Source organism: Burkholderia sp. Ax-1724, assembly GCF_011752995.1.
In the GTDB taxonomy this organism is placed as follows: domain Bacteria; phylum Pseudomonadota; class Gammaproteobacteria; order Burkholderiales; family Burkholderiaceae; genus Paraburkholderia.
In genome coordinates this window covers 1-115,343 of the sequence record NZ_VWWL01000021.1, presented here as the reverse complement: position 1 = coordinate 115,343, position 115,343 = coordinate 1, and the positions used below count along the sequence as shown (strand labels likewise).

Here is a 115,343-nt window from a genome sequence, read left to right as displayed (position 1 = left end):
TAGTTGTCTGAAAGGAGGCAATCGTGAGCGGAGGTCGAATTCTTTCTGGCATGTTGGCACCGCATCCGCCGCATCTCGTCTACGGAGAAAATCCGGCACAGAATGAGCCGCGTTCCGAGGGAGGGTGGGAAGTATTGCGCTGGGCGTACGATCATGCTCGAGAAAGTATCGAGCGTCTGAAACCCGACGTCCTGCTCGTGCATTCGCCGCATTGGATTACGCAGGTCGGACATCATTTTCTTGGTGTTCCCGAGCTCTCTGGCAGATCGGTCGATCCGATCTTTTCAAATATTTTCCGGTACGACTTTTCGCTCAAAGTCGATGTGGAATTGGCGGAGGCCTGCTGCGAAGAAGGCCGAGCCCTCGGCCTCGTGACCAAAATGATGCGCAATCCTGCGTTTCGAGTCGACTACGGCACGATCGTGACGTTGCATATGGTGCGACCACAATGGGATATCCCCGTCGTCGGTATTTCGGCCAATAACAGTCCGTACTACCTCAATACCGGCGAGGGACTCGGGGAGATGGACATTCTGGGGAAGGCCACGCGCGAAGCTATCAGAAAGAGCGGTCGCCGCGCTGTGCTGCTTGCGAGCAACACGCTGTCGCACAGACATTTTCACGAAGAACCCGCACTCCCTGAAGACATGTCCAAGGAGCATCCCGAGCGCTACGACAGTTATAAATGGGACATGCGTCTGATCGATCTGATGCGCAAGGGCAAGATGCGGGAAACATTCTCACTCTTGCCGCAATTCATCGACGAGGCATTTGCAGAGGTCAAGTCAGGCGCGTTTACGTGGATGCACTCAGCCATGGGGTATCCCGAACTGGCGGGGAAGTTCTATGGATATGGAACCGTCATTGGAACGGGAAACGCCGTGATGGAGTGGCATCTTGAAGAAGCCGGCCTGGCGGCGCTCGAACCGGCGCTCCACGCCTGAGCAGCATTCATGACTGTGTACGGCGGTATGTCGTGCGCTTTTGCTACGAACATGAGCTGGAGTATTCCGTGACCATCGTATCGGCATTTCTCGTACCGGGAAGCCCGCTTCCTCAGCTGCGCGGCGATGTACCGCCGTGGCGGCGGCTCGCATCGGCAATGCGTGAAGCGGGTCAGGTCCTGGCGGGTTCAAAACCCGACGTTGTCCTTGTCTATTCGACCCAATGGATGGCCGTGCTTGACCAGTTGTGGATCAACCGGGCCAAAAGCACGGGACTGCACGTAGACGAAAACTGGCATGAGTTCGGTGATCTACCGTTCGACATATCGAGTGACGTGGAACTTGCTGAAGCGTGTGTCCAGGGTTGCAGGCAAGGCGGTGTTCATGCAAAAGGCGTCGATTACGACGGTTTTCCGATCGATACCGGCACCATTACCGCCGCAACCCTGATGGGGTTCGGGACACCGGATCTGCCGGTTGTCATTGCTGCCAACAACCTGTACCACAGCCCGCGGCAAACGGAGGCACTCGGACGGATTGCATCCCGCGCGGCAGATGCGGCTGGCAAGAAAGTCGCCGTCGTGGGGATCGGTGGACTGTCGTATTCGATGTTTCGCGAGCCGATTGATCCGAGTGCCGATCACATCATTTCAGAAGGCGATGATCGGTGGAACCGTCGCATTTTGCAGTTGATCGAGGCCGGAGCCGTTGACGAGCTTCGCTCGGCCATTCCCCAGTATGCGTCGGAGGCCCGGGTCGACATGGGATTCAAGCACTTCTTCTGGATCCTGGGGGCGCTGGATGGGCGGTTTTCCAGCGCCAGGATTCATGAGTATTCGCCGCTGTATGGCAGCGGCGGTACCATCGTGGAATTCGTGATCTGACCTTGAGATACCACATCGGTGGCATCTTTACCTGGTCATACTGATCGTATTGCCATCGGCTCAACACGGTGATCGTTTCGAGGAGAAGCTGTGAAGCATTTCAGAAATTTTGTAAACGGGGAGTTTATCGAAAGCAACAGCCGTTTCCCGAATCACAATCCGGCTAACGGAAGGATCATTGGCGAGGTACATGAAGCTGACCGGGAACTCGTGGATTTCGCGGTCGACGCGGGACATCGTGCGGTGCGGGGAGGATGGGGCAGGCTGAAGGTTGCGACGCGCGCGGCCATGCTGTACGGGATTGCTGACGAGATCGAACGCCGCTTCGACGACTTTCTCGAAGCCGAAATGAGTGATACCGGCAAGCCGGTGTCTCTTGCTTCAAATGTGGATATTCCCAGAGGCGCGGCGAATTTCAGGATGTTTGCCGACATTCTGAAGACGGCTCCGCTCGAGTCGTATAGAACCGAATTATCGGACCGCAATCATGCGTTGAACTACACCGTGCGCAAGCCACTCGGGGTCGTGGGAGTCATTTCGCCATGGAATTTACCGTTGCTTCTGTTGACCTGGAAAGTGGCTCCGGCTCTTGCATGCGGAAATGCCGTGGTTGCGAAACCCTCTGAAGAAACACCGGGCACAGCCACGTTGCTGGCCGAGGTGATGCATAAGGTGGGCTTGCCGCCCGGCGTATTCAATCTCGTGCATGGAAAGGGACCGGGATCGGCGGGCGAATTCATTACCACGCACCCGAAGATCAACGCCATTACATTTACCGGCGAGTCCGCGACGGGAACCGCAATCATGCATGCAGCGGCGAAGCATGTGAAGCCCGTCTCGTTCGAGCTTGGAGGAAAAAACGCGGCTATCGTATTCGCCGACTGCGATTTCGATAAGACCGTCGAGGGCATGATGCGTGCCATCTTTTTGAACAGCGGCCAGGTATGTCTGTGCTCGGAACGCATCTTTGTCGAGCGACCAATCTACGAACGATTCGTCGCAACCATGGTTGAGCGCGTCTCGGCTCTCAAGCTCGGAACATCGACGGATTCTTCGACGACGCTGGGTCCGCTCATCTCTGCGGCCCATCGCGACAAGGTGCTGTCGTACTACCAGCTCGCTCGCGAAGAGGGGGCGATTTTCCATGCCGGCGGCAGCATTCCCCAATTGGGTGGCGAACTCGATGCGGGTTTCTGGGTACAACCCACGCTTATCTCAGGACTGCAAGACAGTGCCCGGTGCATCAAGGAGGAGATTTTTGGCCCCATCTGCCATATCTCTCCCTTCGACAGCGAGACGGAGGTGGTCGATCGTGCTAACGACACCGAATACGGTCTTGCGGCCACGATCTGGACTTCCAATGTACATCGCGCTCATCGCGTGGCGGAGTCGATGAATGTCGGGACCGCGTGGGTCAATACCTGGTTCCTGAGAGACTTGCGCTCGCCATTTGGTGGAAACGGCCTTTCCGGCGTCGGGCGCGAGGGCGGTTTGCATTCACTCAATTTCTATTCGGAGCTGACCAACGTATGTGTAAGCGTAGAGCAGTGAGTGCCATGTTCCTTCAACAGGAGGTGAGCAAGTGAAGGACTTCCGGAACCAGGCAACGACGGCAACCGTTGTGCCGGGGCGTGCGACTCCCAGAGGGAAGTATCCGCATATCAAACGCGCGGGTGATTTTCTATTCGTCTCCGGCACGAGTTCGCGCCGGGCCGACAACAGTGTTGCGGGCGCGAGTTCGGACGAGCCAGGCGTTCTCACAATGGACATTCGCGAGCAAACGCGGGCGGTTATCGAGAACATCCGGTCAATTCTCGAGAGCGAAAAGGCGGGCCTTGAGGACGTGGTCGAAGTCTGCACTTATCTGGTCGATATGGGGGACTTCAAGGGCTACAACGAGGTCTACGCGGAGTACTTCGACTTTTCCGGGCCTGCCCGCACGACGGTTGCGGTCCACCAGTTGCCGCACCCGCATCTGAGAGTCGAGATCAAGGCGGTCGCTTATCGGCCGCTCACGGGTTCGGAGTGATCGAACGATCAGTGCTGCAGCCAGCCGCTGATGTCGTCCAGAACTTGCTGCTCGATCCCAAGAAAGCCGTGAGGCGCGTGGGCGCCGCATTCGGCTCGCTTGCTGCCGCCTCCCGCCGAACTGGAGACGGCGATGAAGGCGAAGCCATTGCCGGACGCGAGACTCCGTGCATTGCCGAATGGGGAAACCATGCAGCCGTCGTTTTCATTGGAGACGACCAGCACGCGCGCATGATTTTCCGGCCACGCGAGCCCCGATAGCCCGGCTTGCGAACCTCTTGCCACCGTGACGGGCGAGGTGAGGACGAACGCGTCGGCGATATCAGGGCTGCGCTTGAGCAGATTGCCGACCGTAATCGTGCCGCGGCTCGTGCCGACCAGTGCGATCTTCGCTTGCGGGTAGCGCTGCCGCAGTACCGAGATCGCGGCTGCGACGTCCTGGCGGGCCGGGTCGCTCAGGCGGAAGGGGTCGTCCATGCCATCCGGATGATCCGAAGGCGTGTCGAAGATCACCGCGGCGTCGCCGAGGCCGGTCCAGTACGAGGCAGTCCGGAGGACGAAATTGCCCGCCATTCGCATCGGGCCGCTACTGGCCAGCCCGACGTTGCCGTTGTCGCCGGCGAACAGGATCACGATCCAGGGCGGGGTGCTCGATGGCGCATCGAGCCAGATGCCTTGCGTGACGTCCGGCCGGCTCGGGATCTGGATCAATTCGGCGGCAGACGCCGTGCGGGCGCATAGCAGGGAAGCTGCCGCGAGCGTGGCCACGAGCAGCGAACGGACCCCGGCGGCCAGGACGGCCATTGGAGGAGAAGGCAAGGGCTTGCGGTGTTCCATCGTTTCCCCCGGACTGACGTGACAGGTCGCACGATTCTATCGCGTCCGCCCCGTTCCCAATTCTTTGGCAGAGCGAGGCGCGAGACTCACGTGCACTATCCGACCGGAAGGCTTCGGCGTGGAATACGATCAGCAGATCTGATTACTTACGCCAATACCATGGAGAAGCACGTCGAGTTGTTGCTCGATGTTTGCGCGATCGTAAGAAACCATCGCCACGCGCCAGAGACCTTGCAGGAAGGTGACGATGATGGAGGCGACCATCATGGGGGCCAGCGACGGCTGCAATAGCCCCTTTTCCTTGTCTTCGCGCAACCGGGTAGCCACTGCCGATTGCAGTTCCGTGAGGCTCCGCTCCGCGCGCTTGCGCAAGTCGGGATCGTCCAATACCTCCGGAGCTTCCATGGCGGCCAGCATGCACAACTTCGATGGGGTTGCGGAATCGTCCAGACAGTCAAGGACTACTGCAAAAAATGCCTGGACTCCTTCGAGCGCTGTCGGCGCGTTCGCGAGAGCTTCCATGCGCCTGGCAACGATCTGCTTTTCGTAGCGTTCAATGCAAGCAAAGTACAACTGCTTCTTGCTTTTGTGGCTATTGTAAAAAGACCCTTCTCCAATGCGCATGACCTTCAGTAAGTCACGCAATCCGGTCTGGGCATAGCCGCGTTGCCAGAATAGTGCGAGGGCGGCGTCAAGGGCCTCTTCGTAGTCGAATGCAATTTTCCGAGCCATAGTCCGATTTTCCTTAATTGTAACGACCGCTACAATTTCGTTGACGGCACGAATTTAGCGCACTATATTGTAGCGATCGTTACAATATAGTGCCGCCTAACTTCGCTGTCGAGCTGTATCGAGCGCGGGCAGCGCCCACCAGGAACCCCTATGAACTCTTCGATGCCCGTGCCTGCGCAAACACTCGTATTGCCGCCGGCGACCGAGCGCGTTACCCCGTTCGAACTCGATGTGCCTCAGGCGGCGATTGACGATCTAAAAAACCGCCTCGACCTGATTCGCTGGCCGGACCGCGAGTTGGTAGCCGACTGGTCTCAGGGCGTGCCTTTAGCCGCGGCCCAGGACTTGATCGCGTATTGGAAGCAAAGTTATGACTGGCACCGATTTGAGGCGCGCCTGAATAGTTTTCCGCAATTCCGCACCCGGATCGATGGGGTTGGCATCTACTTCATTCACGCGCGATCGGCGCATGAGAACGCCTTACCTATCATCATGACGCATGGCTGGCCGGGGTCCGTAGCCGAATTTCTCGATGTCATCGAGCGCCTGACCGACCCGACCCGGTTTGGGGGGAGGGAGGAAGATGCTTTTCACGTCGTTGTCCCGGCCATTCCCGGTTATGGTCTTTCGGACATACCTCGTGATCTGGGTTGGAACCCGAGCCGTATAGCGCGTGCCTGGGCTGTACTGATGACAGAGCGTCTGGGTTACCGAGGCTGGGTGGCCCAAGGTGGGGATTGGGGCTCCGCCATCACGACGGCGCTTGCCAGCCAGAGGCCTCAAGGCCTTCTCGCAGCCCATGTGAATCTTCCCATGGTCGTTCCCGCAGAACTCCCGTCAAATCCAACGAAGGAAGAGATGAAAGCACTGGCCGGCATCGAATACTTCGTCACCCGGGGCACGGGTTACGCCGATCAGATGAACACTCGCCCGCAAACCATTGGCTACGCACTCAATGATTCGCCGCTGGCACTTGCCATGTGGATCTATGAGAAGTTCTGGGATTGGACGGACAACTTCGGAAAACCCGAGGACGCTTTGACTCGCGATCAAATGCTGGATGACATTTCGCTCTATTGGTACACCGGTACAGGAACATCTGCATCGCGGTTGTATTGGGAAGGCGTTGGAGAAACCATTCGCAGCCACGAGTTCTTCTCGCCGAGCCGGTCCGGCGGCGGAAAAATCGAAATCCCCATGGGCGCCAGCCTGTTTCCTTCCGAGACTTTCAATCCACCTCGGGCGTGGGCGGAACAATCCTGGAGCGAAATTTTTTACTGGAACCGGGTAGACGCCGGTGGCCACTTCGCGGCGTTCGAGGAACCGGAAATTTTTTCGAAGGAAATGTGGAAGGCCTTTCAGCCGTTCCGGGCCTCGGTGAAGGGACAGTAAGAAAAGCAGAACGTTACCGAAAATGCGCTAGCCGACAGAGGCCGGGTTGGGCGGAAAAACTTCGATTGCCTGGAGCGGTTCGCTGTCCGATCGCCGCTCTGCGGCATGACGATTGGTGCGGCGGCGTGACGGCGGAAATTGCAGCGACTCAAGATCGACTAACAACGAGAGTCGCTGCCCTGTCGATTCCTTAGAAGAAAATATTCAGATTGCCGAGCAGATTGAGTGCCGAGCCCGTTTCCGGCTTATAGGCAATGCTGGTCGGATGGTTGACGTATCCGACGCCGAGACTGCCGTAAACGCCGCGCACGAGCCGCGCGCTCCAGGAAAGCGTAATCGCCTTGCTGTCTCGATGCACGAGATTGCCGGCCGCCTGCGAAACGCGGATCGCGTCGCTGCCCCACACGCTATCGGTCGCGACAAGCGAGATCAGATCGTAAGGCCGGCTCTCGAATATCCCTTTGGCGTACAGCCGTAATTCATAGTACTGCGAAACGGCATTCGCGTAAGGAGGCGCATACATGACCGAGGCTCCCGCATAGAGTCCGCGCCCCGGTGCGCCCGAAGGATGCGTCTGCCACAGCTGACGATCGCCGACGAAGTAGAGATAGCCGTTATGGTCGACGCGCGTGCCGGGATGCTCGTAGCTCTTGAAGTTGCTCGTGTTGTACGCGCCGCCGACGCGCATCCACGTCATCGGCCGGTCTGCCGCCGGCGCGCGCTGATAGCCCGCTTCGCCGAGATAGAGGGCGCCCGAGTTCGGCGTGGACCAGTCGAAGCCCGTGGGATTGTATTGGGTCTCGGCCTGCAGGCCGTCGGGATTGACGGAGCGCTGTACCGCACCCTGCAGGTACCACTTGTCGGTCACCCAATACTTGAGGTTGATCCCCGGAGTGGGCGTGCTATTGCTCGACATGCCGCCCTGAATCGGAATGCTGCCCGAAGGGCCGAACACGCTCGAGGCCAGGCTGCCGCCCACGTAGATATTGGCGAATTGCCACGTGTTCGTCGTATAGCCGAGCTTGAGTTCCAGGCGCTTGCTGAATAGCGTCTGGTAGTAGGTCATCTGCGAGAGACTGGTCTTGTTGGGGCCGAGCGGCGCCCAGGAAACCGTCGTGTTGATACCCGCGACGTAGAACTGGCCGTCCGGAATGCCGAAGCGCGAGAGATCATACGTCACGCCGGCGATAAAACTGTTGGTGTACGAAAAGGTTTGGCCGTTGTACTGCTGTGTGCCGTTATTGCTGCGCGCCGAGCCTTGCAGCGTGTTGTACGCCATGTTGAACAGATTCATGCCGATAAAGCCGATACCGGCGTCGGCCAGCGCGCGGCGCATGCCGAAAGCCTCGGGGTCGACCGTGTCGGCGGGGCCGGGCAGCGCGAGGTTGAAGCCTTTCGGCTGCAGCGACGCGAATTCGCTGCCGGGCGCCAGAGCGGAGGCGGGCGGCGTCGTGAGCGCGGCGGCGCGAGCGGCGTCGACGGCCGGGTCGGCCTGCGCGGAATTGAGCGTGTCGGACCAGGCACTTTCGGCGTTGCACAGCAACGTGAAGGCACCCGAGAGCAGCATCGCGCTCATGGCGGGACGGTGCGGGAGAAAGCGGCGTCTTCGACGCGCGGGCAGGCTCTGGCGAGTCTGTCGTAAGGAGCGGCAGTGAGCGTTCATGGTCGGAGCGGCGAAATAGCGTAGTGGAAGGGGGCGTGCGAAGCGGTTAGCTGTCGTGCTGGGGTTCTGTTGTCGTGATGTGGGCAAGGGCGCGGCAATCGCGCGGCGGGCGCGGATCAGTCGTGCTCCGCCATCGCGAGTTCGCGCAGCAGCGTGCGCGATCCGCTCGCGATCAGCAGCGCCCCGGCAATATAGGTGAGCGAAACGACGGCAAGTGCGTGACGCAAGGCATCGGGGCCGGCACTCGCGGCAAAGAAGTCGCTGAGCACGCCCGCAAGCGAGGGACCGATGCCCATGCCGATCAGGTAAGTGAAGAGCAGGAACAACGCCGAGGCCGTTGCCCGATAGCGGCTGCCCGCGAGGGACTGGATCAGCGCGTAGGAAGGGCTCGTCGAGAGACCGGCGAAGAACGTCATGGGCAGCGAGATGGCGAGCGCGATGTCCAGGCTATCGGTGTACAGGAACGCGAGCGTGAGCGGCGAGGCGAGCGCGAACGACAGCGCGGGCAGGCGCAGGCTCCAGCGCATGTCGCGGCGTGCGAGCAGGTCGACGAGCACGCCGCCGAACAGCAGCGCGGCGATAGTCGCAAGGCCCATCGTCAGCCCGTAGGTGGCGCCCACGCGCGCGGCCGTGAGATGGTAGTGGCGCATGAGAAACGCCGGCACCCAGCTCAGTACTGCGAATGAGCCCACCGAGCACACCGCTACGCCCAGGCAAAGGAGCAGGAACGCACGGCGCGCGAGCAGCACGCGGGTTGCGCGCCAGAGGCTTTCCTGCACGCGCGGTGCGGCGGCGTGCGGCTCCTTGACGGTGAGCCAGAGCAGCAGCGCGAGCAGCGGACCGGGCGCCGCGCCGGCAATGAAGGCCATGCGCCAGCCCCAGTGATCGACGATCCAGCCGCCGATGAAGCTTGCCGCCATATAGCCGCAACCGCCCACCACCACCACGACCGATAGCGCCGTGCCGCGCCAGCGCCGCTCGAACGTGTCCGAGACGAGCGCATGAATCGTCGGATTGCCGCCGGCCTCGCCGACGCCTACACCGAGCCGCGCCAACAGCAGCACGCCAAAGCTGGGCGCGACGCCGCACAGCGCGGTCATCGCCGACCAGACGGTCAGCGAAAGGCTCAGCACGCGCACGCGCCGGCCGCCGTCCGACAGGCGCGCGATCGGCACCGCGAGCAGCGAGTACACGGCGGCGAAGCCGAGTCCCGAAAGCAGGCTGATGCGGGCGTCGCTCACGTGCATGTCCGACTTGATGGCCTGCGTGACGATTGCGATCAGGAAGCGATCGTAATAGCCGAGCAGTGAAACCAGTGCGAGCAACACGAGAATGTAAAGCGCAGTGGCGCGCCGCGGCGGTGCGGCGTGGTGGCGGGCGTGCGCGGGTGAGACGCCCGCGCGCGGCGGTGCGATCGGCGTGGTGGTTTCCATGGCGAAGTCCTTGGTTAACCGTCGATCAGGTCGGATGTGTGCCGGCCGGCGTATCGACGTCGCCGTCGATGCGCGCGCCGCTAAAACGCTCGTGGAAGTCGCCGAGCTCGATCGTGAAGTCGTCGAGCGCGGCGATTTGCGCTTCGCTCAGTTCCGGGTGTTCCGCGCGATACCACGCGCCGTATTCGGGCAATTGCGAGGAATAGGTCTTGAAGTAGGTGGACCAGGCACGCAGACGCAACTGCGGGCGTTGTGCATCGAGATCGAATTCCATGAGGCGCAGCCAGCCGTCGCCGATGCCGTCGATCACGCGCGTATCGGGCGAGGTCATGCGCAGCGACTGCTTGCGGCTTTGATAGTTGGTGAGGAACTGATAGACGTCGTGGCCGTGCCGGTTCTTGTCGATGCGATGCTGCACGCCGTGAAAGTGGCCGTTGAGCACCGCGAGAATCGGGTCGTGCCGCGAAACGAAGCGCTCCCACAGGCGCTCGGGGTCATGGCGCTGCGGATCGAGACGCGAAAGATCGAGACATTCGATCGATTCGCGGCGGCCGTTGCTGTTGAGGAACTCGTGAATGGAAACGATCGTCGGCAGGCCAGGAAACGCGGCGAGCACCGATTCGGCCCATTCGATCACCTCGCTGTCCGGCGACATCTCCATGCCGAGATGCAGGAAGCGATAGCCGCCGCCGTTGAAAATCTGCGCGCTGTTCGCGCCGCCGCGCAGCGATGCCACATACCACGGCTGACCCTTGAAGAAGGGTGTGCCGGCGCCGAAGTTGCGCGTCCAGTTCACCAGCTCGCCGCAATGCAGGCCGCCGATGCCGCTGTAATCGCCGGGCACGAGCTCGCGCGCGCTGGGCGGATGGTTGGCGTCGGTCCAGAGATGATCGTGGTCGTGATTGCCGGGCACGACCGAGAACGGCAGCGTGCCCGCGATGATCTCGTAGGCGGCCTTCGCCGCGGGAATCTCGACCTCGACCACTTTCTCGGGCGAAGGTGGAATCAGCGAGTCGATGATGGGATTGGCGACGGCCTTGTCGCCGCGCGCAGCGTGCTCGCGGTCGAGCGCGTTGCTCACCGGATGCTGCCACATATCGCCGAGCCCGGTAGCGAAGGCGATTTCGCCGCCGTTCTTCACGGCGTTGCGCGCGATGTAGTGCATCATGTCCCAGAGAATTTCGCGGGAGTTGAACGGGAAACCCGCCTCGCGCTGCTGGGTATGACTCGTGTAGTTTTGTGTGTCGGGGATGACCGCGATGCTGAAGCGATGGCCCGGCGTGGCCTTGGATGACTGCATAGAAACTCCATGAGAGCGGACGTAAAGCGTCGGAGTCGAAGCGTGTCTGTCATGCTTCACGAATCAACTAGAACACTTGTACAGTATCTGGCTATTAAGGCGGCGCTGTGACATCGCACGGCTCACGCAGCTCCGGACGTAGCCTTCATCGCCAAGAAAAATGAGGAATATGACGTGAGGTTTACAAGATGTTGATCGGCTACAATCTCGGCTTCGAGCTGCGATCAGGGCGTGCGAAGCGGCCAGATCAACACGAGAGACAGGAAGAAATATGAAACAGTTGTACAGTTTTGGGCTGAATGGCCGAACTGCCCGCGGGAGGTGCCGTTGAGCATCGAAACCTCAGCAGGCCCGAGCGCGGAGCGCCTCAAGCAGGCCGCGTTCGATCTGGCATGCGAGCAGGGGCTCGCCGCCTTGAGTGCCCGCGCGCTTGCGTTGCAGACGGGCGGTAGCGCCTCCGCGATCAACTATCACTTCGGCAGCCGGGACAAGCTGCTGCTGGCGCTCCATGGCGAGGCCGCCGAGCGCTCGGCCAGGGCGCGTGAGGCTGCGCTGGAGTGCGGATATGCCATGGTGCCGGACTGGGCAGACTGGCCTTATGTGTTTGCCGCCGTGCTGCAGGCGCGGCTGGAGCGTGAGCGCGCGGCGAACCTGTTATTGCTCGAACTGGAGCACGAGAGCAATTCGGGCCGCGAGCCCGGCCTGCGTGAAGCCGCGCTCGGCGAAGCGCATATCGAGGCGCGATTCTGGTTCGAATTCGCGAGCCGCTTCGGGGCGAGCGAGGCCGCGGCGCGCGTATGGGCAGACTTCGCACTCGGGCTTACCGGTCTTCTGATTGGCGAAACCGAGGCCGTGGCTTGTGCCGCGTGGATAGCGGCGCCGGCCGTGCGACTCCAGCAGCGCCTCGGCAGGCAGCCGGTCGCGCTCGTCGAGCGCCGCAAGCCCGCCATGGCGGATCGCGAAAGGGCCGCGCTCGACGAGGCGCGCACGGTGACGGGGTCGGCGCGCGCGAGCAGGACCACACAGGCGATTCTCGACGCCGCCATGACGACGATAGCGAAGCAGGGCGCGGACCGCCTCACGCAACGCGAGGTCGCGACGCTGGCCGGCGTGTCGCTTGCTTCGGTCACCTACTTTTTTCGGACCAGGAACGATCTGATCTATGCGGCCTTCGATGCGCTGTGCCAGCGCATGCGCGCGCGGGTCGACGCGCTGGAGCGTCGTGCGGCAGACGAGTTCGTCGAGGCCAACGTGCTGCTGCAGAAAGGGGACGGGCTCGAGTCGCTCGCGGCGCTCAATGCGCTGCTACGCGCGGCGGCACGTGACGCCGCGCTCGCGCCCATTGCCGCCGAGATCCGGCAGCTACGGGGGATCGGCTCGTTCGTCATGCTCGGCAAGCTGGGCCTGCGGACCGACTGGGTCGATGCCTATGTCTGGGGCGTACTGGCGGCCGGCAGCACGCGCACGTGTCTGCTGGCGCATCCTCACGATCCCGTTGCGGCAATCGAGGCGGCGGCGGGGGAGACGCTGCTTGCGGTGTTCGGTGTGCGCGGCTGATGTCCGACTCTCCTTCGTCGGTCGATTTGTATTGATGGATGAGCGTGTTCTTGGAGTCGTTGCCTCGCAATCAGGTTCATTGACTCGCGTCTGTATGGATCACCGCGTAAGGCTGTGGAACAATCTCTTTTCCCACATAAATCACCAATAAAGAACGGAGCTTGTTATGACAGCAGAGCGCGAGACTCGTGCGAAGACCGTACTGCAAAGACTGCGCGATGAGATTGACGGGGATGCATGGCGGTGGCCTCGTCACCCCGGCCGCATCGACAAAGTGCGGCGCGTCATCGCGGGATGCGAGAAGCGTATCCTGGACCCTATCAAAAGCCGGCACGAGAACGTCGCGTGCAGCGGCGATGCGAATACTTGCCACCTGTTTCAGGCGCCGCCGACTTCCGGGATGCGTGATCGACGCCTATGCATGCGTCCCGGCTGTGGGCTTCGCAAGCGTTGAGAACAGGAGAGAGAAACCGCCTTTGAGGTCGGAGAAAGTTCACGACTACCGTTGATTGAACCGGGCTGGTACGAGAGGACGGCGCTTCAGGATGCGGAGCGACATCGAAAGTTCCATGGCCCGGATTCACGACGTGATCCGTCGAATCAGAAGCGCTGGAAAATGCCGGCCTGAATGCCCAACTGGTTCTTTCCTGCCAGCGTCATGCCGCCGACATCGACACCCGCCGTGCTGTTCTTCGAATTGAACATATAGCTCGCATTCGAATACAGGTAAGTATTCTTCGACAGGGCGTACATCGCCGAAAAAACAGTATTCGTTGCCTTCACGTCTTTTCCCGGGACGTCGACGTGATAAAGGCTGCCAATTAGCGTGAGTGCGGGCGTGACCTTCACGCGCGCGCCTCCCCAATAAAGATTGGAGTTGATGGAGTTTGCCAGGAACTCCGTCTTCAGAAGCCGATACCCCGCCATGAATACCCATTTGTCGACGTTGACGCTTGCGGCGGCCACGTAGCGCCTCGCGCGGTCTCCCGGGACGGACGTGGCGGGCGTGAGGCCAGCCGAGAGCGTGCCCAGCCCCGAGCCGGTGCTGGACAACGGCCCGTGCAGATTGTCGTAGGCGAGGACGCCGCTGAAGACCGGACCTTTGTACTGGGCCGTGAACGCAAGGTCTTTCGCTGTCGACGCGCCGCCGGCGGTGCCGCCAATCGGCGTGCCGATGCTGTCGTACCCCATGCTGTAGAAGCCGGTGAGCCTGAAGTCGCCGAGCGTGCGCGTGTAGCGGATGGACTGGTCTCCACGACTCACGAGCCCGGGGTCCAGCGTCGCCAGCGAATATTGGGCGTACGTGGTGGGATCGTAGCCGTTGAGCACGTCGTAGATGGGGTTGTATACGCGACCGAGCCAGAGTTCGTTGTCGTGCCCGCTCAGGCCGAGCGCAGCTTGCCGGCCGAACAGGCGGTTACCCTGTCCCAGGGTGCCCTTGGTTTCGTCGAAGCCCGATTCCAGCCAGACGGAAGCTTGCCAGCCATTACCGAGATCTTCGCGCGCCCGGATTCCCCAGCGCGATTCCTGGATATTGCCGTCCTGCAGTTGCACCAGCGAATGTGAAGTCTTGTTCGCGTTGGTCAGATATTCGACGCCGGCGTCGACGATGCCATAGAGCGTGACGCCGCTTTGGGCGTGGGCCGATAGCGGAACCATTAGCGCACCCGCCGTGGCTATCAGGGCTTTCGACCATGCAAGTCCGATCTTCTTCATGTTTTGTTATGCTAAATAATAATCTGTTGTTTGGATAACATTGAAATACGGTGTGCTGCTTGCGATCGACGTTCAGCGAACCTCGTTATCGCGGCGGTGCCACGAGAGGGTGGCTTGCGCAGCCGTAGCGAACGCAAGCCACCTCAGCAAGGCAGGGTGACGCCAAAGACTCAGCGCAGATTCAACACGAATTCAACGTGGACTCAGCGCCGCCGACCACGGCGAAAACGCATCGCTCACGCCTCGGGCGGTCACGCCGTCGAAGCGCTCGATAATGCTCGGGCGGGCGAAGTTGATGGGCAGGACGTTGTGGTCCACGACCTCGCATTCTCCGAGCTGGCGCAGCGTATCCAGCACGTCTGCGGAGAGCCTGCGGTCCGCGCTCAGGCGCTCCGGTCCCGATACGTCGATCCTCGGCCAGTGCCCGGCATCGCCCACGTCCATATCGAAGTCGTGCACGAACAGCAGGAGCTGTGCGATCGCGGCCATGATCCGCCGGCCGCCGGCCGCTCCGCCGACGACAACCGGGCGGCCGTCGCGGGCGATGATGGCAGGACACATGTTCGAAAGCGCCTTCTTGCCACCCGCGATGCTGTTCGATGTGCCCGGCCGCGGGTCGAACCACATCACCCCGTTGTTCATCACGAATCCGGTCGAGGGCAGCACGACGCGACTGCCCATCGACGACAGCAGCGTCGTCGTCAAGGCGACCATCGAACCGTTTGCATCGCAGACGTTGATGTGGGTGGTGCAGCCCTTGGGCGAATGCGGATCGCTGTCCTCGTGCAGGCGCTTGCGGTACGCCGACTTGAGCGCCTGGGCCATGCCGGCGTACCACTGCGCGGAAGGCCGGGTTTCGCTGCCGCGGCTCGATGGCGGCTGCAAGGCGGCGAGCGCGTCCGCGAGCGTCGGGCCGGCGTTGAGGCCCGACGAAAGCTGTATCGTCGATTCCCCCCATGGCACCGACAAGGCGCCGGACGTTTCGACCGCATAGGCTTCCAGTTCGTCGCGCCCGATCAGGCCGCCCATGCCGGCGATATCGTCGACGATGGTTTTCGCCAGGTCGCCGCGATAGAAATCGCGCCATCCCTGCTGGGCGATCTGCTGCAGCGTGTCCGCAAGGCGGCCCAACGGCAGGAACCCGGGCGTGCCCTGGTACGGCGGCACGGGCGGCAGGCCATCGCGCAGAAAGATCCGCGAAGTCTCGGCATAGCGGCGCATGATCGGCGCGGCCTGCGCGAGCATCAGGGTGGTGAACCAGTCCGAGGCGAGGCCGCGTTTCGCGAGGGCAATCGCGGGTTGAATCACTTCCGACAGCGGCATCGTGCCCCATCGTTCGAGCATCGTGCCGTAGCCGGCCACGGCCGTCGGCAGGCAGAACGACAGCGGCCCATGGGAGTTTGCGTCGTCTTGCACCTGCGGCCACGGAAACATGTCCGTGGCAGGCTTGCCGGTCAGCGGAAACAGCTCCGGGCGCAGTTTCTGCGGCGCCACGGGGCCGAAGTGGATCGAGGTCGCGGCCTTCTCGTCATGGCCCTGGTAAAGGGCGAAGCCGATGCCGCCGAGCCCGGAGTTCCAGGGCTCGACGACGGCGAGCGCGAAGGCGACCGCCACGGCCGCGTCGACGGCGTTGCCGCCTGCTTCGAGCACCGCCGCGCCGACGGCGGAAGCATCGTACGACTGGGAGACGACCACGCCGCGCGAAGATTCGGCGATGGGCTTTCTGACCGACCAGTTATGCACCGGGTGGTCCAGGGGTTCGTAGGAAACCATGTTGTTGGCGTCTGCAATGGTTACGTCGGGTTGCTATTTGAAGCGGCCTCGTTTTCCGTCGAGGTCAAGAAGGCCTCCTCACGGATTTCAGACAGCATGCGTCTTTGCATACCGCACGATATCCGCATGCGTGGCAATCCACGTTTTGTGTTCGCGGGCGTAACGGAGCAACTCCTCGAGAATCCAGATTCGCGAGCGCGCGCTGATCATGTGCGGGTGCATCGTCAACTGGAAGATGCCGCCTTCTTCAATGGCGGCGTCCAGTTCCCGCTTGAAGATGTCGAACACGTCGGCCGGCGCGGTGTAGGGGCGCAGCGACTGGAAGCGGTGCATGTTGAAATACACGGCATCGTCGCGAATCCATTCGACCGGCAGTTCGACCACGTCCGTCGGCTTGCCGTCCAGAAGCAGCTCGTAGCAGTCGTCGTCCGCCATCAGCGAGGAATCGTATTCGAGGCCCATTTCCACCGCGATGCGCAGCGTATGAGGGCTGAAATCCCACGAGGGGGTGCGCATGCCGACGGGCCGCACGCCGGTGATCGAGGTCAGCGTGTCGGAAGCGCGCAGCAGCAGGTCGCGTTCGGCTTCGTACGGAAGAATCGAGTTGAGCTCGTGAATCCAGCCATGCAGGCCGATTTCGTGGCCGGCATCGGCGAGGCGTTTCTGTTCGTCGGGGTAGGTGAGCGCCGCGACGGCGGGCACATAGAAGCTTGCCTTGGCGTCGAACTTGTCGAGCGTCCGTTCGATGCGCGGCACGCCGACGCGATTGCCGTATTGGCCCCAGCTCATGCGGCCGATGGATTGTCCGCCGTCGCGCAGCTCGCCGGTTTCATGGTCGCTGTCGAAGGAGAGCGCGACCGCGCACGGCGCATTGCCGGGCCAGGAAGCCGGTTTGAGCGAGCGGCCGGCACGCACCTGGTTGAGGAGTCCGCGCCATTTCGGTTCGTCCCATTGCCACGGCTTCAGTTCTTCGTTGTTCGTGTTGTTGCTCATGCTGTCCAACTCCTTGTCTTGCTGATGACTTACTTGCCGCCGTCGACGGCAATGATTTGCCCGGTTACGAAGGACGCCAACGGCGACGCGAGGAACACGGTGACGTTGGCGATATCCTGCGGTGTGCCCAGGCGGCCGAGTGCGATGCTGCGCATCAGGGCGGCCTGCTTCTCTTCGCCCATCGCGTCCCATTGGGCCTCGGTTGCGGCATTCGTGCGAACGAAGCCGGGCGCGAGCGCATTCACGCGCACGCCGTAAGGGCCCAACTCATGAGCGAGCTGGCGGGTGAGGCCCAGCGAGGCGTGTTTGGCCGCGCAGTACGCCTGCACGCCCGTGAGCGATGCCTGCAGCGCCGCGCCGGAGGCAATCGTGACGATGGCGCCGCTTTTCCGCGCTTTCATCACGGGGGCGACGGCGCGAGCCAGCGCGAACGCACTGCCGAGATTGATGTCCATGATGCCGTCCCATTCGGCGTCGGTGACCGACTCGATGGGCTTGTGGGCGTGTCCCATGACCCCGCCGGCGTTGTTCACGAGGACGTCCACCTTGCCGGCCGAATGAGCGACGGATGTGATCCAGTCGGCCGCCGCGCGCCGGTCGAGCAGGTCGACGACCGCGGTCCGTACGCCTTTTTCCACGAGCGGGCGCAGGGCGGCTTCGCTCACGTCGGTCGCGTAGACCGTTGCACCCAGCTCGGCAAATTGCGTGGCGATGGTGGCCCCGAAGGTGCTGCCTGCGCCGGTGACGGCGACGACCTGCTCCGAAAAATCCAGTTTCATGCGATCAGCTCCAGAAGGTTGGCGTCCGCGAGGGCGCGTCGGCCGTCTTCGATTTCGTGAATCATGTTTTGCAGGGCCGCGAGGGTCGGCGTCGCGATGCCGAGGCGCAGGCCGGCGCGGACCACTTCGCCCACTTGCATGTCGACTTCGGTCTTGCGCTTGCGGATGGCGAGGTCGCGCCATATGCCGGAGTGGGTCTTGGCATTGGGCCGGTTGAACTCGACCATCGCGGCGACCGTGGCTTCGACTTCGGCAACCGGCGCGTTGGCACGGAATGCCTCGGGGCAAAAGCCGTTGAAGCCCTTGGGCTCGATGCCCTGTGCGTCCGCCACGCTCATGACTTCGCAGCCGAGCCGCTGCCAGAGCGGCAGCAACTCGGGACGGGCGAGGCAGTCCGCAATGCCGAGTTCGCCGACGGCTTGTGCATGGAGCATCGCTCCGTAGGCGAGCTTGCCCCAGAGGTATGCGTTGATGTCGTCGGTGGCGATGGCCTCGGGCTCGAAATGCCGCATGTCCGCGAGCAGTTGTTCGAGTCGTGCGCTCGGCGAGCCGTCGAGTTCGCCGAGCACGACCGCTGCGCGATTGCCGAAGTGGACTTCGCCAGGGCCGATCCAGTCGGCCCCGAAATTGACGAAGGCACCGATCACGCGCTCCTTGCCGACGATCTGCGCGATGTAGTTTTCGCACAGGCCGTTTTGCAGCGAGAGCACGTAGCCGTGATCGTCGAGGAACGGCACGAGACGCCGCGCTGCCTCTTCGGTGTGCTGTGCCTTGACGCACAGGAAAATGCGTCGCCATTTTCCCGTGAGTTCCTCAGGCGTGAAAGCCGGCGCGGTAACGTGCGGATTGCTGACCGGCCCCGTGATGGCGAGGCCTTTGCCGGGTGTGCGGATCGCGTCGACGTGCTCCGCGACGACGTCCACGAACGTCACGTCGTATCCGGCTTGCCGCAGATGAGCGCCGACCGTGCCACCAATCGCGCCGGTGCCCCAGATCAGGATGTCATGTTCCATGCTTTCTATCAGCCCGTGTGGTCAATCGAGTGATCCATGAGCCGTCTCCTTGAGGCCAAGAATGACCACGCCCGAGACGATCGCCGATGCAATCAGGTAGTACGCCGGAGAGATGGGCGAGCCGGTCTGCTGGATCAGCGTGGTGGCGATGAACGGTGCGAATCCGCCGAAGATCGCGGTTGCGAGGCTGTAGCCGATGGACAGCAGCGTCGTGCGCGACTTCGTCGGGAACATCTCGCACAACGCGGCCGGCCCGGCTCCCGAGAAGGCGGCGATAAAGATGTTGAAGAAGATCTGGATCGCGAGCGCGTTGCCGAGGCTCGGGTGCTTCAGCAGCAGCGAGAACAACGGGTAGGCAAAGATCGTGAAGACGATGCAGCAGGAGAGGAGCAAGGGCTTGCGGCCCCAACGGTCGGACAGCCAGCCGAAAAACGGCGTCGCGGCCACCAGGATGACGAGCGCGATGGCATTCGAGGTGAGCGCCTGCATCTGCGTGAGGCCGACATGCTGCACCATGAAGGTCGGCAGGTAAGACAGCATCACGTAGTACGAAACGGTCCAGATGATCGTGAAGCCGAACGCCCGGCTCATCATCGCGAAGGCCGCGCCTTTGGTCGGCTTGGCGACCGTCTCGCCCTTGGCCTGCGACTCTTCGAAAGCGGGCGTTTCGCGCAGCGTGCGGCGCATGTAGACGCCCACGACCACGAGGATCCCGCCGAGCAGGAACGGCACGCGCCAGGCCCATGCGTCCATCTGCTGTGCCGTGAACATCGAGGTGACGACGGTGACGACAAGGCTCGAAACGAGGGTGCCGCTGGCAATCGATGCCTGGCCGAAGCCGCCAAAAATGCCGCGCTTGCCGTCAGGCGCCGATTCCACGATCAGCGAGGTGGAACTGCCCCATTCTCCGCCGGCCGCGAGCCCCTGGGCGATGCGCAGGACCACGAGCAGAGCGGGGGCGATGACGCCGATGTTCTGGTAGGTCGGAAGCAGGCCGATCCCGACCGTGCCGAGCGCCATGCCGAAGATCGTGATCTGCAGCGCGATCTTGCGGCCGAGCGTGTCGGCGATGCGTCCGATGATGACGCCGCCGAGCGGGCGGGCGAGAAAGCCGACGCCGAAGGTCGCGAAACTCGCCAGCAGGGCTACGACCGCGTCGCCCTGGAAGAACTTGTGGCCGAGCGTCGGGGCGAGAAAGGCGTAGACGATCAGGTCGTAGTACTCCAGCACGTTGCCGATCATGGCCGCCGCCAGTTGCTTGCGCGGTTTGACCTCTTCGTGGGCTGTCTTCATTTCCTCACTAGCCAGAAGGGTGTTTGAGCTTCTCATGCGATTCGCCTGTCGGTTGTCTTGAATGCACGTCGGTGATGCTTATGCAGCTTACGCAGCGACGTTCGTATATACGAACGTCGTTCGTATTTGAAAACATATTTTCACGAGCAAAAGTCCGTGCCTACTGGGGTTAACCCGTCACGTGCCGCAACGGCCGGCCTGTCGTGGCGTATCCGCGGCCGCGTATCCGTTGCCGGGGCTGACGCGAACCGACTAGCGTATGATTCCGGGCTATCGTAAAAATGACTGATGAACGGCCCGCGAGACGGGAAGTCACTGCTAATCGAAGAGATCACCATGAGTGAGGTTGTGCGCTCCGCGGCGCGAGTCCTGGACCTTCTGGAATTTTTTGCCGGCCTCGAGGGGGCCGCAAACCTGGCCACGGTCACCGCCACGTTCGGCCTGCCGAAGAGCAGTGCCTTTGGCCTGCTGAAGACGTTGTGCGCGCGCGGCTACCTGGTTCGCGACGACCGGGGCATGTACGAGCTGAACACGTATTTCCGCGAGCATGGTTTCGGCTGGGGCGGCGACCAGATGGCGCGCGTGCTCGCGCTCGTCGAACCGGTCATGTCCGCTTTGGGCGAAGAGCTGGGCGAGACGGTCACCCTCGGCTCCCTCACCAACGACGGGCACATCAAGATCGTCAAACAAACGCTTTCCAGTCAGCCGGTTCGCTATGAAGGGTTTTCGAACAGGCTGCTGCCGGTTCATTGCACGGCGATGGGGCGGGTCATCCTGTCGGTGCTGCCGGAAGACATCGGCCATCGCCTGCTGCGGCAGCACGAGATCGTTGCGGTCACGCCGGTCACGATCACCGACCTGAAGCGCATCGAGCAGATCGTCGCGCAAGCGCGGATCGACGGCTACTGCGTGGTGGCCGACGAGTCCGACCTGGGCGGGACCGGCGTGGCGACGTGCATATCCGGCGGCCCAGGCCGCCCGACGCTTGCCTTGAACGTCGCCTGCATATCGGCCCGCTTCCCGGAGAAACGGGAGCGCGTCATCGCCGCGCTCATGCGCGAGGCGGAAAAGCTGCGCGAACTGACGGGCCGCTAGTTTTACGACGAGGTGAACGCGACGGTACGCTTTGGCCGCTCGTCGACCGAGAGCGAGAAAACGTCCGGTCGCGAATAGTGGCCGGTCACGTCGAAATCGTAGCGAGCCCGAATGATTTCATCGGTATCGATCTCGGCCACGACCAGTCCCGTCTCGCCGTGCAGCGGGCCGGCGAGCACTTCGCCCAGCGGCCCGACGATCAGGCTTCCGCCGTTGATCAGAGGACGGTCTTTGTCCCAGCCGGGCACCTCGATGCCCAGCGCGGCCGGCGACGGCTGCACCTGGCACGCACTGATGACGAAGACCCGGCCTTCGTGAGCAATGTGCCGCATGGAGCATTGCCAGATGTCGCGTTCGTCGACCGTGGGCGCGCACCATATCTGCACGCCTTTCGCATACATCGCCGTGCGCAGCAACGGCATATGGTTCTCCCAGCAGATCGCCGCGCCGACGACGCCGGTCTTTGTTTCCACCGCCGGCAGCGTCGAGCCGTCGCCTTGTCCCCAGATCAGGCGTTCCGTTCCCGTCGGCATCAGCTTGCGATGTTTGGCCACGAGTCCGTCATCGGGGGTGAAGAACAGCGCGGTGCAATACAGCGTGCTTCCCGAGCGTTCGATGACGCCCATGACGATCGACGCATTGCATCGCGTGGAGAGCTCGGCGAGCGCGTCGGTTTCCGGGCCGGGCACGTCGATCGCGTTCTCGAAATACCTGGCGAAGACTTCACGCCCTTCGGGCAGCCGGTAGCCGAGCCGCGTGCCGAATGTCTCGCCTTTCGGGTAGCCGCCGAGCAAGGCTTCGGGCATGACGACGAGACTCGCGCCGGATGCGCGAATCTGATCCTCGAACGACAGGATATGTTGAAGCGTTGCCGCTTTGCCCTGCGGTGATGCGCCGATCTGCAATGCGGCAACTGTCGATTTAGGCATGGTGTTCTCCAGGGGAACGGTTGATGCGCTCATCATCGCGCAGCCATAGAATGGAGAAAACGCATATCTCAACTTTCCGATATGAGCCATATTGATATCTCGACGGTCGACCTGAATCTTCTGAAAATCTTCGAGGCGCTGTTTGAGGAAGGCGGGGCAAGCCGGGCCGCAATCCGCCTGGACATGACGCAGTCCGCAGTCAGTGCCGCATTGAGGCGGCTTCGGGACGTCTATTCGGACACGCTGTTTGTCCGCACGGGGCGCGGACTTGCGCCGACTTCGAGAGCCCGGGAACTGAAACCCATCATCAGCGAGGCGCTCGACCGATTTCGTCTCAGTCTCACGATCTCGACGCCGGACGCTAGGTCTTTTTATGGCCGTGCCGTATCGATCGGCCTCTCCGACGACATCGAGATCGCCGTGGGACGCAAGATCATGGATGCGGTTGACCGGCGCGCCCCTGGCTTACGGATCATTTTTCGACAGACGTACAGCCAGATCGTCAGCGATTCGCTGGCAAACCAGGAAATGGATCTGGCTATCACGGCGGGCGGACTCGCGTTGCGAGGACTCGGCCATCAGGTGCTGGCCGAGGGGGACTATGCCTGTCTGGCCGACCGTGCCAGTCTCAAGGGCGCGGCAAGCGAATTGACGATCGAGGAATATGTCGCGCGTGGGCATATCCTCGTGTCTGCCGGCGGCGTGGTGGGGATTGTCGACGAAGGGCTGGCCGCACTCGGCCTGAAACGCAAGGTCATCGGATCGACCACGCATTTCGCCGGCTTGCCCTTTTTATTGAAGGGGAGCCGCGCCGTGGCGACGATTCCGCGGCACGCGGCCGATGCGATCGCGCGCATGACGGGTTTGCGGTTGCTGGCCTGTCCGCTGGTCCTGCCACACTATGCCATCGAGCTTGGTTGGCGTAACAGTTCGCTGCGCGATGCGGCGGTCGTTACGGTTCAGGCTGCGATTGTGGAGTGCTTTGCCAATTTTGCTTCGCGCTGATAGGAGGATCGATCGAATGGCTCTCAACGATCTTCGCCTGATTCTGCCGGATACGATCGGCCCACGCCGCTCGTTCCCGGGCGCGCAACACGCGGCTGAATGACAGCGGTCATTTGCCTCGTGCCCTGACGAGGCGATCACCGCCCGTTGTCGCGTTTAAGCGCGGATGGTCCCTTTCACCTAGCCGAACGCCGGCTCCGAGAACCGCTCGATCCAGGCCGCCAGGCGGTCGGCCGCAAAACTGGCCGCCCGCGTGCCGGCGCGGCAGACGATGGCGTCGCCGTCGCGCACGAACTGCAGGGCGCCGCCGGCTTCTTCCAGCCAGAGCAGGCAGGCCAGCCAGGCCGCGTGTTCGCTCGATACGGCTTGACCGACCGGGCGGGTGAGGAACTCGCTCAGCGTGGCCGGCGAAGTCCAGATCAGCGCATCGCCGTCGCCGCGCACCGCGGCGCCCAGAACTTCGGTCACGACGCGCACCGCATCGGCCGCGCCGCGCCCCGCATTCTGCGTGCGCAGCTCCGCGAGGCGCGTGCCGACCGCGTGGCCGAAGCGCCCGCTGCATTCGCTCTCGGCACGCACGAGGTCGGCGTAGTCCATGCGCTGCCAGTCCGGCTCCACCTTGCGCGTACCCGCCAGGTCGGTGCCGGCCAGGTAGGTTTCCACCGGCTGGAAGCGGTCCGGGCCGATCAGGCTCGCGCACAGCGTGTGCACGATGCCGACGCGGGTGGCCACGGTCTGCGTCTGCAGCACGCCGAGCTTCTCGCGCACGAGCTGGTCGCGTTCCTTGCGCAGTCCCGCCAGTTCCAGCGCCTGCTTCATTTCCATGCGCAGCGCCGAGATGTCCCACGGCTTCTTGATATAGCGATGTATCTGGCCCTGGTTGACGGCCTCGACGGTCTGGTCCAGTTCCGAATAGGCCGTCGTCAGAATCCGCACGATGTGGGGATAGCGCTCGCGTGCATAACGCAGCAGTTCGTTGCCGTATTCGCCCGGCATGCGCTGGTCGGACACCAGCACGGCCAGGCTGGCGGCGTGGGCGTCCAGCATCGCCTTGCCGTCTTCCACGGAGGCGCCCGTCACCACCGGCGCGATCGCGCCGATGGCGCGCTCGAAGTATTTGACCGCGGTGGCTTCGTCGTCAACGAACAGAATCGCCGGGGGCGGTGTCTGGTCGGCAATCGTATTGCTCATTGGTCACTCCTGTGCATTCGAATCTTCAAATTGGGGCAATCCAGCGCCACGCTCGTGCCGGCGCCGGACGCGGATGCGATCCCGATACGGCCGCCCGGGAACGGCATGACGCGCTTGCGGAAAATCATCTTGAAGCCGCTCACGCCGGCGCGAGCGATAACTGCTTCGAGCAACGCGCGCGGCATCACTTCGGGCGCGATATCGGGACTGCCGTCGCCGCGGCCAGCACCTCGCGGACCGCGCTCACGCCTAGCGGCTTCTCCAGGATTCGAAACACCTCGCCGGAATTGACCACTTCCAGCAGCGCGCCGTAGTCCGCGTAGGCGGTCACGAGGATTCGCACGATATGCGGATACTCCCGGGCGACCTGCCGCAGCAGCTCGTCGCCGTTCGGGCCCGGCATGCGAAAGTCGGTCACGAGGACCGCCACCCGCGCACCTTCGCGGCGCAGGATCGACATGGCCTCGTCCGCGCCGTCGGCGAGCAGCACCTCGTAGTCGCCGCCGGCCGAACGCGCGAAGTACTTGCGGGCCAACTCCTCGTCGTCGACATAGACGACGGTCTGCCGGGCTTGTTGTGTCTCGCTCATCTCGGCATCACTCGACGCGTGGCAGGTCGAAGTTGAACGCGGTCCATTCGCCCAACTGGCTTTCTGCGAACAGGGTGCCGCCGTGCCGCTCCACCACCGCATAGCTGATGGACAGGCCAAGGCCGAGGCCCTGGCCGACTTCGCGGGTCGTGAAGAAGGGTTCGAACACGCGCGCCAGATTTTCCGCGGCAATTCCCGGGCCGTTGTCGCGCACATTCACGTGCAGCCGCTCGTCGCGCCATTGCGCCATGACATGAAGCTGCGGTGCCGCGGTGCCGGCCTTGTGCATGGCCAGCGCGGCATTCGAGAACAGGTTGATGAGCACGCCGATGATGGCGGCTTCGTCGCCGAGCACCAGGGTGTCGCCAGGCAGCTCGCGCGTGAGCGTCACGCCGCGCAGCTCATGGGCGCTCAACCGGATCGACGCGTCGAGCGCCTTCTCGAACAGGAACGGCACGCCCTCCGCGGTCGCGCCGGGCTTGCGATAGGCAAAAGTCTTCAGGTCCGACACGATGTGCTGGATGCGGTGCATGCCTTGCCGCGCGTCCGTCAGGCATTCCTGTAGCGACGGGCTTTCCTTGACCTGCGATTCTTCCATGGCCACTTCGATCGCCATCAGGCAGAAGTTGACCGGGTTGTTGACCTCGTGCAGCAGCCCCGCGGACAACGTACCGATGGCCGCCATCTTCTCCTGCTGCAGCAACTGGCCCTTGATCTGCGACAGGCTTTCATTGGTGCGGGCCAGCTCGTCGTTCTTGTGCGCCACTTCGTCCTTGAGCCGGAAAAGCTGGAAACGGCCCTTCTCGTTGAAGTAGGTGTAAATGGAGCTGGCCACCGCGCAGAAGAAGATCAGGATGAGCTGGAACTGGAATTTGCTCGGGTCCAGGATGCCACCCGGATGGGCCTGGCAGGCGATGTAGTAAAGCAGGACCGTGGCGAGGCCGAATGCCAGCGTCTGCCAGTAGCCGGCGGGAAACAGGATGCCGACCGCGAAGATCGTCAGCATGAGCCCGGCATAGAACAGCGACGCCTCGCCCTGGGTGGCGTAAATCATCCACGAGATCATGACCTGCGGCAGCAGCAGCCAGAAGAAGGTGATGACCTGCACGTGGCGTTTACCCGCTTTCGTGTAAAGCGAGAGCAAGGCCAGGCCGATGGCCGCGCTGGTCAGCACCCGGACGATGGCAAAGCGCTTCTGCTCGGCCGGATACACGACATAGTCCATCGCCACGCCCATCAGCACCAGCACGATCACGGTCAGGCCGCCGGCCTTGCTGCACAGCAACCGGTAGTCGCGCAGCTCTTCACGATAGTTCGATTGCAACCCAACCAGGGATGTCGTCATCTCAGGCTACTTGTTGCGGGCCGATCACCGCCTCGGCGAACACGTTAACGCCGGTCGGGTCCGTGTACAGACGCGGCTCGCCGCAGTTCTCCGGCATGATGTCGGCCATCTGCGCCTCGTTGCGATAGATCAGGTACCACTCCAGCACGTGTTCCATGCTGAAGCGCTCCGGGTTGTCGGCGTGGACGTTGGTGACCAGCAGGCGGCCGCCGCGGCGGATACGGCTGGCGAAATACTGGTTCAGCCGCGCACAGACCTTGTCCGACAGGTAGTCGAACAGGCCCGCGCAATAGACCGCGTCGAACTCGCGGACGTCCGCCGCATCCGCATCCATGCGGCGCTTGAGCAGGTGATGGACCGAATCGTGCGTGTAGCTGATGCTCATGCGCGCGGCCTGTTTCTGCGCGATGGACCCGAGGCGCTCGCGCGTCCAGTCCAGAGTCTCCTGGCTGAAGTCGAGCAGCTCGAACGACAGCCACTCCGGTTCGTCGTATTCATGCATGAAGCGCTGGATTTCCTGAGCGGGGCCGCAACCCACGTTCAGCACCCGGAACGGCCGCTGTGCAGCGCGCGCTTCGTTGGCCAGCCGGGTCAGGTAGTCCACCAGCAGATCGATGCGATTGCGGTGCGCGCGTGCCACGGCCGTCTGCAGGAAGGCCGCGTTGACGATCTGGAAGTACGTGCTCGGGCCCTGGCGGGGATCGTCGAGCATCTGGTTGACCATCTGGTAGTCGCCGGCATAGCCGAGCGGCTTCGTGAAGGTGCGGAAGACGAAGGGCGAGCGCAGCAGCAGCGGATGGAGCGCGGCCTGGGCAAAGGCACGGTGCGCCGGCGCCAGTTCTTCGTCGACGAGGCGCGCTTCGCCTTCGAATTCGTCGAAGTAGAGCTTGGTCTTTTCCATCAGCGGCGATGCCAGTTCGAGGAAAAAGTCCTCGCGCAGGCTTTTGCCTTCCTTCGGCATGGTGTCGCCCAGGTCCGCCTGCTCGACCCAGCGCGACATGTCCGAGAGAAAAGCCCGGATCTGGTTGACCGCGATCTGGTAGTCACGGCGGATCTGGAAACGCTCGGTCCAGTCCTGCACGAAGCGGCTGGCTTCTTCCCCCACCGCGCGCGCTTCGAGCGTGCCGCCGCTCAGTTCCCGCCACTCGGCGATCAGCGTGACGGAGACAATGGCCGTCAGGCCCGTATTGACCATGCTGATGACGACGGCCTTGCCCGAATAGACGTGTTCCACGCCCATCTTGACCGACAGGTCGCTCAGCACCTCGCTGACCTGGACGATCGAGTAGGGGTTATAGACTTCCATCACCAGGGACTTGCGCTGGAGATTGATGATCGTGCCCCGTACCTGCTCGCCTTGCGAGTTGAGGAAGCTCACTACCGGATCGATTTGCGTTTTGTAATACACAATATTGCGGCCAGGTAAGTACTACGAGAAGCTGGTTTGAAATTTGGTGCGCCATACCCCAGAGCAGCCAGGCTGGCAGGTCGGCCAGCTTGGCACCGATGGTTTCCCTCGTTCAGACGCCGAAGCGTCGCCATCGGTATTTCAGTTGCCGCCACGGCAACCGGTTTTTTCTGGGTGGGCACCACTTCTTCCCGAACTGCATCGGCGAGACAGGTTATGCCTCTGTCCTGCACGCGTCGCCTCGCGACAGCACATGTGCTAACGGCACCACGGTTTTAACGGGACTCGTTAGCCAAGGGGCTGAAGGCCGGTTTCGGAACGGATTGCGGAACGAAATGGGCCTGTGCGATTGCAGCATTCTACTGATAAAAAAGAATGCTGTCGTGCAGCGAGGATTTCGTCGGCGAGGCTTTCCGGCGGCACTCGACAGGCGGCGTATGGAAAACGAAGGCAAGCTGCGGAGCAGCTTGCCAGGGCGCTATATTCGGATGATTAAGGGGCGTGAGTGCGAGAGTCGCGCATTGCGAATTGTGCATGGCGCATAGCTCTCCGGATATTGCGGCGGGGTAACACTATCTTCGTTTCAATAGTGTGTTTTTCTTGGGGTGAATCTCGGCGAGAAAACTCGCGGTTGAAGAGTCCAATACCCGTTCCGTGGGACGTTTGTGCAGCAGGTACTCCCGGCCATCAAGAGTCATTTGCCACTCGTGTAGAGACGTCCGGTTCCGCGCGTTCAACCGGTCCTTGCCCGCCTGTCGTCAATCACAGCGACGGCTTGAACACCATGAGCCCGTAGACGATCAACATGGCGGCGAAGGCGGGATAGCCCAGCCATTCCCAATAGCGTGCGTATCGCCAGTATTGCTGGGGGAGCGCAGGCATGCCGGCCTGGTTTGCGCCGGAGGCGATCATTGCCATTCGCAACTGCAGCCAGACAACCGGCAACCAGCACGCACCGGCGAGCAGATAAAGGCAGACGGCGGCGATAATCCATGGCGTCTGCCATGTCCAACCCGCGGCATGCGCAAGCCACAGTCCGGAAACCGGCTGAATGACGACCGCGGGGCTCGTGAACCAGCAATCCGCCCGAACCACGAGTCGCGATACCAGCGCGATTCCCGGCACGCTTCGCGTCCTGTTTGCGCAGAACAAATAGAATGCGGTGCCGAAGCCCGTTCCCACGAGCACGGCGGATGAGACGATATGCAATGTCTTGATCGCGAGATAGACGTTCATGGTCTTGTTTCCTCCATCGTCAATACGCTGAGCAAGGCGAGAATAGGGACGTTCTTCAGGATCGGGCCAAGCGGATGCCAGAGGAATTCAGGTAGCGCGATGGCGACGGCGCACGAGTACAGACTGACAAGGCATATCTGCGCGATCCACAAACGTTTCCCTGGATAGGTCAACGTGAGCATACCGATGACGGCATCGATCATGGACGCTCCATAGAGCAATGCGAGAGCCGCGCCGCCGCGAAGGTGCAGGCGAGCGAGTAGTGCAAGGCTTGCGACTTGCGGATAGACGAACGCACTACATACGGCCGTTCCGAGCCAGGTGATCGCGAGGGCGATACGCAAAAACAGCGAACGCCATGGGGCCAGCGCGGTTTGCCTCAACGACATGGCTTCGGCAGGCGCGATGAACGTTTCGATGCCGGCGGGGGAGCGGCCTAAAATTTGGGTCGTTGAATTCACGTCGGCCGAACTGCCTTGCTGGAGCATATGCCAGGTGTCCTGCGTCAACATCGAGCCGGGTATCCGGTCACAGGCTCTTGCAGCGATATCGATAAACCAGCGCGAAATAGGGAGTTGCCATGCTGGCGCAAACGCCATCGAAGCGCGGTAGATGGCGAGCATGTCCTTGTACTCAAGCTCCGTTTCTCCGACGAGTTCCAGGATCGGCGGAATATTTGCACGGATGCTCACCTCGCTTCCAATGGCGGGCTGCGGCGGTTCATTCACGCGGCCGATCAGCCGCACGACAATTTCGGCAAGATCATTCACATGGATCGGTCGGATCCATTGATGTCCTCCGGCCGGAAGAGGATGGATGGGTGAGGCGGCAACGGCGCGAAAGAAGCGCGACGATTTACCGTCGGGCCCATAAACGAGAGCGGGCCTGAGAATGTGATGTTCGACAGGTAACGAGAGCAGGTATTCGTCCGCGGCTCGCTTGCTTTTAAAGTAAGCCGTCGTGCCGGTGTGGGCTCCCAGTGCCGAGATCTGCACGACGTATCTGACACCAGCCTCACGGGCAGCGTCGAAAAGTGCGATCGGTGCGCGCTGATGGACGCGTTCGAACGTTTGCTCGCCTCGCTCGACCAGGATTCCGACGGCATTGATGACGACATCGACATCGTGCAGCTTCGATGCCCAACATGCCGGGTCGAGGTCGGTGCTGTAGTCGGCCTCGAATTCATCGCGATCCTTCGCGTTGCGCACGGCTTTTGATACTCGATGTCCGCTTCGAATGAGCGCGGTGCAAAGCGCCTGCCCAATAAAACCATTGGCTCCGCAAACGAGTACGTTCATGCCGCCCTCGCCGTGCTGGACCCGGCGCGCGCCGCCCGGGCTTCGCGCGGAATGTAACGGCCAACGATCACGGCGACACCACCGACTGCCGCAAGCATCCCGAGCAGCGTAAAGATGCACGTCCTGCGCAACAGACCGATCGAGCAAATCAGGTCTCCTGTCGAGCAAGCCACGGGGTTGATGCTCGTCGCCAGCACGAACAGCAGTGGTGTTGCCGCGATCAGCACCGCACTGATGCGAACCCAGAACTCCGCGCGCTCGGATGTCCCGCAGAGATCAACGAGTACTCGCCACAAGACGTTTTTCAGGTAGCGGACCACAAACAGACCCGCAAAGAGTGGGACCGTCCATTCGAAAATCAAAGACAGTACGACAGTCATCTTATTCTCCTTTATTCTGAAATTTCTGTAATTACAGAAATTTCAAGGTCAAAAAAAACGGGCGACGGGTCGCCCGCTCCATTCCGTTTATCCTTTCGTCGGCTGGTTTTTGGTGCGCCGCACGGTCCGGCTTATCTTCGCGCCGATTCCGAGGGCTTTCATCAGCGTTTCCGGTTTCATGCGCAGCATTTCGTCCGACCATGTCGTGAGGGTTTCCAGAAACGCCAGCGTTTCCTGGATTCGTTGCCCGGTTTCCGCGCTCTCACGCGCTATCTCGGGACTGATCAGACTGTCGCGCAGCATGGTCAGCGTCGGATCAATCTCGCGTTGCCGCCGGCCTTCAACGATCAGTTTGAATAGCTCCCAAATATCCGTAGAGGTTTCAAAATGGTCGCGACGGTCTCCCATGACATGGACGACCTTTGCGAGCCGCCACGACTGAAGTTCCTTCAGGCTCGTGCTGACATTGGAGCGCGCGACGCCGAGCGTGTCGGCAATCTCGTCCGCGGCAAGCGGCCGCCCGAGCAGGTAGAGCAGGGCGTGAATCTGCGCGACGGTGCGGTTCACGCCCCAGCGCGAACCCATCTCGCCCCAGTGAAGAATGAAGCGCTCGGCAATCGGTGTAAGTTTCATGACTCGAAATTTATTGGTTTCAGTAATTTCTGTCAAGAGAGAAATTTTGCTTGACGGGTTGCGCGTCGTCATCTAGTTTCTGTTTTGACAGAAACAACAGAAAATTTCGCAAGGAGAGCAGTGATGCAAGCGATTTCATTGACGCTCTATATCGACGGAAATTGCCCGCTCTGTGTTGCGGAGGCGAAGCGCTTGCGGGCGTGGGATCGACACGGGAGGCTCGCGTTCGTCGATATCGCCCAACCGGATTTCGATCCGGTGCCGCTCGGCACCGATCTGGCCGCACTGAACCGGCAGATACATGCATGGACGGCAGACGGGCGCTGCCTGATCGGGATCGACACACTCGTGGCTGCCTATGCCGCTGTCGGTAAAGGCTGGATGGTCGCGCCGTTGCGGGTGCCCATGCTGCGCCCTTTCTTTCGCGCAGCGTATCGCGCGTTTGCGCGCAATCGCATGCGTCTTTCCCGATGGGCTATCGTCGGCACGCGCACGGAGTGCACTACTCAGGCGTGCAGGTTCAAGATGGATTGAGCCCGCAGGGTTCGTGATTTTTTGAATCTCGTGAATCTCGGGGTTGTAATCGTCAACGGCATTTGTTTTACATCTGATTCTGACGTCGACATGCATGCAGTATCTCGTTGACCGCAAATGCCCCTCTCACGGTCTGCAGATTTTGCAGGACACACAGGTGATACGCTTTTTCGCGCGGTAAAAGCATCGCGCCATTTTTGTAAAGCGCGCTGCACGAGTTGCTGATCTCGCGAGCCGCGAAGCTGCTTTGACTGTTTCCCAGCGCATGCAGAATGCATTGATCGTAGTCTGGATTATCACTACCGTACGCCAAGGCCGAGAGCGGGGCGGCGAGCGTGATCGAGAGAAACAGACAGCAGAATTTGTGCATGATCGTGGTCGAGACTCAGGGGTATAACGGCAAGCAGCCACTCATTGTCAGCGATTCAGGCGTCGGTGTCGACCGACCGGTTATGGCCCGTTGCGCTCGGTGGTTGCGAAGCCACAAAGTTGCCGCTGGTTGCGGGAACACGAACATCGGCGACGTCTACGTTCCGCGGCGAGAGGCCTCGCATGGCGAGGGGGGAGAGGCAAAGAACAACAACGAGAAATCCGGCTTGTGCCAGATAGAATGGCGCTGACCATTGGTCGTGAATCGCAACGTAGTAGGTGTTATGCAGAACATAGCTCGCGATTATGAGTACCGTTAGCCGCACACCCGCTCGTGGTTTGAGAAACAAAAGCACAGCGGCGAGCGGATCGAGAATCGTCAGCGTGTCCCAATAGACTTTACTGAATGGGGAGATTGCGGTGCCGTAGCCGTAATCCCAAAGCAACCCGTGTTGCACGATCGCTGCGAGATGATTGAATGTCGCACCGAGTAAGCACAGCGCGAAAAGCGTGCGGATTGCAATCGATATGCGATGCATTATGAAGGTTCACGAGAGCGTGTCTTGCGGCAGCTTAGCAGACGTATGCTCAGGCGGAATGTGTCGTGCAGACCGGCAATGTATAGGCCCAAAGCGTTCCGCCGACATCACAAATGGCTGCGGCCACGGCGAATGTCGTGAGAAGACCGCCTACCCTGAACCGGCACATCCACGCTTCTTCTTGTTAGCCAAGGCTTGCCGCGACCGCCTACGTTGTCAAGTCACCTATCGAACACCCCCAAAAATGCACTCGACCTCGCTCGCGACTTTCAGAAGCGCGCCATCGTCGCCTGGCCTTGCCACGATCTGCATGGCAACGGGCAGCGAATCCGTGGGCGATGCAAGCGGAATGGAGATCGCGGGAAAGCCCGACACGTTGAACGGCGCCGTGTAATTCATGAGCGCTTGCCGCACGGTCCCCGACCAGGCGCCTATGGACAGGGTCTGCATGCCCGTCAACGGTGCCACGCACGGACAGGTCGGCAGGAGCAGATAATCGACTGTCGCGAGAGCCGCGTGTAGCCGTTGAATGAATGCATGCCTCGTCTGCTGCGCGTCCGCGTAGCCGCGAATCGTCCTGTCCTGCGCCATCGCGAGCCGCTCCTGGGTCTCCGCGCCATAGCCGGCAGCAATGCGGGACAACGGGTTTCGTCGCAGGTGTTCGATACTGCCTTCGGTCAGCACGATGGTGGCGAACGAATCGTACACGCCGTCGAAGAGTGTCTTCGTCTCGACGTGCTCCATCGCGAATACGCCGCTGAGTTTGCCCACCGCATGCTCGAATGCCGTGGCGACTTCCGCGCTGAGCGGCACCGGCGGAATGGAATCGATAACGCCGAGCCGCGCGGAGAGCCATGCATCGCTTTCGCAGATGTCGATGTTGCTGGCGCCGGCCAGGATCAGAATGTCGTCGACATTGCGGCCAAGGAAGCCCGGATGATCGACGCTCGGAGCAAGCGGAAAAATGCCGCGCGTCGACAGCTTGCCCAAAGTCGGTTTGAAGCCTGCGACTCCGCAGAGTGCTGCGGGTATCCGGACCGAGCCGCCCGTGTCGGTGCCCAGTCCTGCCGCCACGGCGCCGGCCGCGATCGCCGCTGCCGCGCCGCCGCTCGATCCGCCGGGTATGCGATGCGTGTCCAGCGGATTCAGGGTATCGCCGAATGCCGTGCTCGATGTCGTGACGCCCCAGGCAAACTCGTGGGTGGTCGTTTTGCCGATGACGATCGCGCCTTTTTCCACGAGTGTCCTGACGATATCGGCGTCGGCGTCGGGAATATGGCCCAGATAAGCCGGCGAACCATAACGTGTTTCGATACCGCGAGTGTCGATCAGATCCTTGACCGCGATCGGCACGCCTTCGAGCGGCCTCGGCTGGCCCGCGGCATAGCGTCGATCGCTCTCGGAAGCCGCGCGCAAGGCGTGATCCCAATCGATCACCGAGAACGCATTGAACTGCTTCCTGCTGTACTCCGCACGTTCGAGCGCCGACTCCGTCAGCTCGCGGGAGGTCGCGCGTGCACTGCGTAGCGCGGTGAGCGCGTCACGCAAACCCGGCGCGCGGGTCGTCTCGTCGGAGACCATCGCATTGTGACTCGTTACCATAGATGCTCCAGAAACGTTTCGAGTGCGGCCCGGCTGTGATCGTTCAGGTCGCCGACTTCGGTCGGATAGTTCTTCAGGAGCAGTTCGGCAACCTTGACGAGATGAGCTTGATCGAAACGGAGGTCTCTCAGCCTCGATGGCAAACCGAGCCGTTCGACGCATGCCGATATCCTGTCGGCCAGCAGAAACGCGGCTTCTTTGTGCGGGGCACCGGCGCAAAAGATCCGCAGTTTGTCGCCGTAGCGGTCCGTGCTGGCGCGCAATACCGGCGCCAGCGTGATGCACGAAGTCGCGCTATGCGGCAGGCCGAACGTACCCCCGAGGATGTGCCCGATGCGGTGGCTCAGACCATAGAGGACCGATGCGGGGAAGAAATAACATTGCCACGCAGCGAGCTGGAGTTGCAGCAGATCGTCGAGCGTAATGAGGCCCTGCTCCAGGGCGTCGCGGGTCTCGAGCCCGTGCGGCCACTTTTCGAGCACCGAGAAAAATCGCTCGACGCCCGCTGACGCCAGCACCGCATGCGGATGCGCCACATCGACTTCCCGCATGCCTTCGACGGCATGGTCGATTCCCTTGATCGCCGAAGTCAGCAGGAGCTCGCGAGGCGTATTCAATAGCAGCCTCGGATCGAGCGCCACGACTTTGGGCACCGTATCGCGGACCGCGTAGCTTCGCTTGAACGGCTCCGCACCATGAGTTTCCGTGACGCCGAAATAGTGCGAAAACTCTGCTCCCGACAAGGTGGTGGGAAAAGCGGCAATCGGCAGAAAGCGCCCCGTGCGCTCGTGGTGAAAGTGCGAGGCGGCCTTGGCCGCGTCGAGAACGGAGCCGCCGCCGAGCGCGACGATCGAATCGGCGCCGAGCCGCACGGCTTCGTCGAGGCCATGTCGAACGGCCGTGTCCGGGGCGTGGGCCGGCAGTTTGCCGAAGATGCCCACGGCTTGTTCGAGATGGGCGGACAGATGCTGTTCGTAGAATGGCCGCAGACGCTCGACCGTAAAAACCAGTGGCCGTCCGATGCCGTGCTGTCCGAGTGCCGCCGCCGATTCCGCGAGGATGTCACGTCCCCAGTAGATCGCACCGTGGGGAAGCCAGTTGAGACGTTGCATCGATTCTGCTCCAGGGAGAACGTTGTCTGTCATGTTCCGATGGAGACCAGGATAGGGGATCGCGCCGTGTTCTGGAATACGCGCTGCGTGAACGCAGCGTCCAGAAAAATCGAACGTGGCGTGAACGGCGCACGTCGCGCCGCTGTCATGCGGAAAGCGCGCGGCGGTGTGGGCTCAGGAAGTCGATGCCTGGCCGAAAGCCATCACTCTGGGCAGTTCCGCCGCGAGGAAATCGACGAGTGATCGTACGGCCGGAAGCAGTCCCTTGCGGTAAGGGATCAGCGCGGAAATATGCGCTTCGGCGGCGATCCATCCGGGCAATAGCTGACGGAGCGTGCCGGCTTGCAGTTCGGCGCGGCAGATATAGCCGGGCAGCGCCGCGATGCCGAGATTGGTGCTCGCGGCCTCTTTGAGCGAAATCAGGTTGTTGCTCTGGTAGCGTGGCGCGATCGGGACCGTGACGAGTTCGCCGCTCGGCCCCTGGAGTTGCCATTGCGACGGACCTTTGCGGGCGATCGAGAGCGTCGTGTGCGCTTCGAGCTGTTCGGGACGTTCGAGTGGCGGGTTCTGTTCGAGGTATTCGGGGCTGGCAAACAGATACCATGGCGCGCTCGTCAGCGGCCGTTGAATCAGATTGGAATCCTGAAGCCTCGTAGCGTGTCCGCGAATCGCAAGATCGTAGCCTTCGCCCACGATGTCGACCAGGCGATCCGTCGCGTTTTCGTGGATGGACACTTTCGGATGCGCGCGCAGGAAGGCCGGCAGCACATCGCGCAGGATGTATTGCGCAATTTCGATCGGGGCGGTAATGCGGATGACCCCGCTAGGCTCGGCGAGCCGCTGGCGCATGGCTTCTTCGGCGACTTCCGCGCTACGCAGCAGCGCAACCGCGTATTGATAGAACTCCGCGCCGACCTCGGTCATGGAAAACTGCCTTGACGTACGGTTGATCAGGCGAACGCCCAGGAAAGCTTCGAGTTCCTTGATGCGGTGGCTCAGCGTGGACTTCTGGACCCCGAGCATGTCGCCGGCGGAGGTGAATCCGCCACGGTCGGCAACCTGTACAAAGAAGTAGACGTCCTTCAGGTCAAGCATTGTTTTCGCCTTGTTGATGGTTTGCGGCCGCGCTTGCGGCTCCACACGGAGCCGGGTGGGGCACAGTGTACTGCGTGCGGCGCGAGAGGGCGGGTCTCGCGGGCAGTGCGCGGCGCGCTATTTCATGATCGTTCGCCATCGTCGAACTTATCGTTCAACCGGCGATGTTTTCTCAATCGAAACGTACCGACTAAGCTTTCGGTGACCAATCAGGATCAATCACGATCTTCGCGATTGGATGTGAGAAACCATTTCAGGCAGGAGGCAATCATGGTAGCGATCAAAGGATTTCATCACCTGACGGCGGGAGTGGGCGGCGCGCAGGAGGACGTCAGTTTCTATGTGAAGCTTCTCGGGCAGAAGCTTGTCAAGAAGACGGTATTGTTCGACGGGAAAGATCCGATCTATCACCTGTACTACGGCAATCCGGATGGCGAGCCGGGAACCCTGGTGACCTCGTTTCCGTTCAGGCAGAAGGGCGTCAAGGCCCGGGCCGGATCGGGACAGGTGCGGGTCATCAACTATTCGGTGCCGCGCGATTCGCTCGGGTTCTGGCGGGCACGATTCAGCGCCATGGGCGTGGCGCACGACGATGCGGTGACTGAGCGCTTCGGCGAAAAACGTCAACGGTTCCAGCATCCGTGTGGCATCGAGTTCGATCTCGTGGAGACGGACGCCGATACGAGGCAGCCTTGCACGACCGACGATATTCCGGAAGACGTTGCCGTGCGCGGCGTGCATAGCGTTACGCTCTCGCTGCGCGAGGTGTCGGAGTCGATCCCGTTCATGAGCGAGGTTCTCGATTTTCGCTATGTCGGAGAGTCCGGGCCTTACCATCGCTTCGAGACGCATACGGGCGGGCCCGGGATGGTCGTCGAATTTCTTCACGAGCCGGATCGTCACCAGGGTTCGACGATCTATGGCGAAGGCACGGTTCATCACGTCGCGTTCGCAGTGGACAGCAAGCACGATCAGGATGCACTCAAGACGAAGCTGATGGGGCTCGGCTATATCGACACATCGGAATCGGTCGACCGGAACTACTTTCGTTCGATGTACTTCAAGATGCCCGGCGGCGTTATTTTCGAAGCGGCGACAACCGATATCGGCTTTGCCATCGACGAAGAACCCGGACATTTCGGCGAGGAGTTCCAGTTGCCGCCCTGGCTCAGGGAGCGCAAAGATGAACTGCTCGGGCGGCTGGAGCCGATTGCCGTGTGATGTTGTGGTCGGCGCGCGCGGGTAACGATGTGGGCGGGTCGGAACGGAAGGCGTGTTCGCGAGGCAGTGTGCAGGCGATTTGTCAGCGCCATGGGCATGAGGTGCGGACGATCTCCTGTTCCCAGCCGACGCTCGTCCGCCACCCGCGAATACCCGACAGAAAAGCGCCGCCGGCGGTTTGTGGCCAATCTCCTCAAACCGCGCATTGGTAGAACGAACCGTACGAGGACATGTAATATGGCAAGCAGCTTTTCGCGAATTGCCGGGAAGTTGTAGCGGCCCACCTATTTCCAACCAATCCGTGGCAACTCAGACGGCAATCGACATACTGGAAGTCGAACTCATGACACTTGAGGAGCCGAGCCCATGGGAAGCATCAATGCAGTGCTGGCGGCTGCCGTCGTTTTCGTCGGCAGCCATTTCCTATTGTCCCATCCGTTGCGCAGCCGCCTGGTCGGCGCAATTGGCGAAGCGGGCTTCCAGGGCGTCTATTCGCTGATTGCACTCCTGACGTTCGGCTGGCTGATTCTCGCTTATCGAAAGGCACCGCTGACGGCGCCACTCTGGCCAGCAGGCAACACGCTCTGGGCGATCGTGACCGTGGTCATGCTGATCGCTTCGATTCTTCTGATGGGCTCCCTGATCCGAAACCCGGCGCTGCCCACGGGTGGCCGGCCCGGCTCGTTCCCGGAAGCGGCACTCGGCGTTTACGCGGTGACGCGTCACCCGATGATGTGGTCGTTCGCGCTGTGGGGGCTGTGCCACATCGCGGTGTTTCCCGTGACCAAAAGCATCATCGTCGCGGCGGCCATCGTCGTTCTCGCGCTTGTCGGCGCCGCCTTGCAGGACCATAAGAAGGAGCGGCTCCAGCCCGATCAGTGGCCCGCCTGGGAGTCCAGAACGAGCTATCTGCCGTTCGCGGCTATCGTCGCCGGCCGCGCGCGGTTCGGTGGATTCGGGTTGCACGCTCTGTTGGGCGGCCTCGTCGTCTGGTTAGCGGCGACCTGGGCGCATATCCCGCTCGCCGGTATGGCGGCGGGCATCTGGCGCTGGCTGTAGCGGAATCAACTCCGCTCGCCCCACAGGTCGTCAACGGCGCGGATCGCCAGCAGGTAGCCGTTGGCGCCCGCCCCGCAGATCACGGCCGTGGCCGCCACCGAGATCGTCGAGTGGCGGTATTCCTCGGAGCGGCGGTGGATATTGGTGATATGCACTTCCACCACCGGCCGGCGAATCAGCTTGACCGCGTCGAGCACTGGAATTCGCCCGAACGAAAAGCCGGCCGGATTGATGATGAGCGCGGCATCCTGCAGGAACGCTTCCTGGGTCCAGTCGATCAGCGTGCTTTCGCTGTTGGTCTGACGGAATACGCAGTCGAACCCGAGCGTGTCGGCCAGCGCGGCGCAGTTCCGTTCGATGTCCTTCAGCGTGGTGCTGCCGTAAAGCTGAGGCTCCCTCATGCCGAGCATGTTGAGGTTGGAGCCGTTCAGGATGTAGAGCTTGCGAGTCATGGTTTCAATGTGTAGTGGAGCGTTCGAGGGCCGTGTCGCGGGTTTCGCGCGATACCGCGATCATGAGGAAGGAGAGCAGGTTCAGCGAGCCGCAGACCGCGACGATGGCCCACGGCGAACCGTGAAACGCATTGAGCAGCGCCACGGCAACGATCGGCATCGGCCCGCCGGTGAGCAGGTTGGCTCCCGAGTACGATAGCGCGGAACCGGTGTAGCGCGCCTCGGTGGGAAAGGACTCGGCGAACCATACCGGCTGGATGCCGCTCTGGAATTGCGTGAAGCCGAGGAAGGCGCCCATCACGGCCATCGTCATGCCGATCGATCCGTGGTTGAGGATCGGAAAGTAGATCAGGCAGCAGACCAGTGTGCAGAACGAACCGATCAGCAGCGCGCGTTTGCGTCCGATCCGGTCGCTCAGATAGCCGCCCGCCAGCGCGCCCACGATCGCGCAGACGTTGGCGACCATCAGAAGCATGAAGCCCGTCTGTTTCGGCACGCCGAGGTTCTTCGTCAGATAGCTCAGCGAGAAGACCACGATCAGATAGAACAGCGCTGCCGGACCGCAGAAGAACAAGGTCAGGCGCAGCGCGGTACGCCAGTGGAAGCGGCAGACGAGGCCGAGCGGATTGGCGGCGCGTGCCTGCCCGCCGTTCTTTCTGAGCGCTTCGAAGGCCGGCGTTTCGCTGACCTTCATACGGATATAGATGCCGAGCAGCAGAAGCACGAAGCTCGCGAGGAACGGGACTCTCCATCCCCAGGATTCGAAGTCTTCGGTCGACAGCAGGCTTGCCAGCATGAACAGCGCGAGATTGGCGAGGATCTGGCTAAGCGGCGAGCAGATGCCAAGCAGACCTGAATACAGCCCGCGCCGTGTCGGAGACGCATGCTCGACCGCCATCAGTTGCGCACCCGTCGATTCCCCGCCGAGCGCGAAACCCTGGATGATGCGCAGCGTGACGAGCAGCGTCGGCGCGAGGATGCCGACCTGCTGGTAAGTGGGCAGCAGCCCCATCAGGAACGACGACGCGCCCATCACCGAGACCGTGACCAGCATCAGGTTGCGGCGGCCCCAGCGGTCGCCGAGCATGCCGCAGATCACCGCGCCGAGCGGGCGGGCGGCGAGCCCGGCCCAGAAGCTCGCCAGCGACGCGAGCAGCGAGGCGGTCGGGTCGAGCGACGGGAAAAACAGCCGCGGAAAAAGCGTGGCCGCGACAGCGCCGTACAACGCGAAGTCGAACCATTCCAGCGCGGTGCCGACGGTGGCCCCCGCCACGGCGCGACGCGCCATCAAGTGAGAGTGCGCGGATCGTTCACGCGCGGCGATGTCTGGGTCAGCGAGAACTGACATGGTGTCTCCCCAATGTTCGATATGGTCGGGCGTTCGTATGTGGCGACGAACTGGTGCTATTGTTTGCGCTGCAAAGGCGGGGCGTTCCGCACCGGAATTACATTTCACATCATGAAGAGTGCGCGAGATGTCGCTTAAAAACGGCCTGAGAATTCTCGATTTCCTCGCTTCGCAAGGCGAAGGCGCGGGTCTGCTGGCCATTGCCGATGCACTGGCCTTGCCGCGCAGCACGTGCCACCGCGTGCTCGCGGAGCTCGTCGACGGCGGGTATGTCAGGCAACTGGTCGATCACAGCCGCTACATCCTGACGATGCGCATGACCTCGAATGGCCTCGAATTCCTGAGCCTCACGGGTATCGCGGATATCGCCCAGCCGATCATCGAGCGCGTCGCCGCGCAGACCGGCGAGCTCGCGCGGCTCTCGCTGGTGGACGGGGAGGCGATCATCTGGGTCGGGAAAGCGGACGGACAGCGCACGGGTTTTCGCTACGATCCCGACATGGGCCAGGCCGCGCGGCTTTCGTGCACGTCGACCGGACATGCATGGCTCATGACGATGACCGACGAACAGGCGGTCGCGCTGGTCCTCAAGCAGGGCTTCGGACAGCCGAACGAGTTCGGCCCCCATGCGCCGACGACGCTAAAAGCGCTGCTCGGCTTCCTGCACGCCGCGCGCGTGCGTGGCTATGCGATGATCGACGAGGTGTTTGCGCCGCGCATGTCGGCGGTGGCGACGCCGGTGGTGAGCGGCTCGCGCTGCGTCGGCGTCATCAGCCTGGCCGGGCCGAGAGTGCGGCTGACGGCCGAGAAGATTCACGAGTACTCGGTGCTGCTGCGCGAGGCGGCCAATGAACTGGCGCAACTGAGCAATATGGCCGGATTCCCCACGCGGCCGCCGCTCGGCAAGGGATGAACGGCAACGGGAGCGTGTCGTGCGTGGCGCGATCGGGCACACCGTTTCCGCCGATACTTCGCAGTTCGTGAGAATGGATTTTCACCGCTACGAGATGGGTGCTGGGCGACAATTTTTTCCTGTGTTAATCTGCGTTCCCTGAACATTCAATCGACCGGTTTTCACGACCCAAGATGGCTTGCGAAGCGTGTCAGCGAATGCTAGCGAGTGAAATGGCCCAGCCTCACCACGGACTGCGTGCATTGAACAGTCCGAGGAAACTGCGTCCATTACAGCGCCGCCCCGTACTGGTCCAACGGTACAGTTGCCGCCTATGCGGCATCAACTGGATGTGCGAGCATGATCCGGGTAATCCCGAGGTGCCCGACTGGACCTGCCTGTATTCCAACACCAGCATCCTTGACCCGTCGATGGACCTGGAGCCTGATCGGCCGATGCCCGGCTCTCATCAGGACCCCGGGAAGGGCCAGGCTGCCGTCGAGCATGCGGAGCAACTGGTGCACCGATTCAATTAGCGGCGACCGGCACATAGCTCGCTTCGCGTCATGACGGTGTGGCGGAAATAGCCTGGACGACTTCCTTGACAAGCGTGTTGGCTTCGTCGATATCGAAGTGCGGAGTCTGGGCGTTGCCCGAACTGCACAATGATCCATTGCTTCGGCGGTATCACGATGATCGATGAGTGGTGTGATCCAGTCTCATCCTGGACGTGCCGCGGCTGTGTCCTCGAAAATCTTTGCGGGCTGTTGCCCGCTCACGAAACGCTCACGAAAGTTTCGGAGCCGATGTCGTTGAGCCGTGGTGTCCGTCGCGATGCTCGCGGCATAGTCGGGACGTACGAAGCTGCAGCCCGCGACCGATAGGGCGATTGTGGCAGCGAGCCGTCGTTATCTTTCGCGGCGCATTCATCATGTATAAGAGCGGCCGGGTGGCGTGCCACCCGGCCGCTCTTACATCGCGACTTCTTCAGGCTGCTTCAGACTGCTTCGTGCTCAGAACCACTGGCCGTTGAGCGCGCCCGGCGCGAGCGAGACGCCACGCAGCACCTCGCCGAAGTTCGCCTTACGCAGCGTGACGAAGCTCTCCTGCGCCGCGCCGCTCACTGTCGTGTTGCCCAGCACGTCGCGAATCGCGACGAGATGGTTCGGGTCTGCGCCCTGATCGCCGCTGCCGCTCACGGTCGAGGTAATGGCCCAGAGGGTGACCGTGCCGTCGCCGTCGATATGACCCGTGAGATTGCGCAGGCCATCGGTGGCGGGCGCCCAGGGCAGGCCGGTCGCGCTGTTCGAGCCGCTCGGGTAGCCCGGCACCGTGTCGGCCGTGCCGAGACCGAGGCCGTTTTGCAGCGTGTAGGCGAGCTTCCACGACTTCGTGCCGGCGTTATACACCCACTTTTGCAGGCCCGCGGTGGTCTGAGCCGCAGCGTGCGTGTAGAGATCGGTGCCGCCCGCGTAACCGTCGCCTTCGTCGGAGACATAGAGCGTGTTGGCATTGGCGAACCAGATGCCGAACGGGTAGGCCGTCGTGGTCGCCGTTTTGTTAGGAGTCTTGGGGAAACCCGCTAGCACGCACACATTGTCTGGCAGGCCGCTCGCCTGGACCGTCGCCGGATTGTAGGCGAGCGGCTGCGTCGGCAGCTTCGCGCCCGGTGCGGGCACGCCCACGCCCGAGGGGCAGGCGTTGCCCGTCGTATCGACGAAGTAGACCGTATTCACGCCGTTGCCGCCGCTGCCCTTGGTGAAGTACACGACGTTGTTGAACACGGTCAGGCCGCGGAAGTTGTCGTCCTTGCCGACCTTGTCGGCCGGGGCGCCCAGCTGCGTGACGGAAAAGCTGCCGAGCGGCGTGGGCGTGCCCGGCGTTTGCTGTGCCTCGTGCTGATGCGTCGCCTCGATGAACTGCGAGCCCGCGCCAAGGATCACGTTCACGGGCTGTGGGTTTGCACCGTTGCCCGCGTTGCCGACGGTGTAGTAGAAGCCGTCGCCATTGCCGTTGGCATTGTTGTTGTTGAGAATCGCGTTGCGGCCGTTGTTGCCGCTATACGCGTTGGTCTCGGTGAAGGTGAAATGCCCTTGCTGGTCGACGCGCGCAACGGCGCGATAGAACGCCTCGCCAACCGGATTCGTCGGATCGTTTGCGCCCGGCGTGTTCGAGTTCGACACGTCGATGGCGTCGACGGGCGCGACATAGCCCATGAACGTCAGATACTGGCCGTCCGTGGAGAGGTTCAGGCCAAGCTCGGACTTGGAGCTGAAGCTCGTCACGAGCTGGTCGTGGCCGTCGCCGGGATGCAGGCTGTTCGGCACTTCGAGCGAGTTCACGACTTTGCCGTCCGGCGTGGTGGCATCCAGAAAGATGCGTGCCGTGATGCCGAAGCTCCCATCGTAGAGCGCGTTGTTGAAGACATAGGGATAGGTGCCGTCGTTCGTGGCGCCGTTGCCGCTCGGGCAGCCCACCTGGGTGTTCTTGCAGCCGGGCGGCAGGATCGTGCCGGTCTGCACGTTGCTCGACATATTGTCGTAGACGCTGCGGCTGACGACCAGCAGGCCCGGTCCGCCGAAAGACGGATCGGCACTGGCGCCCGCGCTGGCGCAGGCGAGTGCAAGGGCGAGAATGGTAGGACGAAAAGCAGAGCGAGGAGTTGCGATGGCCATCTGAAACACCTCCGTAATGAGTTGAAAACCTCTTGTTGGACGAGCTCGCGCTCAGTCACAACTAACGTAGCGGCATTTCATGAACGATTTGTTGCGAGATGGGGAATGACAAATACAGAACGATTCCTTTCTTTTTTAAATTATTTCGGATGTCTATTTATATGAATAGAAAAGAGCTGCTGGGGCAGGGTGTGTCATGGGTTCAGGTGGCGGAGATCGGGGCCATTGATCGTCATCCATGATCGGATGGTTTATTGGGTGAACTACCTGTTTATAAACTTGCATGATTTCTTGAAAGGCGAGGTGCAGGTTGACCCTCGCATGAACGTGAAGTAACGCCATCTGTTTGCGCAGGATAAGTCCGAAGTATCGAAGCAGAATCCGTGTGATGGTCCCAGGACATTGGCAGCATAGTGGCAATGAAACAGCCGCCATCTTCGCGAAGAACGAACTGGCGAAGCCGTTCTTCGTCCGGCACGCGTGTCACTGGAATCTGCAAAAGGTGGTTGAAAGTATTTTGCAATGTATTGCGGGAAACGCGTGATGTCGAAGATCCACTGTTTTTTCGTAATCCATGTTGCATAAATCTTCCATGCGGTAGCACGCCGATCATCCGGCGGGCCCGCCTTGCTTTACGGGTCCAACCCTTTTTGGCGCCTGGCCCCCGTGTCCTTGTTCATGTCTCTGACACGCTTGAAAGATAAATTGGCCTTTCTGCGTGGCAGGCACATACAGCATAAGCAGTTTCACGATCAGAGCTAACCGAACAGTTCTCTGTTGAACCCGCAACTTTCAGTCAAACCGATCCAGGTGGTCGGTCCGTTACCGAGCCGAAGCATGAGCCCGTTACGAGGCGAGCTTCCTGCAACGGCTCCGCGCATGATCTTCATATTTCTAATTGCCTCGGCGTCGATCAAGCAGGCGATCGCACCGCGGCAAAGCCCCGCCGATGCATCATGGGCCGGGTGTCGGCGCGCACGGCTTCTATCGGGCGATCGTCGACGTCGGCCAACGTGTCCCGGATAGCGCTGCGTGAACGCATCTGGGCAAGACACAAGTCGTTGATTTGCACTGCATAAAATCTATAAACCCTTGCAATGCCATGAAATTGATGAGAACTTTGCCCTCCAGAATCGCCATAGCCGTATCCGTTGCCTGTGCGACTTTGTGGCTCGCCAAGGCGGCGAAAGCCGAGGAGAGTCCGCCTCCGGCCGCTCAACAGACTCAGGTGCCCGCCACATTGGGGACCGTCGTCGTTACGGGAACGCGAGCAGAGGATGCTTCCGACAACGTCAACGATCCCGACCAGACCGTCAATGTCAGCAAGACCGGCACCCCGCTCGGCGATCTGCCGATGAGTGTCGAGGTCATTCCGCGTGCGATTCTCGACGAGCAGGGCGTCACGTCGTTGCAGGACGCGATCCGCAAGGGCAACGTGTCCGGCGTGAACTATGGCGGCACCGATTCGAAGGGCTTTACCGACCACTTCATGATTCGCGGTCTGCAGGCGCAGACCTATGACGACGGCTTCTCGGACGGCGATCAGGTCAATGGCCCGACGCATTCCCTGCTGGGCGTCGAGCGCATCGAAGTGCTCAAGGGACCGGGGTCCGCGCTGCTCGGCAGCGGGCCGCCGGGTGGCTCGATCAACCTGATCCACTACACGCCTTCGGCACAGTTCCACTGGGGTGGGGACATTCAGGCCGGCTCGTTCGGCACGGTCAACGCCAGTGGCTACGTTACCGGCCCAACCGGCATTGACGGACTGAACTATCGCCTGGATGCTACCGCCGGCCGCTCCGACGGCTACCGTTCGCTGGCATCGTGGAACAAGGAAATCCGTCCCGATCTGCAATGGAAAATCGGCGACCACAAGATCGAATTCTCGCTCGATGCACAGGACTACATGGCAACGCCCGACTCATACGGGATGATCTACTACAAAGGGGCGCCGATCCGCAATGTGCCGTTCGACGCGAAATACTCGACGCCGTTTGCGAATGCGCACGGCAACTATCTGCGTGCCACGCTCTCGGACGAGTGGCGCATCAGCGACTACCTGACGATCAACAACCGTCTGTCGTATATGCACCATACGCTGGACTTCTACAGCAACGGCGACAGCACGCACGCGAAGGTCAAGGGCAACACGTTCACCGGCCGCCAGTTGCGCGATGAGGACGATTCGCTCAACACGCTCGACTATCAGTTGGAGCCGATCTGGAAGTTCTCGACGGGCAGCATCCACCATACGCTGCTGACGGGCTTCGAATACCTGTACCAGGACCTCAACAGCGCCAAGGCGACGGCGGACCTGCCCGACATCGGCGACATCTTCGCACCGGTGCCGCTGGAAACGTCTATCTCCAGCCTGAAGTTCCTGTGCGCGCCGTCTCACTCGTGCCAGAACGACCATGTGACCGCGAACTTCTACAGCCTTTACGCGACCGATCAGGTGGACGTGACGGACCAGTTGAAGATTCGCGCGGGTGTGCGCAAGGACTGGTTTAATACGTCGCTAGGCCTGAATCCGCTCCCCGGCGAGCCGAACCGCACCGCCAACGACGGCATCACGCTGGTTCAGGGTAATACGTATACACGCAACGATGCGCCGACCAGCTGGAACGCCGGCATCCTGTACAAGCTCACGCCCTGGATGACGCCGTATTTCGGCGTATCGCGCAGCTACCTCGCGAATTTCAACTCGGAAAACACGGCGTTTTCCATCGGCGCGCCGGAATCGGCGCTGCAATACGAGCTGGGCGTGAAGTGGTCGTTCGACGATGGGCGCTACGTGCTCAACACGGCGTTGTTCGACGTGAAGCGGGACAACGTGGCGACGCCGTACGGCAATGACCAGCTCGCGTTCGATTCGCAGCGCACGCGCGGCGCCGAGGCCTCGTTCGACGCGGATCTCACGGACAACTGGCACGTGTACGCGAATTTCACCGCGGAGCACGCGCGCATCACCTATAGCCCCGATACGCCGGGTGCGGTCGGCACGGCCCCGCAGGGCGTGCCCGCCTATATGGCGAACCTGTGGACGACGTATCGCTTCAGCCTCTTCGGCAGAACCGGCTTTCATGCGGGTGCCGGCGTCAATTACATGAGCCGGATGTCGAACGGTTATGCCAACGGCTACGACTGGGCGCCCGCGTCCCTGATCGAGAATCTGCAGTTCGGTTACTCGGAGCATCACTGGGGCATCGATCTGAACATCGACAACGTCACCAACCAGCGCTACTACATCGCCACCAACGTGGTCGGCGCTTACCTCGGCGCGCCGTTGGCCGCCTACGTCAGCCTGCACGCGGACTTTTGAGCCGTGCGTGAACCGCCCGGCGCCGGCTTGCGGTGCCGGCGCCGGGCGATCCCCCCATTCTTCACAGCAGGCCCCGGTTGCGCGCCTTGTCGCGCAGCCGGGGCACTCCCATTCCGAGTCACGGTTTCGCGAGCGCCTGCCGAGCGCTCCGGCCGATCGGCCGGCTGCTTCGCATGGCGGAGCATGTCTTTTACTTTTGTGATATTTGAGAATTTACGATAAAAACGAAATTATCGAAATACGATAAAAATGTTGACATGAAATCTGGTTGAGCTATGATCGCCTTCATTGATCCGGGAGGAAATGGAATGAAGCTGGCGAGTTTCGAATATCGTGGCACCGCATCGTTCGGCGTGGTGGAAGGCGAACATGTGGTGGATCTGGCGCCCATCGCGGGCGAAGTCGGTGGGTCGCTCAAGGCCGCGCTGGCCAACGGTAGCCTGCCGGCTATCGGGAAATGGGCGGCGGGGCAGGCTGTGCGTATCGCACTGAGCGACGTGAAGCTGCTGCCTGTCGTGCCGGACCCGGCGAAGATCCTGTGCGTCGGCATCAACTATCTTTCGCACGTCAAGGAGACCGGGCGCGAGATTCCCGTTCATCCGATGATCTTCACCCGCTGGGCCGATTCGCAGGTTGCGCATGGCGGTCCGATCGTGCGTCCGCTCGCATCCGAAAAGCTCGACTTCGAAGGCGAACTCGCGGTCGTGATCGGCAAGACAGCGCGTCACGTGCGCCGTGAGGACGCGGCAAGCTATATCGCGGGCTATTCCTGTTACAACGATGGCAGCGTGCGCGACTGGCAGAAACACACGATCCAGTTCATTCCCGGCAAGAATTTCCCGTCGACCGGCGGCTTCGGTCCGTGGCTGGTGACGGCCGACGAGGTGGGCGACCCGTCGGCACTCACGTTGACCACGCGCCTCAATGGCGCGGTCGTGCAGGAAGCGAACACCGACGACCTGATTTTCGACGTAGGCCGACTGATCGAATACTGCTCGACGTTTACCGAGCTGCACGCCGGCGATGTGATCATCACCGGGACGACGGGCGGCGTGGGTGCATTCCGTACGCCGCCACTGTGGATGAAGGCGGGCGATGTGGTCGAGGTGGAGATTTCCCGTATCGGCACGCTGCGCAATATCGTGGTCGACGAGACCCGGTACTAACCAGAAGGTAGGAGACAACCGCCGCGAGGCGGGCGATCCGTCGCACGATATTTAGTAGTGCGGTGGATTGTTGATGGAGTCGAGAATTGAAGATCATTGATACTGACGTGCTGGTCGTCGGCGGTGGCCCGACGGGGCTGACGCTTTCGAACGTGCTCGGACGTGCCGGCGCACGGTTCGTGCTCGTGGATCGCAAGCCGTCGACCATTGGCGAGCCGCGTGCCGTGTCGATCGACGACGAATCGCTGCGGACCATGCAGGCGGTCGGTCTGTCGGAAGCCGTGATGAAGGACGTCGTGCCCGGTTACGGCGTGCACTACTTTACCCGCCACGGTGGCCGGTGTTTCGGCAAGGTGATTCCGACCGCAAGCGAGTATGGCTTTCCGCGTCGCAATGCGTTCCGGCAACCGCTTTTCGAGGCGACCGTGCGCGACGGCCTGAACCGGTTCGCATCGGGGCAGGTGCTGTTTGGCCACACGCTGGAGTCGTTCGAGCAGGGCGAACGGGGTGTTACGGCCAGGGTCAGTGCCGCCGGGGAAGAGATCGAGATCCACGCGAAGTATCTGGTCGCGTGCGATGGCGGCCGCAGCCCGATACGCGAGATGCTCGGCATCAGGATGGTCGGCTCGACATTCAAGTCGCGTTGGCTCGTGATCGATACCGAGGACGACGACGATACGTTCTCGCAGATGCGTGTGTACTGCGACGCGGGGCGGGCGGTGGTCGACGTGCCCGGTCCGCATCGGACCCGGCGCTTCGAAATCCTCGTTCATCCCGACGAATCCGCCGAGGCGATCATGGAACCGGCGACGGTTCGCAAGCTGCTCATGCCGTTCAGGGGTGACCGGGAGACGAACATCATCCGCAAGACGGTCTATACGTTTCACGCGCGCGTGGCCGAGCGTTGGCAGGAAGGGCGCGTGTTTCTCGCCGGCGACGCCGCGCATCTGACGCCGCCGTACGCCGGGCAGGGTATGAATAGCGGCGTGCGCGACGCCTTCAATCTCGGCTGGAAACTCGCGGCCGTACTGGATGGCCGTTTGCCAGAACGGGTGCTCGATTCGTACGAGACGGAGCGTCGCGGCCATGCGTGGGCGCTGATTCGGCTCGCGCTCAATCTGGGCATCGTGATGGCGCCGTCGTCGCGGTTGAGCGCGTTCCTGTGGCAAGCGTTTTTCACGTTTGCGGCTTATGTGCCGCCGTTACGGGACTATTTCCTGCAGATGAAATTCAAGCCGAAGCCGCGCTTCAGGGAAGGGCTGCTCGGTCCGGACGCCGGACTCGGCAAGCGGAGCTTCCGTGGCCGCATGTTGCCGCAGCCGATGGTTCGGACCCCGGATGGAATGAAAGTCCTTCTCGACGATCTGACGGGGCAAGGATTCTCGCTCGTGCAGTATGGCCCGGTGGGCGGCAGCCGCCTCGCCGATCTGGGCCATCCTCTATGGAATAGCCTGCGCTGCACGCGCGTGCACGTGCTGCCTGCCGGCTCGTCCATGCCCGTTGGACAGAATCGCGGCTCATTGCAGTTCGTCGTCGACGAGAACGATGTGTTCAAGGTGCCGCTCGGCGGCTGCGTGGGGCAAATCCTGCTGCTTCGTCCCGACCGCTATGTGGCCGGGGCATTCCGCGCGGAAGAGCAGTCGCAGTTTGCCACCGCCTATGCGGTCCAGCTCGGTATCAATCAGCCTGGCGAGTGCGCGCCGGAAAGCCGGAAGGTGACCGAGGTTGCCACGTCGCCCCATGTATGAGGGAAATAATCATGTCTACTACGCTTCAGCAGGCAACGCCTGCAAGACTGCATCACCTCCATATCGTATCGGCCGAGCCGCACCGGCTCGCCGATTTCTATCGCAAGCAGCTCGATCTGGTGGACGTCACGTTGCCCGACGGCAGGATCGTCCTGACCGGACCGGGGCGCGCGGTGGAAATCAGCGATTCCCTGAGCGGACGCCAGCCGTGTTCGTGCTTCGTGGTCGATACCGAGGCAGACCTCGCGGCGTTGCGTCAACGTCTGGTTGCGCGCAACGTCACGTGCGAGCCGGCCGATAGCGTGCTGTATCGGCCCGGTGCGTTCATGATTCGCGACCCGCAGGGGCGATGCGTGTCCTTCGGTCTCACGGCGGGGTCGCCTTCGCGCGATGGCTTGCCCGCGCGTCTTCAGCACACCGTGTTCCAGACGACGGAGCTCGAACGCGTCGTGGCGTTCTACACGGAGACCGTGGGCTATGCGATTTCCGACGAAGTAGTCAGCGACGACGGCAAGACGATGGTCGTCTTCCTGCGGTCGGACGACGAGCATCACTCGCTGGCGTTCTTTCAGGGCAGCCAGAATGTCTGGGATCACCACTGCTACGAGACGAACGAGTGGAACGATATCCGCGACTGGGGCGACCGCTTCGCCAGGGCCGAAGTGCCGATCTTCTTCGGTCCGGGGCGGCATGGTCCCGGCGACAACCTGTTTTTCATGGTGACCGATCCGGACGGCAACCGGCTGGAGTTCTCCGCGGAACTGGTTCGCGTCGGCGTTGGCGACACGCCCGGAGTTTGGCCGCACAACGAACGTACGCTGAATTCGTGGGGACGTGCCTGGGTTCGGACCTGATGCCTGCCCCTGCATGGTTCGTATGGTCCGTGTGAAGCGGCATGATTCCCCGGCAGTCTCCCGGCCACGTTCGATGCAATGCGAACACGAACCCTGGAAGCCGGGGCGCGGCGCTCCCCGACAACGGTCTTGTGCCGTCATCGAGCGCCGTGTAAACGCGAGTACCTATCTGGCGGAAATTATCTCATGATGAGAAAATCAGTTTCCCGTCAGCTACCGATTTCCCGCCATGTCCGCATCTGACCGTTCCCTCTCCGTTCTGAAACTGTTCACGGTCGAACATCCGGAATGGACTGCCGAAGAGGTGGCCTCGGAACTCGAGGTGGGGATCGCCACCGCCTACCGCTATCTCGCCGCGCTCGACGAGGCGGGACTGGTTGCGACCACGCGGCCTGGCCGGTACGGACTGGGGCCGACCATCACCCAGCTGGACCGTCAGTTGCAGTTGACCGATCCCTTGCTGATCGCGGCACGTCCCGTCATGGAAGATCTCTCCACTTACGCTCCGCCCGGGTCGGTCGTGCTGCTATGCCGCGCGGTCGGCGACGACGTGCTGTGCATTCATCGCGTCAATGCGAAGGGTAGCCCGACGGCGATCAGCTACGAGCGCGGGCGGCCGATGCCGCTTTTCTACGGCGCGACTTCGAAGATGCTGCTCGCGTACATGCCGCCCCGGCGGATCAAGGCGCTCTTCGAAAACAATACCAAAGCGATTGCGAAGGCCGGGTTGGGCCGCACGCTGCCGGCATTCCGCTCCGTGCTGACGGAATGGCGCAGACACGGCAGTCTCGTGACGCGCGGGGAAGTGGATGCGGGACTCGTCGGGATCGCCGCGGCCGTGCTGTCGTTGGACCGGGTGGGAATCGGCAGTATCAGCTACGTGGTGTCGGATGAGACAGACGAAAAAATGATCGCCCGCCTGGCCGCGTTGGTGTCGACCGGCGCACGCGAAGTCGAAACGGCTTTGCGTGCCGAGGCCGAAGCGGTTTAACCGGCGGGCGGGTCACGCGGGGCGCTCATCGGCTCACGCGCTTAGCTGCTTACCCGCTACCCGCTAACTGTTCGCCCGACTAGCCGCTTACCGCTTGCCACAACAGGACGCCGTTGAGAACCAGCACCAGCACAGTCGCTGCAATGGCGAGCACGGTGACGGACCTGTGGTTGTGGTGCTCACCCATGACGCTGCGGCGCGAGGTGAACCAGACGAGCGCGATCATCGGCACCGGCAACGCGAGGCTCAGAACGATCTGGCTGGCGATGAGCACGGTGGTGACGTCGAGACCCGATGCAATCACGACGATGGCCGGAACCACGGTGAGGCCCCTTCTGAGCCACAACGGAATCCGGTATCCGACGAATCCCTGAACGATGATCTGCCCGGCCAGCGTGCCGACCACGGAACTCGATATGCCCGACGCGACCAGCGCGATCAGGAAGAGAGTGCCGGCGAACGCACCGAACAGCGGCGTCAAAAGCCGCGTTGCCGAGGCAATATCGGCCGTCTCGGCGTGTCCGTTGTGAAACGCAACCGACGCGATGACGACCATGACCATGTTGATCAACCCTGCCGCGCCCAGCGCGACGATTACCTCGATGTTCGATAGTCTGATCCGCGCGCGTGGCTCGCGTACGGCACCGGCCGATACGCGGTTCTGGGTCAGGCATGAATGAAGGAACAGCGCGTGCGGCATGATCGTCGCGCCGACTATGGCGACCGCGAGACCGAGTGCGCCGTGATCGGTGAAACGCGACGGGATGCTGTGCGCCCAGACCGATGACCAGTTCACCGGCATCCGCGATACCTCGACGAGATACGCCATCCCGATCACGCTCACGAATGCGCCGATCACGAGTTCGAGCGGCCTGTAACCGCGCGTTTCGAGTTGCAGAAGCGAGTAGGTGGCGGCGACGGTCAGCAGCATGGCGTTGAGCAGCGAGAGATTGAAAAGCAGGGAGATGCCGATCGAACTGCCGATCACCTCTGCAAGGTCGGTTGCGATGGCGGCCGCTTCGCAGAGAAGCCAGAGCGCGATGACGTAGCGGCGAGGCAAGCTGTCGCGGCAGATATCGGCAAGATTGCGGCCCGTCACGATGCCGAGCTTTGCCGACAGCGACTGGAACAGCATTGCCACCACGCTGGCGAGCAGAACCACCCAGAGCAGTTCGTCGCCGTATCTTGCCCCGGCCTGAAGGTTGGTGATGATGTTGCCCGGGTCCAGATAGGCGACAGAGGCGACGAGGGCAGGGCCGGATGCACCGAGAAGCGCGCGCAGGCCGCTTCGGTAACCGGTGGCGGGTTGCCGAAGCGGCAGGGCCGGGGTGCCGAGAACGGCGCCGCCGCGTGTTGTTGGGTTCATGACGCCACGCGTAGAAGGGAGAGGACTCAAAAGAGACGGGCCGCTGTCTTATGGCGACCCGATGAAGGTGCGGGAATGTCGGTGGCCCCGGATTCGTATCGGGCAGCGCGGCAATGCTTTGCAGCAGTACCGTGCCGCCATGCCGCGCAGGATCGCCGCGAGTTCAGACACGAACTCAGACGCGAGTTCAGAACGTGGTGGTCATCCCGATTCTGGTCAGCAACTGCGAGCCTGTGCTCGACGGTGCGCTCAAGCCGTTGATCCAGGCGGTCGCGCTGCCGTTGCTGCCCGTCGCCCGCTGATAGATACCTTCCACGTAGACGCTCGTGCGTTTGGACAACGAGTACATGACCGACGCAGCAACTTCATGGGCTTTGTTGTCCAGGAGCACGGCGTTGCCCTGCATGTACTGGTAATCGGCGCCGAGCGACCAGAACGGCGTGACGTGCCAGTTCGCGCCGATCTGGACCATATCGATCTGGCCGCCTGTCAGCGTGTTGCGGGTGTTCGTATAGAGCAGATTGGCGAGAACCTTGCCGGTATCGTATTGGGTGCCGACTCCCCAATTGCGGATGCCATCGTGGCCGTTGCTCATCTCTGGATACTTGATCTCGGTATAGGCGGCGGCGATGCCGAATCCGCCGTGCCGGTATTCGAGCGCCGCGCTGACGGCATTGTCGGCCGATACGGAACCGGCGACATTGCCGAAGCCGTACATCATCCCGAACGAGAATCCGCTGTAATCGACGGACTGGTATTTGACGGAGTTCTGCATGCGCGACGATCCGCCGATGCGGTCGAAGTCCCATGAGCCGGTCGGATTGCCCGGAATGCCGAGGGTCTGGAAGGGGCCTTCGCGAAAGTTATAGAAACCGCCGGTGTACAGCGATGCGTCGTAGGACAGCAGCTGATCTTTCATGAAGTCGTATTGCGTACCGAACGTCAGTCGTCCCAACTGTGTATTCGACAGACCCACATAGGCGGTGCGGTTGAACAGCGCATTGGCGGTCGGAATGGTCGAGCCGTTCGCGAGAGAAAACTGGTTGACCAGTTCGAAAATGGCCTTCGTGCCGCCCCCCAGGTCTTCCTGGCCGAGAAAGCCAAGCATGTTGGGGTAATAGATGCCGTCGTCGAAAAAGGTCTTGCTCTTGCCGCCCGAATTGTTCACGTAGGTTATGCCGGCGTCCATCATGCCGAAGATGGTGACGGAGCTTTGAGCGGCGGCGCTGCCGCAGGCGAGCAGGGTAGCCGATGCGAGAATGGTGTGTCTGAACATGAGGGTTGTCTCCGGATTCTTGTTGTTTCTTGTTGTAGAAGGGCTGCCGCAGATCGGGCAGCCCGTCGTTCAATGCGTGGCGAATTCGGCGCGATCGACGGTGCGGGCGGCGCCGAGGCGGCTCATCGCGAGCATCACGAGCGACGCGCCGAGCACCGGGGCTGCCGTGGTGACGAAGATGTGCGCAACGGGCAGGCCCGTGGCGACCAGCGCGCCGACCGCAACGGGGCCGACGGCGCCGCCGAGGCGCCCGGCGGCAAGCGCCCAGCCCACGCCGGTCGAACGGATGGCGGTCGGATAGGTCATCGAGGCGATGGCGATCAGGCCCGAAGTGGCACCGCCGACGAACAGACCCGTGAGACCCGAGCACAGCGAAACCAGCGCGGTGTTAGGTGTACTGAGCCCTGTAAGCGCAAGAACGATGGCCCCGAGCGCATAGATCGCGGCGAGGAAGCGACAGGTGCCGAGGCGCTCCATCACCGCGCCGGCGATGGCGACGCCGATCGTGCCGCCCACGTTGTTCCAGGCGAGGACCGTGGACGCGGCGGCCACCGACATGGCCGCGCTACGCAGCAGCGTGCTGGCCCAGGCCAGTGTCGCGATCAAGGCGAGGAAGTTGAGGAAGAACGCGAGCCACAGCAGGGCCGTGAGCGGCGCGCGGCCGTCGACGAACAGATGCTTGACCGGCAAGCCCTTTTCCTGATGCTCATGGGTCGCGTAGCGCACCGGCTCGCCGGCGAGGGAAGAAGGCGCGAGACGCCTGACGATCCGCGCGATGCGATCGTCCCGCGCGCCGGACAGGATCAGCAGCCGCACCGATTCGGGCACGAAGAGCCACACCAGCACCGCGGCGGCGATCGGCACGATGCCGCTCAGATAGAACATGGCCCTCCAGCCATACTGCGGAATCACGATGCTCGCCGCAAAGCCGGCGATGACGCCGCCGGCCGGCATGGCGGCCCACAGCAGCGAGGCGATGCGGCCGCGATGGCGCCGGGAGACGTATTCGGTCGTCAGGCTGACGAGACACGGTGCCGCGCCGCCGAGTCCGATACCCGTCACGATACGCAGCACGAGCAGCGTGACGAATCCGGGCGCCGTCACCGTGCAAAGCGACGCCAGTCCGAACAGGCTCGCGCAGGCGATCAGCACGGTCTTGCGGCCGATGCGGTCGGCAACCGGACCGAGCAGCAGCGCGCCGATCATGAAACCGAGCTCGGAGCCGGCGAAGATGGGGCCGAGCTGGGCTGGTGTCAGCTTCAAGTCATTGGCGAGCAGCGGTGCGCTCAGACCCATGACCTGCACGTTGGCGCCATCCATCAAGGCGATCAGGAAGCAGATGGCGAAGATCGACGCCTGGAAGAGGCCGAATGGACGCTCATCGATGAGATCGTCTACGAGCACGGTTTTCATGATTGTCTCCTTGGTGTGATGTGTTGTATTTCAGGGTGGATTAGTCAGTCAGCCTAAGCATTCGCGCTGGCGAAGCGCGGAAAGAGCCGCAGCGCGTTTTCGCGCGCAATGGCCCGATGCTGTTCCGCAGTGAGGCCGTCGAGCGTGCGGAAATCCGCGATATTGCGCGCGACGTTGTGCGCCGGCTGGAACGGAAAGTCGGTGCCGACCATGATCTGCGAGAGCGGGGCGAGTGTGCGCAGCACGTCGAAGGTGGGCTGGTTGGCCGACATGGCGAGGTCGTAATAGAGCCCCTGCAATTCCGCGATGACCTCGGCGGATGGCTTGGGGCCTGGCTTCATGACCGGCATCGGCGAGAGCAGCGCGATCCGGTGCGCGATCGCGGCAAGCACGCCGCCCGCGTGCGGCACGATGAGCTTCAGATTGGCGCAGCGCTTGAGCGTGTCCGAGAACACGAGGTCGATAACCGTGCGCGCGGTGTCGCATGGGAACTCGAACAGCGGCGCCGGGCGTCCGAGTCCGACGGCCGAAAAGCAGGCCGGGGCGGTCGGATGCAGGAAGATCGTGGCGTGCCGTTCGTTGAGCCGGTCGAATATCGGTGCGAACGCGGGGTCGCCGAGGTACTTGCCATCGCTGTTCGTTTCGACGATCAGGCCGTCGAGACCCAGCTTGTCGAAGGCATAGTCGATTTCGGCGAGGGAGTCGGCCACGTGCGGCAACGGCAGCGTCATGAAGCCGCCGAAGCGGCCTGGGTAGTCGCGCCGGAGTTGCGCGATGTCTTCGTTGATGGTGCGGGCAAGCCGCACGCGCGCTTCGCGTCCGGAGAGGAAACTGACGCTCGGCGAGGACACGGAGAGCATCATGGTGTCGATGCCGTTTTCTTCCATGACGGCGGTGGCTTTTTCCGGGCTCCACTCGGGAACGGGGTAGCCGCCGTCGAGCGTGGCGAGGCCGGCGTCGTCGAGCGCCTTGCGGTAGGCCGGCGGCAGGCAGTGTGCGTGGACGTCGATGAGACCACACGTGCAGCGGTAAGCGGTGTTCATGATGAAATAGGTATCCTGATGGAGTGGGGCGCTCAGACTCGTTCGAGCTGGATCGGCGAGGGGAGCCAGTCGTAGCCGTCGCCGTTGCGGCGCAGATGCCCGCGCCCCGGAAACGGAAAGTGATACGAGAGGACCTGATGCTCCTGCTTCTCGATCCACTCCAGCACTCTCATGCGCGTGGCCGCCGCAATGGAACTGTCGTAGTCGAACAGGAACGCCCATTCCGGCCGCCTAAGCAGCAGCACCTGGTGATGGCAGAGGTCGCCCCAGCACACGAGCGTGTGCCCCTCGCTGGAGATTGCGTAGATCGTATGGCCGGGGCTATGGCCGGGCGTGGCATGAGCGCGGATGCCCGGCACGATCTCCTGGCCATCCTCAATGAATGTGATGACGTCGCGATACGGCGCGAGATTCTTGTGAGCGCCGTAGAAGTGGTCTTTCATATGGTCGGACATCGAATCGCGAATGTTCTCGAGGTTCGTCCAGTAGTCGACGTCGGCCCGGCTCACGGCGATGCGCGCATTCGGGAACAGCTTGCGGTCGTTGTCGTCGACGAGACCCCAGCAGTGGTCCGGGTGGGTATGGGTCAGGGCCACGATATCGATGTCTTCCGGCTCGATACCGGCCGCCCACATATTGATGATGGCGCGGCCGGTATTCGGGCCGAACGTCTTGACGCCCAGTTCGGCGTTGATGCCGACGCCCGTGTCGAACAGCACCAGATGCTCGCCGGTATTGACAAGGAGTACGTTCTGATCGAGCGCGATCGTTTCGGTCGGCAGGAAGGCCTGAAGCAGCAGGTCGTCGATTTCCTCGACATCGGCTTTCGGAAACGTGTTGCGCGGCGGGCCGAGGTGCAGCAGGCCGTCGGTCACGACCGTGCACTGAAAGCCGCCGAGATCGAAGCGGGTCCAGCCCGCCTGCAGCGCATGTGCGCGATCGTTCGTCGGATGTAGAGCCATGTGTTATTTCCTCGGTGGGTTGATTGCCGGCACGCGGGGCGTGTCGGGGTCGCTGTCGGGTTCGCTCAGATCGGAAAAGCGGGAGCCGTGGAGGCCACGGTGATCCACCGCAGCTCCGTGAATTCGGCGATACCGGCTTTGCCGCCGAAGCGTCCGTAGCCGCTACGGCCGGTGCCGCCGAACGGCATCTGCGGTTCGTCGCTGACCGTCGCGCCGTTGATGTGGCAGATGCCTGAGCGAATCTGCTTCGTGACCGCGAAGGCGCGTTCGATGTCGTTGCTGAATACCGCCGCGGACAAACCGAATTCCGAGTCGTTGGCGATCTCGACGGCGTGTTCGTCGTTCTCCGCCCGCATGATGCAAACGACGGGGCCGAACGTTTCCTCGTGGTAAATCGACATCTCGCGCGTGACGCCGTCGAGCACCGTGGCCGGCATGAATACGCCCTCAGCCTTGCCGCCGGCCAGCAGCGTGGCGCCTCGCGCCAGCGCGTCGTCGATGAGTTCGTTGATACGCGCACTGGCGCCGGCGCTGGCGAGCGCACCAAGCGGCGCGTCAGTGGTGCGCGGATCGCCCACGCTCAGGCGCGCGGCCTTGTCGGCGAGACGCGCGACGAAAGACTCGGCAATCGCGGGCGTGACGACGATGCGCTCGGTCGACATGCAGATTTGCCCCTGGTTGAAAAACGCGCCGAATGCAGCGGCGGCGACGGCGCGTTCGACATCGGCGTCGTCGAGTACGATCAGCGGAGACTTGCCGCCCAGTTCGAGCAGCACCGGCTTGAGTACACGTGCTGCCCGTTCGGCGATCAACTGGCCGACCCGGGTCGAGCCGGTGAAATTGATGCGCCGAACGGCGGGGTGCGCGATCAACGTATCGGCCACTTCGCCGGCCGCCGCCGGCGCATGTGTGATGACGTTGACTTCGCCGTTGCCGAGTCCGGCTTCGACGAGCACGTCCGCAATCAGCGAATGGGTCGCGGGACACATTTCCGATGCCTTCAGGATGACCGTGTTGCCGCAGGCGAGCGGCATCGCAATCGCACGCGTGCCGAGCACGATCGGCGCATTCCAGGGGGCGATGCCGAGCACGACGCCGGCCGGCTGCCGTACCGCAAACGACAGACGGCCTTCGTCCGACGGAACGACTTCGCCTGCGATCTGGGTTGTCATGCTGGCGGCTTCGCGGAGAATCGCGGCCGCGGCGAACACGTTGTGCTCGGCCCAGACGCGCGTCGCACCGGTTTCGCTCTGCATGGTTTCGACGAAGAGATTTTTCTTCTGCTCCATCAGGTCGGCGGCGCGCAGCAGAATCTCGCGCCTGATCGAAGGGCCGGTTCGGGACCAGACCGCGAAGGCGGCTTGCGCGGCATCGGCCGCGAGCCGGGCGTCCTCGATGCCGGCCGAGGCGGCGCGCGTGACAACCTGATTCGATTGCGGATTGGCACGATCAAACGTCGCGCCGGCAACGGCCGGCTGCGGGCGTCCCGCGATGAGCAACTGGACGGTTCTCAAGAGGTGTCTCCATGTGACAGGACTGTGTGGATGCGAATGTAGGAGAACCAACCTTGATCGACTTGCCTGATAGTGCAATTTCGCTGCGCACGTGCAGGACGGAATCGCGCCGACACTGCACTGTCAGGCAAGACGCGTAGCCGGGGGGCGACTAGAGTCGGCACGGTCGGCACCGGATTTCCGGCGCCATCGAGACAACCTCAAGGAGACGTCGAAAATGTCGTTGCAAGGCAAGACCATTTTGATCACCGGGGCCGCCTCGGGTATCGGCGCCGAGTGCGCGGCAACGGTCCGGGCGCAGGGCGCGCGCGTTATTGCGGTGGACCGGAACGAGCCCGCGGCGGGGCTGTGTGATCAGTTCATTCGGGCCGATCTTGCGCAAGCCGATTCGATCGATTCGGTTGCAAAGCAGGTTCACGGCCGATTGGACGCGCTGTGCAATATCGCCGGACTGCCGCCGACGAAAGGGCGCACACCCGTGCTGCAGGTCAATTTCGTCGGGTTACGCCAATTGACGCTGGCTTTGCTGCCGCTGATGAACGACGGTGCCTCGATCGTCAATCTGGCGTCGCTGGCGGGATTCGGCTGGGCCGATCAGATCGGTCAGGTTCGGGCGCTGCTCGGCGTGAGCAACCTGGAGGACGTCGATGCGTTCTGCGAAGCGAATGGCGTCGACGACGCGCGCGCGTACTTTTTGTCGAAGGAGGCGCTAATTGCATGGACACTGCAGATGCGCTGGGCGTGGCGTAGCCGCGGCATCCGCATGAATGCGATCAGCCCCGGGCCGGTGGAGACGCCCATTCACCAGGACTTTCTGAAGATGCTAGGCAAGCGGGCTGAGGAAGACATGCGGCTCGTCGAGCGCGCGGGGCGGCCCGACGACATTGCTCCGCTCGTGGCGTTTCTGTGCGACGACGGTAGCCGGTGGGTACGAGGCGTCAACATCCCGTGTGATGGCGGGATGGCGGCCAATATCCTGTGTCAGTCGAGCGGGCTCGGCTGAGTCGTGCCTCGCCGGTAGTCGCGGGGCGACACGCCGAACATTTCCTTGAAGGTGCGGCTGAAATGACCGGGGCTCACAAAGCCCCATTTCATCGCCAGCTGGGTAATCGAGCATTGCTGCAACGCCAGGTTGCCCAGATCGCGACAGACATGCATGAGCCGCAGCTGCAGGATGTACCGGGAGAGAGTGTGGGTGCCGCTATCGAATACCGTGTGCAGGTAACGCTTCGAGCAGTTCAGGTCGAGCGCGATTCGCTCAACGGTGAGTTCGGGATCGGCGAGATTCTGCTCGATGTATTCGATGATGCGTGTGCGCAGCATCCTCGGGTGCAGATGCTTTCTGGTTTCCGACACCTGATCCTGCAGTGCGATTCTGATCTGGGTAGTCAGGTCCTGCTCGATCGGGTCGGCCGATGCATCGGCATCGAGTTCCGGTGAGAGTTCGAATGCCTGCAGGCGATCGATGATGTAGCGGGACAGCGCGAGGCCCGCACCGCTATGGGAGGTCAGCGGATGGACCAGTGCGCAACGCTCGGTGAGCGAGAGACGCATCATGTCCTTTGGAATAGTCGCAATCGCTACGTGAATGGCATCGGGCGCATTCATCAGATAGGGGCGCGCGGTGTCGTAGATGGCCCAGTGCCCTGGAGAAAGCTTCGCCTTTAAACCATCCTGCTCGAATTCGGACGTACCTTCGAGCTGGATCGTCAGCTTGTACCGGCTGGAACTGGCCTCGCTTCCCGGCGTGTTTTCCACGCGATGCCCTTGGGCCGCCAGCCGGCAAAGCTGGATTTGCCCGACATCGGCATAACCGATCTGGCCCGAGAAGGACTCGCCGGTCGCTGGGTCGAAAAGCCGGCCGCCGAAACGCTCGCTGAAGCGTTCGCCGATCGCTCGCGCCCATTCGGTCGCCTGTCCCGCGGGCGGGATCGCTGCCGTGGAGACGGTAACGAAGTTCTTCATTCCCGGTGTCTCTGAAAAATTGAGAATATCAATATAATAATACTGAAATTTTTATCAAAATAAGATTTTTTTGTATAAGTATTCACCCTATTGGATGGGCTGGGTGCAAACGTCGGGAGACGGTGTTTCCCCCGTCTGGGCGAGGTCCGGCTCGATAGTTGAGGCAAATGGAATTCTGATGAGGAAACGCAGCTAATTATCTGGGCGCCAATATCGGTCATCATGCTGCCTGTGATTCACACTGAACGGGAGATGTTCGATGGGTGCAGAAAATTTATCTCGCGCTGCGATCGTGGCCAATGCTTTGCGCGGTATCGCGTGAGCCCGGCAGTCATCACATGGTAAGCCGCGACACTTCACATGAGCGGGAACGCGGACGTTTGGCCCGTTGGTGCAGGCGCTTTTCGATCCCGCTGCTGGCGTTGATTTCGGCGCTCGGTATCGCGTCCTGCAGCGGTAAACGCGAGCCGGACGCCGTCAGGAATATGACAATGAAACCTTCCATTACCTATTTGCATCTCTTGCGGCACACGCCATTTTTTACCGCGCTGACGACGGCTCAACTGCAATGGGTGATCGACCACTCGCACGAGTGGGAAGCGGACCCCGGTGCGGTGATTGCGAAATGCGACGGCACCGCGGACCCGGAAGCACCGTACTGGATTCTGCTCGATGGCGGATGGCAGGTTGAGTTCAAGGGACAGACGTTCCCCAGTGGCCACGCCGATCCCGGCAAGTGGTTTCGCTCGGTCGATGTGCCGGGCGGTGCCTGCGCACTGGTGACCAATGAGCATAGCTATGTGATGCGTATCGAGCGTCACGACATGCAGGCCATGCTCGATCAGGGATTCGGATTCCGTACTCACCTTGATAGTGGGGATGCGTATTACAGATCGATTTTCAATGCAGGCAAGAATGGGGCGCGTTGAATAGCCGGAAGGGTATCGCGGCGCGTGTCGTGGCGTGTATCGCCGCGATGCGTCAAACGGCTGACCGATCGGTCAGAGCGGCGGTTACCTGAAACGGATCGCGCCGGGCGTAGGCAAGGGAAGGGGGCTTCACGCGCTTGATCTGAAGACTCAGGATTGCTCTTCTCCCACAGGATGCTCCGGCGTGACGGAAGAACCCAGGCCGTTAAATAAATCGCCAACGGTTTGCCTGATCCAGCGGCATGCCGGATTGTGATGAAACCGCGCATGCCAGTACTGCCGAATGGTGAAGCAGGGCAAACCGATGGGAACCGGTAGCGCCCGTAGCGCGTTGCGCCTTTGCAATACGTCGGCGAGCAGGTGCGGAACGGTGGCGAGCAGATCGCTGCCGGCCAATATCTCTCCAATCCCCAGATAACTCGGAATGCGCAGATGCACCCGTCGCTGAGGTGCTTCCGTCTCGAGCATTTTCGTTACCGCCACGAATCCGCTGCCGGTCACCTGTACTTCCAGGTGCGCTTCGCTCAGGTAGCTCTTGAGCGTCAGACGCGGGCCGATCCGTGGATGACCGGTTCGCAATAGACAGACGACGTGATCGTCGAATAACTTTTGTTGATAGAAGCCAGCCTCGATATGCGGCATGTAGCCGATCGTCAGGTCGATTTCGCCGGTTTCGAGTTGCGTCGGCGTGTCCGCCGAAATATGCGACGTCTCGATGCGTACGTTCGGTGCCGTCACGCGGACTTGAGCCAGAATTTGCGGTAGCAATACCACCTGGCTAATGTCTGTCATCGCGATCCGGAAAACGCGCGCCGATGACATCGGATCGAATACGGCTTGAAGCGAGAGCGTGTATTGCAAGAGTCGAAGAACTTCGCGGATTGGCTCGATGAGCGCTTCCGCATGAGGTGTCGGGCGCATCCCCCCCGCTCCCCGAACGAAGAGCGGATCATTGAAACGGCGTCTTAGCTTGGAGAGACCGACGCTCAACGTGGGTTGACTCAGGGCAAGCTTTTCGGCTGCGCGAGATACGCTCCCGCCGGTATAGATTTCGTCGAAGATTTGCAGCAGCTTCAGGTCAATGTCATTCATTGCCAACATCCTTCAATCGTGTACTCGCGCGGTAGCGTTAGAGGCGCGCTCACGCCCATTCGCTCCTGAGGTATGCAATATCGGGGGCGTGGAGGACGCGGCGGAGGCTGCGTCTGCCGACGGGTACGATGCTCCGCTTGCAGCCCCGATGCGCGCTCGATGCGATTCCGCATCATGCATCCCCATCGATTGGCCGTCGATAAGCGGGTAAACGAGGATCGCGCCGGGAAGGCACTGGCAGTTATGCGGCTCATCAATCCGATGATTTGTCGCGCTACCCGGTGTATGGCCGGCAAGCCCGGTCACATCTTTCAACTCCCGAAAACGGCGTCAGCCTCTTGGGGGCGGGTTTATAGAAAATCATAATAATGCATATTGATTTCGATTTATAGACCTGCCCGGTGACCGGGTCTACCGTGCTGGAATCGGACAAGCGCATTCGGCTTGGCGATAGAGCGGTGCCCGAATAAAAGGGGCTGATCGTGATGTTGCATCGATCGAAGACTATAGCCGCCTTCTATATTCGCCATATTTAAAGAAAGGTAGGAGACATGGAAGTGGACAATACAGCAGTCGGCAGCAGGGATGGACAGCATTTGCCAAGACGGCATCGGATCGTACGGGGATCGAGAATCGTTATTGCCTCATCGTTCGGCGCGCTCCTGGAGTGGTACGACCTGTACATCTACGCGGCGCTCGCCGGTACGTTCGCCCATCTGTTTTTTCCACCCGGTAATCCGACGGCGGCGATGTTGTCGAGTCTGGCGGTTTTCGGCGCAGCGTTTGTACTCAGACCGATCGGCGCGATCATTTTCGGCTATATCGGCGACCGGATCGGGAGAAAGCGAACATTTGGCATGACCATCGTACTCATTGGCGGTGCAACGATGGGCATCGGCTTACTGCCGACGTATTCGCAGATCGGCGTTCTCGCGCCTGTTCTGCTGGTCGTATTGCGCCTCTTGCAGGGACTGGCACTCGGCGGCGAGGTGGGCGGTGCCGCCACGTACCTGACCGAGCATGCGGATAAGCGCCGCCGGGGGCTGGTCAGCAGTTGCCTGCAAATGACGGCGACGGGCGGTCTGGTGCTGTCGATCATCGTCGTGACGATGTCGCGTGCCTGGATGAGCACCGCGATGTTCGATAAGTGGGGATGGCGAATTCCGTTTCTCGTGTCGCTGATGCTTCTCTACACGGCCATCAAGTTGCGTGCGGGGCTGAACGAATCGCCGGTCTTCGAGCAATGCAAGGCTCAGGGAAAGCTCGCTCGCAACCCGATTGCCGCCAGTTTTCTCGACCGGCAGAACCTGAAGAAAGTACTCGTTCTGTTGTTTAGCGCGGCAGCGGGAGTCGGCGTGCTTTACGGCACCGGGCACTTCTATTCGTTCTACTTCGTGAGTACCGTCCTGAGGGTCGATCCCGAGACGACCAACGTCCTGATGGTCACGTCATTGATCGCAGCGGCTCCGTTCTATTTTGTGTCGGGGTGGTTGTCGGATCATTTCGGTCGAAAGTGGATCATGGTACTGGCCTGTCTTGCCGCCGCGCTCACGATTCAGCCGGCATTCAAGGCGCTCACGCACTATGCCAATCCGCAGCTGGAGAAGTTTCTGGCGGACACCGCCATTGACGTATCGGCTAACGACTGCACATTCCGCCTGTTCTCCCCAGCGGTTACTGCGTGCGATAAGACTCGCGACTACCTGAGCCTTGCCGGTGTCTCGTACAGAACGCAGCCCGCGGACGGCACCGGGATGGTCACGACGATCGGCTCGCAGCGGATTGAAGGGTTCGACGCCGCAAAGCTGAAAGCCGCGCTCGAAAGTGCGGGTTGGCGGGAACATGCCGACGAGACCCAGGTCAATAAGCCGATGGTATTTCTGCTGCTCTGGTATCTCATCATACTGTTGACCATGATTTACGGTCCGATTGTTGCCTTCATGGTCGAACTGTTTCCCGCGAACGTTCGGTATACGTCGCTTTCGCTGCCCTATCACATAGGAGCCGGCTGGTTTGGAGGCATGCTGCCGTTCGTCGTTTCGGCACTCAATCTTTCAGTCGGCAACATTTACGCCGGACTCTGGTATCCGATTGGTGTCGCCGCGTTGGCGTTCGTCGTTGGCGCGCTGTTTATGACCGAAACAAAAAATAACGACATCAATTAATCGGTTTAACTTCAATATTGTTTATTCGGAAAATCGTCATGAAGAGAATATTGATAATTGGTGGTGGGTTTGCCGGATTGTGGAGCGCCCTCGGGGCCGCACGCAAGATCGACGAACAGAACATGAACTCGGAAGTCGAAGTGGTGCTGGTGAATCCGACGGCCAATCACAGCATTCGGGTTCGGAACTACGAAGAGAATCTCGAGGAGACGCTGGTCCCTCTGGACGATGTGCTCGATCCGGCGGGCGTCTTATGGCTCAAAGGGGAAGCGACGGACATCGATTCCTCGGCGAAGCGTGTCACCGTGAAGGTCGACGGCGATGCCAGATCGATCTCCTACGACAGGCTCGTACTGGCCTCGGGAAGCCAGCTCGCCTACGCGCCGGTTGCCGGCCTCGCCGAACATGCGTTCGACGTCGATACCTACGCGGGTGCGAAGCGACTGGAACAGCACCTTGAAAACGTCGTGACGTCCACCGAGGCAGGGAGTCTGACCGCCGTCGTCATCGGCGCCGGCCTGACTGGAATCGAAATCGCGGCCGAATTGCCGAGCAGACTGCGCAGCCTCGCTGCATCTCGTGGAGATTCCCGGAGCGACGGTTCGGACATTCGCGTGATTCTCGCGGATCGCACGCCGGAGATCGCAACGGCTATGGGCGGTGCGCAACCCGTCATCGAGCATGCGCTCACCGAACTGGGCGTCGAGTTGATGCCGGGCATGGAGCTTCAGGCGGTGGACCGCAAAGGGCTGACACTGGCCGACGGAAAGCGAATCGACGCATCGACGATCGTGTGGTGCGGCGGGATGCGGGCCAATGCCTTGACGAAATGTCTTCCTGTCGAGCACGACGCACTCGGCCGCGTTCCCGTGAACGCATACATGCAGGTCGAAGGCGTTCGCGACGTATTTGCGGCAGGCGACGTGGCGCGCGCGCTTTTCGACGGCGAGCACGCGTCGGTCATGTCTTGCCAGCACGGTCGTCCGATGGGGCGATTTGCCGGGCACAACGTCGTCTGCGATCTGTTGGGTCTGCCGATGTTGTCGCTCGACATCGACTGGTATACGACCATTCTCGACCTCGGTCCCTGGGGGGCTGTCTATACCGAAGGCTGGGACCGCAAGTTGGCGGCGCAAGGAGCGCGGGCGAAGAAAGTCAAGGAGACGATCAATCGCCAACGCATTTATCCCCCGCTCACGAGGGATCGCGCGGCCTTATTCGACGCGGCGGCCCCGACAGTCCAGGCGCCCCCGCCTATTAGCCAGCAAAAGGGAGTGGAGTCGAGCGCGGAAGGATAAGCAGAAAATCTCAGTCTGAGATGGCAAAGATGACGGAAGCAGCGGGTCCGCGAGAGATTCCCTGACTTCCGTCACCGACAAAGAAAAAAACGAGACCCCTGGTTTGGAGACAGAAATGCGACTTTATATTTTCCGAAATACGCTCGGAATGGCTCTGCTATTGTCCGGTTATGCGCATGCAGCCGACTCTGTGAGCCTTTACGGAATCATCGATACAGGCATCGAATACGTTTCGCATGCGTCGGGCAATAGCGGGCTGGTCCGCATGCCGAGTCTGACGGGCGAAGTGCCGTCCAGATGGGGAATTCGCGGAAGCGAGAGCCTGGGCGGAGGGATCAGTACGGTCTTCACGCTGGAGAGCGGCTTCAATTCGAACAACGGCAGCCTGGGACAAGGCGGCCGGCTGTTCGGCCGCCAGGCCTTTGTCGGCCTCGATACGCCCTACGGATTGCTATCGTTTGGCCGCCAATACAACATGACGACATGGGCATTGGCGGATGCGAATGTCCTCGGCCCGAACATCTATAGCATCAGTTCCGTCGATCCGTATCTTGCCGTTGCACGTAGCGACAATGCCGTTGCCTATAAAGGCACCTTTCACGGTGTGACCGTCGGGGCGACCTACTCATTCGGCCGCGATTCCGCCGGCACGGGAAACACGCCGGGCCAGGGTACGTGTGTGGGTTCGGCGGCCGGCCATATGTCCCAGTGCAGTCAATGGACCGCGATGCTCAAATACGACAGTGCGAGCTACGGCGTTGCCGCGGCATACGACGTACAGCATGGCGGACCGGGCGCCGCCGTCAGCTTCTTCGACGGCATGCCGCCCACACCGTTGACCGGCAATATGGACAAGGACGTCCACACCACGATCAACGGCTATGGCATCTGGGGTTCGTTGAAGTTCGGCGGCGGATGGATCGGCCGGTACGTGACGACGGAAGGGCCCGCGCCCGAGGGACGCTATGACATGTTCTTTGCCAACGCCTCCTATCAGGTCACCCCTGCCTGTCTGATCGACGGGCAGATTGTCAGGATCGTCAATGCGCAGCAGGATACCCGAGCCACGATGGCAATCGTTAGGGGAACCTATTTTCTTTCGAAACGAACCTCCGTCTATCTCCAGAGCGGTTATCTGAGCAATAGCGCCAAGGCGAGCTATACGGTGAGCCTGGGCGGCGGCGGAACCACTCCGCCTGCGGGAACCAGCCAGCTTGGCGTGATGGCGGGTATCAGGACGAGCTTCTGAAGCGGAGATCGTCCATCCACGGAGCGGGGCATCCGGGCGACTTCCTGTGTTGCACGGACCCCGCGGACTCCGCGGACCCGTGGGCGTAACTTGCGTCAGGATGAGGACTCGTATAGGCTTTGAACTACGATCCAATAAATCCTGGTTGTTTATGTCCCACATCAGTTCCGGAGTCGAATACGGCTTGCATTGCCTGCTGTATCTGGCCGACTCCGATGTGTCCACCGGCGGGGCGAGCGTGCGCGATCTCGCCGAGTTGCAGGGTGTTCCCGCCGACTTTCTGGCGAAGCTCTTCACGAAACTCGCGAAGGCCGAAATCGTGGTCGCCACGGAGGGCATCAAGGGAGGCTTCAGGCTGGCCCGGCCCGCTGCTCGCATCACCGTTCATGACGTGGTCGTCGCGATCGACGGCGAGAAAGCCCTGTTCGATTGCCGCGAAATCCGCGCGCGCTGCGCAATATTCGGCGACGAAGCGCCGGGCTGGGCGACGCGCGGCGTCTGTTCGATCCACGCGGTCATGCAGGCGGCGGAAAAAGTGATGCGCTCGGAACTCAAGCGCCACACACTGGCCGATCTCGCTCAGCGTACCGAAAGCAAGGCGCCGGCCGCCTTCGGTACGCAGGTGGTGCAATGGCTCTCGGATCGGGCTGCCAACCGGCGCGGCGACAGGGCCGAACCGGTTAGCGGCCGCAGCCGCAAGCGTGCCTGATCAGGCCACCACGACGAGGCGCGGGTCCGCGCTTGCCAGTGCCGCGGCACGGTCGGCGCCGCTCGGCGGATAGATCCACACGCTGTTGATTTCCGTCTTCAGCTTCTTCGCTTCGGCACCGGTCAGCTTGACCTGACGGTCCCAGCCTTCCGTATAGACGGCGCCCCACGGCCCGAGGTCGAGGCAGGTCACGTACTTGGGCTGGCTGTACGGAATCGGCTCTTCGCCCAGCAGGTCTGCCGTGACGTTGTGGCCCGCCGAGCGGCCCAGGGCGATCGCGTGCTGGCAAGCCATCATCGTGTGGTTGCCTTCATCGTCGGTGGCGGCGCGGGCGCAGTCGCCGGTCGCATAGACGGCATCGAGGCCCTTGACCTTCAGGTTGCTGTCGACATGTAGACGTCCGAAGTTATCGCGCTCGGCGGGAATCTGTGCCGTCAGCGTGTTGGCGCGCGCGCCGGCGGTCCAGACGACCGTGTCGGCTTCGATGCGTTCGCCGCTTTCCAGCGTCACGCCTTGCGCGTCGATCGACGCCACGCCCGAGCCGAGCTTCCATTTCACGCCCAGTTCGGTCAGTGCCTGCGTGATGATCGGCCGCGGGCCGGGACCGAGGTCCGGACCGATCGCATCGTTGCGCTCGACCATGATGACGTTCACGTCCGCATCCTGGCCGAGAACCTCGCGCAGGCGGGCGGGCATTTCCGCCGCGGTTTCGATGCCGGTGAAACCCGCGCCGGCGACCACCACCGTATTGCGCCCGGCGCTTGCGGGGCGGTTTGCCAGGCCATGGAGATGGGTTTCGAGCCGCGTCGCGTCGGCGATCTGGTCGACGTTGAACGCATGTTCCTTGAGGCCGGGAATCGGCGGGCTGAACAGACGGCTGCCTGCCGCCAGCACCAGGCGGTCATAGCTCAATTCCTGACGCGAGCTGTCGGCACCGATACCCTCGACCGTCACTTTCTTCTTTTCGACGTCGATGTGGTCCACCTTGCCCTGCACGAACTCGACGCCGACGGTCTTGAAGAGGTCCAGCAGCGGAGCCTTCATGCCGCCGGGGTTTTGCTCGTAGAGGCGAGGGCGGACGTGCAGGGTCGGCTCCGGTGCGACGAGGACGATTTCCACGTCGGTGCGACCGACCATATCGAGCAGACGGGCCGAAGCCAGTGCGCTCCACGTACCGGCAAAGCCGGCGCCGATGACAAGAATCCGTTGTTTCATGTTTTATCGCTCCTGATCTGATGATCGAAGTTGAGGAAGGCATCACTGCTGCCGATAACTACGATTCTATTTGTCGTAGTTTGGATGCGCAAGCTTTTTTTCTGAAGGGCCACTCGGTCAAAAGGGAGAGATCGGCGGATGTACGCGGATCGGATGGCGCGATCGGCGATCCGCCGGGGTGGCGTGAATCAATCCCGTCCGGCTTCGATGATCGCCTGCGCGAGCCGCTGCGGCGCCGAAAACAGCGTCTCGTGGCTGCCGGGACATTCGACGAGCCGGAACAGTCCCAGCCGCTCGGACAGGCGCGGATGCCACGGCAGGCTATGCGGCATCGCGGTGTCCTGCTGGCAGTTCAGATAGGATTTGCCGAGCGGCAGCGCCGCGAGCGGGCGGCTCAGGGAGATCGCCTCGGTAAAGGTCCGGTACGGCTGAGGATTGAGCTGCGCGTAACTGGAGCGCGCGAGCGCGAGGTCTGCATCGTTGATGAAGCTTTCTCTCCAGACCTCGAACGGCAGCATCAGCGCATTGCCGTTGGCCGCGGCCATCGCGTCGAACAGCGCCGCGTGATGCGGCGGGACCAGATCATTCAGGCACTCGCCGTCCAGCGGCACGAACGCGTTCACATACACGATGCGCCTGAGCCGCTCGGTCAGGCGATCGGCCACGCCGGAGATCACCATGCCCGCGTAGCTGTGACCGACCAGTGTGATATCGAATAATTCGTTATCCTCGATAAAGTGGACCAGCGAATCGATTGCGTCGGCGAGTCCGGTCGTGGCGCGGTCGTCGCCGGGGCGGTTGCCCGCGAGGGTCGGGCAGTGCACGGTGCAGCCGGCCGCGCGGATCGCGTCGGCCACGGCTTCGAACTCCGCACCGGTATGCCATGCGCCATGCACGAGCAGATAGGTATCGGCCATTGTTTGCCTCTCGATGGTTTTCGGGAGGCTTAGTCTAATTCGCGGCGCGGCTGTTGGATCGTTTTGTTCCGCCAACGGGATCGTCCCACGCTGCCAGTCGAAGCTCGCTCAGCGAAACTGTCGACGCAAGGCCTGCGGAGTCGCACCGAGATGCCGGCGGCACACGCGCGCGAAATGGGACGGGTCGGCAAAGCCGGCGCGGTAGCCGACTTCCGCGATCGTCAGCCGGTCGAAGCGCGCTTGTTCGAGCAGTGCTTTGGCGGTCGCGAGGCGGTTTTCGAGTAGGGCGCTGGCGAAGGTCGTGCCGGTGCCGGCGAGACACCGATGCAGGCTGCGCTCGGAAATGCCGAGGCCTTCGGCCAGTTCCTGTGCCGTCACGCGGGGCTCGGTATGACGTTCGCGAATCGCGTCGAGTACGCGCGCACGCAGTTCGGCGGCGGCCGGTGCCACCGCAGGGCCGTGACTATCGCAGGCGAGAGCGAGGAGTGCGCCCAACTGGTCGGCCAGCAGCCGGGCGGGCAGCGGCGGGCGCATCGCCATCTCGGGGGTGAGCTCGCAGGCGAAGCGGCTCAATACCGAACCCCAGCCGCGATGGCCGTCGATGCGCCGCGCGACGTGGTCGCCAGGACGAGGGAGCCAGCGCTCCACCCAGGCGGTCGGCAATTCCAGCGAGAGCGTGTCGGCCGACGACATCAGATGAAACGCGTAGCTGCGGCGCGAATCGACCAGCAGCAGGTCGCCTGGCTGCAACGCCGCGCGGTGGCTGTCCTGCTCGGCGAACCACGCGAAGTCAGTTTTGCAAAGCAGATAGAAATAGTTTTCCCGCGCGCGGGAAATCGCACGCGCGGTGCGATACACATGCTGCGTGCTGCTCCGTACGCGGTTGATGCCGATGCCTTCGAGCGGCGCCGATTCCAGCGTGCCGTGAAACGAGCTTGCCGACGCGTCGACGGTCATTTCCAGAAAGCCTTCACAGACGGCCTCGCGCCAGTAATCGAGCCGCTCGCGCGGCGATACGGCATCGGTGCTCCAGCGGCGGGTTGCCGGCATTGTCGCCCTGTTCATTCGAATCCTCGTTGCTTGCCGATCCGGTCGGATGGCCAAGTCTAGAGCGTTGGCTGAAACTGTCAACGCGAACCGCCTCGCTCACACGCTCACAATACGTCGCGTAAACGCCGAACCGCCGCGGCCGCTTCTGCGGCGGTTGCGAAGTTGGCAAAGCCCATCAGCAGACCGCCTTGCGGCGATTTGCGCAGCCGCCAGTGACTCAGTGCGTCGACGGCGAGCCCCGCGGCCTGAGCCGCCGCTGTCACGAGTTTGTCGTTTTGCCGTGGGGGCAGGTGAGCGAGCAAGTGGAGGCCACCTGCCTGGGGCTGGATCTGCAGGGCGCTTCCCATCGTCCGCGTCAGGGCCTCGAACAGATAGCCTCGCCGCTCGGCATAGAGCGCGCGCATCTTGCGCAAGTGCCGGGCGAAGTGCCCCTGCGCCATGAAATCGGCGACGATCGCTTGCGGCAAGATGGAACCCGGGCCGGGAAGGTGGTCTGCCCTGTCCCTGAACTTGCCGACGTGCGCCTCGGGAACGACCAGATAGGCCAGCCGCAGGCCGGGGAACAGTACCTTGCTGAACGTGCCGGTGTAGAGCACGCGTCCATTGCGATCGAGGCTCTTGAGCGGGGGCAGGGGGCGACCGTGGTAGCGGAACTCGCTGTCGTAGTCGTCCTCGATGATCCATGCGCGGCGATGCCTCGCCCACTCCAGCAGTTCGAGTCGTCGCGGCAATGACAAGGCCACCCCCGTGGGGCTTTGATGCGTGGGCGTGACGACCGCGAAGCGCGCTTCGGCGGCGCTTCGCTGGCCGAGCGCCACGTCGAGGCCTTCATCGTCGACGGCGATCGGCGCGAGGCGCATCCCGGCGCGTTCCAGATGCTGCCGGGCGAAAATGTACCCCGGCTCTTCATACCAGCCGAGGTCGCCCTGCTGTAGCAACGTATGGCGCACGAGTTCGAGTGCTCCCCGGTAGCCCGCCGTCACGAAGACCTGCTCGTGCGAGCACGCGATGCCGCGCGAGATGCCGAGATAGGTCGCGATGGCATGCCGTAGAGGGGCGTATCCCGCGGGATCGGGGTAGGTCATGGCTACGGTTTCCAGGCTGCGCAGGTTGCGTCCGGCAAGGCGCGCCCACGCCTTGCGCGGAAACTCGTCCAGCGCGGGCAGGCCGAGCTGGAAGGGCCGCACCTCGCTCGCGGCGGCCTGCGGGCGGTGGGATTCGTGAGCGGAATGGACCGCGGCTCTCGCCTTGCCCGGCTCGGCCAGGTTCGCCAGCCGGGGAGAGACAACGGTTCCCGCAGCGCCTCGCGCGACGAAATATCCTTCGCTCGACAGCATCTGGTAGGCCATTTCCACCGTGCCGCGTGCGAGGTTCAGTTCGCTCGCGAGGCTGCGCACCGACGGCACGCGATCCCCTGGTTGCAGCTTGCCGGCAGCGATCGCTTCCCGGTAGCGCCGGTACAACTGCAGATAGATCGGCGCGTCTTGCTCCCGGCTCGGCTTCAGGTGCTGCAAATCCATGACAAATGCCCCATTAATTAATTCAGTTTTTGGACCTGTCGAATAGGCCATGATTGTCCTAAATTAGTGTCCGTATAACAACGGACACGAATACACATGAGCACCTTTCGATTGAGTCCTATCGATAGCGATCAGGACTATCAGGCCAGCTTTGCGGTCATGCGCGAATTACGCCCGCATCTGACCGACGCCGCCACCTTCACCGCGCAAGCGCGTCGTCAGGCCGGGCAGGGATATCGCTTGCTGGCCGTATGGCAGGGCGATCAGGTCAAGGCCCTGGCGGGCTATCGCCTTCAGGAAAACCTGTTGTACGGGCGCTTCCTCTATGTCGACGACCTGGTGACGGCTGCCGACGCTCGCGGCCACGGCTTGGGCGCCAGGCTGATCGATGCCTTGCGCGAAGAGGCGTGCAAGCAGAGGTGCACGAACTTCGTGCTTGACACGGGTCTCGCCAATTCGCTTGGACAACGCTTCTATTTCCGTCAGGGTCTTCTGGCCGTGGGGATGCACTTCCGTCAGCCGCTCTAGGTCGCGCACGTAACCGCGCACGTAGCGAACCCGACTTCGTTCTAGCAGCTTGCCTTGTTGTAGGAGATTTCTTATGAGTAGCCCGAAACGTTTGCCTTATCACACCCTCTCCCCCGAAGCCTACCGTGGGCTCGGCGCCACCAAAGTCGCGCTGGATAAAAGCAGTCTTGGCAAGGAGCTGATCGAGCTAGTCTGGTTGCGGATGTCGCAGATCAACGGCTGCGCCTATTGCCTGGAAATGCATGCCAAGGCGCTGCGCGCCGGCGGCGTGCCCGATAGCAAGCTGGATAGTCTCGCGGGCTGGCGGGTGAGCGAGCATTTCAGCGAACGTGAGCGTGCCGCGCTGGCCTGGACCGAGTCGCTGACGCACGTGGACCGCACACACGCTCCCGACGAGGATTACGAGCCGCTCAAGGCGCATTTCAGCGACGTCGAGATTTCGGACCTGTGCTTTGCCATTGCATTGATGAGCGCATTCAACCGGCTGGCAATCGGGATGCGGCAATAACGCGTGCCGCGCGATTCAGGCAATAGCGGCCTCGCGCAGAGTCGTGCCGCGCGACGCCACCGGGTGATCGAACCTGTCAGGTATCTTCGCGCGTGGTCGAGCGGGATCGCATTCCGGTGATGCGCGCATCCTCGCGCGCTTCATGCCGGCCGGCAAACCATGTGTGCACCTGGCTCGCAAAACCCGCCGGGATGCCTTTACCGAGAACCCCGGCTGAGAGCCGGGCGAGACTGGTTTTCGCCAGTTCGTCGCGCAGTACCTTCTCGGCATTGAGCATGACCGCATGAATGCCGCACACGCCCTGAGTTGCCCATCTGGGTGGCTTGTTGTCAAACAGGGCGCAGCGCCCTCTGACTTCCTGACAATCGAACAGCGCTTTGCGCCCCTCGACCGCATCCACCACGTCAAGGACGCTGATTTCCTCGGGCGCGCGGGCGAGGCGGTATCCGCCGCGAATGCCGCCGCTTGCTTCGACGATGCCGGCCTTTTCCAGCTTCGGGAATATCTTCGCGACGAACGCGGTTGGAACGCCTTGAATCTCCGCCAGATCGCGGCTGCTGGGCCGATGTTCGAGAGGAGCGACGAGCCAGAGAAGGCAGTGCAAGGCGTATTCGACGCCGGTTCCGATGTATGCCATAGCACGAAGTGCCTCAACAGTCTATAACGCAGACTATATCGGGTCGTATTATGGATTGCAAGCGAGCGCGGTGCGGGGCCACGCGTGGAGCGGGCCTCTTTACGCGCTCGCGCCCCGCAAGGAAGTGGACGTCAATGGGCCGAAACCTGCCAGATTCGATCGCGGAAAAGACACGCATCTGGCGTCGCCTCGCTCGATTCGACCCATATCCAGGCCTGCCGGTCTGACGCGGCGATCGGCCTGGATTCGATCGCGATTAGAGAAGATGGTCCAGAAGATCCGGTCCAAACACTTCGCGATGGATTTTGTCGGCCGGCACGCCTTGCGCCAATAGTGAAGCCCTTTGAGCCTGCATGAAAGGCAACGGTCCACACAGGTAGAAGGTCGCATTGGCGAGATCGGGATCTTCGGCAACCAGCTCGCCTGCTTCCATGCGTCCCGATCTTGTCGGCGCGTTCGCGAGCCCGGTCGCCTCACCGGACTCCACGTAAAAATGAAGCTTCAGGTGCGCAAGCGTGCGTCCGGCCGCCTCGATGTCATCGAGGTGTGCCAGGTAGGCGCGGCTTCTTGCCGCATGGGCAAATACCACCTTGCGATGGGTTCCCTGGTTCGCCAGCGCGTTGAGTACCGACACCATCGGCGTAATGCCGACACCGGCCGAGAGCAGGGCAATGGGGCCTTCGCCGTTGAGCGCAGGGGCGAAATCGCCGAAGGGCTGGCTGACTGCGAGCGTGTCGCCCGCCTGGATGTTGTCGTGAATCCAGTTCGATACCGCGCCAACGGGATTGGCGTTCACCCCCCTCTCGCGCCGTACCGAGATTCGCCATGCCATGCCATTGGGCGCATCCGAGAGGCTGTATTGACGCTGCTGGTAGACGCCGGGCCGCAATTCCACCACGACCGTCACATACTGCCCCGGGTGAAAACTCGCCGGCTGCTCGCCGGATTCCGGCACGAGCGTCAGGCTGACGATGTCTTCGGCCTGCATGACGCGCCCGGTCACTCGCATGATGTTGCGGTGGCCGGGAGCAACGCCGGAGCGCTCGTAGAGCCGGCTTTCCGCCGCGATGAGTTCTCCCGCGATCAGCCAGTAGGCTTCGTCCCAGGCTCCCAGCAACTCGGGCGTTGCGGCATCGCCCAGCGTCGTGGCGATGGCGCCGAGCAGGTGTTTTCCCACGATCGGATAGTGCGCGGAGGTCAAGCCCACGGAGGCGTGCTTATGTGCAATTCGTCCGAGGACAGGGGCGAGCGCATCGCTATTGTTGTAGTTTGCGGCATAGGCGAATACCGCGGATGCCAGGGACTGCTGCTGGGAGCCATTGGCCTGGTTGCCCATGTTGAACAGGTTGGTGAGCGACGGATGTTCCTCGAACATGGTTCGATAGAAGAGCTGGGTAATCGCTACGCCATGCTCTCTGAGCACAGGAACGCTTGCATCGATATAGGGCCTTGAATTCTCGGACAGCATGCGAATCTCCAGAAAGACATATTGAAAATGCATCAAATAAGGCAGAGAAGAACCGCGTCCCTGATCTGCTGGCTACTTGATACCGGTAAAATTCTATAAAACATGCATCAGAGATGCAACTTATTGTGTGTACATCCGGAATCTTGTCCCATAAAAAAGACGCATTCTTGGTACATGTTAAGATGCCGGCTTTCTACTAGGGGCGAGACGTCTCCCCTTGTAGCGCGAGTGCAAGCGCGTTCTTCGAGTGGATCCCATGAAGCTCACCGACTATACCGACTACAGTCTTCGCGTCTTGATCTACGTGGCCGTTCATCCCGATGAACCGGTCACGATCCAGCAGATCTCAGATGCTTTCAGCATTCCCAAGAACCACCTGGTGAAGATCGTCCAGAACCTGGGGCAGAAGGGATATTTGCTGACCATGCGGGGGCGCTCCGGCGGCATTCGACTTGGCCGTCCCGCCGTGGACATCAATCTGAAGGAGGTGGTGTGCGCCACCGAGCCGGATTTCGGCATGGTGGAGTGCTTCCGCGACGGCAATCGCTGCGTCATCACGCGAGTTTGCGGGCTGCGTGGTGTTCTGCATCGAGCCCTGCAGGCCTATCTGGACGTGCTCGACGGATATTCGCTGCAGGACCTCGTAGAGAAGCCCACGGCGATCAATCGCACGCTGTCTTTGGGGATACCGGTCGAGGACATTCGGCTGGCCAGCCGCAAGCCTCGATAAGTCTCGCGGCGGCTCATCTGGAGCGTCGTTTTGCCGCAGTCTACCGGTCGTCGCGCAGGCGATAGCCCTGCGTGACACTTCGAGCGAGGCGATGTTAAGTGGTGTTAAGCGGCGCCAGGTAGCGTTAACGCTGGCAACGCCGGCGGGCAACGCTGCCACACTGATTCAAGCCTGCTTGCGTGCTCTTGCGCGCGCAGACGCCGGCTTGTCATCAAGCCGATTAGCCGTGCGATCCGACAGCCATTTGACGACCTGAACCCCGTAGGCCGGGGGAGACTTGTCGGCGACGCGTCGAGCGAGGTCATCCAGTGTGTGCTGCTTCAATTCGCTGCGCATGGCTTTTTCCGCCGCCTGCATGACCGCGTGGACCGAGCAAACGCCTCGCGTTGCCCAACCGGGAGCCGCATGGTCGAAGATTGCGCAGCGGCTGCGGATTTCGCGGCATTCGAACAACGACTTGCCGCCATCGATGGCATCGAGCACGTCGAGCACGGTGATACGATTGGCCGACCGCGCCAGCTTGAACCCGCCTTTGACGCCTTCCGTGGCCACGACCAGCCCGGCCTTGGCGAGCCTGGTGAACAGCTTCGCCACAAACTCGCCAGGCAGGCCCTGAAGCTCGGCCAGATCGCGCACGCTGGCTTCTTCCGCGGCGCCGTGAGGGCGGGTCAGGTACAGCAGGCAGTGCAAACCGTACTCGACGCCCGTGCTGATGTGAGACATGATAACTAAGATAATTTTGATCGTAGTTATGAGGGTACACAACTTTGGCTTTGCCCGCAACCACTACATCATCATCGTATCCTGACGATTTTATAACTGCGACTTACATGATCGCAGTTATGGGATATACTTCCCGCGTAGCTCCTCTCGTCGATGTCCAGTTAAACAGGATGACGAAGTGCATTTGCGATTTCGCAGACCGGCTTAATTCTTGCCGTATGCGCCGCAAAGCGATAACCAGGAAGAGTCATGGATCTGCTGCGCAACATAAAAATTTTCAAGCGGGTGGCGGAAGCCTCGAGCTTCACCGCCGCCGCACGGCAACTGGAGATCACCACCGCCCAGGCATCGCGCGCCATTTCGGAGCTGGAGGTACACCTGCGCACACGGCTGTTACACCGCACGACGCGTCGCGTTGCGATGACGGAGGCCGGCAACCAGTATTTACAGCGCTGCGACGAGATCTGCTCGCTGATCGATCTTTCGGAGGACGAGGTACGTTCCACGCAGTCGTTGCCGGCGGGCGTGCTGCGCATTCATGCGCCGTTGAGCTTTGGTCAGACTTATGTGGTCCCGGCGTTGGTTCGCTACCTGGAGGCTTATCCCGATGTACGCGCCGATCTGACGCTTTCTCAGGAGACGCCGGATCTGATCGACGAGGGCTTCGACGTGACCTTGCGGATCACCAGCACGCAATTGCCCGATTCGGCGCTCGTCTCCACGCGCATCTGTACGATGCCGAGCGTGCTGTGTGCTTCGCCGGCCTATGTCGAGCGCGAGGGTACGCCCGAGAAGGTGGACGATCTGGCCGCTCATGCCTGTCTGCAACTGGTTACGCCGTATTTGCCGGTCAGCCGCTGGCACTTCGTCGGTCCCGACGGCGCGACGGAAATCGATCTGCCGCCGGGGCGATTGCGCTTGAACTCTCCCGAAGCGCTGGCGAGCGCGCTTGCGTACGGCGCGGGCATCGGACCGCTGCCGATGCCGTCCGCCGTGCCGTTGCTGACGAGCGGCAAACTGGTGCGCGTGCTGCCCGAATTCGAACTGCAGAGCATGACCATCTACGCGATGTACGCATCGCGCAAGTACCTGGACGCGAAGATCAAGGCATGGGTGGAATGCCTGCGTGCGTATGTGGCACAGGAGATTGGCGCAGGTCGTATCTAGAAGCGGGGGCGAACGCTTCAGTCGTCCGCGAGCGGGGCCGGAATGTACCTGGCGCGCGGGCGCAGCATGAAGGCCTGAGCGCGTTGCTCGACCACATGAGCGCCCCAGCCGGCCGTGCGCGCGAGAATCCAGAGTGCCGCGGCGCTGCCGCGCGGCATATCCAGCGCGCGGGCGAGCGTGACGAGCGCAAGAGCGAGGCCCGGCGTCATGTCCGCCTCGGCTCTCACGCGCTCGACGAACCTGAGCATGTTCGCGACGTCCGGACGATCGGCGCCGCAGCGCGCGGCGAGAGAAAGGATCAGCGCCGCGCGAGGGTCCCCGTGAGGGTACAGCGGATGATTGAAACCGAACAGCGCGACGCCATGATTGCGCACGAGTTCGAGCTTCGCCTCCAGCGCGCTTTCGGTACACGTTTCGAAGAGTTGTGTCTCGACACGCGCCGTTCCCGCACCCGTCGCGTAGCCGACGTGCGCACCGATTGCCGAGGCGATGCAGTTGTAGAGGCTCGCGTCGCTGGAAGCGGCCACGCGCGCGGCGAACGTTGCTGGCGCGAGTTCGTGATCGGCGAGTACGACCAGGGTGGCGTCGACGGCCGCGACGGCCTGCGGCGTCAGCGCTGCGCCGCTCGCGCGCAGCGCGTGCGCGGCGAGACGCTCGCCCGGATTGCGCGCGGCATGGCTGCCTTCCGGTGACAGATAGCCGAAACATCCCGCGAAGGTTTCCAGCATCGTCCTCAATGCGGGCATCGCGGCGCCGTGTGCTATTTCGTGCTGGTCGCGTCCCCGCGTACTGAGCGCGATCGCGAGCATCGCCATGAAGTGGCCGATGTCGGCAGGAGTCATCGTGCGGGAATGAGCGTGCAGTAAGGTTGCCACATCGGCGGGCATATCGACGGCGGGCCAGTCGGCCTCGGCTTCCTGCCAGTTGCCGGTCACGAGAAAGTGCGCGACGACTTCGAACGCATGCCCGCCCATGGCGAGATCGATGGCCGGACGATTGCGGTAAACGGGGCCGCGCTCCTCGATGCTGGTGATGGACGACATCACCACCGGTTCGCCCCAGCGCATCGACGTCGCGGCCGTGACGGCGCGAGGCAGGCGTCCACGACCGCGTGCCGCGAAGCGTTCGACGTCTTCCCGCGCATAGAGATGCCGGTTCGTGCCTTCCGCGGGGGTGCTGCGAATCAGGCCACGGCTCACATAGGTGTAGAGCGTCGCGGTTTTTACGCCTAGCGTCGCGAGTGCCTCCTCCCGGGTCAGGAAATCCTTCTTCGGTTTCATGGTCGATTTTCAGAATCAATCTTGATCGACTTTCGGCGAGTTCCTAGTATCACTGCCGAGATCGATTGATCGAGTATAGCTGCGAACCCAGGCGGGGCGAAGGCAGCCCGGTAATGGACGAGTCGCAGCGAAAAGAACCCCATTGAAGAGGAGATCGCAATGAGCGACGCCGCGCGCGAAGTTCCCAGTCCAACCGTGGCCGCGGAAAGCGGGCCGATAACATGGCACGTCGATGACCGGCCATGGGTTCCGTTGACTGGTCTGTTCATCAACCGGTCCGGCTACAAGACCCTCACCGATGCCGCCTATACCGGCAACGCCTACAGCATCGAACTAACATCGGTCGGACCGGGCGGTTCTTCGCCCACGCACGTCGAGCCGCACGCGCATCTGTTCTACGTGCTGTCCGGCCGCGGCGAGGTGACGGTCGGCGACGAAGTCAAGGACGTGAAGGCCGGATCGGTCAGCCCGATTTCGGCCGGCGTGCCGCATTCGTTCCGCAATCTCGGTGAAGACGCGCTCGAGATGCTGGTCGTCTACCATCCGCCGCGCGTGCGCAAGCCGGTGGCAAGCGATCGGCTCAATGCGACGGTGTGCGCGATCCATCGCGAGGCCAGGGGCATCGTCAGTATCGAATTGACGCCGCAGGCAAACGAGGCGTTTCCGCCGTTCGACGCGGGTTCGCATATCGATCTGCATTTGCCCGACGGCATGGTACGCAGCTATTCGCTTTGCAATGCGCCGGGCGAGACGGGGCGCTACGTGGTGGGCGTTTATCGCGTGCCGGAGAGCCGGGGCGGCTCGCGCTACATCCACGACGGCCTGCGCGTGGGCTCGACCATCGAAATTTCGAAGCCGCGCAATAACTTTCCGTTGCACGAAGACGCCGCGCATAGCGTGCTGATCGCAGGCGGTATCGGCATTACGCCGATTCTCGGCATGGTCCGTCGCCTGATGGCCTTGGGGCGCCCGGTCGAACTGCTGTATTGCGCGCGTTCGCGTAGCGATGCGGCATTCGTCAAGCAGATCGAAGCATTCGGTTTGCCGGTGACGTGGCATTTCAATGACGAGCACGGGGATCGGGTGGATCTGCGGCACTTTCTGGCAAGCCGTCCGGCGGATGCGCATTTCTATGCATGCGGTCCGGCGTCGATGCTCGACGACTTCGAGCGGCTCTGTGCCGAACTGGGGCGGGAGCATGCGCATGTGGAGCGCTTTGTTGCACGCGATCTGCCGGCCACGCAGCAGTCGAGCTATGAAGTCGAACTGCGGCGCACCGGGCGCAAGCTCGCGGTGACGCCCGCGAAGTCGCTATTGCAGACACTGCTCGACGAGGGCATCGAGGTCGCGCATGGCTGCACGCAAGGGCTTTGCGGCGCATGCAAGACGCGCGTGCTCGAAGGAGAGCCCGATCATCGCGATTCGGTGCTGACGTCTGCTGAACGCGCGAGCCATGCCGTGATGACAGTCTGCGTGTCGGGCTGCAAATCGGGGACGCTCGTACTCGACCTGTAGTTCGCAGGGGTAAGGGCATGCACTGCTCCGCTAGAAGCACTTGCAAAGAGTAACAAGGATAATTATAGTCCGTGTTACATTGGGTACGCGAAATTCCGCGTCCCATCAACTTTGGTTTATCGATTCACTGGAGAGTGCGTCATGAAAATCCTGCACATCGATTGCAGCCCGAGGGAAGACTCGCATAGCCGGAAACTTTCGGCTGCCATCGTCGCGCGACTTCTCTCCGTGGATTCCGCCGTGTCCGTCGTGCGCCGCGATCTGGGCCGCCATCCCATCCCTCATACGGAGGCCGGCTATGCCACGGTGCTGTCTTCGCCGGGAGCATTGGCTTCCGCGCAGGCGGATGCGGCCACGCATCTGTCGGAGCAGTTGATCGGAGAGATCGAGGCTGCGGATATTCTGGTCGTGGGTACGCCGATGAACAATTTCACGGTGCCTTCCGTACTCAAGGCCTGGATCGATCAGATTCTCCGGATGGGCCGCACGATCGGCGTCGCGCCGACAGGGGAAAAGATCGGTCTGCTGCAGGACAAGCCGGTTTATATCGGCATTGCTTCCGGCGGAGTTTTCACGGGCGCTCGCGCGAAACAGCCGGACTTTCTGACGCCTTATCTGACGGCTGCATTCGGCTGTGTGGGATTGAACTCCCTGCAGTTTTTCGCCTTGCAGGCCACCGCGTTTCTCGACAACGATCAACTGGCCGCGGAGCGTGATGCCCTGATCGCCACCATGGATACGGCAGGAATCGGCGCCGTGCGGCTGGAACGGCGCGACGGCCAACCGGGCTGATGGCTTTAACTCATGAAACAACGTTCACTCCAGGATGACACCATGCTCGTCAGAGAAGAGAATGCAATAGAGAGCGCTGGGCGCCTGGCGGTGCAAAGCATCGACCCGGCCGTATTCATCGCGCCATTGGCCGCGGCAGCCTATCCCTTCCTGCTGATGCTTTTTCATGTACTGGTCGGGTCTCCCGGGACGACGCCGACCGTCGTCGATATCGCCGCTGCGGCGTTCGTGCTGGTGTTCTCCTTTGCCGCGCCCATGCTCGGGATTGCAGTCGCATGCCGGCCGCACATTCATACCGGTTTTCGTCGTCTTGCCTACTTCAGCGTAGTCGCACCGACCTTGTATGTCTTTCTCGGCGTCGTGCAGACTTTGCTAAGCAGTCCCATTCCGGATCCCTGGGTCTGGTGTGTCATCTGGATCGCAGCTGTGGTGGGCGCGCTCCGTCATACCGGCGACGAAACGCGCCGCACCGTGGCGCCGGGTCTTGGAAAGTGGCGGGTCGCTCACGGCGTAAGCGCTGTGATCCTCTGCTTTTATGTGCTTTTCCACCTGGGGAATCATCTGACAGGGTTGATCGGCCCGAGCGCGCATGCCGCGGTCATGGATGTCGGCCGGTCTGTCTATCGGGACAGATTCGTCGAGCCGGTGCTGGTTGCCGCCTTCCTGTTCCAGATCGTCAGTGGTCTCTATCTGAGCTGGCGCTGGAGCGAAACACGGCATGATTTCTTCCGTACTTTCCAGATCGCCTCAGGTGCGTATCTTTCCCTGTTCATCCTGGGGCATATGAACTCGGTTTTCATCTACGCGCGTTGGTATCTGCACATTCCGACCGACTGGAACTTCGCGACCGGCGCGCCGACGGGTCTTATTCATGACCCATGGAACATTCGCCTGCTGCCGCACTATGCACTCGGCGTGTTCTTCGTATTGGGCCACCTCGTTGCAGGTTTCAGAGTCGTACTCAATGCCCATGGCATGGACCGACGCATCGTAAACCGGGCCTGGTTTGCCGGTGTGGCCGTGAGTGCCGTTATTGCGGCAGCCATTATCGCCGGCATGTGCGGTGTCAGGATCTAACGTACGGTAGTAGGGGCGAGGCGTGGCTCACACGACCTCGATATCGAGGCATGACGCCATGTTCTGGCGTCCTGCCTCAATGAATCACGGCTAAACGAAGCGCGAACACGGCCGGCAACATCGGCCGGGACGCTTGAATCGGTAAACGGGCTCGGTGGAAAAACACCTTGTCCGTTTTAGTGTTAATCGGGGCCGTACTCCATGAAAGGCCTGAACAGCGGGGATCTCACTCGATCCAGTTAAAACGCTGCTAGCTGCAATTCATATTTTGCGCTTCAACCCCAGGTGATTGGTCCACATAATCTGCGCACTGATATTCGCATAACGAGCGAATGCAGTTATTCAGAGGAAAGACCATGGGTTCCACAATCACCGAAAAAATCATGGCCCGTGCAGCGGGCCTGGATTCGGTTGCGCCGGGCGATGAAGTGATGGTCAAGCCGGACTTCGTGCTGGCATACGACTTCCCCGGCTACACGAATGTGTACTTCAGCCAGTTGAAGAAAGACCTCGGCATCGAGCGGATCGCCGAGCCCGACCGGTTCGGGCTTTTCATCGATCACATGGTTCCCGCGATCTCGGCCGACGAAGAGGTCTTTCATGGCGAGACCCGGCAGTGGGCATCGGAGAACCGTGTTGCGCTTTTCGAGCGAAAGGGCATCGGGCACCAGGTTGCCGCCGAGGAGGGTTATGCCGTTCCCGGCGCGCTGGTCGTCCATTTCGATCCGCATATCAGCCAGTTGGGGACGTTCGGGACCCTCGCGCTCGGCATTCACCGGAACATGCTCGAAGCCTATTCGCGCGAGCGCATTGCGCTGCGTGTGCCGCATACCGTTCGCATCGACCTGAAAGGCAAGCTCAATGCGGGCGTGATGGCGCGAGACGTGTTGCATCACATCGTGAGGCAAATCGGCTCGGGCGGCTGCCGTTTCAAGGTCATGGAGTTCGCGGGAGCGGGGCTCGACGCCTTTTCGATCGAGGGGTTGCAGACGCTGACCGGGCTTGCGATGTTCACCGGCGCCATTTCCGCCATCGTGAATCCGGACAAGGAGCGCCTGCGCGTTGCCCTGCCGAGGGCAAGGAAGACCATCGAGCCGCTCTACAGCGATCCCGACGCGCATTACTCCGCGATTCACGAAATCGATTTGAGTGCGATCGAGCCCATTGTCGTCGTGCCGCCCAGCCCCGCGAACACACGCGACCTGCGGGATTTCATCGGCTTGCCCGTGCAGGCCGGATATCTGGGGTCGTGTGCATCGGGACGCCTGGAGGATCTGAGGGCGGCAGCGGCTGTTCTGCGTGGCCAGACAGTCGCCGACGGATTCAACCTCAACATCGTGCCGACGTCCCGGCAGATCATGCTCGATGCCGCGCGCGAAGGGATTCTCGCGGCGCTCGTCGAAGCCGGCGCCTTTGTCTCGTCGCCCAGTTGCGACTACTGCTACGGACGCATGGGAACACTATCCGCGGGACAACGCGCCGTTTCCACGGGCACGCTCAATGTTCCGGGACGCATGGGCAGCGCCGACGCGGAAATCTTTCTCTGCAACGCTGGCGCTGTCGCGGCCGCGGCGATCGAAGGCTGTATTGCCGACCCGCGCGAATACCTGTGAGAACGAACATGAGCCTGAAAAATCTTCGCGGGCGTATTGCATTCGTGTTTCCCGACGATGACTACGACGTCGACCAGATTGTCGGCGTCAAGAATATCCGCATACAGGACGCCGGAGAATTGCGGCGCATCGTGATGAAATCGATCGACCCCGATTTCGTCTCGACCGTTCAGCCGGGCGATATCCTGATCGGCGGCCACAATTTCGGCTATGGTCATCCTCACTATCCCCCGATGACCGCAATGCGCGATCTGGGCATTTCCTGCGTCATCGCGGAGTCGTTTTCGCCGGGCTACTGGTGGGGCGAAATGGCGGAAGGATTTCCGCAGATTACCTGCCCAGGCATTCTCGAATTCGCGCAGCGGTGGGATCAGCTCGAAGTGGTCTGGAGCGAAAACATCGTCAGAAACAGAACCTCGGAGCGCTCGCTGCCGTTTGAACCGTTCGGCGCTTCCGAGCTTCAGATCATCGGCGAGGGCGGTCTTGTCAAATATCTCCAGTCTTTATCTTCCAGCCGCCCGTGATAGGCGCTCAAGCAATGACAACACTCCTACCCATTCGACAATCCGGTGAAGTATCGGCTGTCCTCAGAGGCGCGGCGAACGAAACCCGTGCCCTCGTCATTCCCGGTGCGTACGACGCGTTTAGCGCGAAGCTCGTCGAGAGCGCGGGATTTGGCGCCGTCTATGTCGGCAGCTATGCGACTGCGGCCGCCGCCTACGGCATGCCCGACGTCGGCAGCCTGACGCTGGACCAGCTCGTCGACCATGCGCGAAAAGTCGTCTCGGCGGTTTCGGTGCCGGTGATCGCCGACGCCGAAGGCGGTTTCTTCGAGCCCGGCAATATCTGGCGCACGGTACGCGAATTCGAGCAGGCTGGTGTCGCGGCCATTCATATCGAAGACCACGCCGGCGGCAAACACACCCATTTGCCGCAACGTCTGATTCCGCTCGAGCAGATGCTCGCGCGACTGCGCGCGGCGCTCGACGCGCGCAGTTCCGCGGACTTCATCATCATGGCAAGAACCGATGCGATGTGGGCGCTGCAAGACGAGAACGAAGCGATTCGCCGTATCAGGGCCTTCGCGGAGATCGGCATCGAGTACATTTTCGCCAATGGCGCGACGCCGGAAACGTTGCGGCGAATTCGCAGGATGGTGCCCGCGAAATACGTCACCATCGGTCATCCCTCGGTGACCGATCGCAGCCAATGGGACGGCGCCGCGGATATCGTCCTCGATTACGGATTCTGCCTGCAAGCCGTGGCGAAATCGCTGGGGGCGGCGCTGGCAACCTATCGAAGCTCGTCGGATACGAGCCGCACCGACGCTTATATCGAACCTGCCGATGTGTTCGAAGCACGTCTCGGCTACGGCGCGTTTACGGAGCGGGCGAATCGCTATATCTGATCCGCCCGCTCACCGGATCGCGCGTATGCCGCGCGCGATCCGGCTTCTCCCTGGCCGACCTCAGCGCCGGATAACCGCGAAAGCCATCTGGCCAGCGCGGAGGTTGCGCAATCCAATGATCAGGATGTCATACGAATGAGAACCGAACCGGCTCAATTACTCGCCGACCATTTTGCCTTCCTCGAAGGTCCACGCTGGTACGGCGGCCATCTCTGGGTTTCCGATATCGCGGACATGAAGCTTTATCGCGTTACCGTTGAGGGCGATCGCGAGGTCGTCTGCGAGGTTCCGCATCGCCCGTCGGGGCTCGGCTTTCTGCCGGACGGCACGCCGGTCGTCGTGTCGATGGTCGACCGGAAACTGATGCGTATCGTCGACGGCAAGCTGGTGCTGCACGCCGATTTGTCCGCACTCGCGCCCGCCGATCTGAACGATCTGGTCGTAGACGGGCAGGGGCGAGTCTATGTCGGAAACTTTGGCTACGATCTCTTTGGCGGTGCCGGCAAAGCGCCTGCCGATCTCTACGTCGTGGAACCGGACGGCTCGGCGCGCGTCGCCGCAAGCGGATTGGATTTTCCTAACGGCGTGGTACTGAAGGACGGTGGGCGGACACTCGTGGTTGCGGAGTCATGGTCGAATCGCCTCACCAGCTTCGAGCGGGATGACAAGGGCAATCTTTCGGGGCGCCGCATCTATGCGGACCTGAATGAGCATCAACCCGATGGCATCTGCGTCGATCGCGAAGGCGGCGTATGGGTGCCGTGCTTCAATACCGGGGAGGTGCTCCGTGTTCTGGACGGCGGTGTCGTCACGGACAGGATTTCGCTGGGAGACCGGCGCGCCGTGGCTTGCCAACTCGGCGGCCATGACGGGCGGACGCTGTTTTGTTGCACGTTCGACGGTCCGCCGGAAGATCTGATGAGCCGAAAGCGGCTGGCCGCGATATATACATTGCGTGTTGCGATTCCAGGTGGGGGATGCAACGTTGCGTGATGTTGCCGCGCGCTTCATCGGGCGCGGATTCATCGTGTGCGGATACGGCGTGTCAGCGCGCCTTGGCGCGGGAGAACCGGCCGCCTCTCCCGCCGTGTCCTTTCGTGCGTTACGCGGACGCCACTCGCGCAACGGCCCTGAGCAATGGCGCAGACGTTGCCGGCAGCGCAGCGATCTTTGGCGAAGTCAGAGCCCGAGTGTCCGTTAGCGCATCGAGTTCGCGCTGCATCTGTGTCAGTCCTTCCTGAATCGTCGTTCGAAGATGCTCGATCAGGGTGCGAACCTTGGCGTCCGGGTAACGTCCCGGAGCGTATATCGCGTACACGTTAAACGGGCGAAGCCGATATTGCGGAAGCACCCTCACGAGCGCGCCACTGCGCAGATCGTCGAACACGCTGTAGACCGCGAGCGCACCGATGCCGGTGCCCATACGCAACGCATGAGCGAGCGCATCGGGCGTATTCACCTGGAACGGCGACGCGTTCACGGGCACCGTCATGGCGCCATTCGCGTTTTCGAGGTGCCATTCGTTGGCCGGCCCAATAGGACTCGCAAACCGCAGCAGTGTGTGGTTCGCAAGATCGGCCGGCTCGCCGGGTTCGCCATGCGCGGAAAGATACGCCGGCGAGGCGACGAGCACGGAATGCGTCGTTCCGAGAATGCGGGCGACATAGCCGGAATCCGCGAGTTGCGACGCGCATATCAGCGATACGTCGTAGCCGTCTTCGACAAGGTTCGGCACATCCTGCTCGACGCCGAGTTCGACCGTTACGTCGGGATGATCGGCCTGATAGGCGAGCAGCGATGCGGTGACGAAACGCTGGGCGAGCCCGGGTGACGAATGCACGCGCAGATGGCCCGAGAGCGTGGTCACCATGCTGCGTGCCTCGGCGTGTGCGAGATCGACATCGGCAAGGATGGCCTTGACGCGCTCGTAATAGCGCGCTCCCGCTTCGGTCAGCGAGAGATGGCGGGTGCTGCGGCGGAGCAGCGTGGCCTGCAACTGCTTCTCCAGCGACGAAACAGCGCGCGAGATCTGGGCCGTGGTCGTATCGTTTTCATGCGCGACGGCAGTGAAGGTGCCGGCTTCGACGACGCGAACGAACATGCGCATGCTTTGAATGGTGTCCATGACAGACGTTCCTGCTAAAGCGCCGAAGCGAATCCGGCATGGACGTATAGTGCTCATTTTTGACGTTTATGTCAAGAATGAGCATTGCTGCCGTTGAGCGACGCTGTGCTCGATTACCGGCATCGGATGAAAGGGTGAGTATCCGTCGTGCCGCTTAAACAGCGGAATACTGCTGCCTACACTGGGAACCACGACGAAGCACAGCCAAGTCGTCAGCTATATCACCTTTTCCAATGAGGTATCGATCATGAAACGCAGACTCGTTTTTTCCCTTCTGGCACTCTCGTTTGTTCCGGCGCTGACATTTGCCCAATCCGGGCATTCCGTCACTCGCGCCGAGGTTCGCAGCGAACTGGCCCAGCTTCGGCAGGCCGGATACGACGGCGATACCGACGCGTCTTACCCGACAAAACTTCTGGAAGCGCAGAGCCGGATCGCCAGCGGCCACGTCGGGACGTCGGCGACGGACGTAGGCGGCCGTGTTAGTGGATCGTCGCAGTCCGGCGTAGCCGTGCGGGGCAATACAGGCGAAATCCCCGGTCTGCGGTCGATCTATTCCGGCAATTGAAGTTCAGGGCGAACTTTTCCGTGCGGAGATCCGCAGAGTGGACATCGGTGCGATCCATCACGCGCACGGAACCGATGGACCGCCCGAACGCTTCGGATTCCGTAGCGTATTCGTTTTCTCTATGGCAGGCACCTCACGCCCCTCGCTATAGGCACAGGCAGCTGTACCTATAGCGAGGGGCGTGACGACAGTCCGTTTGAGACCACGGAATAGCCGGTTATATTTTTTCCAGCGTAGGATACAGCTCGATATTTTCCTTCTGAATCCGCTCGTGAAGCGCCTTGAATACCAGGTTCGCTTCGGACCGGAAGCCGTCGACGTCGTCGGCGATGCGTCGAGCGGACAGCCATTTGCCGGCAAACTTCATGTAGGCCGCGCTCAGATCCCCCATTTCCGCCTGGTAGCGATGGCCCAATACCGCATGCGACCGGTCGGACGATTTCTGCAAGGCCGGATACAGCACCGCGTCCTCGACCGACAAATGCAGCTTGATGGTGGCGCTCATGGAGACAATCTGCCTTGCGATCTCCGCGGCGTGTTCCACAACGCCGGCTTGACTGAGGCTGCGCAATTGCGTCACGGTACTCATGATCTCAATGTGCTGTTGTTTGAACTTGTCGATATTCATGTCACTTTCTCTTTGGCCATTTGATTTTCTATTTGCTGTGTTCCCCATGCGAGGAAAATCGAAACGATATCAATCGGGCCGTGCAGCAGACAGGTGCAAGAAATGAGCATCGAATCAGGACATCTGCAACATGCGCATGAGATCGGGTTGGGTCAAAGGAACGAATAGCGTTTATCGATTGGCGTTTCGCCATTCATGATATCGGGCGGCCAATTTTCGTGTGCGAATCCGATCAATAACGAGACTGTAGACGGCCGAATACGAACGCCGGGGACGACGTCCCGCGGCGATGGCATAAAGCCGGCGCTTCACGAGCGCCATGGTCGCGAGCCCGGCCGCTGCCTTGTCTTGCCAGCGGACCGCAACGAGCGGCGCATCGACCGGCTGACCGTCATGCCAGCGTTGCGGCAGGTCCGGCACGGATGCAAGCGCGGTGGCCATGCCGACAACCGCGACGCCCGCGTCGAGCACCGATTCCGCGATTGCCTGCCGGCGGATGCCGCCGGTCGTCATGACGGGCATGCAGGCCACGGCGGCGATCTCGCGCGCGAACCTCAGAAAGTAGGCTTCGCGGGCCAGCGTGCGGCCGTCCGCGGTACGTCCCTGCATGGCAGGACTTTCGTAGCTTCCGCCCGAAAGCTCGACCAGGTCGACGGCTTCGTTGTTGAGCCACAGCACGATTTGCCGGGCGTCATCCTCGGAAAATCCACCGCGCTGGAAATCGGCGGAATTGAGTTTGACCGCGACGCCGAATGCCGTGCCGACGCGCTCGCGCACCGCGCGCACGACGGACAGCAGCAGCCGCGCGCGGTTCTCGAGTGAGCCGCCCCATGCGTCGTCGCGTCGATTGGTCAAGGGGGACAGGAATTGCGAGATCAGGTAGCCATGTGCCGCGTGGATTTCGACGCCGTCGAAGCCGGCCGCCTGAGCCGCCGCCGCGGTATCGGCGAAACGCTCGACGACCTCGTGGATTTCGCCGGCAGTCATGGCACGCGGCCGAGCAAAAAGCTTGCTGTGGCGCCCGAGGTCGAGTGCGATCGCGGATGGCGCCCAGGCGTCATGCCCCAGCGCCGCGATGACCTGGCGGCCGGGGTGATTGATCTGCATCCATGTGCGCGCGCCGTGCCGCCGCGCTGCTTCGGCCCAGCGCCTGAACGGTTCGAGAGGCGTGCCGCGCTCCAGCACGACACCGCCGGGACCGGTCAGGGCGCGCCGGTCGATCATCACGTTGCCGGTAATCAGCAGGCCGGCGCCGCCCGCTCCCCACGCGGCGTAGAGACGCCAGAGCGCGGGCCCCGGCAGTTGTCCGGCGTCGGCCAGATTTTCTTCCATCGCGGCTTTTGCGATGCGGTTCGGCAGGGTATGACCGTTGGGGAGAGGAAGCGGAGCGAACAATGGCGATACCATCGGGCGGCCTTTTCGTCTTGGAAACGGCGCTTATACTAGGTTTCAAGTTCACTTGAAGGTCAAGTCAGATGAAGATTGGAGAACTGGCCGCGCGCACCGGCATGGCCGCTTCGGCAATCCGTTTCTACGAACAGCGCGGCTTATTGCCTGCGGCCACGCGCGGGGCGAACGGTTACCGGATCTACGACGAATCGGCGGAAGAGCGGCTCAAGCAGATTCAACTGGCGCAAAAGCTCGGCTTTACGCTGGACGAAATGCAGACGGCGATCAAGGAAATGGGGGATTTTTCGCAGGACGGACTGCTCGGACGGATCGATCGGAGGCTCGGCGAAATCGATGCGCTGCGCACGCGGCTCGACGAGCAGCGCCGTGTACTGCTCGGGGTGCGCGACGCGCTTCAGGCCGAGTGGGCGGCGGGGCGTTGCTTCAAGGTGGATCGGTTCGAGGAGCGGCAGGGCGTGGCGCGCCGCGCCGATGCCGCGCTGCCGCGCAGAGGGGCGAAGCTCCGCTGAGCGGGTCCGGGCAGGAGCCGGGGCGATTTCCGCTGCGATTGGCCGATACGGCCACGTCTGTTCGACGCGTAAAATGGCGGGCTATCGCAAGCGAGCACAGGCAAGCGCCGCCGGACCACGTCGCCGGGCGGTCGCGCCTGCCTTCGCCGGTTTGAACAGGAATGCACGCGGATGTCGTCAGTTTTCTTCGATCGGGAAAGCATTACGGAATGGCTCGGTGACTGGACGGTCGCGAAAGCGCGCTCGGTAGGCGCGGTCAGCAACGTGACGTGGCAGGGCGCGACGCTGAGCGGCGACGTGCAGGGCTCGCGGCCGCGGCCGTACCGGACGCGCGTGCGTTTTCGCACCGACGGCGGTTCGCCGTGGGCGCAAAGCGACTGCACGTGCCCGGTCGGCCGCGATTGCAAGCACGTCGCGGCGCTGCTGCTCGCGGAACTCGACTATCACGACGAGATGGATCACATCACGCAGGTGGAAGAAGAGAGCGGCGAGCGCAGGGCGGATGCTTCCGTCGCGGAGCCGACGATCGTCGCGCCCGGCGAGCCGTCGTCGAGCGTGCGTCCGGAACTCGTGAGCTGGCTTGAACGTTTTCGCGCCCGCTCGCAGGCGGCCGATGCCGCCGCGAAGAAAGCCGAGGTGCGCAAGGCGGGCGCCGCCCGCTCCGAAACGCTGGTCTACCGGCTCAACTGGTCGCGTTTTCAGATGCGCCACGAAGTCGTGCTGCACCGCGCCCGCTGCGCGGCCGACGGCACGATCGTCGAAATCGGCGAGACCTGGGACGACGTCGAGGCCGCGCTTCTGAAGCAGCCTCGCTTCGTGTCCGACGAAGACCTGTCGATCCTGCGCGGCCTGTGGCTTGGCCGCTCGCGCGAGGATTTCGGCCAGTTCGTGCTGCGCGGCGCGAGCGGCGCCGAGACCTTGCAGAAGCTGATCCTGACCGGCCGCCTGTTCTTCGACTTCGGAACCGCACCGGGCGAGGCGGGGCCGAGGCCGCTCGCGCGCGCCGCCGACCGGCCCGGCCGCATCGAATGGGAGCCGCTGGCCGACCGGCGTCTGCGTCCGGTGCTGCGCACCGAGCCGCGCGCGAGCATGGTGCTGCCGACCGAGCCGGTCTGGTACGTCGACGGCGTCGCGCACGAGGCCGGTATCGTGCCGCTCTCGCTGCCGTTCCAGCAGTTGCCCGATTACCTCGCCATGCCGCCGATCTCGCTCGCCGAGGCGCCGCTCGTCGCGTCGGTATTGCGCGAGGTGGCGCCGGAACTGCCGCCGCCGCCCACTCACGAGGCGTCCGCGCTGCGCGTGATCGACGTCGATCCGGTGCCGGTGCTCACGCTCGACAGCCATGAGGCCGCGGGCGCAAAAGCGGCGAAGGCGGCGAAAGCGGCGGGCCCGCGCAAGTCGGCGGCGCTCGAACTGGCCGCCGTGAGCTTCGACTACGACGGCGTCAGCATCAACGCCGACAGCAGTGTGACGCTCGTGCCGCTGCCGGGCGGCGACGTGATCCATATCCGCCGCCACTACGAGGCCGAGAAAAAGCGCCTGCTCGAACTGCGCAAGACCGGTCTGCAGAAGGTGCCGACGCGCAGCGTCTATGCGTCGCGCCTCTTGCCCGACACGATGCTCGGTCTGCCCGATGCCGATGCATGGTCCGGGTTCGTCAACGACGCGGTGCCCGAGCTCGTCGCCAAGGGCTGGCGCGTGACGATGGCGCCGGAATTCCGCTACAACGTGATCGAGATCGACGCGATCGACGGCACCGCGCGCGAGGCCGGCGACGGCTGGTTCGATCTCGAGATGGGCATTCGCGTCGGCGAGCGCAACGTGCGGCTCGAACCGCTGCTTGCCGACCTGTTCCGGCGCGACCGGCGCTGGCTTGGCGGCGCGCTCGAAACGATCGGCGACAGCGAGCCGATCGAGCTGAAGACCGAGGAAAACAAGCGGCTGCGGCTGCGCGCCGATCGCCTGAAGCCGGTCGTGCGCGTGCTCGTCGATCTGTTCGACTCGCTCGGCGGCGCGCTCGCCGAAGGCGCGCCGCTGCGCGTGGCCGCCGTCGATGCCGGCCGGCTCGCCGCGCTCGACGACACCGGCCGCTGGCAATTCAGCGGCGACGACTCGATCCGCGAACTCGCGCGCCGTCTGCAAGCCGGGCCGGGGCTGCGCGCAGTGCCGGTGCCGCGCGGTCTGAAGGCGGCGTTGCGCGCGTATCAGCAGCAGGGCCTCGACTGGATGCAATTTCTGCGCGAGCAGGATCTCGCGGGCGTGCTCGCCGACGACATGGGCCTCGGCAAAACCGTGCAGACGCTCGCGCATATTCTCGCGGAGAAAGAAGCCGGGCGGCTTGCGCGTCCCGCGCTGATCGTCGTGCCGACCACGCTCGTGCACAACTGGCGCGAGGAAGCGCGCCGCTTCGCGCCGGAGTTGAAGGTGCTCGTGCTCAACGGGCCGCAACGCAAGGAGCGCTTCGAGCAGATCGGCGCACACGAGCTGATCCTGACGACCTATGCGCTGCTGTGGCGCGACCAGAAGGTGCTGGCCGAACACGACTACCACCTGCTGATTCTCGACGAAGCGCAGTACGTGAAGAACGCGTCCACCAAGGCCGCGCAGGCGATTCGCGGGTTGCGCGCGCGGCATCGGCTGTGTCTGACGGGCACGCCGCTCGAAAATCATCTCGGCGAGCTATGGTCGCAGTTCGATTTTCTGCTGCCGGGCTTTCTCGGCACCCAGAAGGACTTCACGCGGCGCTGGCGCAATCCGATCGAGAAGAACGGCGACGACGTGCGCCGCGCGCTGCTCGCGCGCCGCATCAGGCCGTTCATGCTGCGCCGTCGCAAGGACGAAGTCGCGAAGGAACTGCCGGCCAAGACCACGATCGTGTGCCCGGTCGATCTCGAAGGCGCGCAGCGCGATCTGTACGAGACGGTGCGTATCGCCATGCAGGAAAAGGTGCGCGCGGCGGTCAGCGCACAGGGGCTCGCGCGCAGCCACATCATCGTGCTCGACGCGTTGCTGAAGCTGCGCCAGGTGTGTTGCGATCCGCGGCTGGTCGCCGCAGCCGGCGTGGCCGGCGGCGCTGCCGCGCGTGGCGAGCGCCAGATGCGCTCGGCCAAGCTCGATCTGCTGTTGTCGATGCTGCCCGAGCTGATCGAAGAAGGGCGCCGCGTACTGCTGTTCTCGCAGTTCACCGGCATGCTCGCGCTGATTGCCGCCGCGCTCGACGAAGCCGCGATTCCCTACGTGATGCTGACCGGCACCACGGCCGATCGCGTGACGCCCGTCGAGCGGTTCCAGCAGGGCGACGTGCCGCTCTTCCTGATCAGCCTGAAAGCGGGCGGCGTGGGGCTGAACCTGACCGCCGCCGACACGGTGATCCACTACGACCCGTGGTGGAACCCCGCCGCCGAGAATCAGGCCACCGACCGCGCGCACCGGCTCGGCCAGGACAAGCCGGTGTTCGTCTACAAGCTGATCGCGGCGGGCAGCATCGAGGAAAAGATCGTGGCGTTGCAGGAGCAGAAGGCCGTGCTGGCCGACAGCATCCTCGCGGAAGACGCCGCCGGCACGGCGAAATTCTCCGACGACGACCTCGAGGCACTGTTCGCGCCGATGCCGGAGATCGAAGGCGCGAGGTGAGGGAAGCCGACGGCGTGAGATCGGAACCCCGGAGCGCGAAGGCAAGTTGTAACAAAACTCTTACATACGTAAGTTTAATGTAAGTCGATGCGCGAGACGGGGTCTGCTCATATCAAGATCGGACGCATATGGCACCGACCTTCGGCGCCGTCGTCCGCCGTGGAGCCGGTAAGAGTTATCTCGCGAGCGGTTACAAAGGCAGTTCTTTCCTCTTGAGCGCGAATGTCGTCGCGGCTACCGTGGCGTGACTCGTGCGGCTAGACCCCGGCGAGCGTGTGTAGTGTTTGAGGCGGCGTTACCTCGGTGAGGCGCCGCCGCTTTTTTTATCGACCGGCCGCCGGCCATCCTGGTCTTTCGCTGCTTCCTGCCCGATCCGAATCAATTCCGATCCCTCGTTCGATCTCGCGCAAGCCAACGGGTATCGGCGTTCTTGCGAGTCGATCGCGGAGGCATTCGGCGACACGAAGTTTCAACGAAATCTGACAATGTTTAAACCATTTATCTTGAGACTATTCCTATACTAGCCAACAAATTGTTAAATCGAAGTTCTTTCACGAACTGGCTGAAAGGGGATTTGCAGACGGGGCCAAACACTTTCCCGGCAACGATAACAGTCTTGAGCACGTGCATTTCCCGGGACTCCGGCATACACCGGCGGTCATAGGAAAATCTAAGAAAAACGCGTAGGACGCTTTCAATCAGGTTTTTTTCGCGACGGATTGCCGCCACACGGCAGCCGGAAAAAGAGGGTTTCGATTATGATGATCTGCCCCGCATAATCGAATGCAATTTCGTCTATGCGCTGATTTCGAGCTTATGCGAAAGCAGTGCGAAACGGGGGCGAAGGCAAAGGACCATTTATTCAGGAATAGCAGCCGGACTCTTTTTGGGGAAGCCGGATCGGCGGTTCGCACCGTCATCCCGGCGCTCTGCCGGTTAGCCGGCGACCCGCCAGGAAAGGCGCTATTGCGTTGTGGGGTGTTATGAGAATTGCAGTCCTCGATGATGATTCGGCCCAGGCCGATCTTGTTTGTCAAACGCTGTCGGCGGCGGGGCATGTCTGCCACGCCTTTGGTGCGGGCAGAGAACTGGTGCGCCAGCTGCGGCGTCAGACGTTCGATCTGCTCGTGCTCGACTGGAACGTTCCCGACATGTCCGGCGAAGAGGTGCTGCGCTGGGTGCGCGAAAGCCTCTCCGAGCGCCTGCCGGTTCTGTTCATGACGAGCCGGGGCCGCGAAACCGACATCACCTCGATCCTGAATACCGGCGCGGACGACTATCTCGTCAAGCCCGTCTCCGCCGCGGTACTGCTTGCGCGCGTCGGTTCGCTGCTGCGCCGCGCCTACTATCTGAAGCCCCCGGCGAGCAAGGAAGTCTTCGGCGACTTCGAGTTCGACCTCGGCGCCAAGCACGTCGTCGTGCGCGGCACGCCGGTCGCCGTCACGCAGAAAGAGTTCGAGCTTGCGCTGCTGCTGTTCCAGCACCTGAGCAGGCCGCTGTCGCGCGCGCATATTCTCGACGTGATCTGGAAGCAGGCCACCGACATCCCGTCGCGCACGATGGACACCCACGTCTCGATGCTGCGCAGCAAGCTCGGTTTGCGCCCGGAGCAGGGCTACCGTCTGACGCCGATCTACGGCTACGGCTATCGCCTCGAGCGGATCGAAACCGATGCGCCGCCGGCCGCCGCGGAACGTTCCGAAGCGGGGGAGGCGTGACGGTTTTCGTGGATACGGCAGCGCGCACCCGCGCTGCCATGCCGGGCCGCCGCTCCACCGCGTGGCTCGCGCTGGCCTGCCTGATGGCAACGAGCGCAATCGGCGGGAGCGCCGCCGCGCAGGCGCGCGCGAGTGGCGCGCCAGCCGGTGTCAAGGCGCCGCCTGCTTACGTGTCGTACACGACCCACGAGGGCGACACGCTGTACGACATCGCCGGCCGTTATATGGCCGATCCCGCCGACTGGGCCTTGTTGAGCCGCCTTAATCACGTACCCGCGCCGCGCCGCATGCCGGCCGGCATCGTGCTGCGTCTGCCGACCGACAAGCTTCGCCAGGATCGGGACACGGCGCGTGTCGTCGCGATGAGCGGACCGGTCGAGCACGCCTTCGGCACGAGCCCGTACCTGCCGCTCAAGACCGGCACGACGCTTGCCGAAGGCGATCGCGTACGCACCGGCACGAACGGCTTCGCCACGCTCGAACTGCCCGACGGCTCGTACGTCACGGTCGCGCAGGACGGCGAACTCGACATCGAGAAATTGCGGCACACCGTGCTGACCGGCACGGGCGACCGCGTTTTCGATTTGCATCGCGGCGAAGTCGAGAGCCAGGTGACGCATGCGACGCGGCCCGACGACCGCTTCCAGATCCGCTCGCCGTCGGTGGTCGCGGGCGTGCGCGGCACGCGTTTTCGCGTCGATTACGACGGCGGCGCGCAGACCACTTCGGTCGCGGTGCTCGACGGCGCGGTCGGCGTCGATCCGGCCGCGCAGGGCGCGCAGGGTGGACGGCGCGCCGCGCCGGCGCCGGGTGTGCCGCTGCAGGCGTCCGAGCAACTGGTCAAGGCGAGCTTCGGCAACATCACGCATGCGGGCGGCGCGGTCGGCAGTCCGGTCGAGCTGTTGCCGGCGCCGGCACTGCTGCAGCCCGCGCGCGTGCAGGACGGCAAGACCGTCGCGTTCGATCTCGCGCCGGCCGAGCACGCGGTCGGCTATCGCCTGCAGATTTCGCACGACGCCGACCAGCTCGATCTCGTGCGCGACATGCGCGTGAGCGCGCCGCACGCGGATTTCGGCGCTTTGCCCGACGGCACGTATTTCGTGCGGATCGCCTCGACCGACGGCAACGGTCTCGACGGCCTGCCGAAGGTCTATGCGTTCGAGCGCCGTCAGCTCGGGCTCGATGCCTCGGCCGCGCAGCGCGCGGGCAGCCACGACTACGAATTCCGCTGGTTCGTGAGCCAGAGCAACGTGCCGACGCGCTTCCGTTTCGTGCTCGCCAAAACCAAAGACCTGAGTCATCCGATCGTCGATCGCGCCGATCTGCCCGGCGGCCAGCTGGTGGTGAGCGACCTGCCCGCGGGCGACTACTACTGGATGATCGTCGCCGAGCAGTTCGAAAACGGCCGGTTCTACGAAAAGAACAGTTCGGTCCGCTCCTTTACGCTGGCGCGCTGACGCTGGTAGATTCTCGGGACCGGCCCCGTGGCCGGTCCGTCTCTTCGTCCCCCCGTCCCGGATTACATCGTTCGTTGCCCACTATTCCCACGACCTCCGCGCGCTTGAGCCTCGATCCACGCGCCCGTTTGGGCCGGCGCGCCGGCCGGCGTTTCCTGATCGAGTGGGTAGCGGTCGGCTGCCTCGGCATCGTGGTGATCCTGCTCACTTCGTTCGGGCGGCTAAGCGGCGGCATCGATCAACTCGTGTACGACCGCTTCCTCGGCGCCCGCGCGCAGCCCTTGCTGTCCGACATCGTGATGGTCGAGATCGACAACGCGAGCATCGCGCGGCTCGGCCGCTGGCCGTGGCCGCGCAGCGTCCATGCGAAGCTGCTCGAACGGATCGCGGCGGCGCAACCGGCCGCGGTGGTCTACGACGTGCTGTTCACCGAACCGAATCTCGACGACGCCGCGCTCGCCCACGCGGTCGCGCTGAGCCCGACCTATCTGCCCCTGCTGCTCACGTCGCCCGACGACACTGGCCGCCGGGTCGTCGTCGAGCCGGTCGCGCCGCTCGCGCGCGCGGCCGCCGGGATCGGCCACATCAATTTCGAGGTCGATAGCGACGGCATCGTGCGCAGCGTCGCGCGCTTCCAGGGCGACGACAGCTCGCGCTGGCCGCAACTGATGCTGCTCGTCGCCGAAGCGGTCGAGAGCGGCAAGCTGCATCTGCGCGGCGGTCCGCCGCCGCGCCGCTCGGCCGAGCCCGTGCGCGGGAAAGCCCGAGGCAGTGACGGCGGCGAGGGCCGTTTCCTGATCCCGTTCGGCTCGAACGCCGGCAACTACACGAAGCTCAGTTTCGCGGACGTGCTCGACGGCAAGGTGCCGGCCGATCAGCTGCGCGGGCGCATCGTCGTGATCGGCGTGACGGCCTCGGGCCTGTACGATCGCTTCGCGACGCCGGTGTCCGGCGAGCTGGGGCCGCTGCCCGGCGTCTACATTCACGCGAACGTGCTCGACACGCTGCTGACCGGCCGCGAGATCGAGCCGGTCGGGCGCTGGTTCGTGTTCGCGGCGTCGCTCGCGCCGCTCGCCGCGCTGCTCGCCGGCTTTCTCGTGCTGTCGCCGCGCCGCTCGCTGCTCCTGACCGGCACGCTCGTGCTGCTCGCCGCGGCCGGTAGCGCGGGACTGCTCTACGGCGGTCGGCTCTGGATGTCGCCGGTGCCGGCGATCCTCGGCGTGGTGATCGTCTATCCGATCTGGAACTGGCGCCGCCTCGAAATGACGATGGCCTATCTGCGCGGCGAACTGCAGCGTCTCGCCGACGAACCGCATCTGCTGCCCGAGGCGCCGCGCAGCCGCCGCGAGTTCGGCGGCGATGTGCTCGAACAGCACATGGCGCTGATGGCGCAGGCCGCGCAGCGCGTGCAGGACATGAAGCGCTTCGTGTGGGACAGCCTCGACAGCGTGCCCGAGCCGATTCTCGTGAGCGATCTGCGCGGCATCGTGCTGATCGCGAACCACGCGGCCAAGGCGCATTTCGCGCGGCTCGGCGCAGCGATGCCCGAGGACCAGCCGATGCACACGGTGCTCGGCGGCCTGACGCTCGTGAAGACGATCGACAGCGGCGCGGCCTCGGACGCCGAGCGCAACCTGTCCGCGCATGCGCACTGGCCGGCGCCGCTCGATCCGAGGCGCGACGAATTCGCCGCGTTGATGGCGCAAGGTGTCGAAGTGCGCGACGCGAAGGAGCGCGACCATCTGCTGCGCTATGCGACCTGCACCAACGCGCAGGGCGAGACGACCGGCTGGATCGCCGGTCTCGTCGACGTGTCGGCGCTGCATGCAGCCGAGCGTCAGCGCGAGGACGCGCTGCGGCTGCTGTCGCACGACATGCGCTCGCCGCAGGCGTCGATCCTGGCGCTGGTCGAGATGGAGCGCGCGCGGACCGAGCCGGCGCTCGCGCGCGGCCTGCTCGAACGTATCGAGCGCTATGCGCAGCGCGCGCTGACGCTCGCCGACGACTTCGTGCAGCTCGCGCGGGCCGAGTCGCAAACCTATGTGCTCGAACCGCAGAGCCTGACCGAACTGGTGATCGACGCGAGCGACGAAGTCTGGCCGCAGGCGCACGCGAAGCGCATCGCGCTGCACACCGAGACGGGCGACGCCGACAGCGACGGCCACTGGATTTGCGCCGATCGCTCGCTGATGACGCGTGCTTTTGTCAATATTCTGAACAACGCGATCAAGTACAGTCCGCCAGACACGCGCATCGTCTGCAGCTTCGCGAGCCTGCCGGCGGGGCCGCACCCGGGCGGCACGGCGCGGCGCGTGTCGTGCACGATCCGCGATCAGGGCTACGGCATTCCGAAGGAGCAGCAGGCCGGGCTGTTCGAGCGCTTCCGGCGCTTTCACGAGGCGGAGCGGCCGGAAGTGGGCGGCGCGGGACTGGGCATGGTGTTCGTGAAGACCGTCGTGACCCGTCACGGCGGCGGTGTCGAGGTCGTCAGCGCCACGGGCGAGGGCACCGCTTTCACGATCTGGCTGCCCGCGCTCGACGACGCCTAACCGACGCGTAAGCGGCCGAACCGATCGCGCCGCGCGCGTGTCCTATCCGATTGACCCGAGAGCGATCCATCCAAGAGAAACGAGGAAATGGCAAAAGTCTTCTATCTTTGCGCGGCACTGGCCGCGGCGAGCCTGACCGGCTGCGCGGGCCCGAGCGCCGACGTGCACGTCGCGCGGCCCGACCCTGCCGCCGCCGCGCTGCAAGGCGAGCCGACCTATGCGATGGCGCGCACGCAGCCGCAGGAAGGCAGCACCGATCATCCGCAGGCGGAGAAGCTGGTGCGCGACGAGCTGGCGAAACACGGTTTCGTCGATAGCGACGGCAAGCAGGCGCATTACCGTGTGTCGATGGCGTACAGCACGCGCCTCGCGTCGGTCGGCATCGGCGGCAAGGATTGCGAGCCGGCCGACTGCGGCGACTCGGGCGGCGGGCTCGGTGCGCTGATGTTCGGGCGCGCGTACCGCCATACGCTGACGCTGCGCTTCTTCGACTACGCGAATGGCGAGGAGCGCTACAAGGTCAGCGCGGTGTTCGTCGATCGCAATGCGGACCCGCTGCATGCGCTGCCGCTGCTCGCGAAAACGGCGCTCGCGAAGCTGCCGTTCGACGAACCGGCCGACTGGCGCGTGAAGCTGAGCATCGACAAGACGAGCGGCGCGGCGAGTGTGGAGTCGATGAAGCCGTTGCAGCCGTTGCAGCGTTGAGGCAACGCTAAGGCAGGGATAGGCTTTGGGCTAACGGCGCTGTTGGGTTGGGGCTGACGGGGCTGAGCCTGGGCTTGGGCCGGGTTGGGACGAAGTCGAAACGAGGCCCAAACCTGGTTCATCCAGACCCGGCTAAAGCGGCAAGCCGGGGCCGCCCCGGCCTTGTGCGCGCCTTACTCGCGCTCCACAACATCACTCTGCGGCCAGCAGTTTTCGAACACGCAATCGGCAAGCGGCAGACGGCTCGCCCAGCGCTCGGTTTCGAGCATCGGCTCGCTGTAAAACCGGTCGACGTGGCCGAGGCACAGAATCGCGACCGGCCGCGCGCCCGCGGGCATGCGCAGCAGCTCGCGCACCGCCTCGACGTCGAACAGCGACACCCAGCCGAGCCCGAGCCCTTCCGCGCGCGCGGCGAGCCACATGTTCTGGATCGCGCACGCAACCGAGGCAAGGTCCATCTCCGGCAGCGTGCGGCGTCCGAACACGTGCCGCTCGCGCCCGTCCATCAGCGCGATCACGAGCAGTTCCGCGCATTCGAGCATGCCCTCCACCTTGAGCTTCATGAACTCGTCGCGGCGCTTGCCGAGCGCGTCGGCGGTGGCGAGCCGTTCGCGCTCGACGATGTCGTGCAGGGCCGTGCGCAGGGTTGAATCGGTAATGCGCGCGATGCGCCACGGCTGCATGAAGCCGACGCTCGGCGCGTGATGCGCGGCGTCGAGCAGACGCCGCAGCACAGCGGGATCGACCGGATCGGCCACGAAGTGGCGCATGTCGCGGCGTTCGTAAATCGCGCGATATACCGCGTCGCGCTCGGAATCGTCAAAAGGCTGCGCCATGGAACAGGGCGGCCGTGAAGGCCGGGTTGGAAGGCCAGTAGGCGTGCATATAGGTTGCCACAATCGGGCCCACGCGATAAACCGCCTCGCCGGCGGCGTCGCTGTGCGCGCGTGTGGCGAAGCGCAGCGGCGCGAGCGGCGTGCTGAGCTTCGAGTAGTGGAACGTGTGGCCGGTCAGCGGGCCGTGCAGGCTGTCGATCTGCTGCATGCCGAGCGCGGCGAAGCGCTTTTGCAGCGTCGCGTGACCGGGCACGAGGCCGAGCATGGGCGTGCTCGTGCCGTGCGCGTCGGTCAGCCGGTCGAGCAGATAGAGCATGCCGCCGCATTCGGCGACCACGGGCTTGCCCGCCGCGACGTGCGCGCGGATCGACGCGGCGCTGCGCGCGTTGCCGGCCAGCGTCGCCGCGTGCAGCTCGGGATAGCCGCCCGGCAGATAGAGCGCGTCGATGTCGTCGGGCAGGGCTTCGTCGGCGAGCGGCGAGAAGTCGTGCACTTGTGCGCCGAGCGCTTCGAGCAGCGCGACGTTGGCCGGATAGATGAACGAGAACGCGGCGTCGCGCGCTATCGCGATCCGCTTGCCTTCGAGCAGGCGCGGCAGGACGTCGGGCGCGGGCGTACCGAAGTCGACGGCCGGCGGCAATTCGGCGAGCGCGGTCGCCGCGAGCGTATCGGCCGCGCGCTCGAGGCGCGCGTCGAGGTCGTCGATTTCGTTTGCCTGGTGCAGGCCAAGGTGCCGGTCGGGCAGCGTGATTTCGTCGCTCGCGGCGATGTGCCCGCACCAGTGCAATTCGGGCGGCAGCGCTTCCTGCAGCATCTGCGCGTGGCGCGCCGAGCCGACGCGATTCGCGAGCACGCCATGAAACGGCAGTTCGGGCCGAAAGCGCGCGAGCCCGAACGCGAGCGCGCCGAAGGTCTGCGCCATCGCCTGCGCGGAGATCACCGCGAGCACCGGCACGCCGAACGTCGCGGCGAGATCGGCGCTGCTCGGCGTGCCGTCGAACAGGCCCATCACGCCTTCGATCAGGATCAGATCGGCCTCGGCCGCCGCTTGCGCGAGCAGGTTGCGGCACGCGGTTTCACCGACCATCCACAGATCGAGCGACAGCACCGGCGCGCCGCTCGCGCGCGCGAGGATCATCGGGTCGAGAAAGTCCGGGCCGGTCTTGAACACGCGCACGCGCCGTCCGAGCCGCCGGTGCAGGCGCGCGAGCCCCGCCGTGATCGTGGTCTTGCCCTGGCCCGAGGCGGGCGCGCTGATAAAGAGCGCGGGACAGGCCGGGCGGCGCGTCGCTTCGGGCGCTGACGGCATCGCTCAGAACTCCACGCCGCGCTGCGCCTTCACGCCCTGCTCGCGATACGGATGCTTGATCGCGCGCATTTCGGTGACGAGATCGGCGGCTTCGATCAGCGCGTCCGGCGCATGGCGGCCGGTCACGACGACGTGCAGCATCGGCGCGCGCGCGTTGATGACCGACAGCACTTCGTCGAGCGGCAGGTATTCGTACTTGAGCACGGTGTTCAGTTCGTCGAGGATCACCATCTGATAGTCGCCGCTTTCGATCATCCGGCGCGCCTCGTCCCAGCCCTTGCGCGCGGTGGCGATGTCGGCGTCGCGGTTCTGGGTGTTCCAGGTGTAGCCGTCGCCCATCGTGACGAAATCGCAGTGTGCGATCGCGCCGAGAAAGTCGCGCTCCGAGGTATGCAGCGCGCCCTTGATGAACTGCACGACGCCAAGGCGCATGCCGTGGCCGAGCACGCGCACGGCCATGCCGAACGCGGCCGTGCTCTTGCCCTTGCCGGTGCCGGTGTTGACGATCAGCAGGCCTTTCTCGACGGTCGCGGCGGCCTGTTTCTTTTCATGGCCCTCGCGGCGGCGTTCGGTCATGCGTTGATGCGATTCGGGATCGGTTTTCATCGAAGGTCCTGTTGGGGAGTGTCGGGTTGGGTTGGAGCGGTGTCGGCGTCGCTGCTGGCCGAGGCGATCGCGACGGTAACGCCGTCGTGCACGGTCTTGGGTACGAGCAGGCGCGCGGGCTGTGTGGGCGATGCAGCGGCTGACGCAGCCGCCAGGGTCTGCGCCGCGAGCAGCGCGCAGGGTTCGCAAACGCCATCGACGCCGAGATGCGTTTGCGCGGCCAGCGACGGCGTGGCGACCGGCACCGCGGCGATCTGCTCGCGGCTGAACACCTGCAACGGCAGCGCATGACGCGCGCAGAATTCGCGCAGGCCCGCTTCATGGGCTTTGGCGTCGAGCGTGGCGACGGCGTGAATCTGTTCGAAAGAAGCGACGCACGCGTGCGAGCCGAGCGCGGCGCGCACCGCCGCTTCGATCTGTTGCGCCGAACTGCCGAGGCGACAGCCGATGCCGACGCCGAGCGTCTTGCCCGGGCGTCCGGTGTGTCGAGCGGCATCGGCTTTGGCTTCGGCATTCGCGTCAGCGCAAGAGGCCTCGTGCCCGGCGCTGGCGAGCGAGGCGCGCGTCATCGTGGCATGCAAGGCAAACGCCTCGCGGTAATGGAAAAAGGGCGGCTGCCTGCAAGGGCGCGCGCGGCAAGGAAGATCGAGGTCATGCGGTACTGCGAATCCGGGCTTGGACCATCGCGCGGCGCGTTGCGTTTTCGCGGCGAAAACCCCGTGGAAAAACGCCACGCTTGGCGCGGCCATGCTTGAACGCCATCACATCCGTTCCCCGCGGATTCCGGCGGCCGGCAGCGCAGCGATGAACGCGGCGCCGCCTCCGCGTCTGGCCGGTATCCGGGCTGGCGGCCTCACGCGCTTTGCCTTCCCGTCCGGATTCATCGGACAGTGGCGCGAAAAACGCATGTGCGACGCGGCCGGAACGGCGCTTGCGTCGCAGGTCGCTTACCGTTGCGGGGACAGCACAGATTGAACGCATGACGCGCTGCCTGTTTCCCGTTTAACTGCACACGCGAGCGCATGTGCGGGCACCAAACGCGCGCATACGATAGCACATGGCGCCCCGCCGGATAAGCGCGCGCGGCGCTTCACGCGGTGTCCTTTCCTTGACTGCGCATGGCCGTGGGCCTACACTCGCACGCACTTCTGGTGCTCGCGCGCGCATCCATGCGCGTGCAGTTAAACGGGAAACAGGGAGCCCACCTGCTCTGGAACGGGCCAACCTGTGCTGTCCCCGCAACGGTAAGCGAAAAGCGGTATCGGCTGCATGGCCGGCCACCGCGGAGCCGGCTTCGATGTCCACGCGCAAGGCTGCGTCGGCATATCACCACTGGTCGAGAAACCACTCGGCCGGGAAGGGGAAGCGGCGCTTTCGCCAGCCCGGATACCGGCCCGAAGATGCAGGACGGACGCCACGGGGATGCGGCGTCGCGTTCACGACCTCACTTTCCGCTTTCTGTTTTCCGTTGTCGCGGCAACGCCGGCGCTCGTTCCGGCATGCGCGGCGCAACGCCTTCGGATGAACCTCACGATGCAAACTCAATTGCGCAAGATCCCCGTCACGATCGTCACGGGCTTTCTCGGCAGCGGCAAAACCACGCTGCTGCGGCACATTCTTCAGCATGCGGGCGGCAAGCGCATCGCGGTGATCGTCAACGAGTTCGGCGAACTCGGCATCGACGGGGAGATCCTCAAGGGTTGCGGCATCGGCTGCGATGAAAACGGCGTCGAAACCGAAGGGCAACTGTATGAACTCGCGAACGGTTGCCTCTGCTGCACCGTGCAGGAAGAGTTTTTTCCGGTGATGGAAAAGCTCGTCGAGCGCCGCGGCGAAATCGATCACGTGCTGATCGAAACCTCGGGTCTCGCATTGCCGAAGCCGCTCGTGCAGGCGTTCAACTGGCCGCAGATCAAGAGCAGCTTCACGGTCGACGCGGTCGTGACCGTCGTCGATGGTCCGGCTGCCGCGAGCGGCCAGTTTGCCGCGAACCCGGTCGCCGTCGATGCGCAGCGCAAGGCCGATCCGAATCTCGATCACGAATCGCCGCTGCACGATCTGTTCGAAGATCAGTTGTCCGCGGCCGATCTCGTGATCCTGAACAAGACCGACCTCGTCGACGATGCGCAGCAGCGCGCGGTCGAAGCGCTGATTCGCGAGGAGATTCCGCCGCAGGTGAAGATCGTGCGCGCGCAGCAGGGCCAGCTCGATCTGCACACGCTGCTCGGGCTCGAAGCGGCTTCGGAAGAGACGATCCACCTGCGCCACGATCATCACGGTTCCGCCGACGATCCCGACCACCACCACGACGAATTCGATTCGGTCGTCGTGGAAGCGCGTGTGTCGTCGCGCGACGCGGCGATCGCCGCATTGCAGACGCTTGTCGAAGGCCACACGATTTATCGCGTGAAGGGCTTTGCCGCGTTGCCGGGCGCGGCGATGCGCCTCGTGATTCAGGGCGTGGGGCGGCGCTTCGACAGCTATTTCGACCGGCGCTGGCAGGCCGGTGAAAATGACGGCGGCGCGCACGCCGGCAGCCGTTTCGTGCTGATCGGCGAAGACCTCGATCAGGCCACGCTGCAACGCGCGTTCGACGCGGCACTCGACGCCGCCGCTCCTGCGCCCGCGAGCGTTGCCGCACACCAGGCGTAAGCGCTCATGCATCTGCTACGCACGACGCCGGGCGGTTTCGTCGACGATACGCAGGGCGTGATCCGTATCGATCAGCAGCCTGCCGATATCGTCGTGCTCAGTTCCGCCGACACCACGCTGTCGCTGCTCGCGAGCGTGGTTCCGCGTCTCGGCGACGGCTTCCCGAGCCTGCGGCTCGCCAACGTCACCTATTTGCGGCAGCCGGCGTCGGTCGATTTCTATCTCGACGACGTGTTGCAGCATGCACGCGTCGTCGTGGTCGATCATCTCGGCGGCGAGGCTTACTGGCCGTACGGCATCGAGCAGGTCGTCGCGCTCGCGCAGCGCAGGCAGCAAACGCTTGCGATGTTTTCCGGCGATTTGCAGGAAGACCCGAACCTGCTCGCGCGCAGTACCGCGAGCGCCGAGCTGTGCCATCAGTTGTGGCGTTATCTGCGCGAGGGCGGCCCGCAGAATGCCGAGGCGTTCCTGCGCTGCATCGCCTATCGCGCGCTCGATTGGGGACGCGAGCCCGAGCCGCCGCGCGCGTTGCCGGCCGCGTCGCTCTATCATCCCGCGCACGACACGCCGACCATCGCCGACTGGCAGGCGCGCTGGCGCCAGGACGCGCCTGTGGTCGCGATTCTGTTCTACAAGGCGCATCTGCAGGCTGCCAATACCGCGGTGTTCGATGCGCTGATCGACGCGCTCGAAGCGCAAGGGCTCAATCCGCTGCCGCTCGCGATCACGTCGCTGAAAGATGCGGTGAGCCGCGAAGTCGTGCAGTCGCTGTGCGCGCAGCACGATGCTGCACTCGTGCTCAATACGACCGCGTTCGCCGCGTCCGCGATCGACGACCCCGAGCCGCTCGCGCTGGCCGGCGACGCGCCGGTGTTGCAGGTGATCCTGAGCGGCGGCAATCGCGAGGACTGGCTCAAGGACAATCACGGCCTCAATTCGCGCGACATCGCAATGCATATCGCGCTGCCGGAAGTGGACGGCCGCATCATCACGCGTGCGATCAGCTTCAAGGGGCTCGCCTATCGTTGTCCGCATACCGAGGTCGACGTGGTCCGCTATCAGCCCGACCTCGAACGCGTGCGTTTTCTCGCCGAACTGAGCCGCCGCTGGTGCCGTCTACGTTCGCTCGACAATGCGGACAAGAAGCTCGCGCTGATTCTCGCGAACTATCCGATGAGCGAAGGGCGCATCGGCAATGGCGTCGGGCTCGATACGCCGGCTTCGGTGGTCGGCATTCTGTCGATGCTGCGCGGCGAGGGCTATCGTGTTGGCGAATTGCCCGAAAACGGCGCTGCGTTGTTGCAGAAACTCACCGAAGGCGTGACCAACGATCCGGTCGTGCGCGATCTGCGTCCGGCCTTGCAAAGCCTTGCACTCGACGACTATCTCGCGCATTTCAACGCGCTGCCGGCGAGCGTGCGCGATGCGTTGAACGCACGCTGGGGCCCGCCCGAGCAGGACCCGACGCTGCGGCGCGGGCGCTTCATGATCGCGGGCTGGCGCTGCGGGCACGTATTCGTCGGCATTCAGCCCGCGCGTTCGCGCGAGCAGGGCGATTACGCGAGCTATCACGATGCCGAACTCGTGCCGCCGCATGCCTATCTCGCGTTCTATTTCTGGCTGCGCCGGCAGTTCGGCATCGACGCGGTCGTGCACGTCGGCAAGCACGGCAACCTCGAATGGCTGCCCGGCAAGAGCGTCGCGCTGAGCGAGGCGTGCTGGCCCGATCTGATTCTCGGGCCGATGCCGCATCTGTATCCGTTCATCGTCAACGATCCGGGCGAGGGCAGCCAGGCCAAGCGGCGCACGCAGGCGGTCATCGTCGATCATCTGATGCCGCCGCTCACGCGCGCCGAAAACTATGGACCGCTGCAGGATCTCGAACGCCAGGTCGACGAATACTACGAAGCGCTGATGGTCGATCCGCGCCGCGCGAAGCTGCTGCGCCGCACGATTCTCGCGACGATCGTCGAGCACCGCCTGCACGAGGAACTGAGCCTCGCCGCGCCGAATGGCCAGGATGATGAAGACGCGCTGCTTACGCGCGTCGATGCGTGGTTGTGCGAACTGAAGGAAGCGCAGATTCGCGATGGTCTGCATACGTTCGGGCAATCGCCGGCCGGCGTGCAGCGGCGAGATACGCTGCTTGCGCTCGGGCGCTTTCCGATCGGCGATGGACAGGGGCGCAGAGCGGGGCTCGTCGACGCGCTGGCGCGCGATCTGCGTATCGATCATCTGTTCGATCCGTTGACGGTCGATTGGGCCGCGCCGTGGGACGGTCCGCGCCCGGCCGTGTTGCAGCGGGTCAGCGACGCGCCGTGGCGGCATTACGGCGATACGCGCGAGCGGCTGGAGATGCTCGCGGCGGAGTTGTTGCTCGGGGTGTGTGGTGTGGGCAGCGATGAAGCGGATGGCGCGCGTGCGGCTCCATCGTTTGAGAGCAACTTGCCGCAAGCGGCGCTAGTTATCGAACGTTTGCGCGACGACGTGCTGCCGCGTCTCGACGCCTGTGGCCCGCAGGAAATGCTGCAACTGAAGCGCGGCCTCGAAGGCCGTTTCGTGCCGCCGGGGCCGAGCGGCTCGCCGTCGCGCGGACGGCCCGACGTGTTGCCGACCGGCCGCAACTTCTATTCGGTCGACACGCGCGCGGTGCCGACGCAAGCGGCCTGGGCGCTCGGCCTGAAATCCGCGCAGCAGCTGATCGAGCGGCATTTGCAGGAACATGGCGATTATCCGCGCGCGATCGGCCTGTCGGTATGGGGCACCGCGACGATGCGCACCGGTGGTGACGATATCGCGCAGGCGCTCGCGCTGCTTGGTGTGCGGCCGAAGTGGGCGCCGGGCAGCCATCGCGTGACCGACTTCGAGATCATGCCGATCGAAGCCTTCGACCGTCCGCGTATCGACGTGACGTTGCGCGTATCCGGTTTCTTCCGCGATGCGTTTGCGAACGTGATGCATCTGTTCGATGCGGCCGTGCAAGCCGTCGCCGAACTCGACGAACCCGAAGCGTTGAATCCGATCCGCGCGCGCGTGCAGCGCGAACGCGATGCGCTGATCGCGCGCGGCATGGAGCCGGCCGAAGCGCGCAAGCGGGCCGGCTGGCGCGTCTTCAGCGCGCGGCCCGGCGCGTATGGCGCGGGTGTGCAGGAGATGATCGACTCGCGCCACTGGCAGACCGACGCCGATCTCGCGAACGCGTATCAGGCATGGGGAGGTTACGCGTACACGCAGAAAAGCGCGGGCGAGGCAGCGCAGCACGCGTTCGGCACGCGTCTCGCGGCAATGGACGTGGTGCTGCAAAACCAGGACAACCGCGAGCACGACGTGCTCGACTCGAACGACTATTACCAGTTCCAGGGCGGCATGGTCGCGGCGGTACGGCATCTGGCCGGCCAGCAGCCGAGCGTTTATCACGCCGATCACAGCAATCCGGCCGCGCCGCGTGTGCGTACGTTGCGCGAGGAGATCGCGCGCGTGATCCGCTCGCGGGTGGTCAATCCGAAATGGCTCGATGGCGTGAAGCGCCACGGTTATAAAGGCGCGGCCGAGATCGCGGCGACCGTCGATTATCTGTACGGCTACGATGCGACCGCGCGCGTGGTCGCGGATCATCAATACGCGCTCGTCGCCGACGCGTATCTGAACGATGCCGATACGCGCGCGTTCATGCAACGGCACAATCCGCATGCGCTGCATTCGGTCTGCGAGCGTCTGCTCGAAGCGATGCAGCGCGGGCTGTGGCAGGCGCCCGGCGACTATCGCGCGCAGGTGGAGCAGCATCTGCTCGCGAGCGAACAGCAGATCGAAGGAAGGCAGAGATGAATGGGGTGACGCGAGAGGCGGGAGAGATGAGCGGCGTGGATACGGTATCGGGCACCGCATCGGGTTCGGCCCGGCGGCCGGTTTTTCCCTTTGCCGCACTGATCGGCCAGGCGCCGTTGCAGCAGGCCTTGTTGCTTGCGGCGATCGATCCGGGCCTCGGCGGTGTGCTGATCAGCGGGCCGCGCGGCACGGCGAAGTCGACCGCGGCGCGCGCGCTCGCCGAATTGCTGCCGGAAGGACAACTCGTGAATCTGCCGCTCGGTGCGAGCGAGGATCGGCTGATCGGCACACTCGATATCGAAACCGTGCTGCGCGACGGCGCGGTGCGCTTCTCGCCGGGGCTGCTTGCGAAGGCGCATCGCGGCGTGCTGTATGTCGATGAGGTCAATCTGCTGTCCGATGCGCTCGTCGACGCGTTGCTCGATGCGGCGGCGAGCGGCGTGAATACCGTCGAACGCGATGGCGTATCGCATAGCCATGACGCGAGCTTCGTGCTGATCGGCACGATGAATCCCGAAGAGGGCGAGTTGCGGCCTCAACTGATCGACCGTTTCGGTTTGATGGTCGAGTTGCGCAACGCGTTCGAGCCGTCGACACGGCAGGCGATCGTCAAGGCGCGGCTCGCGTTCGATCATGATCCGGCGGCATTTTGTGCCACTCACGCTGAGCAGCAGGCCGCGTACGTGCAGCGGATTCGCGCGGCGCGCGCGGTGCTGCCGCAACTCTCGTTCGACGACGCCGTGCATGCGCACGTGAGTGCGTTGTGCATCGACGCGGCCGTGGACGGTTTGCGCGCCGATCTCGTGATGCTGCGCGCGGCGCGTGCGCTCGCGGCGCTGGAGCAGTCGGCTGGCGTGACCGCGCGGCATGTGGATCGGGTGGCCGAGGCCGTGCTGCTGCATCGGCGGCGTAAGCATGAGCATGAGCATGAGCCGCGTGCCCGGCAATACGATGAGTCGGAAAGCGATGCGCGTGAGAGCGCGGCGCATCGTCAGCCGGATACGTCGGCCGGCGACTCGCGCCATGCGAGCGAAACCTCGCCATCTTCCGCCGACACCGACTGGGGCTATCTGCCGCCGGAGCCGACCGCGGCCGTGCCGGTCAAAAGCGTGATCCCGCTCGGCGTAAAAAAACGCTGAGCCATCGGAAGGGCGCCGCCGCTGACTCGCGCAGCGGTTTTCGATGGCGGCATGGCATGGGTGCGGGTGTACGCAGCGCTGCGCGCGGCGAGCCGGGCCGACGCATTGCGTGGACGCCGACGCTTGCCGCGATGCGCGAGCGCACGCTGCGTCGCGAGCATCTGCGCTTCGTGCCTGAAGTGCCGCGCGGTGGTGTACTGCATTGCTTCGTGCTCGATTGTTCGGGGTCGATGCTGGCCGGTCAGCGGCTCGCCTTGGCGAAAGGCCTGTTGATCGCGCTGTTCGACGAGGCCAGCGCGATGCGCGCCGAAGTCGTGCTGATCTGCTTCGGCGGTGCGGGAGCGGACGTGCGTTTCGGTCCGGCCGTGCCGCGCTGGTGGAACGAGCGATGGCTGCAACCGGTGGGCGGCGGCGGCGGTTCGCCGCTGGCGTCGGGCGTGCGGCGGGCCGCGCAACTGCTCGGGCGCAGCGCGCGCAGACGGCCGGCGCAGCAACGCTGGCTATGGATTCTGAGCGATGGCCGCTCGCGCGACGAGCCCGAGCGTCCGCTTGATGTCGATGAGGTGGTGTTCGTCGATTTCGAGCGCGGCGCGCTACGGCTTGGCCGTTGCGCAGCGTTCGCCGATGCGTGGGGCGCGCGGTATTTGACGCCGGAAGAGTTGATCGGCTGAGCGGTTGGGCAACTGAGCGGCGCGTGGGTTGTGTTCGTGCGGTGGCGTGCGAATTTGCGCGATTCGCATGCGCGGCGCCGCGCCGCGTTATGCGTGCCGCTCAGCGATGCCGTTTCTTCAGGCCGTGGCGTTGGACCAGTACAGCACGTCGTCGTGGCGATCGAACACGAAGACTTTCATCGCCATCTGCTGCGCGGTGTCGAGCTGGTCCAGTTCTAGCCCATGAGTCGACGGCTCGCCGGGCGCGCTGCCTTTCTGCACGTTGCGGATGACCGCCGTGGTCTCGATCTCGGTATCGAGTTCGGCCGACTTCAGACGAAACGCGAGACGCAGCCGCTCGCCGACCGAGCCGAGCGTCCACGAGGCGCTCAGCGACATGCCGAGCGCGCTGATGCCTTTCGCGAGCCCGAGCCCTTCGTAGTTCTCGCCGGTTTCGCCGATGCCGAAGCGCACCGCGAGGTGCGCATGGACACGGATCGATTTACGTTCGCGCAGACGCCGGATCGCGCCGGGTTTCGACAGGACGAGATAGTCGAACGGCAGGCGGCAGACTGCTTCGACCGTGCAGACGAAACGGAATACGGCCTGGCTCGCGATCGCGACGATCTCGACGTTTTCGCCGGGCGCGAGCGGCAGCAGGCGGCCATTCTGTAACGGCGGCGTGACGAAGAGCGCATGATTCGGCGCGAAACCGATGATGCGGCACGGGTGCATCGGCGCGCTGCCGCTGACGAGGGAGCGCATGCCGATCAATGCGCCGATCTCGAGGTGCATGTCCCTGACCGTCTGTTCGCCGGCGGGGGGCGGCTGCGGGGCGGGTTCGGCCGGCCGCTGCGCGTTCGGACCCAGCAGGTCGCCGCGTTGCGGCTGGAAGTGCGTGAACAGAAACGTACGCTCGTCCGTGGTCGCGAGGACCGTGCCGCTCGCGAAGAGCAGCGTGCCGTCGGCATCGACGATCGGCCAGGCGAGCGGTGAACCTACCGGGACCGCATCGGGATTGAGTGCCGGAGATGAGGCGGCAGGCGGGGTATCGTCGACGTGTTCCTCGACAGGGTTGTCCATGGTCGGCAGCTTGTTGGGTTGGCGAGATAACTGGTTGACGGCGGCGGCGGGTAAAACTTTAGTTGTCGAGTGAAATGGATGGGCGTCTTTGTCGGCGAGGGGCGGTTTCGGTGTTTTCCCGCTTCTGGCGATGGCCGAATTAAATTGGATAACTAAATTAATTCGTGGCGATCTTTTGTTGCGGCTTTCAGTTACGGATATTGGTCTTTGCTGCATGGTACGGTTGTGGTATGAAGCCCTTCGCAAGAAAATTCGCACAGGGGTCTTGACGTGATGCGGGGCGGTCAGCATAATCTCGTTTCTCTGCTGCAGACGCAGCGACGCGAACGAAGCGGTGCCGGGTGGTTTGGGTGCTGTGAGTTTGTGGACTGATCTTTAAAAACCAAC

Annotated in this window: 100 protein-coding genes, 1 tRNA gene, 1 pseudogene and 2 riboswitches (1 of these 104 running past the window's edge); of the genes and pseudogenes, 48 read left to right on the top strand and 54 right to left on the bottom strand. The window is 63.0% G+C overall.

The window, feature by feature from the left end:
- From F3J19_RS24075 to F3J19_RS24050, 6 genes are all read left to right on the top strand, one after another.
- Positions 1-11, top strand: partial view of a RidA family protein gene (locus F3J19_RS24075; protein ID WP_167047084.1) — the 3' portion only. It extends 358 nt beyond the left edge of the window; the window shows 11 of its 369 coding nt (coding positions 359-369); the start codon falls outside the window, past its left edge; its stop codon occupies positions 9-11.
- A 39-nt stretch (positions 12-50) separates the two neighbouring features.
- Positions 51-944 (top strand): 2-aminophenol 1,6-dioxygenase subunit beta, encoded by an 894-nt coding sequence (cnbCb, locus tag F3J19_RS24070; protein WP_205193205.1) that lies wholly within the window; start codon positions 51-53, stop codon positions 942-944.
- Positions 945-1,066: 122 nt separating this feature from the next.
- A tRNA-Ala gene (locus F3J19_RS24065) sits at positions 1,067-1,151 on the top strand.
- Positions 1,103-1,828, top strand: a complete 726-nt coding sequence (locus F3J19_RS24060) for a tRNA U-34 5-methylaminomethyl-2-thiouridine biosynthesis protein (protein WP_240159201.1) — start codon at positions 1,103-1,105, stop codon at positions 1,826-1,828. The genes F3J19_RS24065 and F3J19_RS24060 overlap by 49 nt, the downstream gene beginning before the upstream one ends.
- A gap of 90 nt (positions 1,829-1,918) precedes the next feature.
- Positions 1,919-3,379 carry a 2-hydroxymuconic semialdehyde dehydrogenase gene (locus F3J19_RS24055; protein ID WP_167047075.1) on the top strand — a complete coding sequence of 487 codons (1,461 nt, stop codon included), beginning with the start codon at positions 1,919-1,921 and terminating at the stop codon, positions 3,377-3,379.
- A gap of 31 nt (positions 3,380-3,410) precedes the next feature.
- Entirely contained in the window at positions 3,411-3,857 is a 447-nt protein-coding gene (locus F3J19_RS24050; RefSeq protein WP_167047072.1) for a RidA family protein, read from the top strand.
- Between the two features lie 8 nt (positions 3,858-3,865).
- Here the strand turns inward: F3J19_RS24050 and F3J19_RS24045 are convergent, their stop codons facing one another.
- On the bottom strand, positions 3,866-4,693 hold the full coding sequence (locus tag F3J19_RS24045; protein ID WP_167047069.1) for an alpha/beta hydrolase: 828 nt from the start codon (positions 4,691-4,693) through the stop codon (positions 3,866-3,868).
- A gap of 129 nt (positions 4,694-4,822) precedes the next feature.
- Positions 4,823-5,425: a TetR/AcrR family transcriptional regulator gene (locus tag F3J19_RS24040; RefSeq protein WP_167047066.1), complete on the bottom strand. Its 603-nt coding sequence runs from the start codon at positions 5,423-5,425 to the stop codon at positions 4,823-4,825.
- A gap of 150 nt (positions 5,426-5,575) precedes the next feature.
- On the opposite strand from F3J19_RS24040, the gene F3J19_RS24035 reads away from it, so the two are divergent.
- A complete protein-coding gene (locus F3J19_RS24035; RefSeq protein ID WP_167047063.1) occupies positions 5,576-6,817 on the top strand; it encodes an epoxide hydrolase in 1,242 nt (413 codons plus the stop codon).
- A 190-nt stretch (positions 6,818-7,007) separates the two neighbouring features.
- Here the strand turns inward: F3J19_RS24035 and F3J19_RS24030 are convergent, their stop codons facing one another.
- From F3J19_RS24030 to F3J19_RS24020, 3 genes are all read right to left on the bottom strand, one after another.
- The gene (locus F3J19_RS24030; protein ID WP_167047060.1) at positions 7,008-8,393 is read right to left on the bottom strand and encodes a carbohydrate porin; all 1,386 of its coding nucleotides are present in this window, start codon (positions 8,391-8,393) and stop codon (positions 7,008-7,010) included.
- A 203-nt stretch (positions 8,394-8,596) separates the two neighbouring features.
- Entirely contained in the window at positions 8,597-9,913 is a 1,317-nt protein-coding gene (locus F3J19_RS24025; protein ID WP_167047057.1) for an MFS transporter, read from the bottom strand.
- Between the two features lie 25 nt (positions 9,914-9,938).
- Positions 9,939-11,213: a serine/threonine protein phosphatase gene (locus F3J19_RS24020; protein WP_167047054.1), complete on the bottom strand. Its 1,275-nt coding sequence runs from the start codon at positions 11,211-11,213 to the stop codon at positions 9,939-9,941.
- Between the two features lie 327 nt (positions 11,214-11,540).
- Here F3J19_RS24020 and F3J19_RS24015 point away from each other — a divergent pair, with 327 nt between their 5' ends.
- Positions 11,541-12,770: a TetR family transcriptional regulator gene (locus tag F3J19_RS24015; RefSeq protein ID WP_167047051.1), complete on the top strand. Its 1,230-nt coding sequence runs from the start codon at positions 11,541-11,543 to the stop codon at positions 12,768-12,770.
- A gap of 600 nt (positions 12,771-13,370) precedes the next feature.
- Here F3J19_RS24015 and F3J19_RS24010 read toward each other — a convergent pair.
- The 6 genes from F3J19_RS24010 to F3J19_RS23985 all read right to left on the bottom strand — a co-directional run bounded on the left by F3J19_RS24010 (position 13,371) and on the right by F3J19_RS23985 (position 20,337).
- A complete protein-coding gene (locus F3J19_RS24010) occupies positions 13,371-14,486 on the bottom strand; it encodes a porin (RefSeq protein ID WP_167047048.1) in 1,116 nt (371 codons plus the stop codon).
- Between the two features lie 192 nt (positions 14,487-14,678).
- Positions 14,679-16,259: a gamma-glutamyltransferase gene (locus tag F3J19_RS24005; RefSeq protein ID WP_167047045.1), complete on the bottom strand. Its 1,581-nt coding sequence runs from the start codon at positions 16,257-16,259 to the stop codon at positions 14,679-14,681.
- 87 nt (positions 16,260-16,346) lie between these two features.
- Positions 16,347-17,252, bottom strand: a complete 906-nt coding sequence (locus F3J19_RS24000; RefSeq protein ID WP_167047043.1) for a polysaccharide deacetylase — start codon at positions 17,250-17,252, stop codon at positions 16,347-16,349.
- Between the two features lie 29 nt (positions 17,253-17,281).
- Positions 17,282-18,031, bottom strand: coding sequence for an SDR family oxidoreductase (locus tag F3J19_RS23995; protein ID WP_167047041.1), 750 nt, complete (start codon positions 18,029-18,031; stop codon positions 17,282-17,284).
- The gene (locus F3J19_RS23990) at positions 18,028-19,044 is read right to left on the bottom strand and encodes a ketopantoate reductase family protein (RefSeq protein ID WP_167047039.1); all 1,017 of its coding nucleotides are present in this window, start codon (positions 19,042-19,044) and stop codon (positions 18,028-18,030) included. The genes F3J19_RS23995 and F3J19_RS23990 overlap by 4 nt, the downstream gene beginning before the upstream one ends.
- 21 nt (positions 19,045-19,065) lie before the next feature.
- The gene (locus F3J19_RS23985; RefSeq protein WP_167047036.1) at positions 19,066-20,337 is read right to left on the bottom strand and encodes an MFS transporter; all 1,272 of its coding nucleotides are present in this window, start codon (positions 20,335-20,337) and stop codon (positions 19,066-19,068) included.
- Positions 20,338-20,673: 336 nt separating this feature from the next.
- Here F3J19_RS23985 and F3J19_RS23980 point away from each other — a divergent pair, with 336 nt between their 5' ends.
- Positions 20,674-21,432: an IclR family transcriptional regulator gene (locus F3J19_RS23980; protein ID WP_167047034.1), complete on the top strand. Its 759-nt coding sequence runs from the start codon at positions 20,674-20,676 to the stop codon at positions 21,430-21,432.
- Between the two features lie 2 nt (positions 21,433-21,434).
- On the opposite strand, the gene F3J19_RS23975 is transcribed toward F3J19_RS23980, so the two are convergent.
- On the bottom strand, positions 21,435-22,361 hold the full coding sequence (locus F3J19_RS23975; RefSeq protein ID WP_167047032.1) for a carbon-nitrogen hydrolase family protein: 927 nt from the start codon (positions 22,359-22,361) through the stop codon (positions 21,435-21,437).
- Positions 22,362-22,442: 81 nt separating this feature from the next.
- On the opposite strand from F3J19_RS23975, the gene F3J19_RS23970 reads away from it, so the two are divergent.
- Entirely contained in the window at positions 22,443-23,366 is a 924-nt protein-coding gene (locus F3J19_RS23970; protein ID WP_167047030.1) for a LysR family transcriptional regulator, read from the top strand.
- A gap of 180 nt (positions 23,367-23,546) precedes the next feature.
- Here the strand turns inward: F3J19_RS23970 and F3J19_RS23965 are convergent, their stop codons facing one another.
- The 8 genes from F3J19_RS23965 to F3J19_RS23930 all read right to left on the bottom strand — a co-directional run bounded on the left by F3J19_RS23965 (position 23,547) and on the right by F3J19_RS23930 (position 31,446).
- Complete coding sequence (locus F3J19_RS23965; protein ID WP_167047028.1) at positions 23,547-24,557, bottom strand: response regulator; 1,011 nt, start codon at positions 24,555-24,557, stop codon at positions 23,547-23,549.
- 184 nt (positions 24,558-24,741) lie between these two features.
- Entirely contained in the window at positions 24,742-25,146 is a 405-nt protein-coding gene (locus tag F3J19_RS23960) for a response regulator (RefSeq protein WP_167047026.1), read from the bottom strand.
- A 7-nt stretch (positions 25,147-25,153) separates the two neighbouring features.
- Positions 25,154-26,491, bottom strand: a complete 1,338-nt coding sequence (locus F3J19_RS23955) for an ATP-binding protein (RefSeq protein WP_167047024.1) — start codon at positions 26,489-26,491, stop codon at positions 25,154-25,156.
- 1 nt (position 26,492) lies between these two features.
- Positions 26,493-27,899, bottom strand: a complete 1,407-nt coding sequence (locus F3J19_RS23950; RefSeq protein ID WP_167047022.1) for a class I SAM-dependent methyltransferase — start codon at positions 27,897-27,899, stop codon at positions 26,493-26,495.
- Between the two features lie 762 nt (positions 27,900-28,661).
- Positions 28,662-29,135 carry a DUF2269 domain-containing protein gene (locus F3J19_RS23945; RefSeq protein WP_167047019.1) on the bottom strand — a complete coding sequence of 158 codons (474 nt, stop codon included), beginning with the start codon at positions 29,133-29,135 and terminating at the stop codon, positions 28,662-28,664.
- Positions 29,132-30,433: an SDR family oxidoreductase gene (locus F3J19_RS23940; protein ID WP_167047016.1), complete on the bottom strand. Its 1,302-nt coding sequence runs from the start codon at positions 30,431-30,433 to the stop codon at positions 29,132-29,134. The genes F3J19_RS23945 and F3J19_RS23940 overlap by 4 nt, the downstream gene beginning before the upstream one ends.
- Positions 30,430-30,813, bottom strand: coding sequence for a hypothetical protein (locus F3J19_RS23935; RefSeq protein WP_167047013.1), 384 nt, complete (start codon positions 30,811-30,813; stop codon positions 30,430-30,432). Before F3J19_RS23935 ends, F3J19_RS23940 begins: the two co-directional genes overlap by 4 nt.
- 87 nt (positions 30,814-30,900) lie before the next feature.
- Positions 30,901-31,446, bottom strand: coding sequence for a MarR family transcriptional regulator (locus tag F3J19_RS23930; RefSeq protein WP_167047226.1), 546 nt, complete (start codon positions 31,444-31,446; stop codon positions 30,901-30,903).
- Between the two features lie 123 nt (positions 31,447-31,569).
- Here F3J19_RS23930 and F3J19_RS23925 point away from each other — a divergent pair, with 123 nt between their 5' ends.
- On the top strand, positions 31,570-31,980 hold the full coding sequence (locus tag F3J19_RS23925; RefSeq protein WP_167047224.1) for a DUF393 domain-containing protein: 411 nt from the start codon (positions 31,570-31,572) through the stop codon (positions 31,978-31,980).
- A 67-nt stretch (positions 31,981-32,047) separates the two neighbouring features.
- On the opposite strand, the gene F3J19_RS23920 is transcribed toward F3J19_RS23925, so the two are convergent.
- The 5 genes from F3J19_RS23920 to F3J19_RS23900 form a co-directional block, all read right to left on the bottom strand.
- Entirely contained in the window at positions 32,048-32,350 is a 303-nt protein-coding gene (locus tag F3J19_RS23920; RefSeq protein ID WP_167047010.1) for a VF_A0006 family four-cysteine protein, read from the bottom strand.
- 55 nt (positions 32,351-32,405) lie between these two features.
- Complete coding sequence (locus F3J19_RS23915) at positions 32,406-32,888, bottom strand: hypothetical protein (protein ID WP_205193197.1); 483 nt, start codon at positions 32,886-32,888, stop codon at positions 32,406-32,408.
- Between the two features lie 225 nt (positions 32,889-33,113).
- A complete protein-coding gene (locus F3J19_RS23910) occupies positions 33,114-34,490 on the bottom strand; it encodes an amidase (protein ID WP_240159193.1) in 1,377 nt (458 codons plus the stop codon).
- The gene (locus tag F3J19_RS23905; RefSeq protein WP_167047007.1) at positions 34,484-35,602 is read right to left on the bottom strand and encodes an iron-containing alcohol dehydrogenase; all 1,119 of its coding nucleotides are present in this window, start codon (positions 35,600-35,602) and stop codon (positions 34,484-34,486) included. Before F3J19_RS23905 ends, F3J19_RS23910 begins: the two co-directional genes overlap by 7 nt.
- 174 nt (positions 35,603-35,776) lie before the next feature.
- Positions 35,777-36,697: a LysR substrate-binding domain-containing protein gene (locus F3J19_RS23900; RefSeq protein WP_167047004.1), complete on the bottom strand. Its 921-nt coding sequence runs from the start codon at positions 36,695-36,697 to the stop codon at positions 35,777-35,779.
- 270 nt (positions 36,698-36,967) lie between these two features.
- On the opposite strand from F3J19_RS23900, the gene F3J19_RS23895 reads away from it, so the two are divergent.
- Both F3J19_RS23895 and F3J19_RS23890 read left to right on the top strand, forming a co-directional pair.
- A complete protein-coding gene (locus F3J19_RS23895) occupies positions 36,968-37,918 on the top strand; it encodes a ring-cleaving dioxygenase (protein ID WP_167047218.1) in 951 nt (316 codons plus the stop codon).
- A 366-nt stretch (positions 37,919-38,284) separates the two neighbouring features.
- Positions 38,285-38,977: an NnrU family protein gene (locus F3J19_RS23890; protein ID WP_167047001.1), complete on the top strand. Its 693-nt coding sequence runs from the start codon at positions 38,285-38,287 to the stop codon at positions 38,975-38,977.
- A gap of 5 nt (positions 38,978-38,982) precedes the next feature.
- On the opposite strand, the gene F3J19_RS23885 is transcribed toward F3J19_RS23890, so the two are convergent.
- Positions 38,983-39,429, bottom strand: coding sequence for a type II 3-dehydroquinate dehydratase (locus tag F3J19_RS23885; RefSeq protein WP_167046999.1), 447 nt, complete (start codon positions 39,427-39,429; stop codon positions 38,983-38,985).
- 4 nt (positions 39,430-39,433) lie between these two features.
- Complete coding sequence (locus F3J19_RS23880) at positions 39,434-40,717, bottom strand: MFS transporter (protein WP_167047215.1); 1,284 nt, start codon at positions 40,715-40,717, stop codon at positions 39,434-39,436.
- A 187-nt stretch (positions 40,718-40,904) separates the two neighbouring features.
- Here F3J19_RS23880 and F3J19_RS23875 point away from each other — a divergent pair, with 187 nt between their 5' ends.
- Entirely contained in the window at positions 40,905-41,690 is a 786-nt protein-coding gene (locus F3J19_RS23875) for an IclR family transcriptional regulator (RefSeq protein ID WP_167046996.1), read from the top strand.
- Positions 41,691-42,682: 992 nt separating this feature from the next.
- On the opposite strand, the gene F3J19_RS23870 is transcribed toward F3J19_RS23875, so the two are convergent.
- Positions 42,683-44,344: a hypothetical protein gene (locus F3J19_RS23870; RefSeq protein WP_167046993.1), complete on the bottom strand. Its 1,662-nt coding sequence runs from the start codon at positions 44,342-44,344 to the stop codon at positions 42,683-42,685.
- A gap of 1,228 nt (positions 44,345-45,572) precedes the next feature.
- On the opposite strand from F3J19_RS23870, the gene F3J19_RS23865 reads away from it, so the two are divergent.
- The 5 genes from F3J19_RS23865 to F3J19_RS23845 all read left to right on the top strand — a co-directional run bounded on the left by F3J19_RS23865 (position 45,573) and on the right by F3J19_RS23845 (position 52,425).
- Positions 45,573-47,666, top strand: coding sequence for a TonB-dependent receptor (locus tag F3J19_RS23865; protein ID WP_345891062.1), 2,094 nt, complete (start codon positions 45,573-45,575; stop codon positions 47,664-47,666).
- A 308-nt stretch (positions 47,667-47,974) separates the two neighbouring features.
- Positions 47,975-48,832, top strand: coding sequence for a fumarylacetoacetate hydrolase family protein (locus F3J19_RS23860; protein ID WP_167046990.1), 858 nt, complete (start codon positions 47,975-47,977; stop codon positions 48,830-48,832).
- Positions 48,833-48,918: 86 nt separating this feature from the next.
- Positions 48,919-50,580 (top strand): bifunctional 3-(3-hydroxy-phenyl)propionate/3-hydroxycinnamic acid hydroxylase, encoded by a 1,662-nt coding sequence (locus tag F3J19_RS23855; RefSeq protein WP_167046989.1) that lies wholly within the window; start codon positions 48,919-48,921, stop codon positions 50,578-50,580.
- Positions 50,581-50,591: 11 nt separating this feature from the next.
- On the top strand, positions 50,592-51,434 hold the full coding sequence (locus F3J19_RS23850) for a VOC family protein (RefSeq protein WP_167046988.1): 843 nt from the start codon (positions 50,592-50,594) through the stop codon (positions 51,432-51,434).
- A 229-nt stretch (positions 51,435-51,663) separates the two neighbouring features.
- Positions 51,664-52,425, top strand: a complete 762-nt coding sequence (locus tag F3J19_RS23845) for an IclR family transcriptional regulator C-terminal domain-containing protein (RefSeq protein WP_167046987.1) — start codon at positions 51,664-51,666, stop codon at positions 52,423-52,425.
- A 79-nt stretch (positions 52,426-52,504) separates the two neighbouring features.
- Here the strand turns inward: F3J19_RS23845 and F3J19_RS23840 are convergent, their stop codons facing one another.
- The 6 genes from F3J19_RS23840 to F3J19_RS23815 form a co-directional block, all read right to left on the bottom strand.
- Positions 52,505-53,791 (bottom strand): Nramp family divalent metal transporter, encoded by a 1,287-nt coding sequence (locus F3J19_RS23840; protein ID WP_167046986.1) that lies wholly within the window; start codon positions 53,789-53,791, stop codon positions 52,505-52,507.
- Between the two features lie 187 nt (positions 53,792-53,978).
- Positions 53,979-55,067: a porin gene (locus F3J19_RS23835; protein WP_167046985.1), complete on the bottom strand. Its 1,089-nt coding sequence runs from the start codon at positions 55,065-55,067 to the stop codon at positions 53,979-53,981.
- Between the two features lie 69 nt (positions 55,068-55,136).
- Positions 55,137-56,480, bottom strand: coding sequence for an MFS transporter (locus tag F3J19_RS23830; protein ID WP_167046983.1), 1,344 nt, complete (start codon positions 56,478-56,480; stop codon positions 55,137-55,139).
- 53 nt (positions 56,481-56,533) lie between these two features.
- Positions 56,534-57,523: an amidohydrolase family protein gene (locus F3J19_RS23825; RefSeq protein WP_167046980.1), complete on the bottom strand. Its 990-nt coding sequence runs from the start codon at positions 57,521-57,523 to the stop codon at positions 56,534-56,536.
- Between the two features lie 32 nt (positions 57,524-57,555).
- Positions 57,556-58,485 (bottom strand): MBL fold metallo-hydrolase, encoded by a 930-nt coding sequence (locus F3J19_RS23820; RefSeq protein WP_167046977.1) that lies wholly within the window; start codon positions 58,483-58,485, stop codon positions 57,556-57,558.
- Between the two features lie 65 nt (positions 58,486-58,550).
- Positions 58,551-59,999 (bottom strand): aldehyde dehydrogenase, encoded by a 1,449-nt coding sequence (locus tag F3J19_RS23815; RefSeq protein ID WP_167046974.1) that lies wholly within the window; start codon positions 59,997-59,999, stop codon positions 58,551-58,553.
- A 217-nt stretch (positions 60,000-60,216) separates the two neighbouring features.
- Between F3J19_RS23815 and F3J19_RS23810 the strand changes: the two genes are divergently transcribed.
- The gene (locus F3J19_RS23810) at positions 60,217-61,002 is read left to right on the top strand and encodes a coniferyl-alcohol dehydrogenase (protein WP_167046971.1); all 786 of its coding nucleotides are present in this window, start codon (positions 60,217-60,219) and stop codon (positions 61,000-61,002) included.
- Here the strand turns inward: F3J19_RS23810 and F3J19_RS23805 are convergent.
- Positions 60,981-61,964, bottom strand: a complete 984-nt coding sequence (locus F3J19_RS23805; RefSeq protein ID WP_167046968.1) for a helix-turn-helix domain-containing protein — start codon at positions 61,962-61,964, stop codon at positions 60,981-60,983. The two genes, F3J19_RS23810 and F3J19_RS23805, sit on opposite strands and share 22 nt — an antisense overlap.
- Positions 61,965-62,227: 263 nt before the next feature.
- Between F3J19_RS23805 and F3J19_RS23800 the strand changes: the two genes are divergently transcribed.
- A complete protein-coding gene (locus F3J19_RS23800; RefSeq protein ID WP_345889850.1) occupies positions 62,228-62,893 on the top strand; it encodes a hypothetical protein in 666 nt (221 codons plus the stop codon).
- A gap of 150 nt (positions 62,894-63,043) precedes the next feature.
- On the opposite strand, the gene F3J19_RS23795 is transcribed toward F3J19_RS23800, so the two are convergent.
- On the bottom strand, positions 63,044-63,985 hold the full coding sequence (locus F3J19_RS23795) for a LysR family transcriptional regulator (RefSeq protein WP_167046966.1): 942 nt from the start codon (positions 63,983-63,985) through the stop codon (positions 63,044-63,046).
- A 551-nt stretch (positions 63,986-64,536) separates the two neighbouring features.
- Between F3J19_RS23795 and F3J19_RS23790 the strand changes: the two genes are divergently transcribed.
- From F3J19_RS23790 to F3J19_RS23775, 4 genes are all read left to right on the top strand, one after another.
- Positions 64,537-66,150, top strand: a complete 1,614-nt coding sequence (locus tag F3J19_RS23790; RefSeq protein WP_167046963.1) for an MFS transporter — start codon at positions 64,537-64,539, stop codon at positions 66,148-66,150.
- Positions 66,151-66,188: 38 nt separating this feature from the next.
- Positions 66,189-67,448, top strand: coding sequence for an FAD-dependent oxidoreductase (locus F3J19_RS23785; protein ID WP_167046960.1), 1,260 nt, complete (start codon positions 66,189-66,191; stop codon positions 67,446-67,448).
- Positions 67,449-67,596: 148 nt separating this feature from the next.
- Positions 67,597-68,697, top strand: a complete 1,101-nt coding sequence (locus F3J19_RS23780; RefSeq protein ID WP_167047209.1) for a porin — start codon at positions 67,597-67,599, stop codon at positions 68,695-68,697.
- A gap of 151 nt (positions 68,698-68,848) precedes the next feature.
- Positions 68,849-69,406: an Rrf2 family transcriptional regulator gene (locus tag F3J19_RS23775; protein ID WP_167046957.1), complete on the top strand. Its 558-nt coding sequence runs from the start codon at positions 68,849-68,851 to the stop codon at positions 69,404-69,406.
- Here the strand turns inward: F3J19_RS23775 and F3J19_RS23770 are convergent, their stop codons facing one another.
- The 4 genes from F3J19_RS23770 to F3J19_RS23755 all read right to left on the bottom strand — a co-directional run bounded on the left by F3J19_RS23770 (position 69,407) and on the right by F3J19_RS23755 (position 74,108).
- Positions 69,407-70,621 (bottom strand): NAD(P)/FAD-dependent oxidoreductase, encoded by a 1,215-nt coding sequence (locus tag F3J19_RS23770; protein WP_167046954.1) that lies wholly within the window; start codon positions 70,619-70,621, stop codon positions 69,407-69,409. It abuts the gene before it with no gap.
- A 188-nt stretch (positions 70,622-70,809) separates the two neighbouring features.
- The gene (locus F3J19_RS23765; protein WP_167046951.1) at positions 70,810-71,538 is read right to left on the bottom strand and encodes an alpha/beta hydrolase; all 729 of its coding nucleotides are present in this window, start codon (positions 71,536-71,538) and stop codon (positions 70,810-70,812) included.
- Between the two features lie 108 nt (positions 71,539-71,646).
- Positions 71,647-72,603: a helix-turn-helix domain-containing protein gene (locus tag F3J19_RS23760; protein WP_167046948.1), complete on the bottom strand. Its 957-nt coding sequence runs from the start codon at positions 72,601-72,603 to the stop codon at positions 71,647-71,649.
- An 89-nt stretch (positions 72,604-72,692) separates the two neighbouring features.
- Positions 72,693-74,108, bottom strand: coding sequence for a PLP-dependent aminotransferase family protein (locus F3J19_RS23755; protein WP_167047207.1), 1,416 nt, complete (start codon positions 74,106-74,108; stop codon positions 72,693-72,695).
- 96 nt (positions 74,109-74,204) lie between these two features.
- Here F3J19_RS23755 and F3J19_RS23750 point away from each other — a divergent pair, with 96 nt between their 5' ends.
- Positions 74,205-74,636 carry a GNAT family N-acetyltransferase gene (locus tag F3J19_RS23750; RefSeq protein WP_167046945.1) on the top strand — a complete coding sequence of 144 codons (432 nt, stop codon included), beginning with the start codon at positions 74,205-74,207 and terminating at the stop codon, positions 74,634-74,636.
- Between the two features lie 73 nt (positions 74,637-74,709).
- Positions 74,710-75,144: a carboxymuconolactone decarboxylase family protein gene (locus F3J19_RS23745; protein ID WP_167046942.1), complete on the top strand. Its 435-nt coding sequence runs from the start codon at positions 74,710-74,712 to the stop codon at positions 75,142-75,144.
- Between the two features lie 76 nt (positions 75,145-75,220).
- Here F3J19_RS23745 and F3J19_RS23740 read toward each other — a convergent pair whose 3' ends face one another.
- The gene (locus tag F3J19_RS23740) at positions 75,221-75,781 is read right to left on the bottom strand and encodes an Rrf2 family transcriptional regulator (RefSeq protein ID WP_167046939.1); all 561 of its coding nucleotides are present in this window, start codon (positions 75,779-75,781) and stop codon (positions 75,221-75,223) included.
- 256 nt (positions 75,782-76,037) lie between these two features.
- Entirely contained in the window at positions 76,038-77,249 is a 1,212-nt protein-coding gene (locus tag F3J19_RS23735; RefSeq protein ID WP_167046936.1) for a globin domain-containing protein, read from the bottom strand.
- 256 nt (positions 77,250-77,505) lie between these two features.
- On the opposite strand from F3J19_RS23735, the gene F3J19_RS23730 reads away from it, so the two are divergent.
- Positions 77,506-77,979: an Rrf2 family transcriptional regulator gene (locus F3J19_RS23730; protein ID WP_167046933.1), complete on the top strand. Its 474-nt coding sequence runs from the start codon at positions 77,506-77,508 to the stop codon at positions 77,977-77,979.
- A 165-nt stretch (positions 77,980-78,144) separates the two neighbouring features.
- Here the strand turns inward: F3J19_RS23730 and F3J19_RS23725 are convergent, their stop codons facing one another.
- Entirely contained in the window at positions 78,145-78,702 is a 558-nt protein-coding gene (locus tag F3J19_RS23725; RefSeq protein ID WP_167046930.1) for an Rrf2 family transcriptional regulator, read from the bottom strand.
- A gap of 249 nt (positions 78,703-78,951) precedes the next feature.
- On the opposite strand from F3J19_RS23725, the gene F3J19_RS23720 reads away from it, so the two are divergent.
- Positions 78,952-79,869: a LysR family transcriptional regulator gene (locus F3J19_RS23720; protein ID WP_167046928.1), complete on the top strand. Its 918-nt coding sequence runs from the start codon at positions 78,952-78,954 to the stop codon at positions 79,867-79,869.
- A 17-nt stretch (positions 79,870-79,886) separates the two neighbouring features.
- Here the strand turns inward: F3J19_RS23720 and F3J19_RS23715 are convergent, their stop codons facing one another.
- Positions 79,887-81,149: a citrate synthase gene (locus F3J19_RS23715; protein ID WP_240159192.1), complete on the bottom strand. Its 1,263-nt coding sequence runs from the start codon at positions 81,147-81,149 to the stop codon at positions 79,887-79,889.
- Between the two features lie 159 nt (positions 81,150-81,308).
- Between F3J19_RS23715 and F3J19_RS32760 the strand changes: the two are divergent.
- The 4 genes and pseudogenes from F3J19_RS32760 to F3J19_RS23700 form a co-directional block, all read left to right on the top strand.
- Positions 81,309-81,698, top strand: a pseudogene (locus F3J19_RS32760) (cupin domain-containing protein); the annotation flags it as partial.
- Positions 81,699-81,713: 15 nt separating this feature from the next.
- Positions 81,714-82,664, top strand: coding sequence for a PDR/VanB family oxidoreductase (locus tag F3J19_RS23710; protein ID WP_345889852.1), 951 nt, complete (start codon positions 81,714-81,716; stop codon positions 82,662-82,664).
- A gap of 141 nt (positions 82,665-82,805) precedes the next feature.
- Positions 82,806-83,456 (top strand): NAD(P)H-dependent oxidoreductase, encoded by a 651-nt coding sequence (locus tag F3J19_RS23705; RefSeq protein WP_167046922.1) that lies wholly within the window; start codon positions 82,806-82,808, stop codon positions 83,454-83,456.
- A 12-nt stretch (positions 83,457-83,468) separates the two neighbouring features.
- The gene (locus F3J19_RS23700; RefSeq protein WP_205193195.1) at positions 83,469-84,533 is read left to right on the top strand and encodes a hypothetical protein; all 1,065 of its coding nucleotides are present in this window, start codon (positions 83,469-83,471) and stop codon (positions 84,531-84,533) included.
- 338 nt (positions 84,534-84,871) lie between these two features.
- Here the strand turns inward: F3J19_RS23700 and F3J19_RS32755 are convergent, their stop codons facing one another.
- Entirely contained in the window at positions 84,872-85,096 is a 225-nt protein-coding gene (locus F3J19_RS32755) for a hypothetical protein (protein WP_240159190.1), read from the bottom strand.
- Between F3J19_RS32755 and F3J19_RS23695 the strand changes: the two genes are divergently transcribed.
- The 4 genes from F3J19_RS23695 (at position 85,097) to F3J19_RS23680 (ending at position 88,547) form a co-directional block, all read left to right on the top strand.
- Positions 85,097-86,146, top strand: coding sequence for an aconitase family protein (locus tag F3J19_RS23695; protein WP_240159188.1), 1,050 nt, complete (start codon positions 85,097-85,099; stop codon positions 86,144-86,146).
- A gap of 8 nt (positions 86,147-86,154) precedes the next feature.
- On the top strand, positions 86,155-86,670 hold the full coding sequence (locus F3J19_RS23690; RefSeq protein WP_167046916.1) for a 3-isopropylmalate dehydratase: 516 nt from the start codon (positions 86,155-86,157) through the stop codon (positions 86,668-86,670).
- 14 nt (positions 86,671-86,684) lie between these two features.
- Positions 86,685-87,554, top strand: coding sequence for an isocitrate lyase/PEP mutase family protein (locus F3J19_RS23685; protein ID WP_167046913.1), 870 nt, complete (start codon positions 86,685-86,687; stop codon positions 87,552-87,554).
- Between the two features lie 135 nt (positions 87,555-87,689).
- Positions 87,690-88,547: an SMP-30/gluconolactonase/LRE family protein gene (locus F3J19_RS23680; RefSeq protein ID WP_167046910.1), complete on the top strand. Its 858-nt coding sequence runs from the start codon at positions 87,690-87,692 to the stop codon at positions 88,545-88,547.
- A 109-nt stretch (positions 88,548-88,656) separates the two neighbouring features.
- Here F3J19_RS23680 and F3J19_RS23675 read toward each other — a convergent pair whose 3' ends face one another.
- The gene (locus tag F3J19_RS23675; protein ID WP_167046907.1) at positions 88,657-89,679 is read right to left on the bottom strand and encodes a LysR family transcriptional regulator; all 1,023 of its coding nucleotides are present in this window, start codon (positions 89,677-89,679) and stop codon (positions 88,657-88,659) included.
- Between the two features lie 247 nt (positions 89,680-89,926).
- Between F3J19_RS23675 and F3J19_RS23670 the strand changes: the two genes are divergently transcribed.
- On the top strand, positions 89,927-90,247 hold the full coding sequence (locus F3J19_RS23670) for a DUF4148 domain-containing protein (RefSeq protein WP_167046904.1): 321 nt from the start codon (positions 89,927-89,929) through the stop codon (positions 90,245-90,247).
- A gap of 217 nt (positions 90,248-90,464) precedes the next feature.
- Here the strand turns inward: F3J19_RS23670 and F3J19_RS23665 are convergent, their stop codons facing one another.
- Positions 90,465-90,875, bottom strand: coding sequence for a hemerythrin domain-containing protein (locus F3J19_RS23665; RefSeq protein ID WP_167046901.1), 411 nt, complete (start codon positions 90,873-90,875; stop codon positions 90,465-90,467).
- Positions 90,876-91,046: 171 nt separating this feature from the next.
- Complete coding sequence (locus F3J19_RS23660) at positions 91,047-92,282, bottom strand: NADH:flavin oxidoreductase/NADH oxidase family protein (protein ID WP_167046899.1); 1,236 nt, start codon at positions 92,280-92,282, stop codon at positions 91,047-91,049.
- A 68-nt stretch (positions 92,283-92,350) separates the two neighbouring features.
- On the opposite strand from F3J19_RS23660, the gene F3J19_RS23655 reads away from it, so the two are divergent.
- From F3J19_RS23655 to F3J19_RS23630, 6 genes are all read left to right on the top strand, one after another.
- On the top strand, positions 92,351-92,794 hold the full coding sequence (locus tag F3J19_RS23655) for a MerR family transcriptional regulator (RefSeq protein ID WP_167046896.1): 444 nt from the start codon (positions 92,351-92,353) through the stop codon (positions 92,792-92,794).
- Between the two features lie 171 nt (positions 92,795-92,965).
- Positions 92,966-96,427 (top strand): DEAD/DEAH box helicase, encoded by a 3,462-nt coding sequence (locus tag F3J19_RS23650; protein ID WP_167046893.1) that lies wholly within the window; start codon positions 92,966-92,968, stop codon positions 96,425-96,427.
- Positions 96,428-97,410: 983 nt separating this feature from the next.
- Complete coding sequence (locus F3J19_RS23645; protein ID WP_167046890.1) at positions 97,411-98,145, top strand: response regulator transcription factor; 735 nt, start codon at positions 97,411-97,413, stop codon at positions 98,143-98,145.
- A gap of 38 nt (positions 98,146-98,183) precedes the next feature.
- A complete protein-coding gene (locus F3J19_RS23640; RefSeq protein ID WP_167047198.1) occupies positions 98,184-99,602 on the top strand; it encodes a FecR domain-containing protein in 1,419 nt (472 codons plus the stop codon).
- Positions 99,603-99,685: 83 nt separating this feature from the next.
- Positions 99,686-102,151, top strand: coding sequence for a CHASE2 domain-containing protein (locus F3J19_RS23635; protein ID WP_167047196.1), 2,466 nt, complete (start codon positions 99,686-99,688; stop codon positions 102,149-102,151).
- Between the two features lie 87 nt (positions 102,152-102,238).
- Complete coding sequence (locus F3J19_RS23630) at positions 102,239-102,856, top strand: DUF4136 domain-containing protein (protein WP_167046887.1); 618 nt, start codon at positions 102,239-102,241, stop codon at positions 102,854-102,856.
- A 173-nt stretch (positions 102,857-103,029) separates the two neighbouring features.
- Here F3J19_RS23630 and bluB read toward each other — a convergent pair whose 3' ends face one another.
- The 4 genes from bluB to F3J19_RS23610 are packed head-to-tail and all read right to left on the bottom strand — an operon-like array spanning position 103,030 to position 106,188.
- A complete protein-coding gene (gene bluB / locus F3J19_RS23625) occupies positions 103,030-103,692 on the bottom strand; it encodes a 5,6-dimethylbenzimidazole synthase (RefSeq protein ID WP_167046883.1) in 663 nt (220 codons plus the stop codon).
- Positions 103,676-105,001 (bottom strand): cobyrinate a,c-diamide synthase, encoded by a 1,326-nt coding sequence (locus F3J19_RS23620; protein ID WP_167046880.1) that lies wholly within the window; start codon positions 104,999-105,001, stop codon positions 103,676-103,678. The genes bluB and F3J19_RS23620 overlap by 17 nt, the downstream gene beginning before the upstream one ends.
- 3 nt (positions 105,002-105,004) lie before the next feature.
- A complete protein-coding gene (gene cobO, locus F3J19_RS23615) occupies positions 105,005-105,607 on the bottom strand; it encodes a cob(I)yrinic acid a,c-diamide adenosyltransferase (RefSeq protein WP_167046877.1) in 603 nt (200 codons plus the stop codon).
- Positions 105,604-106,188 carry a cobalamin biosynthesis protein gene (locus F3J19_RS23610; RefSeq protein WP_240159187.1) on the bottom strand — a complete coding sequence of 195 codons (585 nt, stop codon included), beginning with the start codon at positions 106,186-106,188 and terminating at the stop codon, positions 105,604-105,606. Before F3J19_RS23610 ends, cobO begins: the two co-directional genes overlap by 4 nt.
- Before the next feature lie 231 nt (positions 106,189-106,419).
- Positions 106,420-106,660: riboswitch (cobalamin riboswitch) on the bottom strand.
- A gap of 79 nt (positions 106,661-106,739) precedes the next feature.
- Positions 106,740-107,020: riboswitch (cobalamin riboswitch) on the top strand.
- 120 nt (positions 107,021-107,140) lie between these two features.
- Between F3J19_RS23610 and cobW the strand changes: the two genes are divergently transcribed.
- Genes cobW through F3J19_RS23590 form a run of 4 tightly spaced genes read left to right on the top strand, consistent with a single transcriptional unit; the run spans position 107,141 to position 113,894 of the window.
- Complete coding sequence (gene cobW, locus F3J19_RS23605) at positions 107,141-108,259, top strand: cobalamin biosynthesis protein CobW (protein WP_275692077.1); 1,119 nt, start codon at positions 107,141-107,143, stop codon at positions 108,257-108,259.
- 6 nt (positions 108,260-108,265) lie between these two features.
- Positions 108,266-112,084, top strand: a complete 3,819-nt coding sequence (gene cobN / locus F3J19_RS23600) for a cobaltochelatase subunit CobN (RefSeq protein WP_167046868.1) — start codon at positions 108,266-108,268, stop codon at positions 112,082-112,084.
- Between the two features lie 26 nt (positions 112,085-112,110).
- Complete coding sequence (locus F3J19_RS23595; RefSeq protein WP_167047193.1) at positions 112,111-113,223, top strand: ATP-binding protein; 1,113 nt, start codon at positions 112,111-112,113, stop codon at positions 113,221-113,223.
- Positions 113,224-113,279: 56 nt separating this feature from the next.
- A complete protein-coding gene (locus F3J19_RS23590; RefSeq protein WP_167046865.1) occupies positions 113,280-113,894 on the top strand; it encodes a VWA domain-containing protein in 615 nt (204 codons plus the stop codon).
- Between the two features lie 117 nt (positions 113,895-114,011).
- Here the strand turns inward: F3J19_RS23590 and F3J19_RS23585 are convergent, their stop codons facing one another.
- Positions 114,012-114,956: a flagellar brake protein gene (locus F3J19_RS23585; RefSeq protein WP_167046862.1), complete on the bottom strand. Its 945-nt coding sequence runs from the start codon at positions 114,954-114,956 to the stop codon at positions 114,012-114,014.
- A 187-nt stretch (positions 114,957-115,143) separates the two neighbouring features.
- A partial coding sequence (locus F3J19_RS32405) for a hypothetical protein (RefSeq protein ID WP_205193189.1) occupies positions 115,144-115,343 on the bottom strand: 200 nt, incomplete at its 5' end.

Bases quoted from the DNA above. Each gene is read 5' to 3' on its own strand.
- F3J19_RS23870 (WP_167046993.1), bottom strand. From the start codon at position 44,344: ATGGCCATCGCAACTCCTCGCTCTGCTTTTCGTCCTACCATTCTCGCC.
- F3J19_RS23805 (WP_167046968.1), bottom strand. From the start codon at position 61,964: ATGAAGAACTTCGTTACCGTCTCCACGGCAGCGATCCCGCCCGCGGGA.
- F3J19_RS23655 (WP_167046896.1), top strand. From the start codon at position 92,351: ATGAAGATTGGAGAACTGGCCGCGCGCACCGGCATGGCCGCTTCGGCA.
- F3J19_RS23665 (WP_167046901.1), bottom strand. From the start codon at position 90,875: ATGAATATCGACAAGTTCAAACAACAGCACATTGAGATCATGAGTACC.
- F3J19_RS24010 (WP_167047048.1), bottom strand. From the start codon at position 14,486: ATGAAGAAGATCGGACTTGCATGGTCGAAAGCCCTGATAGCCACGGCG.
- F3J19_RS23650 (WP_167046893.1), top strand. From the start codon at position 92,966: ATGTCGTCAGTTTTCTTCGATCGGGAAAGCATTACGGAATGGCTCGGT.
- F3J19_RS23975 (WP_167047032.1), bottom strand. From the start codon at position 22,361: ATGCCTAAATCGACAGTTGCCGCATTGCAGATCGGCGCATCACCGCAG.
- F3J19_RS23675 (WP_167046907.1), bottom strand. From the start codon at position 89,679: ATGGACACCATTCAAAGCATGCGCATGTTCGTTCGCGTCGTCGAAGCC.
- F3J19_RS23720 (WP_167046928.1), top strand. From the start codon at position 78,952: ATGGATCTGCTGCGCAACATAAAAATTTTCAAGCGGGTGGCGGAAGCC.
- F3J19_RS23960 (WP_167047026.1), bottom strand. From the start codon at position 25,146: ATGAGCGAGACACAACAAGCCCGGCAGACCGTCGTCTATGTCGACGAC.
- F3J19_RS23690 (WP_167046916.1), top strand. From the start codon at position 86,155: ATGAGCCTGAAAAATCTTCGCGGGCGTATTGCATTCGTGTTTCCCGAC.
- bluB (WP_167046883.1), bottom strand. From the start codon at position 103,692: ATGGCGCAGCCTTTTGACGATTCCGAGCGCGACGCGGTATATCGCGCG.
- F3J19_RS23890 (WP_167047001.1), top strand. From the start codon at position 38,285: ATGGGAAGCATCAATGCAGTGCTGGCGGCTGCCGTCGTTTTCGTCGGC.
- F3J19_RS24035 (WP_167047063.1), top strand. From the start codon at position 5,576: ATGAACTCTTCGATGCCCGTGCCTGCGCAAACACTCGTATTGCCGCCG.
- F3J19_RS23920 (WP_167047010.1), bottom strand. From the start codon at position 32,350: ATGCACAAATTCTGCTGTCTGTTTCTCTCGATCACGCTCGCCGCCCCG.
- F3J19_RS23585 (WP_167046862.1), bottom strand. From the start codon at position 114,956: ATGGACAACCCTGTCGAGGAACACGTCGACGATACCCCGCCTGCCGCC.
- F3J19_RS23685 (WP_167046913.1), top strand. From the start codon at position 86,685: ATGACAACACTCCTACCCATTCGACAATCCGGTGAAGTATCGGCTGTC.
- F3J19_RS23755 (WP_167047207.1), bottom strand. From the start codon at position 74,108: ATGGATTTGCAGCACCTGAAGCCGAGCCGGGAGCAAGACGCGCCGATC.
- F3J19_RS23680 (WP_167046910.1), top strand. From the start codon at position 87,690: ATGAGAACCGAACCGGCTCAATTACTCGCCGACCATTTTGCCTTCCTC.
- F3J19_RS24005 (WP_167047045.1), bottom strand. From the start codon at position 16,259: ATGGTTTCCTACGAACCCCTGGACCACCCGGTGCATAACTGGTCGGTC.
- F3J19_RS23845 (WP_167046987.1), top strand. From the start codon at position 51,664: ATGTCCGCATCTGACCGTTCCCTCTCCGTTCTGAAACTGTTCACGGTC.
- F3J19_RS24000 (WP_167047043.1), bottom strand. From the start codon at position 17,252: ATGAGCAACAACACGAACAACGAAGAACTGAAGCCGTGGCAATGGGAC.
- F3J19_RS24020 (WP_167047054.1), bottom strand. From the start codon at position 11,213: ATGCAGTCATCCAAGGCCACGCCGGGCCATCGCTTCAGCATCGCGGTC.
- F3J19_RS23905 (WP_167047007.1), bottom strand. From the start codon at position 35,602: ATGCAACGTCTCAACTGGCTTCCCCACGGTGCGATCTACTGGGGACGT.
- F3J19_RS24045 (WP_167047069.1), bottom strand. From the start codon at position 4,693: ATGGAACACCGCAAGCCCTTGCCTTCTCCTCCAATGGCCGTCCTGGCC.
- F3J19_RS23795 (WP_167046966.1), bottom strand. From the start codon at position 63,985: ATGAATGACATTGACCTGAAGCTGCTGCAAATCTTCGACGAAATCTAT.
- F3J19_RS23770 (WP_167046954.1), bottom strand. From the start codon at position 70,621: ATGAAACAACGGATTCTTGTCATCGGCGCCGGCTTTGCCGGTACGTGG.
- F3J19_RS23695 (WP_240159188.1), top strand. From the start codon at position 85,097: ATGGTTCCCGCGATCTCGGCCGACGAAGAGGTCTTTCATGGCGAGACC.
- F3J19_RS23930 (WP_167047226.1), bottom strand. From the start codon at position 31,446: ATGAAACTTACACCGATTGCCGAGCGCTTCATTCTTCACTGGGGCGAG.
- F3J19_RS23640 (WP_167047198.1), top strand. From the start codon at position 98,184: ATGCCGGGCCGCCGCTCCACCGCGTGGCTCGCGCTGGCCTGCCTGATG.
- F3J19_RS23995 (WP_167047041.1), bottom strand. From the start codon at position 18,031: ATGAAACTGGATTTTTCGGAGCAGGTCGTCGCCGTCACCGGCGCAGGC.
- cnbCb (WP_205193205.1), top strand. From the start codon at position 51: ATGTTGGCACCGCATCCGCCGCATCTCGTCTACGGAGAAAATCCGGCA.
- F3J19_RS23810 (WP_167046971.1), top strand. From the start codon at position 60,217: ATGTCGTTGCAAGGCAAGACCATTTTGATCACCGGGGCCGCCTCGGGT.
- F3J19_RS23645 (WP_167046890.1), top strand. From the start codon at position 97,411: ATGAGAATTGCAGTCCTCGATGATGATTCGGCCCAGGCCGATCTTGTT.
- F3J19_RS23970 (WP_167047030.1), top strand. From the start codon at position 22,443: ATGAGCCATATTGATATCTCGACGGTCGACCTGAATCTTCTGAAAATC.
- F3J19_RS23830 (WP_167046983.1), bottom strand. From the start codon at position 56,480: ATGAAAACCGTGCTCGTAGACGATCTCATCGATGAGCGTCCATTCGGC.
- F3J19_RS24060 (WP_240159201.1), top strand. From the start codon at position 1,103: ATGCGTGAAGCGGGTCAGGTCCTGGCGGGTTCAAAACCCGACGTTGTC.
- F3J19_RS23700 (WP_205193195.1), top strand. From the start codon at position 83,469: ATGAAACAACGTTCACTCCAGGATGACACCATGCTCGTCAGAGAAGAG.
- F3J19_RS23760 (WP_167046948.1), bottom strand. From the start codon at position 72,603: ATGAACAGGGCGACAATGCCGGCAACCCGCCGCTGGAGCACCGATGCC.
- F3J19_RS23880 (WP_167047215.1), bottom strand. From the start codon at position 40,717: ATGGCGCGTCGCGCCGTGGCGGGGGCCACCGTCGGCACCGCGCTGGAA.
- cobN (WP_167046868.1), top strand. From the start codon at position 108,266: ATGCATCTGCTACGCACGACGCCGGGCGGTTTCGTCGACGATACGCAG.
- F3J19_RS23885 (WP_167046999.1), bottom strand. From the start codon at position 39,429: ATGACTCGCAAGCTCTACATCCTGAACGGCTCCAACCTCAACATGCTC.
- F3J19_RS23780 (WP_167047209.1), top strand. From the start codon at position 67,597: ATGGCTCTGCTATTGTCCGGTTATGCGCATGCAGCCGACTCTGTGAGC.
- F3J19_RS23790 (WP_167046963.1), top strand. From the start codon at position 64,537: ATGGAAGTGGACAATACAGCAGTCGGCAGCAGGGATGGACAGCATTTG.
- F3J19_RS23750 (WP_167046945.1), top strand. From the start codon at position 74,205: ATGAGCACCTTTCGATTGAGTCCTATCGATAGCGATCAGGACTATCAG.
- cobW (WP_275692077.1), top strand. From the start codon at position 107,141: ATGCAAACTCAATTGCGCAAGATCCCCGTCACGATCGTCACGGGCTTT.
- F3J19_RS23660 (WP_167046899.1), bottom strand. From the start codon at position 92,282: ATGGTATCGCCATTGTTCGCTCCGCTTCCTCTCCCCAACGGTCATACC.
- F3J19_RS23875 (WP_167046996.1), top strand. From the start codon at position 40,905: ATGTCGCTTAAAAACGGCCTGAGAATTCTCGATTTCCTCGCTTCGCAA.
- F3J19_RS23925 (WP_167047224.1), top strand. From the start codon at position 31,570: ATGCAAGCGATTTCATTGACGCTCTATATCGACGGAAATTGCCCGCTC.
- F3J19_RS23715 (WP_240159192.1), bottom strand. From the start codon at position 81,149: ATGAAACCGAAGAAGGATTTCCTGACCCGGGAGGAGGCACTCGCGACG.
- F3J19_RS23765 (WP_167046951.1), bottom strand. From the start codon at position 71,538: ATGGCCGATACCTATCTGCTCGTGCATGGCGCATGGCATACCGGTGCG.
- F3J19_RS23820 (WP_167046977.1), bottom strand. From the start codon at position 58,485: ATGGCTCTACATCCGACGAACGATCGCGCACATGCGCTGCAGGCGGGC.
- F3J19_RS23860 (WP_167046990.1), top strand. From the start codon at position 47,975: ATGAAGCTGGCGAGTTTCGAATATCGTGGCACCGCATCGTTCGGCGTG.
- F3J19_RS23775 (WP_167046957.1), top strand. From the start codon at position 68,849: ATGTCCCACATCAGTTCCGGAGTCGAATACGGCTTGCATTGCCTGCTG.
- F3J19_RS23965 (WP_167047028.1), bottom strand. From the start codon at position 24,557: ATGAGCAATACGATTGCCGACCAGACACCGCCCCCGGCGATTCTGTTC.
- F3J19_RS23730 (WP_167046933.1), top strand. From the start codon at position 77,506: ATGAAGCTCACCGACTATACCGACTACAGTCTTCGCGTCTTGATCTAC.
- cobO (WP_167046877.1), bottom strand. From the start codon at position 105,607: ATGAAAACCGATCCCGAATCGCATCAACGCATGACCGAACGCCGCCGC.
- F3J19_RS23945 (WP_167047019.1), bottom strand. From the start codon at position 29,135: ATGAACGTCTATCTCGCGATCAAGACATTGCATATCGTCTCATCCGCC.
- F3J19_RS23985 (WP_167047036.1), bottom strand. From the start codon at position 20,337: ATGAAGACAGCCCACGAAGAGGTCAAACCGCGCAAGCAACTGGCGGCG.
- F3J19_RS23895 (WP_167047218.1), top strand. From the start codon at position 36,968: ATGGTAGCGATCAAAGGATTTCATCACCTGACGGCGGGAGTGGGCGGC.
- F3J19_RS23725 (WP_167046930.1), bottom strand. From the start codon at position 78,702: ATGTCTCACATCAGCACGGGCGTCGAGTACGGTTTGCACTGCCTGCTG.
- F3J19_RS24040 (WP_167047066.1), bottom strand. From the start codon at position 5,425: ATGGCTCGGAAAATTGCATTCGACTACGAAGAGGCCCTTGACGCCGCC.
- F3J19_RS23620 (WP_167046880.1), bottom strand. From the start codon at position 105,001: ATGCCGTCAGCGCCCGAAGCGACGCGCCGCCCGGCCTGTCCCGCGCTC.
- F3J19_RS24025 (WP_167047057.1), bottom strand. From the start codon at position 9,913: ATGGAAACCACCACGCCGATCGCACCGCCGCGCGCGGGCGTCTCACCC.
- F3J19_RS23630 (WP_167046887.1), top strand. From the start codon at position 102,239: ATGGCAAAAGTCTTCTATCTTTGCGCGGCACTGGCCGCGGCGAGCCTG.
- F3J19_RS23940 (WP_167047016.1), bottom strand. From the start codon at position 30,433: ATGAACGTACTCGTTTGCGGAGCCAATGGTTTTATTGGGCAGGCGCTT.
- F3J19_RS23835 (WP_167046985.1), bottom strand. From the start codon at position 55,067: ATGTTCAGACACACCATTCTCGCATCGGCTACCCTGCTCGCCTGCGGC.
- F3J19_RS23955 (WP_167047024.1), bottom strand. From the start codon at position 26,491: ATGACGACATCCCTGGTTGGGTTGCAATCGAACTATCGTGAAGAGCTG.
- F3J19_RS23825 (WP_167046980.1), bottom strand. From the start codon at position 57,523: ATGAACACCGCTTACCGCTGCACGTGTGGTCTCATCGACGTCCACGCA.
- F3J19_RS23740 (WP_167046939.1), bottom strand. From the start codon at position 75,781: ATGGCATACATCGGAACCGGCGTCGAATACGCCTTGCACTGCCTTCTC.
- F3J19_RS23990 (WP_167047039.1), bottom strand. From the start codon at position 19,044: ATGGAACATGACATCCTGATCTGGGGCACCGGCGCGATTGGTGGCACG.
- F3J19_RS23980 (WP_167047034.1), top strand. From the start codon at position 20,674: ATGAGTGAGGTTGTGCGCTCCGCGGCGCGAGTCCTGGACCTTCTGGAA.
- F3J19_RS23705 (WP_167046922.1), top strand. From the start codon at position 82,806: ATGAAAATCCTGCACATCGATTGCAGCCCGAGGGAAGACTCGCATAGC.
- F3J19_RS24030 (WP_167047060.1), bottom strand. From the start codon at position 8,393: ATGAGCGCGATGCTGCTCTCGGGTGCCTTCACGTTGCTGTGCAACGCC.
- F3J19_RS23590 (WP_167046865.1), top strand. From the start codon at position 113,280: ATGGGTGCGGGTGTACGCAGCGCTGCGCGCGGCGAGCCGGGCCGACGC.
- F3J19_RS23935 (WP_167047013.1), bottom strand. From the start codon at position 30,813: ATGACTGTCGTACTGTCTTTGATTTTCGAATGGACGGTCCCACTCTTT.
- F3J19_RS23900 (WP_167047004.1), bottom strand. From the start codon at position 36,697: ATGCTTGACCTGAAGGACGTCTACTTCTTTGTACAGGTTGCCGACCGT.
- F3J19_RS23595 (WP_167047193.1), top strand. From the start codon at position 112,111: ATGAGCGGCGTGGATACGGTATCGGGCACCGCATCGGGTTCGGCCCGG.
- F3J19_RS23670 (WP_167046904.1), top strand. From the start codon at position 89,927: ATGAAACGCAGACTCGTTTTTTCCCTTCTGGCACTCTCGTTTGTTCCG.
- F3J19_RS23850 (WP_167046988.1), top strand. From the start codon at position 50,592: ATGTCTACTACGCTTCAGCAGGCAACGCCTGCAAGACTGCATCACCTC.
- F3J19_RS23745 (WP_167046942.1), top strand. From the start codon at position 74,710: ATGAGTAGCCCGAAACGTTTGCCTTATCACACCCTCTCCCCCGAAGCC.
- F3J19_RS23785 (WP_167046960.1), top strand. From the start codon at position 66,189: ATGAAGAGAATATTGATAATTGGTGGTGGGTTTGCCGGATTGTGGAGC.
- F3J19_RS23915 (WP_205193197.1), bottom strand. From the start codon at position 32,888: ATGCATCGCATATCGATTGCAATCCGCACGCTTTTCGCGCTGTGCTTA.
- F3J19_RS23735 (WP_167046936.1), bottom strand. From the start codon at position 77,249: ATGCTGTCCGAGAATTCAAGGCCCTATATCGATGCAAGCGTTCCTGTG.
- F3J19_RS23910 (WP_240159193.1), bottom strand. From the start codon at position 34,490: ATGGTAACGAGTCACAATGCGATGGTCTCCGACGAGACGACCCGCGCG.
- F3J19_RS23840 (WP_167046986.1), bottom strand. From the start codon at position 53,791: ATGAACCCAACAACACGCGGCGGCGCCGTTCTCGGCACCCCGGCCCTG.